Source organism: Evansella clarkii, from assembly GCF_002019695.1.
GTDB lineage: Bacteria > Bacillota > Bacilli > Bacillales > Salisediminibacteriaceae > Evansella > Evansella clarkii.
Genome location: NZ_MTIV01000022.1, coordinates 1 through 114,247, shown reverse-complemented (window position 1 = coordinate 114,247; position 114,247 = coordinate 1). Strand labels below are relative to the sequence as shown.

138 protein-coding genes, 1 tRNA gene and 1 pseudogene (1 of these 140 cut by a window edge) are annotated in these 114,247 nt (G+C 42.2%); 67 read left to right on the top strand and 73 right to left on the bottom strand.

Translation table 11 applies throughout. The features are described from left to right. A protein-coding gene (locus BK582_RS25615; protein WP_078598579.1) for a hypothetical protein crosses the window boundary here: on the bottom strand, positions 1-281 show its 5' portion. The gene continues 133 nt to the left of window position 1, outside the view; only the first 281 of its 414 coding nucleotides appear in the window; the start codon lies at positions 279-281; its stop codon lies off the left edge, out of view. 254 nt (positions 282-535) lie between these two features. Between BK582_RS25615 and BK582_RS25610 the strand changes: the two genes are divergently transcribed. The 4 genes from BK582_RS25610 to BK582_RS25595 all read left to right on the top strand — a co-directional run bounded on the left by BK582_RS25610 (position 536) and on the right by BK582_RS25595 (position 5,292). Continuing rightward, positions 536-2,311, top strand: a complete 1,776-nt coding sequence (locus tag BK582_RS25610; protein ID WP_078598578.1) for a thiamine pyrophosphate-requiring protein — start codon at positions 536-538, stop codon at positions 2,309-2,311. 47 nt (positions 2,312-2,358) lie between these two features. Continuing rightward, entirely contained in the window at positions 2,359-3,408 is a 1,050-nt protein-coding gene (locus tag BK582_RS25605) for a TRAP transporter substrate-binding protein (protein WP_078598577.1), read from the top strand. A 118-nt stretch (positions 3,409-3,526) separates the two neighbouring features. Next, positions 3,527-4,003 (top strand): TRAP transporter small permease, encoded by a 477-nt coding sequence (locus BK582_RS25600; RefSeq protein WP_218190783.1) that lies wholly within the window; start codon positions 3,527-3,529, stop codon positions 4,001-4,003. Further along, on the top strand, positions 4,000-5,292 hold the full coding sequence (locus BK582_RS25595) for a TRAP transporter large permease (RefSeq protein WP_078598575.1): 1,293 nt from the start codon (positions 4,000-4,002) through the stop codon (positions 5,290-5,292). Before BK582_RS25600 ends, BK582_RS25595 begins: the two co-directional genes overlap by 4 nt. Before the next feature lie 55 nt (positions 5,293-5,347). Here BK582_RS25595 and BK582_RS25590 read toward each other — a convergent pair whose 3' ends face one another. After that, complete coding sequence (locus BK582_RS25590) at positions 5,348-5,527, bottom strand: hypothetical protein (RefSeq protein WP_078598574.1); 180 nt, start codon at positions 5,525-5,527, stop codon at positions 5,348-5,350. Between the two features lie 556 nt (positions 5,528-6,083). On the opposite strand from BK582_RS25590, the gene BK582_RS25585 reads away from it, so the two are divergent. Next, a complete protein-coding gene (locus tag BK582_RS25585) occupies positions 6,084-6,317 on the top strand; it encodes a hypothetical protein (RefSeq protein ID WP_078598573.1) in 234 nt (77 codons plus the stop codon). A 595-nt stretch (positions 6,318-6,912) separates the two neighbouring features. On the opposite strand, the gene BK582_RS25580 is transcribed toward BK582_RS25585, so the two are convergent. The 22 genes from BK582_RS25580 to BK582_RS25485 all read right to left on the bottom strand — a co-directional run bounded on the left by BK582_RS25580 (position 6,913) and on the right by BK582_RS25485 (position 18,328). Beyond that, entirely contained in the window at positions 6,913-7,410 is a 498-nt protein-coding gene (locus tag BK582_RS25580) for a hypothetical protein (RefSeq protein WP_218190782.1), read from the bottom strand. A gap of 602 nt (positions 7,411-8,012) precedes the next feature. After that, positions 8,013-8,390, bottom strand: a complete 378-nt coding sequence (locus BK582_RS25575) for a hypothetical protein (protein ID WP_078598571.1) — start codon at positions 8,388-8,390, stop codon at positions 8,013-8,015. A gap of 126 nt (positions 8,391-8,516) precedes the next feature. Continuing rightward, positions 8,517-9,197: a RadC family protein gene (gene radC / locus BK582_RS25570; protein WP_078598570.1), complete on the bottom strand. Its 681-nt coding sequence runs from the start codon at positions 9,195-9,197 to the stop codon at positions 8,517-8,519. Positions 9,198-9,265: 68 nt separating this feature from the next. Next, positions 9,266-9,409 carry a hypothetical protein gene (locus BK582_RS27470; RefSeq protein ID WP_169911321.1) on the bottom strand — a complete coding sequence of 48 codons (144 nt, stop codon included), beginning with the start codon at positions 9,407-9,409 and terminating at the stop codon, positions 9,266-9,268. Between the two features lie 390 nt (positions 9,410-9,799). After that, complete coding sequence (locus BK582_RS28185; protein WP_276328235.1) at positions 9,800-9,934, bottom strand: hypothetical protein; 135 nt, start codon at positions 9,932-9,934, stop codon at positions 9,800-9,802. A 77-nt stretch (positions 9,935-10,011) separates the two neighbouring features. Then, positions 10,012-10,299: a DUF4258 domain-containing protein gene (locus tag BK582_RS25560; protein WP_078598568.1), complete on the bottom strand. Its 288-nt coding sequence runs from the start codon at positions 10,297-10,299 to the stop codon at positions 10,012-10,014. A gap of 144 nt (positions 10,300-10,443) precedes the next feature. Further along, on the bottom strand, positions 10,444-10,602 hold the full coding sequence (locus tag BK582_RS27465; RefSeq protein ID WP_169911319.1) for a hypothetical protein: 159 nt from the start codon (positions 10,600-10,602) through the stop codon (positions 10,444-10,446). A gap of 5 nt (positions 10,603-10,607) precedes the next feature. Next, complete coding sequence (locus tag BK582_RS25555) at positions 10,608-10,886, bottom strand: hypothetical protein (protein WP_078598567.1); 279 nt, start codon at positions 10,884-10,886, stop codon at positions 10,608-10,610. Between the two features lie 64 nt (positions 10,887-10,950). Continuing rightward, positions 10,951-11,220, bottom strand: a complete 270-nt coding sequence (locus tag BK582_RS25550) for a hypothetical protein (RefSeq protein ID WP_078598566.1) — start codon at positions 11,218-11,220, stop codon at positions 10,951-10,953. Then, on the bottom strand, positions 11,217-11,501 hold the full coding sequence (locus BK582_RS25545) for a hypothetical protein (RefSeq protein WP_078598565.1): 285 nt from the start codon (positions 11,499-11,501) through the stop codon (positions 11,217-11,219). The genes BK582_RS25550 and BK582_RS25545 overlap by 4 nt, the downstream gene beginning before the upstream one ends. Positions 11,502-11,544: 43 nt before the next feature. Further along, positions 11,545-11,727 carry a hypothetical protein gene (locus BK582_RS25540; RefSeq protein ID WP_078598563.1) on the bottom strand — a complete coding sequence of 61 codons (183 nt, stop codon included), beginning with the start codon at positions 11,725-11,727 and terminating at the stop codon, positions 11,545-11,547. Positions 11,728-11,770: 43 nt separating this feature from the next. After that, positions 11,771-12,496, bottom strand: coding sequence for a hypothetical protein (locus BK582_RS25535; RefSeq protein WP_078598561.1), 726 nt, complete (start codon positions 12,494-12,496; stop codon positions 11,771-11,773). Positions 12,497-12,537: 41 nt separating this feature from the next. After that, positions 12,538-12,762 (bottom strand): hypothetical protein, encoded by a 225-nt coding sequence (locus BK582_RS25530; protein WP_078598559.1) that lies wholly within the window; start codon positions 12,760-12,762, stop codon positions 12,538-12,540. 16 nt (positions 12,763-12,778) lie between these two features. After that, positions 12,779-13,258 carry a hypothetical protein gene (locus tag BK582_RS25525; RefSeq protein WP_218190781.1) on the bottom strand — a complete coding sequence of 160 codons (480 nt, stop codon included), beginning with the start codon at positions 13,256-13,258 and terminating at the stop codon, positions 12,779-12,781. 96 nt (positions 13,259-13,354) lie between these two features. After that, positions 13,355-13,684, bottom strand: coding sequence for a helix-turn-helix domain-containing protein (locus tag BK582_RS25520; RefSeq protein WP_078598555.1), 330 nt, complete (start codon positions 13,682-13,684; stop codon positions 13,355-13,357). Between the two features lie 13 nt (positions 13,685-13,697). Continuing rightward, positions 13,698-14,180, bottom strand: a complete 483-nt coding sequence (locus tag BK582_RS25515) for a hypothetical protein (RefSeq protein ID WP_078598553.1) — start codon at positions 14,178-14,180, stop codon at positions 13,698-13,700. A 232-nt stretch (positions 14,181-14,412) separates the two neighbouring features. After that, on the bottom strand, positions 14,413-14,682 hold the full coding sequence (locus BK582_RS25510) for a hypothetical protein (protein WP_078598551.1): 270 nt from the start codon (positions 14,680-14,682) through the stop codon (positions 14,413-14,415). A 178-nt stretch (positions 14,683-14,860) separates the two neighbouring features. Next, positions 14,861-15,625 carry a hypothetical protein gene (locus BK582_RS25505; RefSeq protein WP_078598549.1) on the bottom strand — a complete coding sequence of 255 codons (765 nt, stop codon included), beginning with the start codon at positions 15,623-15,625 and terminating at the stop codon, positions 14,861-14,863. Between the two features lie 265 nt (positions 15,626-15,890). Further along, complete coding sequence (locus tag BK582_RS25500) at positions 15,891-16,520, bottom strand: hypothetical protein (protein WP_078598547.1); 630 nt, start codon at positions 16,518-16,520, stop codon at positions 15,891-15,893. Further along, positions 16,501-17,025: an RNA polymerase sigma factor gene (locus BK582_RS25495; protein ID WP_078598545.1), complete on the bottom strand. Its 525-nt coding sequence runs from the start codon at positions 17,023-17,025 to the stop codon at positions 16,501-16,503. The genes BK582_RS25500 and BK582_RS25495 overlap by 20 nt, the downstream gene beginning before the upstream one ends. 184 nt (positions 17,026-17,209) lie before the next feature. Further along, a complete protein-coding gene (locus BK582_RS25490; protein ID WP_078598543.1) occupies positions 17,210-17,839 on the bottom strand; it encodes a ribonuclease H1 domain-containing protein in 630 nt (209 codons plus the stop codon). A gap of 30 nt (positions 17,840-17,869) precedes the next feature. Beyond that, positions 17,870-18,328 carry an NADAR family protein gene (locus tag BK582_RS25485; RefSeq protein ID WP_078598540.1) on the bottom strand — a complete coding sequence of 153 codons (459 nt, stop codon included), beginning with the start codon at positions 18,326-18,328 and terminating at the stop codon, positions 17,870-17,872. A 353-nt stretch (positions 18,329-18,681) separates the two neighbouring features. Between BK582_RS25485 and BK582_RS25480 the strand changes: the two genes are divergently transcribed. Together BK582_RS25480 and tnpB are read left to right on the top strand one after the other, a co-directional pair. Then, complete coding sequence (locus BK582_RS25480; protein WP_078598537.1) at positions 18,682-19,392, top strand: hypothetical protein; 711 nt, start codon at positions 18,682-18,684, stop codon at positions 19,390-19,392. 485 nt (positions 19,393-19,877) lie between these two features. Continuing rightward, a complete protein-coding gene (gene tnpB, locus BK582_RS25470; protein WP_078598532.1) occupies positions 19,878-21,029 on the top strand; it encodes an IS200/IS605 family element RNA-guided endonuclease TnpB in 1,152 nt (383 codons plus the stop codon). Positions 21,030-21,084: 55 nt separating this feature from the next. Here the strand turns inward: tnpB and BK582_RS27460 are convergent, their stop codons facing one another. Both BK582_RS27460 and BK582_RS25465 read right to left on the bottom strand, forming a co-directional pair. Further along, positions 21,085-21,228 (bottom strand): hypothetical protein, encoded by a 144-nt coding sequence (locus BK582_RS27460; protein ID WP_169911317.1) that lies wholly within the window; start codon positions 21,226-21,228, stop codon positions 21,085-21,087. A 226-nt stretch (positions 21,229-21,454) separates the two neighbouring features. Further along, positions 21,455-21,691 carry a hypothetical protein gene (locus BK582_RS25465; protein ID WP_078598529.1) on the bottom strand — a complete coding sequence of 79 codons (237 nt, stop codon included), beginning with the start codon at positions 21,689-21,691 and terminating at the stop codon, positions 21,455-21,457. A 463-nt stretch (positions 21,692-22,154) separates the two neighbouring features. Here BK582_RS25465 and BK582_RS25460 point away from each other — a divergent pair, with 463 nt between their 5' ends. From BK582_RS25460 to BK582_RS25440, 5 genes are all read left to right on the top strand, one after another. Beyond that, complete coding sequence (locus BK582_RS25460; RefSeq protein WP_078598527.1) at positions 22,155-23,135, top strand: hypothetical protein; 981 nt, start codon at positions 22,155-22,157, stop codon at positions 23,133-23,135. A 413-nt stretch (positions 23,136-23,548) separates the two neighbouring features. Then, positions 23,549-23,872 (top strand): hypothetical protein, encoded by a 324-nt coding sequence (locus tag BK582_RS25455; RefSeq protein ID WP_078598524.1) that lies wholly within the window; start codon positions 23,549-23,551, stop codon positions 23,870-23,872. A gap of 111 nt (positions 23,873-23,983) precedes the next feature. After that, positions 23,984-24,325 carry a hypothetical protein gene (locus tag BK582_RS25450; RefSeq protein ID WP_078598522.1) on the top strand — a complete coding sequence of 114 codons (342 nt, stop codon included), beginning with the start codon at positions 23,984-23,986 and terminating at the stop codon, positions 24,323-24,325. A gap of 138 nt (positions 24,326-24,463) precedes the next feature. Beyond that, on the top strand, positions 24,464-25,342 hold the full coding sequence (locus BK582_RS25445) for an ABC transporter ATP-binding protein (protein WP_078598520.1): 879 nt from the start codon (positions 24,464-24,466) through the stop codon (positions 25,340-25,342). Positions 25,343-25,344: 2 nt separating this feature from the next. Next, a complete protein-coding gene (locus tag BK582_RS25440) occupies positions 25,345-27,837 on the top strand; it encodes an ABC transporter permease subunit (protein ID WP_078598518.1) in 2,493 nt (830 codons plus the stop codon). Between the two features lie 34 nt (positions 27,838-27,871). On the opposite strand, the gene BK582_RS27455 is transcribed toward BK582_RS25440, so the two are convergent. After that, positions 27,872-28,321 (bottom strand): hypothetical protein, encoded by a 450-nt coding sequence (locus tag BK582_RS27455; RefSeq protein WP_078598516.1) that lies wholly within the window; start codon positions 28,319-28,321, stop codon positions 27,872-27,874. Positions 28,322-28,755: 434 nt separating this feature from the next. Between BK582_RS27455 and BK582_RS25430 the strand changes: the two genes are divergently transcribed. Continuing rightward, positions 28,756-29,535 (top strand): ParA family protein, encoded by a 780-nt coding sequence (locus tag BK582_RS25430; protein WP_078598514.1) that lies wholly within the window; start codon positions 28,756-28,758, stop codon positions 29,533-29,535. After that, on the top strand, positions 29,513-30,004 hold the full coding sequence (locus tag BK582_RS25425) for a hypothetical protein (RefSeq protein WP_078598512.1): 492 nt from the start codon (positions 29,513-29,515) through the stop codon (positions 30,002-30,004). Before BK582_RS25430 ends, BK582_RS25425 begins: the two co-directional genes overlap by 23 nt. 125 nt (positions 30,005-30,129) lie before the next feature. Here the strand turns inward: BK582_RS25425 and BK582_RS25420 are convergent, their stop codons facing one another. From BK582_RS25420 to BK582_RS25405, 4 genes are all read right to left on the bottom strand, one after another. After that, positions 30,130-30,333, bottom strand: coding sequence for a hypothetical protein (locus BK582_RS25420; RefSeq protein ID WP_078598509.1), 204 nt, complete (start codon positions 30,331-30,333; stop codon positions 30,130-30,132). A gap of 14 nt (positions 30,334-30,347) precedes the next feature. Further along, positions 30,348-30,827, bottom strand: coding sequence for a hypothetical protein (locus BK582_RS25415; RefSeq protein ID WP_078598507.1), 480 nt, complete (start codon positions 30,825-30,827; stop codon positions 30,348-30,350). Between the two features lie 15 nt (positions 30,828-30,842). After that, a complete protein-coding gene (locus tag BK582_RS25410; RefSeq protein ID WP_078598505.1) occupies positions 30,843-31,199 on the bottom strand; it encodes a MazG nucleotide pyrophosphohydrolase domain-containing protein in 357 nt (118 codons plus the stop codon). 205 nt (positions 31,200-31,404) lie between these two features. Then, positions 31,405-31,893 carry a hypothetical protein gene (locus BK582_RS25405; protein ID WP_078598503.1) on the bottom strand — a complete coding sequence of 163 codons (489 nt, stop codon included), beginning with the start codon at positions 31,891-31,893 and terminating at the stop codon, positions 31,405-31,407. Positions 31,894-32,082: 189 nt separating this feature from the next. Here BK582_RS25405 and BK582_RS25400 point away from each other — a divergent pair, with 189 nt between their 5' ends. From BK582_RS25400 to BK582_RS25370, 7 genes are all read left to right on the top strand, one after another. Further along, positions 32,083-32,442, top strand: a complete 360-nt coding sequence (locus tag BK582_RS25400; protein ID WP_078598501.1) for a YhjD family protein — start codon at positions 32,083-32,085, stop codon at positions 32,440-32,442. A 73-nt stretch (positions 32,443-32,515) separates the two neighbouring features. After that, positions 32,516-32,773, top strand: a complete 258-nt coding sequence (locus BK582_RS25395) for a glutaredoxin family protein (RefSeq protein ID WP_078598499.1) — start codon at positions 32,516-32,518, stop codon at positions 32,771-32,773. 210 nt (positions 32,774-32,983) lie between these two features. Continuing rightward, complete coding sequence (locus tag BK582_RS25390; protein ID WP_078598497.1) at positions 32,984-33,562, top strand: sigma-70 family RNA polymerase sigma factor; 579 nt, start codon at positions 32,984-32,986, stop codon at positions 33,560-33,562. Next, positions 33,555-33,785, top strand: coding sequence for a hypothetical protein (locus tag BK582_RS25385; RefSeq protein ID WP_078598495.1), 231 nt, complete (start codon positions 33,555-33,557; stop codon positions 33,783-33,785). Before BK582_RS25390 ends, BK582_RS25385 begins: the two co-directional genes overlap by 8 nt. Before the next feature lie 72 nt (positions 33,786-33,857). Beyond that, positions 33,858-35,153: a peptidoglycan-binding domain-containing protein gene (locus BK582_RS25380; RefSeq protein WP_078598493.1), complete on the top strand. Its 1,296-nt coding sequence runs from the start codon at positions 33,858-33,860 to the stop codon at positions 35,151-35,153. A 94-nt stretch (positions 35,154-35,247) separates the two neighbouring features. Continuing rightward, positions 35,248-35,547: a hypothetical protein gene (locus BK582_RS25375; RefSeq protein WP_139368359.1), complete on the top strand. Its 300-nt coding sequence runs from the start codon at positions 35,248-35,250 to the stop codon at positions 35,545-35,547. Between the two features lie 71 nt (positions 35,548-35,618). Beyond that, a complete protein-coding gene (locus tag BK582_RS25370) occupies positions 35,619-35,813 on the top strand; it encodes a hypothetical protein (RefSeq protein ID WP_078598489.1) in 195 nt (64 codons plus the stop codon). Positions 35,814-36,415: 602 nt separating this feature from the next. Here the strand turns inward: BK582_RS25370 and BK582_RS25360 are convergent. From BK582_RS25360 to BK582_RS25325, 7 genes are all read right to left on the bottom strand, one after another. Continuing rightward, positions 36,416-36,568, bottom strand: a complete 153-nt coding sequence (locus tag BK582_RS25360; RefSeq protein ID WP_078598485.1) for a YvrJ family protein — start codon at positions 36,566-36,568, stop codon at positions 36,416-36,418. 148 nt (positions 36,569-36,716) lie between these two features. Beyond that, positions 36,717-37,865, bottom strand: coding sequence for a replication initiation protein (locus BK582_RS25355; RefSeq protein ID WP_078598483.1), 1,149 nt, complete (start codon positions 37,863-37,865; stop codon positions 36,717-36,719). 1,239 nt (positions 37,866-39,104) lie between these two features. Continuing rightward, positions 39,105-39,659 (bottom strand): thermonuclease family protein, encoded by a 555-nt coding sequence (locus tag BK582_RS25345; protein WP_078598479.1) that lies wholly within the window; start codon positions 39,657-39,659, stop codon positions 39,105-39,107. Between the two features lie 177 nt (positions 39,660-39,836). After that, positions 39,837-40,151, bottom strand: a complete 315-nt coding sequence (locus BK582_RS25340; RefSeq protein WP_078598477.1) for a hypothetical protein — start codon at positions 40,149-40,151, stop codon at positions 39,837-39,839. Positions 40,152-40,299: 148 nt separating this feature from the next. Next, positions 40,300-40,644: a hypothetical protein gene (locus BK582_RS25335; RefSeq protein ID WP_218190780.1), complete on the bottom strand. Its 345-nt coding sequence runs from the start codon at positions 40,642-40,644 to the stop codon at positions 40,300-40,302. A gap of 146 nt (positions 40,645-40,790) precedes the next feature. Beyond that, entirely contained in the window at positions 40,791-41,825 is a 1,035-nt protein-coding gene (locus BK582_RS25330; protein WP_139368358.1) for a hypothetical protein, read from the bottom strand. A gap of 1,411 nt (positions 41,826-43,236) precedes the next feature. Next, entirely contained in the window at positions 43,237-43,938 is a 702-nt protein-coding gene (locus BK582_RS25325; protein WP_078598473.1) for a replication/maintenance protein RepL, read from the bottom strand. A 317-nt stretch (positions 43,939-44,255) separates the two neighbouring features. On the opposite strand from BK582_RS25325, the gene BK582_RS25320 reads away from it, so the two are divergent. Beyond that, positions 44,256-44,720: a hypothetical protein gene (locus BK582_RS25320; RefSeq protein WP_078598471.1), complete on the top strand. Its 465-nt coding sequence runs from the start codon at positions 44,256-44,258 to the stop codon at positions 44,718-44,720. 56 nt (positions 44,721-44,776) lie between these two features. Then, positions 44,777-45,334 (top strand): hypothetical protein, encoded by a 558-nt coding sequence (locus BK582_RS25315; protein ID WP_078598469.1) that lies wholly within the window; start codon positions 44,777-44,779, stop codon positions 45,332-45,334. A 248-nt stretch (positions 45,335-45,582) separates the two neighbouring features. On the opposite strand, the gene BK582_RS25310 is transcribed toward BK582_RS25315, so the two are convergent. The 7 genes from BK582_RS25310 to BK582_RS25280 form a co-directional block, all read right to left on the bottom strand. After that, positions 45,583-45,837 (bottom strand): hypothetical protein, encoded by a 255-nt coding sequence (locus BK582_RS25310; RefSeq protein WP_078598466.1) that lies wholly within the window; start codon positions 45,835-45,837, stop codon positions 45,583-45,585. 164 nt (positions 45,838-46,001) lie between these two features. Continuing rightward, positions 46,002-46,514 carry a hypothetical protein gene (locus BK582_RS25305; RefSeq protein ID WP_078598463.1) on the bottom strand — a complete coding sequence of 171 codons (513 nt, stop codon included), beginning with the start codon at positions 46,512-46,514 and terminating at the stop codon, positions 46,002-46,004. 79 nt (positions 46,515-46,593) lie between these two features. After that, on the bottom strand, positions 46,594-46,818 hold the full coding sequence (locus BK582_RS25300; RefSeq protein ID WP_078598461.1) for a hypothetical protein: 225 nt from the start codon (positions 46,816-46,818) through the stop codon (positions 46,594-46,596). Positions 46,819-46,898: 80 nt separating this feature from the next. Further along, a complete protein-coding gene (locus tag BK582_RS25295) occupies positions 46,899-47,240 on the bottom strand; it encodes a hypothetical protein (protein ID WP_078598459.1) in 342 nt (113 codons plus the stop codon). After that, the gene (locus tag BK582_RS25290) at positions 47,237-47,530 is read right to left on the bottom strand and encodes a hypothetical protein (RefSeq protein WP_218190779.1); all 294 of its coding nucleotides are present in this window, start codon (positions 47,528-47,530) and stop codon (positions 47,237-47,239) included. Before BK582_RS25290 ends, BK582_RS25295 begins: the two co-directional genes overlap by 4 nt. Before the next feature lie 26 nt (positions 47,531-47,556). Further along, positions 47,557-47,859, bottom strand: a complete 303-nt coding sequence (locus BK582_RS25285) for a hypothetical protein (RefSeq protein ID WP_078598455.1) — start codon at positions 47,857-47,859, stop codon at positions 47,557-47,559. A 25-nt stretch (positions 47,860-47,884) separates the two neighbouring features. Next, on the bottom strand, positions 47,885-48,214 hold the full coding sequence (locus BK582_RS25280; protein ID WP_078598453.1) for a hypothetical protein: 330 nt from the start codon (positions 48,212-48,214) through the stop codon (positions 47,885-47,887). A gap of 175 nt (positions 48,215-48,389) precedes the next feature. Here BK582_RS25280 and tmk point away from each other — a divergent pair, with 175 nt between their 5' ends. The 7 genes from tmk to BK582_RS25245 all read left to right on the top strand — a co-directional run bounded on the left by tmk (position 48,390) and on the right by BK582_RS25245 (position 54,460). Then, the gene (gene tmk / locus BK582_RS25275; protein ID WP_078598451.1) at positions 48,390-49,100 is read left to right on the top strand and encodes a dTMP kinase; all 711 of its coding nucleotides are present in this window, start codon (positions 48,390-48,392) and stop codon (positions 49,098-49,100) included. Between the two features lie 435 nt (positions 49,101-49,535). Next, positions 49,536-50,822: an IS110 family RNA-guided transposase gene (locus tag BK582_RS25270; protein WP_078592918.1), complete on the top strand. Its 1,287-nt coding sequence runs from the start codon at positions 49,536-49,538 to the stop codon at positions 50,820-50,822. 473 nt (positions 50,823-51,295) lie between these two features. Next, positions 51,296-51,697, top strand: a complete 402-nt coding sequence (locus BK582_RS25265; protein ID WP_078598449.1) for a hypothetical protein — start codon at positions 51,296-51,298, stop codon at positions 51,695-51,697. Between the two features lie 44 nt (positions 51,698-51,741). Next, the gene (locus BK582_RS25260) at positions 51,742-52,143 is read left to right on the top strand and encodes a hypothetical protein (RefSeq protein ID WP_078598447.1); all 402 of its coding nucleotides are present in this window, start codon (positions 51,742-51,744) and stop codon (positions 52,141-52,143) included. A gap of 759 nt (positions 52,144-52,902) precedes the next feature. Continuing rightward, entirely contained in the window at positions 52,903-53,376 is a 474-nt protein-coding gene (locus tag BK582_RS25255) for a hypothetical protein (protein ID WP_078598445.1), read from the top strand. A gap of 108 nt (positions 53,377-53,484) precedes the next feature. Then, positions 53,485-53,907 (top strand): hypothetical protein, encoded by a 423-nt coding sequence (locus BK582_RS25250; RefSeq protein ID WP_139368357.1) that lies wholly within the window; start codon positions 53,485-53,487, stop codon positions 53,905-53,907. A 103-nt stretch (positions 53,908-54,010) separates the two neighbouring features. Continuing rightward, the gene (locus BK582_RS25245) at positions 54,011-54,460 is read left to right on the top strand and encodes a hypothetical protein (RefSeq protein ID WP_078598441.1); all 450 of its coding nucleotides are present in this window, start codon (positions 54,011-54,013) and stop codon (positions 54,458-54,460) included. A gap of 2 nt (positions 54,461-54,462) precedes the next feature. Here BK582_RS25245 and BK582_RS26645 read toward each other — a convergent pair whose 3' ends face one another. Next, positions 54,463-55,125, bottom strand: coding sequence for a phosphodiester glycosidase family protein (locus BK582_RS26645; RefSeq protein ID WP_139368356.1), 663 nt, complete (start codon positions 55,123-55,125; stop codon positions 54,463-54,465). Positions 55,126-55,343: 218 nt separating this feature from the next. Between BK582_RS26645 and BK582_RS25235 the strand changes: the two genes are divergently transcribed. Beyond that, positions 55,344-55,952: a leucine-rich repeat domain-containing protein gene (locus BK582_RS25235; protein ID WP_078598437.1), complete on the top strand. Its 609-nt coding sequence runs from the start codon at positions 55,344-55,346 to the stop codon at positions 55,950-55,952. Positions 55,953-56,131: 179 nt separating this feature from the next. Here the strand turns inward: BK582_RS25235 and BK582_RS26640 are convergent, their stop codons facing one another. Further along, on the bottom strand, positions 56,132-56,230 hold the full coding sequence (locus BK582_RS26640; RefSeq protein WP_169911316.1) for a putative holin-like toxin: 99 nt from the start codon (positions 56,228-56,230) through the stop codon (positions 56,132-56,134). Positions 56,231-56,367: 137 nt separating this feature from the next. Next, a complete protein-coding gene (locus BK582_RS25230) occupies positions 56,368-57,285 on the bottom strand; it encodes a tyrosine-type recombinase/integrase (protein WP_169911314.1) in 918 nt (305 codons plus the stop codon). Between the two features lie 315 nt (positions 57,286-57,600). Between BK582_RS25230 and BK582_RS25225 the strand changes: the two genes are divergently transcribed. Together BK582_RS25225 and BK582_RS25220 are read left to right on the top strand one after the other, a co-directional pair. After that, on the top strand, positions 57,601-58,926 hold the full coding sequence (locus BK582_RS25225; RefSeq protein WP_078598433.1) for a radical SAM/SPASM domain-containing protein: 1,326 nt from the start codon (positions 57,601-57,603) through the stop codon (positions 58,924-58,926). Positions 58,927-59,397: 471 nt separating this feature from the next. Further along, positions 59,398-61,029: an ATP-binding cassette domain-containing protein gene (locus tag BK582_RS25220; RefSeq protein ID WP_078598431.1), complete on the top strand. Its 1,632-nt coding sequence runs from the start codon at positions 59,398-59,400 to the stop codon at positions 61,027-61,029. An 86-nt stretch (positions 61,030-61,115) separates the two neighbouring features. Here BK582_RS25220 and BK582_RS25215 read toward each other — a convergent pair whose 3' ends face one another. Then, positions 61,116-61,910: a CPBP family intramembrane glutamic endopeptidase gene (locus tag BK582_RS25215; RefSeq protein WP_218190778.1), complete on the bottom strand. Its 795-nt coding sequence runs from the start codon at positions 61,908-61,910 to the stop codon at positions 61,116-61,118. A 930-nt stretch (positions 61,911-62,840) separates the two neighbouring features. On the opposite strand from BK582_RS25215, the gene BK582_RS25205 reads away from it, so the two are divergent. Then, positions 62,841-64,037, top strand: a complete 1,197-nt coding sequence (locus BK582_RS25205; RefSeq protein ID WP_078598424.1) for a peptidoglycan recognition protein family protein — start codon at positions 62,841-62,843, stop codon at positions 64,035-64,037. A gap of 123 nt (positions 64,038-64,160) precedes the next feature. On the opposite strand, the gene BK582_RS25200 is transcribed toward BK582_RS25205, so the two are convergent. Beyond that, positions 64,161-64,664 (bottom strand): hypothetical protein, encoded by a 504-nt coding sequence (locus BK582_RS25200; RefSeq protein ID WP_078598422.1) that lies wholly within the window; start codon positions 64,662-64,664, stop codon positions 64,161-64,163. A gap of 817 nt (positions 64,665-65,481) precedes the next feature. Between BK582_RS25200 and BK582_RS25190 the strand changes: the two genes are divergently transcribed. The 3 genes from BK582_RS25190 to BK582_RS25180 all read left to right on the top strand — a co-directional run bounded on the left by BK582_RS25190 (position 65,482) and on the right by BK582_RS25180 (position 68,311). Further along, positions 65,482-66,372, top strand: a complete 891-nt coding sequence (locus tag BK582_RS25190; protein ID WP_078598418.1) for a tyrosine-type recombinase/integrase — start codon at positions 65,482-65,484, stop codon at positions 66,370-66,372. A 32-nt stretch (positions 66,373-66,404) separates the two neighbouring features. Beyond that, positions 66,405-67,040: a M50 family metallopeptidase gene (locus BK582_RS25185; protein WP_244895511.1), complete on the top strand. Its 636-nt coding sequence runs from the start codon at positions 66,405-66,407 to the stop codon at positions 67,038-67,040. Positions 67,041-67,492: 452 nt separating this feature from the next. Further along, positions 67,493-68,311, top strand: coding sequence for an ATP-dependent DNA ligase (locus BK582_RS25180; RefSeq protein ID WP_078598414.1), 819 nt, complete (start codon positions 67,493-67,495; stop codon positions 68,309-68,311). Positions 68,312-68,471: 160 nt separating this feature from the next. Here the strand turns inward: BK582_RS25180 and BK582_RS25175 are convergent, their stop codons facing one another. After that, positions 68,472-68,762, bottom strand: coding sequence for a response regulator transcription factor (locus tag BK582_RS25175; protein ID WP_169911310.1), 291 nt, complete (start codon positions 68,760-68,762; stop codon positions 68,472-68,474). Between the two features lie 522 nt (positions 68,763-69,284). On the opposite strand from BK582_RS25175, the gene BK582_RS25170 reads away from it, so the two are divergent. The 10 genes from BK582_RS25170 (at position 69,285) to BK582_RS25125 (ending at position 83,229) form a co-directional block, all read left to right on the top strand. Then, a complete protein-coding gene (locus tag BK582_RS25170) occupies positions 69,285-69,551 on the top strand; it encodes a helix-turn-helix domain-containing protein (protein WP_078598410.1) in 267 nt (88 codons plus the stop codon). Beyond that, positions 69,548-70,096: a hypothetical protein gene (locus BK582_RS25165; protein ID WP_078598408.1), complete on the top strand. Its 549-nt coding sequence runs from the start codon at positions 69,548-69,550 to the stop codon at positions 70,094-70,096. The genes BK582_RS25170 and BK582_RS25165 overlap by 4 nt, the downstream gene beginning before the upstream one ends. 53 nt (positions 70,097-70,149) lie before the next feature. Continuing rightward, a complete protein-coding gene (locus BK582_RS25160; protein WP_078598407.1) occupies positions 70,150-71,391 on the top strand; it encodes a ParM/StbA family protein in 1,242 nt (413 codons plus the stop codon). A 111-nt stretch (positions 71,392-71,502) separates the two neighbouring features. Further along, the gene (locus BK582_RS25155) at positions 71,503-72,180 is read left to right on the top strand and encodes a hypothetical protein (protein ID WP_078598405.1); all 678 of its coding nucleotides are present in this window, start codon (positions 71,503-71,505) and stop codon (positions 72,178-72,180) included. Between the two features lie 48 nt (positions 72,181-72,228). Next, a complete protein-coding gene (locus tag BK582_RS25150) occupies positions 72,229-72,816 on the top strand; it encodes a hypothetical protein (protein WP_139368353.1) in 588 nt (195 codons plus the stop codon). Positions 72,817-73,147: 331 nt separating this feature from the next. After that, positions 73,148-73,528, top strand: coding sequence for a hypothetical protein (locus BK582_RS25145; protein WP_078598401.1), 381 nt, complete (start codon positions 73,148-73,150; stop codon positions 73,526-73,528). A 196-nt stretch (positions 73,529-73,724) separates the two neighbouring features. After that, the gene (locus tag BK582_RS25140) at positions 73,725-73,982 is read left to right on the top strand and encodes a hypothetical protein (RefSeq protein ID WP_078598399.1); all 258 of its coding nucleotides are present in this window, start codon (positions 73,725-73,727) and stop codon (positions 73,980-73,982) included. A gap of 109 nt (positions 73,983-74,091) precedes the next feature. Continuing rightward, positions 74,092-74,595 (top strand): hypothetical protein, encoded by a 504-nt coding sequence (locus BK582_RS25135; protein ID WP_078598397.1) that lies wholly within the window; start codon positions 74,092-74,094, stop codon positions 74,593-74,595. A gap of 103 nt (positions 74,596-74,698) precedes the next feature. Then, a complete protein-coding gene (locus BK582_RS25130; protein WP_078598395.1) occupies positions 74,699-78,907 on the top strand; it encodes a hypothetical protein in 4,209 nt (1,402 codons plus the stop codon). A 191-nt stretch (positions 78,908-79,098) separates the two neighbouring features. After that, the gene (locus BK582_RS25125; protein WP_169911308.1) at positions 79,099-83,229 is read left to right on the top strand and encodes a hypothetical protein; all 4,131 of its coding nucleotides are present in this window, start codon (positions 79,099-79,101) and stop codon (positions 83,227-83,229) included. A gap of 82 nt (positions 83,230-83,311) precedes the next feature. Here BK582_RS25125 and BK582_RS25120 read toward each other — a convergent pair whose 3' ends face one another. Further along, the gene (locus BK582_RS25120; RefSeq protein ID WP_078598390.1) at positions 83,312-84,058 is read right to left on the bottom strand and encodes a phospholipase A2 family protein; all 747 of its coding nucleotides are present in this window, start codon (positions 84,056-84,058) and stop codon (positions 83,312-83,314) included. A gap of 32 nt (positions 84,059-84,090) precedes the next feature. Then, the gene (locus tag BK582_RS27450) at positions 84,091-84,258 is read right to left on the bottom strand and encodes a hypothetical protein (protein ID WP_169911306.1); all 168 of its coding nucleotides are present in this window, start codon (positions 84,256-84,258) and stop codon (positions 84,091-84,093) included. Between the two features lie 148 nt (positions 84,259-84,406). Between BK582_RS27450 and BK582_RS25115 the strand changes: the two genes are divergently transcribed. Both BK582_RS25115 and BK582_RS25110 read left to right on the top strand, forming a co-directional pair. Continuing rightward, positions 84,407-84,742, top strand: a complete 336-nt coding sequence (locus tag BK582_RS25115; RefSeq protein WP_078598388.1) for a PadR family transcriptional regulator — start codon at positions 84,407-84,409, stop codon at positions 84,740-84,742. Beyond that, positions 84,735-85,601, top strand: a complete 867-nt coding sequence (locus BK582_RS25110; RefSeq protein ID WP_078598387.1) for a permease prefix domain 1-containing protein — start codon at positions 84,735-84,737, stop codon at positions 85,599-85,601. Before BK582_RS25115 ends, BK582_RS25110 begins: the two co-directional genes overlap by 8 nt. A 72-nt stretch (positions 85,602-85,673) precedes the next feature. On the opposite strand, the gene BK582_RS25105 is transcribed toward BK582_RS25110, so the two are convergent. The 5 genes from BK582_RS25105 to BK582_RS25085 form a co-directional block, all read right to left on the bottom strand. Continuing rightward, a tRNA-Cys gene (locus tag BK582_RS25105) sits at positions 85,674-85,747 on the bottom strand. Positions 85,748-85,954: 207 nt separating this feature from the next. Continuing rightward, entirely contained in the window at positions 85,955-86,200 is a 246-nt protein-coding gene (locus BK582_RS25100) for a glutaredoxin family protein (protein ID WP_078598385.1), read from the bottom strand. A 67-nt stretch (positions 86,201-86,267) separates the two neighbouring features. Then, complete coding sequence (locus BK582_RS25095) at positions 86,268-87,203, bottom strand: S8 family peptidase (protein ID WP_169911304.1); 936 nt, start codon at positions 87,201-87,203, stop codon at positions 86,268-86,270. Continuing rightward, complete coding sequence (locus tag BK582_RS25090) at positions 87,184-87,480, bottom strand: helix-turn-helix domain-containing protein (protein WP_078598381.1); 297 nt, start codon at positions 87,478-87,480, stop codon at positions 87,184-87,186. Before BK582_RS25090 ends, BK582_RS25095 begins: the two co-directional genes overlap by 20 nt. A 2-nt stretch (positions 87,481-87,482) precedes the next feature. Next, a complete protein-coding gene (locus BK582_RS25085) occupies positions 87,483-88,061 on the bottom strand; it encodes a sigma-70 family RNA polymerase sigma factor (RefSeq protein WP_078598379.1) in 579 nt (192 codons plus the stop codon). A gap of 335 nt (positions 88,062-88,396) precedes the next feature. On the opposite strand from BK582_RS25085, the gene BK582_RS25080 reads away from it, so the two are divergent. The 5 genes from BK582_RS25080 (at position 88,397) to BK582_RS25060 (ending at position 93,059) form a co-directional block, all read left to right on the top strand. After that, positions 88,397-90,172: a CpaF/VirB11 family protein gene (locus tag BK582_RS25080; protein WP_169911302.1), complete on the top strand. Its 1,776-nt coding sequence runs from the start codon at positions 88,397-88,399 to the stop codon at positions 90,170-90,172. An 82-nt stretch (positions 90,173-90,254) separates the two neighbouring features. Beyond that, positions 90,255-91,076 carry a hypothetical protein gene (locus BK582_RS25075; protein ID WP_244895510.1) on the top strand — a complete coding sequence of 274 codons (822 nt, stop codon included), beginning with the start codon at positions 90,255-90,257 and terminating at the stop codon, positions 91,074-91,076. A 32-nt stretch (positions 91,077-91,108) separates the two neighbouring features. After that, positions 91,109-92,161, top strand: a complete 1,053-nt coding sequence (locus tag BK582_RS28375; RefSeq protein ID WP_420841255.1) for a hypothetical protein — start codon at positions 91,109-91,111, stop codon at positions 92,159-92,161. Between the two features lie 137 nt (positions 92,162-92,298). Next, entirely contained in the window at positions 92,299-92,787 is a 489-nt protein-coding gene (locus BK582_RS25065) for a hypothetical protein (protein WP_078598375.1), read from the top strand. A 38-nt stretch (positions 92,788-92,825) separates the two neighbouring features. Next, complete coding sequence (locus BK582_RS25060; RefSeq protein ID WP_078598373.1) at positions 92,826-93,059, top strand: hypothetical protein; 234 nt, start codon at positions 92,826-92,828, stop codon at positions 93,057-93,059. An 85-nt stretch (positions 93,060-93,144) separates the two neighbouring features. Here BK582_RS25060 and BK582_RS25055 read toward each other — a convergent pair whose 3' ends face one another. From BK582_RS25055 to BK582_RS25040, 4 genes are all read right to left on the bottom strand, one after another. Further along, positions 93,145-93,375: a hypothetical protein gene (locus BK582_RS25055; RefSeq protein ID WP_078598371.1), complete on the bottom strand. Its 231-nt coding sequence runs from the start codon at positions 93,373-93,375 to the stop codon at positions 93,145-93,147. 14 nt (positions 93,376-93,389) lie between these two features. Then, complete coding sequence (locus BK582_RS25050) at positions 93,390-93,935, bottom strand: hypothetical protein (RefSeq protein WP_078598369.1); 546 nt, start codon at positions 93,933-93,935, stop codon at positions 93,390-93,392. Positions 93,936-94,022: 87 nt separating this feature from the next. Continuing rightward, positions 94,023-94,445, bottom strand: coding sequence for a hypothetical protein (locus BK582_RS25045; RefSeq protein ID WP_078598367.1), 423 nt, complete (start codon positions 94,443-94,445; stop codon positions 94,023-94,025). Positions 94,446-94,656: 211 nt separating this feature from the next. Beyond that, on the bottom strand, positions 94,657-95,067 hold the full coding sequence (locus tag BK582_RS25040; protein WP_078598366.1) for a hypothetical protein: 411 nt from the start codon (positions 95,065-95,067) through the stop codon (positions 94,657-94,659). Between the two features lie 596 nt (positions 95,068-95,663). Between BK582_RS25040 and BK582_RS25035 the strand changes: the two genes are divergently transcribed. Further along, positions 95,664-96,515, top strand: coding sequence for a hypothetical protein (locus BK582_RS25035; protein ID WP_078598365.1), 852 nt, complete (start codon positions 95,664-95,666; stop codon positions 96,513-96,515). A 52-nt stretch (positions 96,516-96,567) separates the two neighbouring features. On the opposite strand, the gene BK582_RS28180 is transcribed toward BK582_RS25035, so the two are convergent. The 8 genes from BK582_RS28180 to BK582_RS25005 all read right to left on the bottom strand — a co-directional run bounded on the left by BK582_RS28180 (position 96,568) and on the right by BK582_RS25005 (position 100,762). Next, positions 96,568-96,690 (bottom strand): hypothetical protein, encoded by a 123-nt coding sequence (locus BK582_RS28180; RefSeq protein WP_276328234.1) that lies wholly within the window; start codon positions 96,688-96,690, stop codon positions 96,568-96,570. Positions 96,691-96,913: 223 nt separating this feature from the next. Next, the gene (gene ltrA, locus BK582_RS25030; protein ID WP_078597867.1) at positions 96,914-98,152 is read right to left on the bottom strand and encodes a group II intron reverse transcriptase/maturase; all 1,239 of its coding nucleotides are present in this window, start codon (positions 98,150-98,152) and stop codon (positions 96,914-96,916) included. Positions 98,153-98,735: 583 nt separating this feature from the next. Then, entirely contained in the window at positions 98,736-99,107 is a 372-nt protein-coding gene (locus BK582_RS25025) for a hypothetical protein (RefSeq protein ID WP_078598363.1), read from the bottom strand. A 212-nt stretch (positions 99,108-99,319) separates the two neighbouring features. Next, positions 99,320-99,574, bottom strand: coding sequence for a hypothetical protein (locus tag BK582_RS25020; RefSeq protein ID WP_078598360.1), 255 nt, complete (start codon positions 99,572-99,574; stop codon positions 99,320-99,322). A 126-nt stretch (positions 99,575-99,700) separates the two neighbouring features. Beyond that, the gene (locus BK582_RS27445) at positions 99,701-99,871 is read right to left on the bottom strand and encodes a hypothetical protein (protein WP_169911300.1); all 171 of its coding nucleotides are present in this window, start codon (positions 99,869-99,871) and stop codon (positions 99,701-99,703) included. A 12-nt stretch (positions 99,872-99,883) separates the two neighbouring features. Continuing rightward, complete coding sequence (locus tag BK582_RS25015) at positions 99,884-100,252, bottom strand: hypothetical protein (RefSeq protein WP_078598357.1); 369 nt, start codon at positions 100,250-100,252, stop codon at positions 99,884-99,886. 6 nt (positions 100,253-100,258) lie between these two features. Then, positions 100,259-100,513, bottom strand: a complete 255-nt coding sequence (locus tag BK582_RS25010) for a hypothetical protein (RefSeq protein WP_078598354.1) — start codon at positions 100,511-100,513, stop codon at positions 100,259-100,261. 66 nt (positions 100,514-100,579) lie between these two features. Next, positions 100,580-100,762: a hypothetical protein gene (locus BK582_RS25005; protein WP_078598351.1), complete on the bottom strand. Its 183-nt coding sequence runs from the start codon at positions 100,760-100,762 to the stop codon at positions 100,580-100,582. 305 nt (positions 100,763-101,067) lie between these two features. Here BK582_RS25005 and BK582_RS25000 point away from each other — a divergent pair, with 305 nt between their 5' ends. The 5 genes from BK582_RS25000 to BK582_RS24980 all read left to right on the top strand — a co-directional run bounded on the left by BK582_RS25000 (position 101,068) and on the right by BK582_RS24980 (position 105,690). Next, positions 101,068-101,283, top strand: coding sequence for a hypothetical protein (locus BK582_RS25000; RefSeq protein WP_139368352.1), 216 nt, complete (start codon positions 101,068-101,070; stop codon positions 101,281-101,283). 63 nt (positions 101,284-101,346) lie between these two features. Then, a complete protein-coding gene (locus BK582_RS24995; protein ID WP_078598345.1) occupies positions 101,347-101,754 on the top strand; it encodes a hypothetical protein in 408 nt (135 codons plus the stop codon). A 33-nt stretch (positions 101,755-101,787) separates the two neighbouring features. After that, on the top strand, positions 101,788-102,876 hold the full coding sequence (locus BK582_RS24990; RefSeq protein ID WP_078598343.1) for a hypothetical protein: 1,089 nt from the start codon (positions 101,788-101,790) through the stop codon (positions 102,874-102,876). A gap of 29 nt (positions 102,877-102,905) precedes the next feature. Further along, a complete protein-coding gene (locus tag BK582_RS24985) occupies positions 102,906-105,407 on the top strand; it encodes a DNA topoisomerase (RefSeq protein WP_078598340.1) in 2,502 nt (833 codons plus the stop codon). Positions 105,408-105,477: 70 nt separating this feature from the next. After that, positions 105,478-105,690: a hypothetical protein gene (locus BK582_RS24980; RefSeq protein ID WP_078598338.1), complete on the top strand. Its 213-nt coding sequence runs from the start codon at positions 105,478-105,480 to the stop codon at positions 105,688-105,690. Between the two features lie 130 nt (positions 105,691-105,820). Here BK582_RS24980 and BK582_RS24975 read toward each other — a convergent pair. Then, positions 105,821-105,946, bottom strand: a pseudogene (locus tag BK582_RS24975) (site-specific integrase); the annotation flags it as partial. A gap of 62 nt (positions 105,947-106,008) precedes the next feature. On the opposite strand from BK582_RS24975, the gene BK582_RS24970 reads away from it, so the two are divergent. The 6 genes from BK582_RS24970 to tatC all read left to right on the top strand — a co-directional run bounded on the left by BK582_RS24970 (position 106,009) and on the right by tatC (position 110,197). Further along, positions 106,009-106,620, top strand: a complete 612-nt coding sequence (locus BK582_RS24970) for a MauE/DoxX family redox-associated membrane protein (RefSeq protein WP_139368351.1) — start codon at positions 106,009-106,011, stop codon at positions 106,618-106,620. Between the two features lies 1 nt (position 106,621). Continuing rightward, a complete protein-coding gene (locus BK582_RS24965) occupies positions 106,622-107,170 on the top strand; it encodes a redoxin domain-containing protein (protein ID WP_078598333.1) in 549 nt (182 codons plus the stop codon). A gap of 316 nt (positions 107,171-107,486) precedes the next feature. Continuing rightward, a complete protein-coding gene (locus tag BK582_RS27440) occupies positions 107,487-107,669 on the top strand; it encodes a hypothetical protein (RefSeq protein ID WP_169911296.1) in 183 nt (60 codons plus the stop codon). 1,079 nt (positions 107,670-108,748) lie between these two features. Continuing rightward, a complete protein-coding gene (locus BK582_RS24950) occupies positions 108,749-109,195 on the top strand; it encodes a hypothetical protein (protein ID WP_078598327.1) in 447 nt (148 codons plus the stop codon). A gap of 35 nt (positions 109,196-109,230) precedes the next feature. After that, positions 109,231-109,416 (top strand): twin-arginine translocase TatA/TatE family subunit, encoded by a 186-nt coding sequence (locus BK582_RS24945; RefSeq protein WP_078598325.1) that lies wholly within the window; start codon positions 109,231-109,233, stop codon positions 109,414-109,416. Between the two features lie 61 nt (positions 109,417-109,477). Beyond that, the gene (gene tatC / locus BK582_RS24940) at positions 109,478-110,197 is read left to right on the top strand and encodes a twin-arginine translocase subunit TatC (RefSeq protein WP_078598323.1); all 720 of its coding nucleotides are present in this window, start codon (positions 109,478-109,480) and stop codon (positions 110,195-110,197) included. Positions 110,198-110,751: 554 nt separating this feature from the next. On the opposite strand, the gene BK582_RS24935 is transcribed toward tatC, so the two are convergent. Both BK582_RS24935 and BK582_RS24930 read right to left on the bottom strand, forming a co-directional pair. Then, positions 110,752-111,156, bottom strand: a complete 405-nt coding sequence (locus BK582_RS24935; RefSeq protein WP_078598321.1) for a hypothetical protein — start codon at positions 111,154-111,156, stop codon at positions 110,752-110,754. 39 nt (positions 111,157-111,195) lie between these two features. Continuing rightward, positions 111,196-112,872, bottom strand: coding sequence for a DNA primase family protein (locus BK582_RS24930; protein WP_078598319.1), 1,677 nt, complete (start codon positions 112,870-112,872; stop codon positions 111,196-111,198). A 480-nt stretch (positions 112,873-113,352) separates the two neighbouring features. On the opposite strand from BK582_RS24930, the gene BK582_RS24925 reads away from it, so the two are divergent. After that, complete coding sequence (locus BK582_RS24925; protein ID WP_078598317.1) at positions 113,353-114,144, top strand: hypothetical protein; 792 nt, start codon at positions 113,353-113,355, stop codon at positions 114,142-114,144. Positions 114,145-114,247 lie beyond the last annotated feature (103 nt).

Genomic DNA, 114,247 nt, shown 5'->3' with positions numbered 1-114,247 from the left:
ATCGCCTGCACCTGTTTATCCATGCTCTCCTCATAGTGCGCTTGGGCAGCGGCTCTCGTTTCAAACAGTATTTTATATTGAGGTTTATTCATCTCTGAGATGGAGTCTGCTGAGACGTGGAATTCCATCGTCGAATAGCCTTGCTTGGCGTGAGCATAAAGCTCGCCGTCTTTTTCGATAATAGTCATTTCCACGATGAGTGCCTCGGGATCGTTGACGTTCCATGCGTTGCGGTCAAGTAAATAAATCGTATTTCCTTTTTTGATGCAGTCTTTGTCCATCGGAATCACTCCCATTATTTATTTGTCGATCATTACAGTCTTTATTTTTCATTTCGTATATTGGACATGGCGACGTCCATGTCACGAATTTAATATCTAAACAAAAAATTTATCAAAACGCTGGGTGTTCAGCGTTTTAGTATTGTAATATAAAATTATATATGGTAAAATATTCCAGTAACGGTTGATATGGAATAAATTTCCAGTAAAACAAATATGAATTTTCTAAGAGAAAAGATGGGGGTTTTGCACAAATGACGGGACACAACAAACAGCAAGAGGTACAACCAGAACTTGTTTATACAACAAGCGATGCCATGATGGAAACACTTCGGGATGCCGGAGTGGAATACTTTTTCGTTGGTCTGGGTAGCGACCACGCATCCCTGATCGAAAGCTGGGCGAAAGCAGAAGAACAGGGCAAAGACATGCCAAAGATTATCGTATGCCCGCATGAGTTTCTCACATTGAGTATTGCCCATGGGTATGCGCAAGTGACAGGCCGACCGCAAGCGGTATTCGTTCACGTCGATGTGGGTACGCAGAATTTAGGCGGTTCCATTCATAATGTCATGAGAGGGCGCATTCCAGTTTTCATTTTTGCAGGTATGTCACCAGCAACAGCCGAGAATGAGCTGCCTGGTTCCAGAAATGAATTCATTCATTATTTGCAGGACGTCCCGAACCAAGCGGGTATCGTTCGTGATTATATGAAATACACCCATACCGTTAATTCCGGTAAAAACATGAAGCAGTCGATTCTTCGTTCCTTGCAGATGGCGCAGTCAGAGCCAAAAGGTCCGGTGTATATGATGACGCCGAGAGAGGTTCTGGCAGAAGAAATTGAAGACAACGATGTGCAGGTGGATCATTTTAAGCCGGTAGAGCCACAGGGGATAACAGGATCTCAAGCAGATCACGTAGTGAATCAGCTGCTAAAAGCGAAAAAACCGCTCATTATTACGAGCTATTTAGGTCGACAAGAAGAAGCGGTTCCGGAGCTGGTGCAGTTAGCTGAGTCATTATCCGTTCCGGTTGTGGAGTCCGGGCCTTATTATATGAACTTCCCGTCGGACCATCCGTTCCATTTAGGATATGAAGATTATACAGGTTCAAACGAATCGACCGATCGCGTAAAAGAAGCTGATTACATTTTGGTGATTGATTGTGATGTACCGTGGATACCGCTGCATACAAAACCGAAAGAGGATTGCGTCGTCGACTGGATAGATATTGATCCTACAAAGGAAAACATTCCTTTATGGTACTACCCGACACAAAAACAGTTCCAGGCGAATTCATACCTGTCTTTAAAAGAGATAAACAAGCAGGTTTCTCAGCTCGATTTATCCACTCACAAAGATGCGATCGCGCTAAGAGCAAAAGGGTTAAAAGCAAAACATGAAGAATTGCTGTCCCGCTGGAATGAAAAGGCAGAAGAGAGCTCGTATATTACACCAGACCTGCTGACAAAGACGCTAAAGAGCGTTCTTGATGAAGATGACATTGTGATGAACGAAACGATTTCCAATTTCGGTGCGGTCTGGCGAAACATCCGCCGAAACAAAGTCGGAACGCTTTACGGTGCGGGTGCTAGTTCCCTTGGCTGGAATGGCGGAGCGGCTATCGGTGCGAAGCTGGCAAACCCCGATAAACGAGTGGTAGCCCTGACAGGTGATGGTACGTATATGTTTACGGTTCCGTCTTCTGTTCACTGGATTGCTTCTCAGTATAAAACACCATTCCTTACGGTCATTTTTAATAACCGTGGTTGGAAGTCTCCTAAACTATCAACGCTCGGTGTCCATCCGGATGGCGTGGCGAGTACAAACGATAAGTTTTGGGTGAATTTCGGTGATAACGCCCGGATGGAGAAAATTTCTGAAGCGTCAGGCGATGCTATCGGTTATGCGGTTTCTTCACCGGATGAGTTAAGAGAAGTGCTGGAACAGGCGGTTTACACGGTTGATAACGGGCGTTCCGCTGTCGTGAACGTCTATCTGGAACCACAAACAGGACAAGAGCTGTAAGAGCGTATAACAAAAAATACAAACTAAGAAACGGGGTCACTACCATTATGAGAAAAAGAAAAGCCGGACAATTAGCAGGATTATTAGCAGCATCAAGTTTAGTATTGGGCGCGTGTGGGGCGGGCGGGGAAGCCGCCTCCCCGAACGAAAACGGGGATGATCCAATCACATTAAGCTATGCATTCTTCGCCAGTGAAAACAGCTTCCCAGGTGTCCAGATGACGAAGTGGGCGGAAGAAGTAGAAGAACGTACGGATGGGAAAGTAGAGGTGGAACTCTACCCGGGCGGTACGCTGCTTGATGCAGAAAACATGTATAAAGGGGTTCGTGACGGGGTTGTCGATATTGGATTATCGTCTCCAACGTATGAGCCGGGACAATATCCGCTGCTCTCTATTTCGGACATGCCGTCCGGGATCAGCAGCTCCCTCGTAGCAAGTCAGGTCACAAGTGATTTGTTAACAGAGTTCGAACCGGAAGCGATGAGTGATGTGAAGATACTCACGACGTTTACAGGTGACCCTGCGTACGTCCAGACGAAGCAGAAAGTGGAGAGTATGGATGACCTATCCGGTATGCAGATCCGTATTGCAGGGAGCAACGCGGACGTATTAGAAGCCTTAAACGGTTCACCGGTTGGTATGTCCTTAGCAGAAGTTCCGGAAGCCCTTCAAACAAACGTCATTGAAGGAAACATTTCTTCAAGAGAAGTACTCTATGACTTCAAGCTGGGAGAAATGGTTGATTATGTGGTGGACTATCCGTTATCTACTGCTTCGTTCGTTGCTGTGATGAACCAGGGGGTATGGGATTCTCTCCCGCAGGACGTGCAGGATGTGATCGAGGAAGTAAATGCGGAAATGCCTGCATTCACAGGTCAGTACCTGGATGATTCCATTGAAGATGCGATGTCGTGGAGTAAAGAAGAACACGGTCTTGAAGTTGTCACTCTTTCTGATGATGAGCAGCAAAGATGGCAAGAACAACTACTACAATTACAAGATGACGCCGTAGAAAAAGCGAACAACGCAGGACTGCCGGGTGACGAGTACAGAGAGCGTTTTTACGAGCTTATTGAAAAGTACGAGAACCAGTAGTGCGAGAGTTCATGAATAGGGGGCGTTTTGCCCTCTATTTTTTTATGACAATTTTAACGCGAGGACGTGAAATTACATGAGTTATATACGGAAATATGTTGCGAAGTTTAACAGTTTAATGCTTTATGTCGCTGGAGTTGCTATCGTTCTTTGTATGCTTCTTATCGTTGGGAATGCCATCATGCGGTTGTTTACAAGTCCATTCACAGGAACACCGGAGGTGGCCGGCTGGCTGACAGCGATTGCGATTTCATTTGTCCTTGGCTATACCCAGTCACAAAAAGGACATGTATACATCGATATTGCCTTTGAGAAATTCCCGCCGATGATCCAGCGCGTGGTGAATGTGTTTGGTTATACGGTCAGTCTCGTATTCTTTTTGATCGTCACCTACCAATTACTAGATTACAGCCAATCCATGAAGAATAACGGGACGTTATCCCAAACAATGGATGTCGCGATTTACCCGTTCATCTTTATGGTCGCCCTCGGGTTTATCGGGTTAGCGGTACAGCTGGTTGTGGACATTCTCGATAACGTATCTTCACGTAACACCGATGGTGGAGCGCCGGAGAAGAAAGAGGTCAAACTATGAGTATGACAATGGCTGGTATTTTAGGTATTGCGATATTATTCACGTTGTTTTTCCTGAAAGTCCCTATTAGTTTTTCCATGTTTATTGTAGGTTTTATCGGCATTGTTGTCGTGGCCACACCGGAATCGGCGTTCAGCTTACTGTCGGGGAACATATGGGGTGAGTTCTCCAAGTATTCTCTGAGTGTCATCCCATTGTACATATTGATGGGGGAGATTATTTACCGAAGCGGTATTGCAAAAAGTCTGTTTGATACCGCGTATAAATGGGTGGGTCATTTGCGTGGCGGTATGGCGTGGACGACCATTTTAGCGAGTGCCGGTTTCGCATCTATCTGTGGCTCCAACGCGGCGAGTTCCGCTACGATGGGGACAATGGCGTTACCGGAATTAAAGAAATACAAGTACAACAACAAACTAAGTGCAGGTGCGGTAGCAGCTGGGGGAACTCTTGGTATTATCATCCCACCGAGTACCGTATTAATTATAATCGCCCTTCAGTCAGAGCAGTCGGTGTCTGAATTGTTTAAGGCAAGCCTCATTCCTGGCTTACTGTTAACGTTAATCTTTATTGTACTTATTGGTACTATCACACGGATGAAACCGGCGTACGGACCTGCTGCCGATATTCAGGTTACGATGAAAGATAAGGTGAAATCTTTACTTGGTATCATTCCGATTTTCTTACTATTTATCTTTGTTATCGGCGGTTTGTTTATGGGGATTTTCACACCTACAGAATCGGGCGCATTTGGCGCATTTGGAGCGATTGTACTTTCGCTAGTTATGAGGCGTCTAACGTGGGATAGCTTCAAAATGGCGGTGATAAGCTCGTTAAAATCGGCGTCTATGGTTGTCATGCTGATTGTCGGCGCGATTTACTTCGGACGATTCCTGACGATTACACGAATCCCGTTTGAGATCGCCCAGTGGACGCAGTCGTTATCCATTCCACCGATATTGATTTTGGCATTGATTATTTTAATTTTCATTGCTGGTGGAGCGTTAATGGACGCAATCGGGTTCCTTGTTCTGGCGATTCCGATCTTCTCTCCGACGGTATATGCTTTAGGATATGATCCGATCTGGTTCTCGGTTGTCCTGTGTGTCGTAACAAGTCTCGGAGCGATCACTCCGCCTGTTGGCATTAATGCGTATGTGGTTCACGGGATAGATAAGAGCATTCCTGTAAAAGACATATTTAAAGGATTGACGTTATTCATACTTGGTTATTTGATTGTGATTGTTCTGCTGTTGGTATTCCCGGAGATCGTCACGTTTGTATTATAAAGAGTAACGAAAAAAACCCCACTATTGTGATAATAGTGGGGTTTTCGTATGTATCTTAGTTACGGATGATGACAGAGCGGATATCGCCGTCTGGTTTTATGGATATGTCGAATTTATCTCCTACTTTTGCCTGGGTAGGTAGAAGTGAAGTGGGCATTGTTTTTGTTTCTTTGGTTTCGAGGACAAATATCCCTTCGTCCTTTGTGACTCTGTTTAGTGTGCCGTTTACAATCATGGTTGTAGCCTCCTCTTTTTTATTCATCTTCTTTGTCGGACATGGACACCGGAACATGTCACTCATTCAGTGTTTTGACCTTAAACAAAATAAGCGAAAACACATCGTGTTTTTGCATGCTGGTCAAGAAGAATACCGGGGCGATTTTTGCGGTTTTGATCGTGTGTTGTGGGCGAAAATGTGCAAACATTTACGCCAGGTACTTCGGCTCTTGGCACACCGGAAAGTCTTTTTCTGGACGGAAATGTGCAAGCATTTCGGTCCGGTATTTCAGACCGGTGTGCATACAATTTGATTGATGTGTGCGTACAGATAGCGGAAGACATTCCGGTATCTGTTCTCGGCAATAGCCGAGCTGCCGCACACGGTTATCAAGCAAGTTGTACTCTGCTGGAACGGAGATAAAGCAAACATATATGTTTGCTTTATACGAAGTGGAATGGTCGCAGAGAAGAAAATAGGAAGCGATGAATAGGAGCTTTCGAATGAGCACCCCGAAGGGGCAAGGAGAGAAATGCGCGAGCATTTATCGACGCAGTAAGGGGGACGGTCAGCTATGCTGACTGACGAAGCGCAGCTTGTCATACGTCCCCCTTATGCTCTTTCCCCTACCCGTATCGATACCACGCCGCATCTTCACACGATACCAACAAATCCCGGCGCGCCAACCGATACGCCCCATGCGCGAGATACCATAGCAAAATCCGTCACGGATTCAAGCGCCGGTAAACCGCGCCGTTATGCGATTCGCAAAATCCGTCAAGCTCCATTTGACGAGATTGGCGTATGACGGGTCCGTCAGCGGATTCCGGCGCGGTTTTCGCCCCGGAAGGCACTCCGATAGAGGCGGATCAGAGCGGCATACGGGGCGTGTATACGAGCGGAGAATCGAACCGGGAGGGCGCCCCGGTATTCGATCAGGGAGAGCAGGGGAGCTGCCAGAAAAAGGGGTAGGGGACGCTGTCAAAAGAGTGTTAGAGAAGCGGAGAGTCATCGGAGCGAAACGTCAATAAAAGAGAAAGCAAGAAAGAGACATTCGTCAAACAGCGGGGGCTGACCGAGGCGGTTGTATGACAAAAAAGAGGTCTTGTACACACGAAGTGTGAAGTGGAAAAAGTCAGGAAAAACCACCGTAGGTCAGGCGGGGCCCGCGCTGTTTGTAAGAAGGACTTTTAAGCGATTTAGAGGGGGAAGGAGGGAGCGGTTATACGAGCAGAGCGAGAGAGTCGAGAAGAACCACCGACCGACGCGGGACCCGCTCTAAATCGCTTGGTTCCAGGGTTTACGGGTCGGGAGAGACGGTCTGGTAGTTCCACAAAGAGATTCACTCTGGTGTCATAAAAAAAAGAACCGACGGCCCTGAAAAGGCTGTCGGTTCAGTGATTTTAGGCGGTGACCTTGGTGCGGTCTTCAACAGAGACTAAAATCGTTTCTTTTCCGTCCTGGAAGTTCTCGTATTCAATGCCTTCCTTGGTTCTCATGTGAATCAGGTCTTCACCAAATAACTCTAAAAGCACTGGGCGTAGAGAGTTATAGATGAAATGATGAACGCTTTCTATACGCTTTGATACGGATGGAATATAGATTTTCAGCATCGGGTATCCCTTGATATTGGTACCTTCGATACTCAGGTGTTTATACGCTTCAGGTGTATTTTCCGGAAACTCCGAGTCATCCGCCAAGCACATAGAATCATTGTCATATAAGTACTGGTAAGCCTCTGAGCGGACAATGGTTTTGTACTTTTCTTCATCGAATTCGATCGTTTCGACCTGGTGCTGTACGCTTTCAATTGCACCTGCCAATACGTTTAATTTTTCAGCGTTTAGCTCGTTTTCCTTGATATATGCGGTTAATCCTAAGTATTTATAATCTGCCATCATAATCGCTCCTTTTATTTACGAATTTTGATCTCGAATGGTTAACCGGTTGCGGATGCAACCTAAAACGCATACCGTGCCGTACGCCGTATCACATCCGGTGCGACATCACTTACCGATAATTTCCGTACGTTATATGCACTAACATGCGATGCGTATTTTATACGCATGTCATGCAAAACCAGATACGCATGACATACCGCACCGTATAACAATCCGAACATCCTGCACCGCATCTCGCACAGAATGCGCATAGCATATGACATACCATACGCACACCCTGTCTATTATCAAATGCATACGAGATACGGCATGAGATACGCACGGTATATGACATCTCATACGCATCACCATCCGGTGCGGTACTCCGTACGCATAAAATCAGTACGAGATGTCGCACCAGGTACGCATGCTGTGTGACATCCCGTGGTAATTCATCAAATACGTAAGTTATGCTTTATGCTGTACGCATACCGTACAGCATGCCGTGCGGTACAGCGTGTGCATTTCATTCAGCACGGCATACGGTCTGTTGTCAGCATGATTTGCGCATCTGATGTCAAAAATAAAACCCATACCGTGAGTGACGGCATGGGTTTTCGGTCTTATCGGTACGGCATTGCACCTTCCTGAATGGCTTCTACTGTGCTGTCAAATACCTCGTAGCTGACAGACAGAGCTTGCTGGTAGTCGCTCATGTCGATTTGAAAGCTGTCATCTAGTTCTGTTTTTAATGCTTTATTCTTAGGCGACTCGACCGTGTAATCATATTTTACGAGTGTCGGACCTAAGATCGCGTGATGGCAGTATCCGGCCTCGATTACTTTTTCGATAAAGGTGTCCAGGGCGTGATCCATCGCAGATGCCCATCTCAGATCAGACATCCCGAAGCAGTGCTGGTTATAGTTTTCCGCTCGGATAAGGCCAACCACCATGCGTTCGAATGCTTCGTTCAGATTGTCTTTTGTAATAATAGTTTCCACAAAAATCACTCCTCATTTTTTATTTTCATCGGTTTTACCGGTCAGGAGCGGAGCGATCTGACTGCTTTCATCGAATAAAAAAACCGACACCCTGTTAAAAGGTATCGGCTTTGCGTATCCCAATCATCACATATATCCTTTTTCCTGCATCGAGAGATATCTGTTACCGCCGATGATAATGTGGTCAAGAACATCGATCCCTAATACATCACCTGCTTCATTCAGGCGTTCCGTCACCTCGATGTCTTCAGGGGACGGCAGGACCTCGCCACTGGGATGATTGTGGGCCAAAATGATGCTTGCCCCGTTCTTTTTAATGGCAAAATTGAATATCTCTCTTGGATGAATAATCGACGCATTCAGCGTTCCTTTGAAAATGGTTTTGGTGGCCAGCACATGGTTCTTTGTATTAAGCACCATCACAACAAATTCTTCTTGGATTAAATGTTTCATTCTGCCTATAAGGTACTGCCGGGCATCTTCCGGGGAGCGGATCACATATTGTTCCGGAAAGTTTTCTTTTAATAGTTTCTTTGCAAGTCCCATACAGGCTTCCAGGCGTTCTGCCAGAACGGGCCCGATCCCGCTGATCGCTTTAAAATCAGAAAGGGACATGTTGAGTAACTCTCGGGGATGGGTAGCTGCCAGGACATCAATCGCTTCTTTATTGTTTTTGCCGATAATAAGTGCCAGCAGGTCATGAATAGATACATCTTCCGTTCCATAAACACTTACTCGTTCACGAACGTCTTTCAATATAAAGTCGTCCTTTGATTTTGATAAAAGGTCAGTTTGATGGTTTGCCATGGTTATCCCCTCCGTATAATTTCGTTAAAAAACCGGCACCGCATGAGAGCGGCACCGGTTATGTGTTATCAGTTGATGTCTGTAATATTAATCGTAGTTGTCATAAATTCTTCGATTTGGCTGTCAATGCTGTCCATCAGGCTCGTTACGAGCGTAAAATAGATTACCGCACCGAAAGTAATGCTCACTAATGCTAAAAATAACCCTTTCATGTGACCACCTCCTATTTCAACCGTTTGATCGGTTGCGGAGCGGGAGCGGAGCAACTTGGTTTTAACACTTCGAGATTTCATCCACACAATAATTGACATATTCCAATAATTGGTATAGACTAAATTTAACGAATTAAGGTGCGCCAAACACCTTAATTCCGTGTAAATGTCGCACCTCATTTCGAGTGTTCGGCGAGTGTTTAGACAAAGCAACCCACCCAAGCTTAGCAGGCCACAGGGCGGGTTGCTTTTTTGTTGTCTAAATAAAAAAACGATACCATGTGAAAACGGTATCGATAGGCTTATTCCCGATGGACCCAAAAGAGAGGTGCCTCAGAGGGTTTTGCTTGGCGATAAGCGTGAAAAATACCTTTTAGGTATTCGAGCATGTTATTCATCTCCTTTCAGCTGCCGTTTAATATTTGTCAGATCAATCGTCTGATCGGATGGTATGTGTACTTCTCCGCAACGTGGGCAGATGTAAACATCACCGGTGTGGCGCTCAATCGAGTCTTTTGTCGGCAACGTGTAGGTCTGCCGTTCCTTCTTCAATAATGCGTTGCATGTATGGCATGTCATGATAAGACACTTCCTTTCGGGGATTAGGCGATATTTTTAAGTTTTTTCGTCGCTTGTTTCATAGAAAGATTCTCTTTCTTAGCGAGGTGCCTGACATGTTTTTCAAATGCCTTGTCAGGCATAACCGTCACAATGGTGACGTGCTGTTGATGAATCGCGAAGACGACTCGTACACGGTTGTGATGAACGACGATGCGTCCATCTTCTTGTGTCTTAATCACACGCCCATGTTCCAGTGCGTTTTTGATTTCTGTTTCTGAAATCACGCGCAAGTTCATGCGCTGTTTAGCATGCAGAGAATAAAGGATCATTGTCGTTCACCTCCTGTATTAAGATCGTGGTATCACTCGTTTCATCGGTCGGCGTTAGCCGACACCACGGTCTTAAAGAAGAGGGCTGGACGAAAAAAAAACCGATAATCTGTGATAGATTATCGGTACGGTCAAACAGGTCAGTTAAATATCATTAATACGATTCAACATGTCAATATGGCAGTCGGAGCAGTAATCGCCAGGTTCTCCGCCGTAACTCCGGACGACGGCGCTTTTCTCACACTGGCAGCAGGAACCCATCTCGGTGTCCATGCCAGGGTGGCGTTTTTTAATTGCAGTCATGTCACTCACCCCTTTTTTTCAATCTCTATAATAAGTTCTTCTTTTGTTATTTCGCCCGAGAAATAATTGTAGAACGGGCCGTTTATTAACTCGTTCTCCACATCCTCATCATCTATTCCGTAACGGCTGCAGATTAACCGTTCAATCGTTGTGATCTCACGATATAAGTATTCTTTCAATTCAATCTGAAAGGTCTTCTCCATTAATTTTTCTAATTCCAGTCGTTTCTTCACTAACGAGTCGTAAAGATCCCATAATAACTCCAGTTCCTTTTCTTTCTTCACGATCGGTCACCCCTTTTGTTAATTCTACCCTCTAATCAAATCATATGGAGCGAGGTATAGCAACTCATTCTTGTTTGGTTTTGCTATTCAAAACACTCGCTGCCCGTTTTAAAATTAGATTCGCCATGACGATCAAACTTATTACCAGCGGGATGCCCCAGAAGACCGAAGGGTAGAACCATTCGAAGATCCCCATAAAAAACAAACTTACGCCGGTATAGAACAATACCAGCGAGATATAATCCGCGTCTTTTTGTTCAGCGCCGATTCTTCTCCGGATGAACACCGCGCTGCCAACGACCAGATAAAAAAGAGATACCGGGAGCAGGGTCATGATACTGTGACCCGCTCGTACAGCCGTTTAATATAACCGGTATTCTGGAAGACCTTGTCGATCTCTTTTTGATCTTTCGGCAGTTCCATGTAGCGCAGGTCGTCTGCCATCTCATGGAACCCGGCCGTCCTGTATGTGTCATTCATGAAGTTAAATGTCTCCTGCATCTTGTCCGCTTCCCCGATCTTTTGAAGCGTGCCGGATTCCAGATCGAATACCGCGGCGGGATTCTCGACCTGGTTATACACTTCGCCTTTTTCGTCTCTGATTTCAAATTTCATTTGACATTCCTCCTATATGTATTATATTATTAAATTTTTGACATTATTTTCCAATTATAAGGACTCTGGGCAAGCACGTGACGCTGATATTCATAATCGTTTCCTTCTCGTCGTCATTCAAGGTATTTAGAGCGGCAGACATCGCCGTTATCATGCTATTCGATTCCGATTCTACTTTTTTCGAATCGTTATTTTTGAATGATATATCAAAACGAAATTTTCTCATGGTTAGGACTCCTCCTTTAATTGGTTTACTACTTTGCAATCGTCTAAATGTCCGCCAGATCATAAATAGTTGCATCGACATGTCGGATAACGAAAATATCCGGATCAGAAAAACTGCAGTTGTTATCCCACTTATGAATTTCTATAGAAGGGAATCTTTCTTTAAGCATTCCTGTAAGTAACGTGCGATTGTTTTGATTGTCGATCAAATCAAGTTTCTCACTTCGTGATTTTTCAAAATCAGCGAATTCAAAGCCAAGATTTCTTAGGTGCTGAATATGTTCTGCTTGATCCTTTTTATCAGTGACAGGTGTTTTGCTGAGCATTTTGAAACTCTCCAGCATGAAGCAGAATTCTAATCGCAAACTTCCATAAGCTGTGAATTTTTCATTGTTTACATGGCAAAAACCCTCTGTAGCCCACCAGTTATATACGGTGTCCTTCAGGTATGTGAGTTGCTCCTTTAATCCGTCAACCGGTCGATCGGACCCTAGCTTAGCCTCTAACTCCCTAATTTTTTGATTGGCATTTCTGATCTCCTCGTATCGTTTTTCTTTTTCTTTCAGTAAATGAGATTCATAATTTAGCACTGCGGCAGCCTCGCTAAAATAACTCTCAATCAGCGATGGGAGGGTTTTAGACATTTCTTCTGTTAAGACATCTTTCTTCACCATTTTATGTAACTGACTATTAGCGAAGTGAATATCTTTCAATGCTTTTAATAAGACCTCTTTTTGATCTTCAGTGAGTGAAATGTTTTTTTCTTCCACCTTTATCAACTCCTTTATTTTGTATGCTGTTTATGGCTGGGTTACCACTTTACCCCGGCAAGCTCCAGCTGCCGTTTTGCTTTTCTAAAGATATAATCCAGATTTTCACCAGGCTTGATCGTCCCGTCATGGGTGAGGTGTTTGTTCGGTATCCACACATTCTGGCTCGTATCGTTGATTAAAAATCGCTTGGCTTTTGTCTTTTTGTAATTACGCTTAATTAAGCGCAGCGGGATGCCTTGATAAAATTGCAGTTCGAAATTCATCGCGATCTCTCCTTTGTCATAGTAAGCATTCAAGAATTTCTTCTTTATTAAAATGATGATCCAGTAGTTTGACTAATTGATTGATGTGACTATCCCCGATGTAAAACGGTTTTTCCCCGTTCACATGATCCGGCTCTGTTTCAGGATCAAATTCTCGAATGATAACGACCGGGAGTCTTTCCTCGAATCGCCACCGGTATTCCATTTGATAAGACCCCGAGACGCCATCTCCATCCAGAAACCGGTCACCGATCCGGATAAAAACATGTTCTGAATGAAGCTGTTCCGGCTTTTTGACGATCTGATACGTGCGGACGTTATCTGGGCCAAGCCAGATCCGGAACGCTCGCATCAGGGAGCGGCACCCTCCGTCGTTCCATCCGCATCCAGGAAGGAGAGATAGGGCGTCGTTTGACCATAGCACTCGCTTCAGTTTATAACTCAAATCGACGACGTTCATTTGTGTCACCCCTTTTATATTTTTCAGGTGTTTCATTGGTTGCGCTGGCGCAACTTCCGTTGGTTACAACAAAAAAAAGACCCATGCGAAAAACGCATGGGTCCGTTCGAGTCCAGGTTAAGGAAGGAAGCGTCACCTCTGACGCTCCAGCTCTCTTTTGTTCGGTTTCGCATCATGCTCGAACGCCTCTCGGAACAACTGGGCGTAATCGCGGGGCTGGATATCGAGCGCACGAAAGATTTTTTCATACGTCTGGACGCCCAGATTGTCTGAACCCCCTTCGGCACGGTGAATGGTCTTGATCCCTATGCCGGCGCGAGCGGCCAGTTGTTTTTGGGTGAGGTTCCGCTTCATCCGGTACGAAAAGATGATTTTTCCGAATGTGGCACCGATGCCGTAAAAGAAGGATTCTGTCTCGGGAATCTCCTGGACGATGTCGTCGATTCGAGTGAGGTCTTTCATGTTATCATCTCCTTTATGATTCGCTCAGGTACGCCTCGGGATTGCTGCGGACCTGCTGGTAGACCCTATATGTTTCGTCGATCATGGTATCCGTAGGGTCATACTCCGGTTTCTTCGTTTTGGTAAAGGCTTTGACGAAGCAGTAGTAAAGCTGTCCTTCATAGTACGTCGGGAAAAACGTGGCACGAATCCATGAGCCGTATTCCGGAAAATTAAGACGTAATTCGTAAATCGGTTGTTTGCGTAAGGCTTTGAATAACGTGAATGTTTTTTCGTATTCTGTCCCTTGAGACGTAATGCTGAGCGTCGTCTCATGCAAATGCAACTGGTTCTTACCGATATTTTGTGTATAATTGAGCGCTCGTAGGAAAAACTTTAACTTGATGAGGCCTTTTTCGTTATACTTCGCCTCGGAGATCAAATCCGTCCGGAATTGCTCCACTTGTTCGTTTCCGTATGAGTCTTTAATCGAAACAACGTGTGCGATCTTCTCCATACAATATATCATATATGACGCAAATTGTTAATATATTAACGCCATATATGACATTTTCCCCCTTTGCGATGGTTTTATTCATCCAATTTGATGATAACAAAAAATCCTGCAGAATAGGGCTATAAACGACAAACGACAAACGACCGCTGGCGCAACGCCCGGTGATTTTATCAAAAAAAAGACCGCTACGTTAAAAACGCACCGGTCTATGTGGGATTTCAGCCCACCCGAGTTAAATAAATCGCATGGCCGTCTCTCTTGAAGTGTGAACGCCAAGTGCGATGCGTTCTTTCGCATGATAGATTCCGACGGGCTGATTGTACATGACAACCCACTTCGGTTGGACATTAGGCAGAACACCGGTCTGTTCTTGTATAGCTTCAGCCTGTGCGTCGGCCACGTCTTTTCGGTTGATATTAACCAGGGTGTCTCCGACTTCCCACATCTGCACCACTTTCTTTGTTCCCGCCTTATTTACGATTTCTGTACTTGTTTTAGTCACGTTCATCAGCTCCTCATCATAAGCTCAGAATAAGAACCCTGTGGCTGTCTTACTCATCTGGTTTATTGGTGCGCCTGTCGCACCGGGGTTCGCTCTTTGCTACGGTTATAAAAAAATAGGCTGTTGAGAAAATTTTCTCAACAGCCTAATAGTGAAACCTTCGACTTTACTATATTAATTAATATGGCCTTACAAAGTTTCTAAAGCCTGATCTAACAAGTCTACCATTATAATAGATATCAGATGTTAAACGAGAAGCATTATTAGAGGCGTTCTCCTCAGAGAACGTATTACACGGTAAATATCGAGCATAAGTCTGTGAATTGTTGCCAGAAAAGCTTATTGAAGATATGTTCCAGTAGTCTCTCGTACAAGTGTAGAAACTCCCCGTTTCCGTTCTACCTTGCTGACCATGGTAAAATTCGACGTTGCGTACTGTAAAGGCGCTAGTTGTTCTATTCCAGTTTCCACGTTGATAGTGTAACCTTTGATACCATTGGTTATTGCTATGTTTTCTATACCATTCCAAATAATGATTTTGTGTAATCCTATGTCCATAATCCCGATAGTCACTACCGGTAGAACTGGATGTCAATGATCCAGATAATATAGACGCATAAAGTGTTACTTCGTCCCCATCCTCATCTACGGCAGTTCCGATCTCTTTAGTAGCGGCTTGGGTAGGGAGATTAACAAAATCGGGGACCCCTTTTTCCCCTTCGTTAGTTACATTTAATTCAAGTTCAAAAGGTATTTCTTTACTATCTAGTTGTTCTACATCTTCAAGCATTCCTTCTAATTCCTGAATAATGCTCTCACGTTCACTTTCAGTTGGATTGTAATTGAAAATATCTATGTCTGAAGATTCTTCACCTTTACTAAATCCCAATAATAAAACACTAAGCAACAGCGCAGTAACAACTAGAAAAAATCTCTTCCCCATAAATATACCCTCCTACTTTTTTAGTAATCTACTCATCCCTCTAAAACAAGAGGTGCCTCATACACCGTCCCTCCCTGAGTGTTATACTCTTATATTATAAATAAATATCTGATTTTTCAGAAAGTTGTATAAACTGACAAATTTGGCTATGATTGTCTACCAACCCCCAATTCCTTTCCTTTACAACTCTTTTTATAACATATGATTAACATATTAATATTTCCATAGATAAAAGAGGCGAGATGACCCGCCTCTTTTATTTTTCCTATTGATTTGCCTCTATAGTAAAAACATCTTCTTTATCAGCCCACATTACATTAACTTCAATTATTTCATTTTCTGAAACCATAAGCCCACCGGTTGATTCCCCTTCCCAGGTGAATACCCCTCGGTGTGGAGGGGAGTCTTCTGGAAAATTATATTTCCTTGAACCTCCGCCGGTTCTTGTTTCAAAAGAAAACTCTAATTCCTCTATTTCTGATAACTCATCTATAGAACGTTTGTAGGTAAGCTCGAAATACTCTTCACTTTCTACAAAGTGTTTTCCTTCCAGATCCACCTTTTCTTCGATAACAACTTTAAAAAGAGCGGTCCAATTTTTGCCTTCCCCTTCAAATATATACTGGTGCGTGTCATGTTGTCCTTCTTCTGATCCTTGCCTTGGCTCAGTCTCAACTGTTCCTATCAGGAATAAGAAAGCTATTAATGCGGCTATAGCTCCAACTCCTGCCACGCTCCCCATAATACTTTTCTTAAAGTTAAAACTGTTGTCCTGTTTATCCCGTTCAACTTGATTTATTTTTTGTAATATTTCTTGTTTCTTCTCTGGAGGAAGAGTTGGACGAGGTAGCGAATGTAATTTTTCATCTATATCTTTAAAATTGTTCTTGCTCATGTAACGTACCCCCATCTAACTTCTTTTTTAAAGCTGTTTTAGCACGAAAGTATGTGATCCGCACTTTATTTTCATTCCAGTTTAGGCATTCAGCTGTTTCCTTGCTACTTAATTCCTGTATTCCTCTCAGTATAAGAACATCCTTATAGCTAGGTTTAAGAGACTGAATGGCCTTATAAAGAATTAAGTTATCTTCTTTCATTCCAAGAAGAAAATCCGGTGTTTCATCCGTACAAGGTTCACTCACTTTATCCAAAGAAAGATACGATTTCCAATGTTTCCTTTTCTGCTGTCTAAAATAATCAACCGCTACGTTTTGGGCAATACGTATTAACCAAGTTTTGGGTTGAGAATTACCTTGAAAAGAATCGATACCTTTTAAAGCGCGTATAAATACTTCCTGGGCTAAATCTTCCGCATCCTTGTAACCAACACGATAAATAAGATACTGGTAAACATTATCGCTGTACTTTGTAAACCATTCTGAGATTATGTGAGTCCCCATTCCTCTCCTCCAATTGTTCCCTTAATAATTAATTAGACGAACACTGGCCAATAAATGTATCACTTTTGAGAAAAATAAAATTTTTATACCTTTATTATAGTTGACGGAAAAAAATAAAGGGTGGGGAAATCCCTACCCTTATAGACCGGTACATTTTGCTTACCGGTCCATCATCAATTAAGGCTTATTTCCGTCCGAAGTCGGCTTTTGATTCGCCCCACGCCTGCGTGTCCCACTTGAGGATCGGGTTGGCATACGTATGATCGTACAGCCACTCGATCGCGTCATCGATTGCTTGAAATAACGACTCGGATTTGGCATTTCGGTATAGATTCGTCTTCACGCGCCGGTTTCTCACCCAGGCGATGGCACTGACCGAGTCCGTGTAGATCGGCATATCAGACCCTTCTTCGTGCAGGTATTTCAGGGCGTCCACGACGGCGAGGAATTCACCCAGATTGTTTGTTCCGATGGGATAAATCTCAGAAGTAAAGATCGTCTCGCCGGTGGCGGTATCGATTGCCTGGTACTCCATTTCTCCAGGATTACCGCTGCAGGCAGCATCGACAGAGATGCTTTCTTTAATATAATCGGGAACTTCTCCCAGATCCTTTTTCTGTGACTTGTTTGTTCTTTTAGGTGTTGCACTGTCACCCCAGCCGTGGATCAGCGCGTCTTCCGCTGCCCATTTACTCGCAAAGCTCTTGAACTCCGCACCGGGAAATCCTTTGACTTGCGATTCGCACTCCGCCCAGGAAGAATACACACCGGGATTACGACCTTTTCGTACCGTATAATATTTTGTTTTCGCCATGACTATCAGCTCTCTTTCAGGTTATTGTTTTTACTTTCCGGCGCGCAGCCTGTCCCGGATGACGGTCAGGCGATGGCAGAACTCCCGGGTCGTTAAGACGGTGTCGCTTTCTTTGTTTCTGCCCATCGAGTGGGTCAGGGTGGCATCTCCAGTGGCGAGCAGGGCACGCTGGAATCCTTCGTTTTCGGCTAAAGCGTCAAACGCCCTGTCAAGCAGTGCCTGGTATTCCGGACTTTTACGAGGGATGGGTTTTCCGCGCCAGTAGAGGGTCTGCGTCCGCTTCCAGTGTTTGTTCTTACGCGATCCTTTTTTCTTGGCGTGGCCGCCAAAGAGTTTACACACTTCCAGCTGCATGTCGGGATTGCTGAACTTCAATGACTGCAGGAATCCTTCCATGGAAGTGCATTCCACCCCGTCAATCACAAAGGGATGAGGGGTGAAGTTGCTGAGTGATGCTGCCGGGTAGCCGGCTCCGCTTCCAATGTTCATCGTTCGTTCCCCTTCCAGTAGCTCAGAGCGAATCTGATTTTTTGAAATCTCTGAGCTCTTGACCGGTCGCCATCACGGGGCGACACTTCAAAGGAGGAGTAGCAGGATAGCAACAAAGAGTATTCGCTTCAATTTCCGAACGACTTTTTCAGCTAATTTTTCATTAGTTATGAAAGAATAATTTCAATACACTCAAAATCAAGGTAATAATTATTCCGCTGGTGTATTAAGCATAAAACTTCATAAAATTAAAAGTCTTATGTTTAATTATGCGCCTTAAAGGTAATGGTAAAATGTAGCAAAAATACTATTAAAAGGAGTGTTTTACTATTCTGTTTTCAGTTAAAAAACTTTTGGTTAACCCTAAAGTAGTCGTAGCTGCAGGTTTAGGCACATCCATGTTACTAGTTACAAATACTTTATTTGCACAAGAAGTATCAGAAACTGACATAGACACAGAAGTAGCACAACTAGAGGAAAAATATGATGTAGATATTGATATAGATACTAATGTTAATGAAATGAGTACATCAAGTAATTCTCCAAAAGCATTTACTAATTTAGAGGAATTAGAAATTGTGTTAGAAAGTTTAGAAGAAATCCGCAGCAATGATGAACCTGCAATTTTTTACTTGGATGAACATATTTCAGATGGTGATTTTAGCATCTTATCTGGAAGTGCACACGGAACTAGACAAGTAAGTTATGAAATTGATGCTCCTGCTTTAGAAGTGTCCATACCTATCCCAGTAGATGTTACTTGGGATATCAGGTATGATTGGGCAACATCTACTAACACATCTGGAATGGGCTACAGATTCACTGGATTTAATGAAATTAACACTTTCTCTACAGGCATTGATGTCATTAGTTGGGAGCCTAGTAGCCATAGTTTTTCATACTCATCAAGTGGCGGTGATCCACAGGGTGCTGCAAACTTAACTGCTGTTGGAGCTTGGAGAGTTGAAGGGGATCTTGGTGCTTATGGGTCAAGTGTAAACGTCGGTATCAGTGCATCAGATACTTTAAATGCATTAGTTTATCCAAATCCTCCAACTGATTGATGACTAAATATTAAAAAGAATATACAGTCGCTCTGAGCTTAGGGGTGCTGTATATTCTTTTTAATAACTACTGATATTGTTGAAAGGAGTGAAATTGTATGCACTATACTGAAGCTATTCTACGAATCTATTCTTTATTATCCGTACTTATTGTTGCAATTGGACTATTTTTTATGCTCATAGCTCCCTTAATTCTGAAACAGTCTAAGATAATTGGATATACATCTATAGGTATCGGTATAATAATTGTCATAACTGGTATAACTATAATAGTTTAACAGTTCAAAAATACAAAAAAATGCCCTCAAATAAGGGCTTTTTTTATTTTATCATTTTTGGACGAGAAGACTCCATCCTCAAGCAAAGCTAGGGTGGAGATGAATCGTCTTTTTTAATTGTTTAAAATGCATCAAACGACTGACTATAGAGCGTTTCTATGATATAATTTACATATATTCCCATATACGAAAAGGGGGTGAACATCAATGAAAGCCCACAAAGCATACAAATTTCGCATCTATCCGAATAAGGTTCAAGAGGTACTAATCGCTAAAACCATCGGTTGTTCTCGTTTTGCATATAACCATTTCTTAGCGAAATGGAATCAGGCATATCAAGATACAGGTAAAGGTTTAACGTATAATACTTGTTCTTCACAATTAACTCAGCTGAAAAAAGAACTAGTATGGCTAAAAGAAGTGGATAGCGTTGCACTTCAGTCATCACTTAAAAACTTAGCTGATTCATATGCGCGCTTCTTTAAAAAGCAAAACAAAGCACCACGGTTTAAGTCCAAAAAGAATAACGTCCAATCTTATACGACTAAACAAACAAACGGAAATATTGTGATTGTAGATAACAAAATCAAGTTGCCAAAACTTGGTCTTGTGAAATTTGCGAAAAGTCGTGAGGTATGCGGGCGCATTTTGAGCGCTACGATCCGGCGTACCCCGAGCAGTAAATACCATGTTTCTGTATTAGCTGAAACAGATGTCCAACCTCTTGAAAAAACGGATTCATCTGTAGGTATAGATGTAGGGTTAAAAGATTTCGCCATTTTGTCAGACGGTACGATCTATGAAAACCCCAAATACTTTCGTCAATTAGAAATAAAACTTGCGAAAGCGCAGCGCGTATTGTCCAGGCGAAAAGAATTAGCGATCAAGGAAAAACGAAAATTAAGCGAAGCGAAAAACTATCAAAAACAAAAGCGCAACGTTGCTCGCATCCATGAAAAAATCATGAACAAGAGAGCTGACTACCTGCATAAAATCTCTACCGAGATTATCAAAAACCACGATATTATCGGTATCGAAGACTTGCAGGTATCTAACATGCTCAAAAATCGTAAACTAGCAAAAGCTATCAGCGAAGCGAGCTGGTCACAGTTTCGAACGATGCTTGAATACAAAGCGAATTGGTACGGCAAGCAAGTCGTTGCGGTATCGAAAACATTCGCGAGTTCACAACTATGTTCGTGCTGTGGGCGTCAAAATAAAGACGTTAAAAATCTCGCATTGCGTATATGGGATTGCCCACAATGCCACGCTCATCATGATCGAGATATTAACGCAAGTAAAAATCTTAAAAACGAAGCCGTAAGGCTTCTAACTGCGGGGACCGCAGGGATAGCCTAATCAAAAACTTTCGGTTACGAAGGTGTTCTTAGGAATCCCCCACTTCAAGCGTAAGCTAAGTGGTGGGTAGTTCAACCCGCTGTTCTTTCCATTTTTGATAGATTCCCATATCGCCAAAACCTTCACACTCAAAACATTTTCCGTCTTGTGGCCGCCAGTTCCCAAAACCTTTCCCTTTGCATCGCTTACAGATTGCCATGATAGCACCCCTCCCGGTTTGGTCTTCATGTGTTTGACCGGTTGGGAGCGGGAGCGATCCGACATCTTTTTTAATTTGCTTGTTGACAGGAACATACGTTCTTTTATATACTAAAAACACGAACAAACATTCTCGTTTTCTTTTCCGATGCGGTCGGGAGAAAATACATAATATATACTTTTTTAAATGAAGAAAGCCCCCGGGGGCGTCGGGGGCTTGGCGGTTCTTAATGGGCAGGGTCGTTCAGATGAATCTCGACCGCGTCTTCTTCTTCATGGAGGATGGCGAGCAGTACTTTTTCCACACCCGCTTCGCCGATAAGTTCGGCGAACTGGGCGGCTTCGCACAAGTTCATTACTTCATGGTTAGTCCCTTCTCGTTCAACGATAACGGATAACTCTTTACCGTTTTCTGTTTCAATAACAGAAATTCGGAGTGCGACTTCTGCAATTTTCTTTACCATAAATTGAACCCTTCTTTCTTTTTTATATACGCTTCTATATTCTCTTTCTTTATTCTCTGGTCTTTTCCCTTTTTATAAATCTATTTACCTGAATCTTTTATACTAATTTAATTTCAAGACTGCGAATCGTTAAATATTTCCAATCTATCGGTCGATATAAACGCACAGAGGAGGTGGAGGGTAACCCGCATTATCGCACCTTCAACCACATTTCCCCTCTATTATCCCTACCGTTTTATCATAACCCACTCTTATAGATTAGGGTACATTTTGTTACGATGAAGCAGAAAAGTACTACATGACGACAGAGAAAAAAATAACTTCTTGTCGGGTAACAAGAAGTTTGAAGGTCCACCGAACAGACCTTTACAGTCCTAAAGTCTGAGTATTTTGTTTATAGCGCTTTGTTATTATAATACGCGGACCTTCTTCTGTCAAAGTCAAAAAAGGAGATCCAATCACCATGAGAGAGAAAAAAGAATACCAGCTGGAACTCGTTTTGAACCCAGAGGAGTCCGGAGGGTTGCGCCACCGATTAATTATTGATGATCCCGAAAAATATGAACTGATGTCCAGGGACCGCAAAAAAGCCTACATAGAAAAAATGAGGCGGGAGCAGCAGCGGATGAAAGACCCGCGAGGACCTTTTGTAATGGCCAAAAACGAACCGATCCGTTCTTTAGAGGTATCAGAGCTTACTGTAGCCGATCGTCGTTACTTCATGATGCTCGTTTTATATGCCGGATTTAACGGGGAAGCCTTAAAAAAAGACGGGGTTCCATTAACAAATGAAAGAATCGCTGACCTATGGCATTTACATGTGACTAAGACAAAAGAGCGCCTGAATAAGTTCACTCGGATCGGCCTCTTAGAAAAAATTAAAGACCCCCGTGATAAACGAGTCGTCAACTACGTGTTAAACGAACTGTATTTCCAAAAGGGGAAGACGGTGACGAAACCAAGAGAGAAGTTCGTGAAGCTGTTTCAGAATAAATTGAGCGATGTCATTCATCAGGTCGAAAAAATAAACGAACTCAAGAACCGTCACCGCAAAACAAAGACAAGCATTCACAACGTGATTGGATTACTTCATGGCGTGATGCCGTATTTTCACTACGAGGCCTATTATTTAGTTTCGAATCCAGATGAACCGATCACCCAAGAAGGAGAAACCGTACTGGATGCCTTAGAGCGACATCCGAGAGCGCTCAAGCATTTATCTAAGAGCCGGATCGGTCGCATTCTGGGTTATCAAAACGCCAATCGAAAAACAATCGATACGTACATGGACATCCTCCAAAAAGCCGGGGCGGTCATGATACTGAAATCAAAGAACAAAACTCGGTATATCATCCACCCCGACTTGATGTTCCGGCTGGATCATGACGGATCGGATAAATATACGCGCCACATTCGCGCGATGTTTGAACAGCATGAAAGCTAGAGCAGCAACCCCTATGAGCAACTTCTTCGATTTTTGGGGACGATTTTAAATAGTTAGAGGTAATTAACATATCAATTGGTATACCAAGCGACAGTAAAATAGCACCCATTTTAACAACGAAAGAAGCGCCCAAATTATCAGGCGCTTTTTTCTCTTATATACTTTCCTATCTTCAACTAATCCTTATCTGTTAACCCTCCATGCACCTAAAAATCCTGCACCACTAGCGAACCCGTCACCTCAATTAGAGGGAATCATTACGGAATAGGAACTTATTAATTAGAAAAAACGTGAATAAACAAGATAGGCGAAGAATATCGAGCTCAATACTATCTCATTGGTTTACACAGAAGATTCAGAGATTTTGAACAACGACTAAATTATGCAATAATTACCAAAAAGGAGGTGAAATTATGAAAAAAATACTTATATTTACAATTTTTGCTTTGACTCTTACCTTTTTATTTGTAGGTCAGGTTTCTGCAGACAGCGAAGGTGTATCTAATAATCTCGACTCTGAGATAGTAATTTCAGATTCAGAAAATGTGCCATCAGATCAATGTGGTCAAAGAGTTTGGCTTAGTGTGCATGCTGGTAGCAACACAGCGCCTCACTCCTACCAAGAGGTGCATTCTTGCGGGGCGTTATATAGAGGATACCTGAGTCTAAATACTTCTACATCAAGGTATGAAGGGTATGTTTATCGTTCCCCTTCGCCGTTCCCGAGACCGAATTAGAAGGGCTAAAGGTTATCTTAGTTTGATTTTCAATAAGTTACACAGAAGATTTAGAGTTTTTAAATGATATTTAGATTATGAAATAATTCCTAATGAGGAGAAAACAAAATAATGAAAAAATTACTGATATTTACAGTGGTAACATTAGCATTCGCTTTTTTATTTGTAGGTCAGGTTTCTGCAGACAGCGAGGGTACATCTAATAACTTCGACGCCGAGATAGTAATTTCAGATTCAGATATTGTGTCACCAGAATTTTGTAGTGATCCTAATAGAATATGGATGACTGTACCTGCTACGGACAACTCACCGAGGTACGCATATTTCGAGACAATGGCATGCGGAGGGCAATTATTTAGAGGATATCTGACCCTGAGTACTTTCTATGGTGTACCGCGATATGAAGGATATCTTTATCATAGTTCAGTACCGTATCCAGCTCCTCCTAGATGAGTCAATTTCCAAGAGAATCCCATATTCACCATATGGGATTTTCTACTTTAAAAAAGAGAGAATACTTATTAAATCGAAAGAAATACAGAAAATGGCACGACTATGTTTAATTATTATGATATTAGAAGGTGAGTATTAGTGATTGTAAGTGTAGAGAATATTTATAAATCATACGGGAAGGTTAAAACTTTAAAAGGTGTAACTTTCCAGATAAAAGAACCGCAGATTCTCGCTTTGGTAGGGCCAAATGGTGCTGGAAAATCAACGCTTTTAAATATTATTACAAATATAACTTCAGCAGATAGTGGATCAGTAACCATCTTCAATAAAAGTAACAAAGACACAAAAATATTCAGGGAAATATCATACATGCAGGATAACTCGGTGCTGTATGATTATTTAACCGGGTATGACCATCTGCAGTTCATCGGAGAACTACATGGTATTTCAAAGAAAAAGATTAAGGAAACAGCGGAACTAATAGGAGTAGAATCATATCTAAATAATAAAGTTAATACATATTCCCTTGGAATGAAACAACACCTGTTATTATCCATGGCGATCTTAAATGAGCCTAAACTGTTAATACTTGATGAACCTCTAAACGGTCTAGATCCAACGAGTTCAATAAAGACCCGGAATCTTATTTTAGATTTATACAACCAAGGAACAACGATCTTATTATCCTCTCATAACTTAGCGGAAATTGACCAAGTTACTTCTAATGTGCTTTTTTTGAAAGCAGGGAAACTGTTCGAAGAAGATATAGGAAAATACAAGCAAATTACATATAAAATCAAGGTGAATGATTCCACGAAAGCGTGCGACCTTTTAAAGAATAGTTCTATCCCTTATTTATTTTTAGATAACAGCATAATGATTAATAAAAATAATGCCAGTATACATGAACTGAACGTATTATTTCATAGAAACAATATCACCTTGTTGGATATAGAAAAGAAAAAACACGGAACAGAAGATCGATACCGAGAGATCTTTGGATTAAATGAGGAATAGTTATGAATATCTTTAAGTTCGAAATAAAAAAGATTTTAAGACAGAAAAAATTAATTTGGTTGATTTTAAGTGTCCTTATATGGGTTGGATGGCTATACTGGGGTAACTCTATTGATAATGAACAAAAGGCCGAGCGAGCAAGAGAGCATGTTGATTCCCTACATGAAGAAACGAACCATGTTCAGGCGAATTTAAGGGAAATAGAGAACGCTGATGAGGTTCACAGCTTACAAGAGCAAAATATCCGCGACATGCAATCAGCCCTAGTGGAATGGAAAACAGCAATTTACTATGAGGAATGGGATGAAATCCCACTTCATGAAGGAGAATTCCTAAACAATTTACAGGAATACCAAAATAATGGCGGAGAATTTATGATCCTCCAAGATTCGGAGAAAGAGATTGCTCTTAAAAAAAATGAATGGCTAGTAAAGCATAACCTAGCTTACGAAGATGAGGCGGCCCCTGTTTCCCCCCATCTAATTTTAATAGATAGCTCTACCGCTTTACTAAGCTTTCTTGGCATTTTAATCTTATCTTTATTATTTGGTGATACACTGGCCAGAGAAAAGGAACAGCGCACCTGGTTATTACTTAGAAGTCAACCTATTGCTTATTGGAAGATTGTCTCCTCCAAATATATAAGTGTACTATTATTAATCGGTATATATATTGGATCAGTATGGTTGATCGGGGTCGGAGTTCCTTTATTATTGGGTCCTCACTCGCTTGAACTGCAATATCCATATATATTAATTGTTAATGAAACCATTCATATTCTTTCTATTTCGGATTACTTTATTAGGTTATCAGTAGTGTTCTTTTGCGCCTCCGCTTTTACTTTCGCAATTATATTTTTGGTCAGCAAGTTTGTGAGAGATAGCTTTTATGCCCTTCTGCTTGTTGGATTTATTATTTCTCTGGGATATTTATTGACAGAAATGAATACTTTTTTTCAATCAGTATACAATCCTTTTAATTATTTCCGTACAGCGGACACAGCAGGGGACTTAATACATAACGAGGGAATGTGGTTTTATCTTCTCGTAGCATTGGCCTGGTATGCACTTTTAATCTCGTTAAATTTATTAATCCCTAATAAACAGAATCCGTTTACTAGTGTAGAAAAAAAACCATTTAATGAAATCACATCCAAATATATTCTATGGAAAATGGTTAATTTTGAATGGCGGAAAATAAAGAGAAGAGGTTTGTTTAAACAGTGCATGCTCCTTTTAGTCGTTTTTATTGTTATTGGTTATACTTATCAAACAAAACTCGCAGAAGATAATGAATCTGGCTACATAAACCTATTAGAGGAGAGAGCGCACGTCCTTGAAAATGAGTATATTCCATTTACTGAAGAATACTTAAGTTCCATGGAAGAAATGGTAGAGGAAATGCCAGCGGATATGCAAGATGAATACCGAGACACTATGATTAGTGGTGAGGAGAAAACCCTGGAATTCTACAACAACAGACTGCAAAATATTAATCGTGCATTAAGTGCATATAAAAAAGAAGCTTGGGGACCATTCATAGAATATCAACTATTTGAAAATAGGTATGTGAACAATGAATTTGACACCCACATTATTGATCTAACCTTAGAACTGCTCGGCCAGTTTACCGTGGATGTGAGTATAGCAGAAAAGGAATGGTTAATAGATAATGACATAAAGCCAGTTTTTTCCGGGGAATTCAGGCCAACGATTTATCATAATTTTGGGAACCAAATAACAGAAAAAAACCAGTGGTTGGAAGAAAATAAAAAAGTAGATAACAGCGGTCTATATATACTGTATAGTTATTTTGATAATTACGCTTATGCGATACCATTTATCTTGTTTTTATTCTTATTTGGTGGGGGACTAGCTGACGAACATGGAAAGAGAAAGACCCTTCATTATCTTAAAACACAACCTGTCAAAGTGAAAGATATAGTGTTCGGGAAATACCTCACTTCAACTATGGTGAGTATTATGAGCTCACTTTCCTTGTTTATTATAGTGATTATTACAGGAGGCGTCTTTAACCGTATAGGTGACTGGAAATATCCTATACTTAAGTACGATCCACCTAGTATGGTTAACAATGTTAATTATACTGGTATGGAACCGGAGTCAGGAAGGGGCTTCCACTTTATAAATCTGGGAGAGTACCTTATTGCTTCGGTGGTTATTTATACCCTTCTCATTGTCTTTTTCCTAGGATTATGTTTATTATTATCTCTTTTCTTCAAAAAGAAATTAAATGTGTTTTCCATCGCTATATTCATTGCAGCAGCCGGTTATATTTTGTCTTTACATTGGTTTGGTGATGTATCCCACCTTTCACCATTCACTTATCTTAATATTCCTAAAATACTTAATGGCGAACTACCTACAGCCTTAGACAATCCTAACTTCCATCTATATTCAGGCATTATTCCGTTATTAGGTTGGAGCCTTCTTCTTTTAATCATTGGATATGTTAGTACGCGTAGAAATCGTTGATAGGGTTAGTTTTGGAAGAAGTATTTTATACCCCCTAAGTCCCAAATACGTCAGCAGAGGAGGGGCGGGTTTTTAAATTACAAAAAAGAACCCGCTTCGCTCTGTCATTAAGGGGTGTTGCGAGGGAGAAAGCATTGAATACTACCTCTATTTTTGCTGTAATATCAATATGAGAGGTTCTTTTTTTCGTGTAAACCGTGCTCTCACGGGTACACGTATTTAGAAGAACGTTCTTTTGCAGCTTCGAAAAACCGTGCTCTGATCGGTACGCTTTTTCAAGACAAACGAAGATTTCAACACCGAAAACCGTGCTCCAGCGGGTATGCTTTTTGGAAAAACCGTGCGCTAACCGGTACGTAGTTACTAAAAAGCGTGCTCTCACAGGTACAGAATTCGAAAAAACCGTGCTCTGGCGGGTACGCATTATAATATAATTATCCACAAGGAAAATACCGGTAAAAAAGGGTATATTATCGTTATCCACAGGTAAAATTACCCATTGTTCCTTCTTTATTCTTGATGCGCACCCCTGACCGGAGGTGTGACCTGGTCCTTGGCTGTTTCCTTGCTACCGCCTCCCTCCGGTCGTTGGTGAAGGTCTGCGGTTAGTAAAAGGGAAAACCGTCCTTTAACTAATCCTCAACCTCTGACTGTCTCTTTTTCCTTATCACGAAAAAAATACTGGCATGTGACCAGTATGTAGATACGCCAGGAATAATAGAAAGTACGCTCGTTTCCTGAAAGAAATCGGCAGGTGAGTGTTCCAAAATACTATTACATCTTACATAATATGTTTTCGTTTGACGTGGACGATGATGTAAACCTATGTAGTAAGACGTTTCCTACTCAGGGACAGGAAACATTTTATCTATTACATACCCTTAGATATATGTTATCTTAGAGGCAAGAGGTGATAAAATGACTAAGGTTATAACGTTTGCGATACAGAAGGGCGGCGTCGGCAAAACGATGACATCTGGCGTAACGGCGTTTCTGTTAGCAAAACAGGGACATAAGGTACTGGCGGTCGATATGGATTCGCAGGGAAACCTGACCCAGTTTCTGAGTGGAAGTGACAACCTATTAGACTTCGAAAACGAAACGGTGTTAGAAGCCATTAAAGAGGGCGATGCCAAGAAATATATTAAGGTGTTAGATGATAACCTGCACCTTCTTCCAACGGATGATTTCCTCGCAACAATCGCTCATTATTTATTCACAGAACATCGGGGGCATAGGTCGCTCGCATTAAAAGAATGTCTCGAAAGTGTAAGGGATTACTATGATTATATTATCATAGATACACCGCCTGCATTGTCAGAGCAGACAATCAATTCATTAGGGGCATCCACACATGTGGTAGTGATGTTTGAAACAAGTAAATTCTGCTATAATGCGGTACCTAGATTTTTGGATACAGTGCAAGCCGCCAAGGAGAAAATTAATCCGGATCTTGAGATCGCTGGCATACTTAGAACACTTGCAGATGCAAAGAGAAGCGACTCCAAAGCGATGGTAGACTTGATTGCAGAAGAGTATCCTGATTTGGTATTCGATACAGTTATTCAACGTCGAGCTACAACAGGCAGATTGCCGATCTACGGCCTCTGGGAAAACCCGGAGAGCAAGAAGGCATTCGAATACCATGGTAAATTCTTAAAGGAGCTGATTGAACGTGTCACAAAAAAAGCCAAGTAGTACGGATCAATTAAAAGAGGCGGTAAAAAAGGGCGGCAGGAAAAGTCCTGCTCATGCGTTTTTTGACGCTGATGAAAAACTGAACAATAAAACTAAACCGGGAGAATCACCACTTACACCGGTGGAAGATAAGCCAGATGAGGATGAAATAAATGAATCCGAAACCTACATAACCGAGAAGAACGATGAGGATAAGCCGCAGGAAAACCCAGAGGTACCTGATAATCCGGAAGCGCCTGAAAAAACGATAAGAGATGTCACGAAAAACTTCATGAGCAAGTATGACGAGAAAAGTAAAAAGAAAACTGTAGAGGAAACGCATGCCCGAGCGACATTCTTGTTCCGAAAAGATTTGCAGGAGCGTCTGGATAAGTTAGCGGAAGGGAAGAGGGGGTTCAAAACTATGTTTCTGAACCAAGCGGTGGAAGCCCTGCTCGATGAATTAGAGGAAGTGCATAACGATCGATAAAGAACGAGACGATGCCCGATCCGGGTGTCGTCTTATTTTAAGCGCAAACCTATTACGTAATATGTAACAGTTTTCCGTAACAAAAAAAAAGACCGACAGCCGGGGAGGGCTATCGGTCTTTTCGGTCACTTCTTCGTCAGCATTTGCTCCATGAGTTCAAGTTCTCTCTCTTTTAGTCTGAGTTCTTTTTCTTTTAGTTTTAGCTCATCGGCTTTTAAATGATTCGCGTTGCGGAGCTCGATGCGAACCTCGTTGAGTTTTTGTGCGAGATCCGGGACATCGCGTTCGAAAAACTTCTTTCCCATCATTGTCTGAAAAAATTCTGCCATGGTTACTCCTCCTTTTAATGTTGTGTGACCGGGGCGAAATGCGCTACGATTTCTGAAAGGGTCATGTCGAGCAATTCTTTGCAGCTGGTAAAGCACTGACCTTCTTTGTAATCAATAAGAGTATGCTTGACCGTTCGATCACCAGCCTGGTCAAAGACGTTGATCTGGAATTCGGGCTTATCTGCATTCGTAACTTCAAACTCGATGCGAAGCGGGCACTCCGATACGCCATCCTGGACTTTGTATACAACAAGCAGCATGTGCGTGCGGCCGTTTTGATAGAGTGTGTTGTCATGAAGAAACGGGAGGGTGTAGAAGACACCGTTCGTGCTGAATCTGTCTTCCGGCAGGAGCGGGAGGTCCAGAAAATCTTCCCGAATAAAAGTGGAAAACAAAAGCAGTCCACTGCGATATCGGTTTTCCTCGCTACTTTCCAGCTGTCCGACTTTCGGCTTTTGTGTATCCAGCATGCGTTTGATTTCTGTATTTGGCATGGTAATCGCTCCTTTTTAATTAGCCGCTCTGGCCATCGCCAGAGCCGCGTCGATTTTATGTTGTTTTTTATAATTAGATCCATTCACAAGATACTTTTTATGAAACACCAAACCATTCTCTTTGAAAATATCTCTCCAAATGGATAGTCTCTCATTTACTTTCTTAATCGTAGGTGTTGCCCCCACCATCGGAAGACTAATTCCTGTACTGGAATGAACCGCACATAGTACGCAGTAGCAAACATCCGCAAATTCTTCTTTGATGTCAGCGATTGTTCTCGATTCTATTAGTTCAACCAGTTCTCCTTTTGCGTAACCCCACGTAATCGGACTAGCATTCAAATTCTCGTTACAATATTTACTTGTAAGCATATAACACCACTCCTTTTTTCTTCGTAGTGTTCACTGGGGTGCGCTTTCGCGCAGCCTTGTTTTTCGTCTAGCCAATACATAAGACACGAAAAAAAACCGGATAGGAATTCCTATCCGGGGGCAAACTAACAAAATCACGGCACGCAATCTTGTGACGAACCCAGGTTACCGTGCAGCAATTGGTTTTGAATTCACGGAACGGGATTTATTTTTTGTTTCTCCCGAAGATCGCGCGGAGACGCTCTTTCTGCGTTTGTTCTTCAGCGAGCTTTTCCCGGTCCACCGTGAAGTCAGCGAGCGGCTCATCACTTTGGTATTCAAGAACGAAATACAAGTTCTTCATGCCGACCTCCACATCTAAGACAAAGACGTTTCGCTGATTGTCCAGGAATGCCTGATTGATCGACGGGTTCGTCGGTGCGCCGTCTGTGCGACCTTCTGCAAAGTGAATGACTTTGATAGCAGATAGTGTCATATAGAGTACCTTGAAGCCGAGAGCCTCGAATACGGCGCGTTTTTCCTGATAGGACGCCTTGGAGATATATGCTTGAATCGTTGGATAATCATCGGAACTTAATCCCGCGTGATTCGCAAAATCGATAAAGTGCATCGACAACATGGGAAGTTGAATGCCCATGAGCCCCTCTTTCTTCTGTTTGATTTCTCTAATTAAACCACCGTATGTAAATGCCATTACTATCTCCCCTTTTTCGTTTTTAGCTATTCGTCTATTTGACCGGGTTGCGAGTAGCAACCACCCTCTTGGTATAATGGTCCCCCACCCATCACTGTCGAAAATGGCAAAAAAAGTTAAAAACTCTGTTGTAAGAGCGTTTTTTATGCTAAACTATACGGGAACATACGTTCGCAGGAGGTGAAGAACATGTCACAGCCCCATACCACTCCAGAAGAGGAAAAATTAGTAGACGCCTGCATTTTCCTGCCGATGGCGATAAAAACCCTGGAGAGGGATCTGAAGGTGCTGGAAAATAGCAATCTAAAGATACCGGAAGTGTACGAAGAAATTATTCATCAGATGATTTTAAGAATGAGAGAAGACCTAAAAGAATCAAAGAAAACGATGCTGCAGCAAAAGATGAAAGTGTGGCATATTGGCCAGGAGAACGAGATGACGATCTACGGATCGGTCATAAGAGGGTATGAGGCACAGCACAAATTCTGGAGTCATAGACTAAGGAGCAGAACGAAAGAAATTCTGCTTGATTACAGCCGTATAAAATAATAAACCACTGGTTGTTATTTTCTCTCTTATCCCTCTTTGTATAGTCAAACGATAAGAAGAGGAGGGATGAAAGATGGCATATAACGTAACCGTTTACACCTTGGCGGGCTGTTTCCCTTGCAAGTCATTAAGAGATTGGTTCAAACAAAACAATATCCCATTCGAAGAAAAGGTTGTCAGACTCGGTTCGCCATACATTCAGGAAATGGAAAGCTATGGCGGAGGGAAAAAATTCCCGTTTATTGTCGTACAACACAACAATCAAACCCATACGTTTACAGGGTTACACCAAAAGACAAAACAGTTTTTGTTGGAACTAAAAGAATCGTGAGGAATGACTCCTCACGGTTTTCCTCCCCCACTACATACAGACCACTTACTTTCAAAATAAACCAAACCATCCAAAAATTAGTAATTTTTTCCTACAACAAAGATGCAGACCAGGATATTCCTGTGAAAAAAGAACGAATATTCACACGAATATTGTCAAAAAGCTGATTTATTATCTTTATAGACATCATGTTAGTTGGAGGGGGTCCGTATGTTAAAAGAGGAAACGAAAACATCGACAGTTTGTGAATACATGAAAGAAAACGACCATTTCTTTCAGCAACCGATTGTTAAGAGATTCCTGGAGAACAAAGCGAATGTTTCATTACTCCAATCAGCTTTAGAAGACGGTAATCAACAAGCAGATGAGATGCTGAACCGTCGTTTTCAAGAATTCTTTTTAAAGGCGCGAATGGCCAAATATATCGATAAATTATGCCGGTTGCACGCTTTATCGTTTGAGAAAAAACATCGCATACAACAATCCCAGCTACTATTAGATCAACCTACCGATCATGAAAAAGGACAAACCTTAATTCAGAAGATTCCTGATTGCCATCATAACCCTAATACAACGTTAGAGTGTTTAGAAGAAGTTTTCACAGATAAAAGGCTGTATGATGCCTATCAGCAGCTCGGAGAAAGAACGAAAGTCATTTTGCAGGATATATTTATTCACCAGCTTACAACGTATGAGATTGCAGAAAAACTTGGATGTTCGCAGCAAAATGTTTCCAAGTTGAAGTCGCTGGGTTTAAAAAAGCTCAGGGAGGCCATCACAGATGAGTGATAAAAATAAATATAACAGAGACAACCTGAATCAAATAATCGAAGACGTTTTGGAGTCCATGCAGCCACGCATCGAAAAAACCCTCTATTCGATCCAGTATGGGGATCGGGAAGATTTGGAACAAGAAATAAAAGCGAAGATTATTGAGGTCAGCAAAAATATGAGAGAAATTGATTTTTGGAGTTTGAAAGAAACGTTAGACGAAACTTCCGAAAAAAATTAGTTTCCTGTGTTGTTAAAATCCTTACATCTCCCCTTTATAGTATGAATCACATTTTAAAAGGAGAGATGTAAAATGAGTATTGACAATCAGATTATCACGGCAGACTCACGCAGACGATGGGTGGAGATGTTGCAAAAGCAGCTCATCAGAGAAAACCCGAGCGCCCTCCCGGTATATGGGGTAGACGGAATCTACGGTCCAGAAACAACCGAGTGGGTGCGACGCTTTCAGCAAAGAAAAGGACTTCAAGTAGATGGTATTGCTGGCCCGATTACGTTAGGACGACTCCGTTCTGATATTATCCAGCGCCCAGGGGCCACGGGGCGTGGTGTAGAGATTCTTCAGGAAGATTTGCTGTACTTTTATATCAGGCAGAGCTCTGTTGATGGGATTTACGGCCCGGGGACCGAGCAGGGAGTAAGAGACTTTCAATATCTTAATAACCTGGTCGTAGATGGAATTGCCGGCCCGAATACGTTGAGGAGAATGGATGAGTTGATAACGACCATTCTCGTTCAACGAGGTGATACAGGTTCCCTTGTAAGGCGCATCCAAGAACAGTTGAATGAGCAGGATGCTGTGGATGTTTCGTTAGTGGTGGATGGAATCTATGGCCCCCTTACCGAAAGTGCGGTGGAGAGTTTCCAGGCAGCATCGAATCTGAATGTTGATGGTATTGCGGGACCTTATACTATGAACCGGCTGGATATGGAGGCTGTACATCCATTGTCATTGGAAGAATTGATGGAGTTTGCTCAGTTCGAAGCAGAGGAGCCGGAATCCTTGTCAGAATCTGAACAAGCCGCTTATATTTCCAGTCTTCAGGCAAATAATGTGTTCCAGTCAACCCGTCCACCGGGAACCGGAGATAGTATAGACGCAGTTGCATTTCTCGATAGTGGATCATACGATTTTGGAAATGCAGCCGTGGTTACCGGTACTTACGGACCAAGTTTAAATTTCTTCTTATCCTACCTGAATGCGAATACTCATGAACTTCTCGTACATTTCGTATTCGAAACGGATGGCCTCGGTTTTACTGACAATGTAAAAATGACAGCCTATGACGTCGATGGGAATGATATTGAAAGTTACGATCAAACGTGGGTAGATTTTTCTTATGATAGTCTTTCGTCAGCCATGGATCTTGCTGATCGTGTGAATTCAGCTCAAGAGAGTATGATCTTGGTCGACATGGACGAACTTCGCGAAGATGCTAGATGTGCAATCCTAGTGGAAGCCGGCTGTATAAATCTGGGCCTCATTGGTGCCGCGCTTACCCCTGCCGCTATGATGGCAATATATGGTGCGTGCTCAATAACAGGAAGTATTTATACAGAACTACATGGGTGCGGTCTCCCTGAATAATATAGTCCATCCCTTACTACCTATGGTAGTAAGGGATTTTTTGTCTTATTTTAAGGTTCAAATGGGTAAACAACAAATAAGGATGGTGTTAATTATGCTGGAGAAAATGAATGATATAGGTATTATAGTTTTGGGTTTTGGAATAATCTTAATGGTTGCTCACTTATTTGACGTGGTTTCTATTCCTTATGTATATGTACCGATGATTGTAATAGGTTTACTCGTATTGATTATCCCTGCACTAAAAACAAAAAAGCATCGTAGTCCATTGTGCCGCATCGGTTTGCATAGTTTTGTTCATAAACACTGGGACGAGGAGATAAAATATGTCGCCATCTATGAATGTGAAAGATGTAAAAAACGGAAAAAAGTAGTAAGGTCTGCCGGCGGATAAATGTTTTTGGAAACTTTGCTCAACAGCATAAATAACCCCTCTTTGAATGAAACAATTCAATAGGAGGGGTTATGCGGTATGGTATATGTGAGGTGCGTGTTGTGAATACCACTTATTTACTTTGGATAATTTACGGAATATTTCTATTTCTGGCTACCCATCTGGTCATCCATTTAATTACTGGAATGGTGACATTGCGTGACATCGTTTATACTGCCTCTTATAAGTTTGTCCGTTTTGTATTTGTGGATCAAACGCAAAAGTGATTCAAATAACTGATTCGGTGTGTTTTCGGGTGATCTCTTTAAAGGGGAAATTAAACAATGAAAACGGAAAATAGTGAGAACAAATCTTTCCAAGCGCGTGCTTACGACTACCTTACTATCTTCTTAGGGGTCTTGTTAATATACACCATTGTGCATCCTCTGCTGTCTGAGGAAAACATTAATTGGTTATTAATTTTATTTACGGTAGCCGTTTTTCTATGGTCTTGTTTATGGCGCTATATCAATATAAAACGCGAACGAAAAAAAAGGAAGTAATCTTATATAACACCGAAGATAGTAAAGCTATAAGGTATATGAAGGGGTGTATAGTATCCTTTACCTAAAGGTGGTTCTTAAAGTCTTGTGCGGTGCTACCATAGGGTTCGCATTACTTTTTCTCTACCATTGGCTGGCTGATCCGGCGACCCCTTTTCAGAATGCTGTAACTACAGGCATCATTGCTACGGTGGTAATTATGGTAGTAGGGGTAATCTATACATTTGTTAAAAATAATAAAAGTGCAAAAAGCCAATGAACAACCCCCTCCCTGGATAGAACAACCTAAAAGGAGGGGTTGTTTTGATGGTGTATTACGTACACCCCTATCGGTCCTGTTTATACAATAAGATTAGTTCATGGATCGCTTTGGTTAACCGATCAATTCGTTTTTCAAATCGAACTAGTAAATATAAGGCTACCACTGTAGGAAAGCCGTAATTACCTAATAATTTCACCCACTCAGGAATCGTCTCCATGATATCCCTCCTTTTCAGACGGCCATGTACATAAAGAGGAATTTCAGGAGAAATAACAACTCACATAACCGTGACCACAAAAAAAACACCGGACAGAAATTTCTGTCCGGTGTTTCGTATAGCAAGCGAATTGGGGGAAGAGGGACCCCTAGTGCGGTCTGGTACTCTTAACGATATAATCCATGTTGTTATCAAACAACGCTTCAATTTCATCTTTGGTGTAATTATATGCTTCCATATGTGCCACAAAATCATTCAGCAGCATCCACTTTGGTGTCAGGCCCTGGCCTTGCTGCGCCTGTATAAATTCGATAATCCGCTTTTTCGTTAAATAGTCATCGGCGTGTACCTGCTGCGCCGATTTTTCAAATTCATTCTTTCGCGATTTGAGAATCGTTGTGATATACGCATCGATGCGGGAAATCGATCGGTTATTCGCATGAATATCTTGAAGAACATACCGCAATTCATCGATACCGTAAATCGTCCAGGTCTTGACGACCCGGTTAGGTACCTCATACCCGTATTGCTTTAACAGCGGGCGGGCTTCTTCAAGAAACTTTTTGATCTCCGCTTCTTTGACATTTCCTTCGATGGGAATTGGGTCCGCGATTTTTATATCAAATTCGATTTGGTCTACTCGTCGTCCTTGTTTCACTTCGTTGAACGTGAAGGTAAGCACGTTGATATCATTAAGTTCTTCCTGCGCTTTTAACAACACGCGGGATTTAAAATGACCGTACTGTTTATACTTATCACCAACACCTAAATGCTCTTTTAATTTATCGAGCTTAAAGGTCCGTTTTTGAATTTTTCCGTATTGCTGCAAGAGCTCAAACAGCCGGATCGTGTAGGGGCTTTGCATTGATCCGATCGTTGGAAAATCATACTTCGTATATCTGCCGTGTTCCGTTAAATTTATTAGATACGGCTCAATCACTTCGTTGAACTGGATATGTACCATGCCGCCTTCGTATACGATTCCTTTAAACCATGGGAACCAGCCGACTTTGGATTCCGTTTTTATCATGATCCGTTTTTTCGTCAGCTCACCTGCGATTTTGCTTACTTTGCCGTAATAACTGTTTCCGGATAAGCCTGCCGCTTTGATAAATTCCGAGACAGAAAAAGAGACATTAGGAAAATGCTCCGGTGACTTTACAATTTTACCGGCAGCGTATCGAATGATTTTATGTTCCGTAGCAGTCAAATCATCTTCGTAGATGGCTTCCACCAGATCGTTTGACTGATAGATTTGTATTCTTTTTTCCGTATTTTTCTTTTCTGTTTGCCCCATAGAAATCCTACTCCAATTAAAAGTTATACGTATCTCGGCACTATTATTTCACAATCAGCCCCATAAGTCGATAGATTTTGCCAACTATCACACATTGGGTGAATGGAGCGATGTGAGGTTTTTATTTATGGTAACTATATGTAATTTTTACATATACAGGGATATAAACGGTGTTTTTTGACCTGTGAGGACGTGTTTTGAGATCGTTGATGAGAGATGCCTAATATTCTCACCCTCAATCTGTGATAGTTTTTACCCAATGTGTGATAGTAACGATATATTGTCGATAGTCTAGGAAAATAAAACGATTCGGTAAGGCGTTACACAGATGAATTATCACAGATTGGGGGTTTGTGATAGTAGTTGAGATCCTTAACTATCACAGATTGGGTTATCAGGATAATACCAGGATGCCTTTTGCAGAAGATATACGTAAAATTGGTAATAATAGGGCGAAAAACGACACTCATTGACCCAATCTGTGATAATAAAAGTCGAACATAGCAGGGCCTGAAGACTATTTTTTAAAATCCCACCCCCAATCTGCGATGTTTCGTACCCAATGTGTGATGGATTTTACCCGATCTGTGATGTTATTTACCCAATCTGTGATAGTGGGACACCCAATGTGTGATAGTAAGGTACCCAATCTGTGATGTTTTGTACCCGATCTGTGATCGTATTTACCCAATGTGTGATACTTCGAGAGGTTCGCCCTTAGAGTCACAAGGGATTCAGGTCCCCGAAATGTTATTAAACGAGGTACATGTTCTAATAAATGTTTATAATAAACAATCTTTAAAGGGAAAAATGATAGATTGTGGGTTATTCAAATAACAAACAGAAAGATTAATCTTTTCAAAAAAAAAAGAACCACCAACGGCGTCCCGTTGATGGTTCTCAGTGAGTGTAAAGGTATCCGACCAATACGCTCTACTCTCACTCTGAAAGATACGACAGTTGTCGAGGCTCTCGCATCTTCCGTTTGATGCTGGAAACTGCGGTATTGCTGGTGGTTTTTTGTTGTTATGCAAGACAAAAAGCTCCACAAAAAACAGGGGAGAATTTTCATGCCCGATGAACCTATGAATCCTCCTAATGTCAGTCCATCAACATCGACTATGATTTCGGCGTGTATGCGTCTCGATAGGGAACTGACCATACCACCTAGACTCCTTGAAGTCTGAGTCAAACTTTTCACCGGTCGCTCATAGCGACCTTGTTTTGATTTTAAGTTATTTAATCGTTGCCCCAGAGATTAATCCCTTCGGATTTCGCTTGCTGTTCTACAGATTCCAGTGCGTCCCGGTATTTCACGTCCGGCTCATACACCGCGACTTCCGCCAGCCCTTCGGCAAGAATTAATTCCTGATACATGCTGCCAGCTTCCAGGTAAACATAAAAAAGCAACCGGTCAAACGGATCACGTTCAGAAACGTCCTGTTCCAAATACACCGTTTTGCCGGTTAAGAGTTCCCGAGTGAAATCCGTGGCGTCCTCTCCAAAAGGTTCCGGTTCACAATCCGGTGGACTTGATGCGTGACAGATTTCCGGGGCGTCCACCAGGATCGGCCTTACCCGTTCCACTACCCCACTTTCCAGCTCCACATCAAAAGTATCCCCGTCAATCACATACGTGACGACTCCTTTCTGGAGATTTTCCTTTTCATCAAGCTCAAGTGACGCCCCGGTATCCGGTGCGGTCATGTCAGCTGCAGCATCCAGTAAATCATCACACCCAGTGAATATGAATAGACTTATGAATAAAGTAATAATAAGTAGTTTACGTTTCATTGTTATTTTCTCCTGTTCCGTATTAGATAATAAAATAAAGGTTACTCTTTATACAAAAGTAACCTTGTTTAGTAATACATTACATAGCAGGTAATGTATTAAGTAAATATATTACATAATACATAATCAAAATAATGTAATTGATTATCTATTATTGTTTAAGTAATAGGAATTTGATTATGAGGGGTCGAACATCTCCCTGGCTTTGTGTTCACTGATCCCGCAAATGGGAATAGACGTTGGATCTAACATAGGCTGTAAAGATGCTCCCGCGTTGTAACTGCGCGTATCGGCCACTTCTGTTAAACAGCCAGTTTGCGTATTATATAAAACTCTCATTGTTATTGTATGTCCAATATCTTGATTGAAAACTTCTATATAGATACTATTGTCATCCTTATGCGTATCCTCCTCTGCTGCAGCTCCGATGCTTTCCAACGAACAACCTGTCAGTAACATTGTTACGATAATAAAAATAAGAATTCGTTTCATATTTAGTTTTCTCCTTTAAGTATATGTTTTTAACAATATGAGAAGGGTTACCTATTATCAATGTAAAATCCTAATACGTATACCATAATTAATAACTGTACGTTATTATATAAATATATTACATAATATGAAATACTATTTTGTAACACTAACCTTTAAGCCTATTCAGAAATTCTTTGGTCAGGCGATTAAAAATAGGTGGCTCGTAGGCCGGTTTTCCGGATTTCATGAGCTTTTCGTTGATTTCCCTGATTTTCACATAATCGTCTTGGAGCCAGTGCATCGGTTCATGGCTGGCATTCTGGACGATTTGCGCAGCGATGTCATCCATGATGTCGTACTCATTGACGGTAGAGCCCGCAACTTCCTCGGCGCTTAATTCTTCATCCAAGGAGTAATTCTTAATTTCGTGGGTCATGTCTTCGGTATCCGCTTTTTCGATCGCTTCTTCTTTGGAGGTCGCCAGGACCCTCCGTGTTACTTTTACCGTCATTGTTACATCATAAAACTTATCCTTGTTTTGTATCATAAAAATCATTCCTTCGTTTGATTATTTTAATAGAAGAAGGGTTACTCTTTAGATATGAATAACCCTTTCAGTGTTACGTAATACGTAATATATTGCTAGTTATATATTACTTATAATAATTCTGTAAGAGCAGACTGGCTCATGAGAGCCAGGTCGATCACATACAGATCGTCACCGTTTTTCATTACATCAATCGAATATTTACCTGAAAGATTCAAGTTTGGCAGAATCGCCCGGATCTCTTTTTTCACACGATGAAGATGTTCGTTGTACTCATCAACCAGCTTTTGTTCGTGACTAAGATACGTCTGATAGTCCTGCTGAATCGAATCCGAAAGGCCGGCCTGCAGCGCACGCTTCATCACGATTGGGTGCCAATAAGGGACGGCACCGATCAATTCGTCCGCATCACAGTCGACAAACACACGGAACTCGGTGCGTAAAGGCATCCCGTTATAAATCGTCGGATTGTCTTCCGTGTCTTCGATGTATTCACGCACAACAAGATCCACGGTGTGGCCCGCGCCGACTTGCATGGCGAAGTTATTAATCACCTGGAAGTATTCGCCCATCTCCCGGGGCTCGCTGCACTTCGCATTGGCGAACTGAAATTTAGACGAGAACGTGCCGGTTTTAATAAAGTAGGTCTTACCATCTTCCAGACCGAATTGGTCAAAGATAAACTGATTAAATAACGCTTTGTCTGCCTGTGACGTGTCTTGGTATTCGAGCCTAATGAACTGGGCCAGCTCAATCGGCAGGCGCATCACTTTTGTGTCCGGAGTTTTCAGCTCGGTATTGCTCGTAGCAAGAGCTGCTTCCACAGCAGGATACCAGTTATACAGACTGTTTGGATTATCCGCAAAACGATCATAGGTCTTTTCGGTTAAGTCGCTCACACTGAGCAGACGGGACAACAGTCCTTCTTGGCCAGGCTGCTTTTCCAGATCAGTAACGGCTTGATCTACGTCGAATCCGTCCGTTCGTGCCAGAAACCCGGGGCGGATTGCGCGGCGGGTTATCGGCGCCTGGAACTGCTTGACGACCTCTGCGAGCATCCCTTTTGACGGATAGTAGCCACTATCATTGATACGCGCCGGTTCTTTAGATGTGTGAGTTTGCTTAGATACAGATGTATTTTTCATGAGAATCGCTCCCTTAGTTTTCATATTTTCTGTTCGATTGATCGGTGCGCCGTGCGCACGATATGTAATAGGAATCAAGGTACCGCATGTGTATTTCATACGCATTTGATGATTACTTAATGCTATTTCGATTTACATATTAATAAAAGGATTACTCATACATAGTGAGTAATCTATTATGGCAATCTTTTAAAGTAATAAAGAACATATTAATTAATAGTGTTACTTATTACGTAACACTATTACAAAAATCAACACCAAGCGAATAACGAAGTTCTGCTCGTTCAATCGCTGATTGACGACCGAATATCCCTGTTTACAAATAACAAATAACGTGTATATAATAGATATAGATCATCAACGTCTATCTTAACTCAAGGTCATGGGAGGTTTACAATCCCCCCTAAAGGCGATACGTCACCTTTGCTGTCAGGTAGTGTTCCAGAGGGAAATTAATCCGTATTTGAATTCAGACAGCAATCTGAATCAAATATTCGCGCTAGTTAATAAAACCTGACTATTGCAAAGCTCGCCTTTTAAAAAGAAAAAAGCACTCTGCATTTTTACGATGCCCCTTAACATCGTTTGCAGGTGCTTTTTTTTATGTTTTTTCATATAAATGTATTACTGGAACGTATAAACCTAACGCCCACGGAAACACTGATAACAGACAACACTAGCAGTTCGGCACTCCACTACGTATCTTCTTAACATCCATCCCCTGTATGTTTGATCGTTCAATCCTTAATTGGCCCGATCCCGCAGCGGGATCTTCGTTAGCCACGGAGTGAAAGTACCTACTTTGCCGTGTTCTACACTATTGGGACGGGAAAGATATCAACCTACCCAGCCGAGTATCTTTTCCACTAGCTCCCAGGACCATCTGAGCACCGCGGTGATTTGGAAAGATGTCGCGACGTCACTCGCAAACCGTTCTTTCCGGGATCGCCGTTCTGCTCTACGTCTATCCACTCTCTTGGCCATCTGGTTTACAATTCCCCCCTTTAGGGGGCAGTGCCGCCTTGACGATCAGGGACACTATTATTTTATCATAGAATATTAGAAAAAAATGCTAATTTTCCGTTTTGTTTTCATAGGATGAGTACGCCATGCGCACCCCATACGGCATGCCGTGCCGTATCACATACTAGAAAACTATGAAAAAAAATCAGCATGATATGTATATTAGTTACACATGCTGGACATACTGATAATGCGTATTGATTTTCCGGAAAATCTATTAAAGTACGCCACGAATAATAGAGCGATCGCTCGACATGATATGGGCATCTTTTGATATTCCACCGCACCCGGGAAGAGGGTAGAAAAAGAAGCCTTTACCTGAAGCAGACGTGCTTCAGGTTATTCGTGCTGCCGTAGAGCAAAAAAAAAAGACAGCCGAAGGCTGCTTCTAAGCTAAATCGTGAAAAATAGCGGTATCGTTTTCTTTATCGGAGCTGCCTCTCAATCCTAGCAGTCCATCCAGTTTTCCTTGCCATTTCATTAATTTTTCTTCTTTAGCCATCAAAGAAACCTGCAACAAATTTAATTCATTTTCCCGCTTATTGAGCATTTTTTCTCGCTCATTAAGTTTTTTGTCACGTTCTCTCAGTATTTCAGCATTTTTCTTTTGGGTAAGCGTGATGAAGGCGGCCTCGCGTTCCCGTTCCTGGCGTTCTTCTTCTCCGGATTCGTATTTCCGTTTAAGATCCCGATAACCTAAAGAACGTTCCTGGTCTGTAGGGATCGGCTGCACTTCTATATGGAATTTATAAGTGTCCGGTGGGGGAGTAGTGTCAATCATATCATGACAGTGGCGTAAAATTTCAGGATGTAAAACAATAGCACCGGTCCAGCGTTTAATAATATTGTCTCGCTCCAGTATTTGGAGTGTAAGCGTCACGATATTGGTGCCGACGCCAACTAAATCAGATATTCCTCGTATGGTTTCCCGGAGGACATTCCCGTTTAAGTTCAAGTTTTCCAATAGATAATCAACAACTCTGAGTCTGGCTCGGCTGGTTAGTTCGAGTCTCATCGCACGTTCTCTGATTAAGTTTTTGATAATAATTTCGTCTATTTGCTCAAGAGACGTTCCGTATCTTCCTTCCATGATAGATTTCACCCTTTCCGATTACTTGATTTCAGCTTATTTTTACTGTGTCACCTGATTCATTGGTCCCGATTATGCGGGGCAATTTTTCACCTCGAAATGATTAGAAAGCCTGTAAACCAATAGGTTGTATAGGAGACATTGTTATAATTAGGACTTTTTTTGATTATTGAGAAAAATTTAACAATTAACTTGATAATTTGGGAATTAATGCCATAATTAAATAGAAGTACTAAAAAGGAGGGAGAAATATGGAAATGACCTAATATCGTAGTAGGGAGTATATTGGTGAAATTTATCTAAGAGAGGTTTTTTTTATGAAAAAGGTTGTTGTAGTAATGATTGTTGCTTTGTTATCAGTGGTAGGTGCTGGGGTTTTTTATTTTGATATGGTTAGTGGAAACTCAGATTTACCGAAACAAGAGGATGAATGGATGAAAGAAGAACCAGCTAGTCTGCTTGATGAGTATTTTAGAGAAGTTGCTATGGGTGATGCTGACTTAGAGGAAGCCCTTGAATACTTAGACACGGAAAACTGGGATGATGCACTATATGAATATTATGCCGATGGACTTGAACAGGAGCAAGGTAGTGTGATAGTTTATGACATCAACGAACCCATGTGTGACAGGAACAAAAAAGCGCCTTCGTGTTTTGTAGAGATTTATATTCGGGGTGAAGGGTACAGCGGTACTATTGCTGAGTATGTGGTAAATAAAACAGAGGATGGCTGGAAAATAGATATTCCTATATATGAAGAGTTATTAAAGGAATATCAGTGATTATGAAATTTTCTAATTTAAATTGATTGCCTTAAAAATCGGAAGGCGGGAGAAATATGAAAAAAATATTTAGTTATTTTTCAGTACTTCTATTAACTGTCAGCTTAGGGGTAAGTCAAGTGTCTGCAGGAGAGGAAACGGATCTCGAAAAGGAATGGGAAATAGCGGAATCGATAGGATCTTATAATGTATCTGATACTCCTCCTAAAGACGCTCCCACCTATGAAGAAATGCAGATGCATAATAGGGGTGTGGAAATGCAAGCTCGTTCATTACCCATTGCATATAGAGCGTTCAATTTAGGGGTACATGACGGCCCTATATTTTCAGCAGCTAGTTACACGCTTCGTGTAACTACGCTAAGCACTGGCGGGAATTTTTATCTATATTTAAGAGAAAATAATGGTAATTTGTTTACTGGAGCAAGATGGGAAGCTATTTCAGGTAGTTATTCCAGAAACATCGGAACAGGCACTACAACAAGGTTCATAGCCGGTCACACTCCTGGTAAGGAAACAAGAGTAAGAAGTGTTAAGACTGCTAATTCAAGTGGGACCCCTTCCCCAGAAATTATGGTAGAAAACTACTATATGAATCTTGCGGCAGAAGAATAAAATAATAATAAAAAGAGGAAAAATACATTTTATGATTTATGTAATTTTTTTCTAAAAAGATAGATAGTCTACTATTTGTTGTGCTATAATTTAAACACAGTCGGTAATACATGTAATAATGTTCGTGTTTGGTACAGCAGTCGCATGGCAAACCTTTGGTGTAGGTTTCGTCACGCCATGTCGCCCTTTCCGCGAAAAAATAAACCCCGCTCATAATAGAGTGGGGTTTATTTTGCATTAGGGGGCTATCAGCTGCTCAGACTAAAGAGGGTGAGCTGCTCTACGGCTGGTTCTTCTGCATAATGCTTTTCGATATCCTGATGATATTTCTCCATCTCCGTGTTCTTGAAATCAAGGCGGGCTTCGACTAACCGTAGTTTTTCCTCGTTTGAATAGTCATCAGCATTAATAATGGTTTTTAATTCATTTACCGCGTCCAGCTGAATGCGGTCACGCAATCCTACCGCCTGGTTATTAATTGTTTGATTTCCTGGGTTTATCATGTGGAATCGCTCCTTTGAGTATATTGGTTTTTCCGTCCCATATGGGTCGGGTAGTTGTCTTTCAGATGATCTATCGGTTGTTGAAAACAACGGAGCCAGTCCTCCGTGGATATGAATAAACGTTTTCTATTACCGCGCCGGCGCTGCCTTTAAAAACTCTGTAACTAACCGGCGCGCCATCCCTCGATGTCGTATAATGCATGACTGAAATCCATCCCTATACTCTCAATAAACTTTTCCCCCTCGTTACTGATAGCGATGGCGCCTATTTCACGGATCGTAACGCCCTTCTCCTGTATCTCCTCGATATAGGTAGGAATACTTTGTATAAGGGTTTTCGAAAAAGTTTTTCGCTCCTTATCATGAACATCTACAAGAATAGAAATCAGATACAACCAAACCTCATCGCCTGGCGTATACTCCTTCACAAGCTCCGGTAATTCTTTTTCGTCGAGGTCACCGCGAAGTACTCTTTCGTAATCCTCTTTTCTTAATGGAAACATCGAGTAGGTCCCTTTTATCTCTCCATCAACGTCCAGCACGCGATATACCGATTCGTTACTCGCCATCACTCGACCGATATAACCTTTCGGGACGTGCCATTCAGGAGGATATATGCTGCAGCTTAACACCAGCATTTTCTCGGCATCGCTTATTACCGCTTTTCTTACCATCATTTGTTTCCAACTCCTTTTTGTTCTAATCAAGAAAAACCGGTGCGGAAATTCCGCACCGGTTTCGGCTTTAGATACAGTGTTACTCCACTTCGATGTCGAGCAGATGATCCTCGTTGATGATCTTGGCGTTTTCCATGGAATCCCCGTCAATCAGAACGTGTTTCTGGTTGTCCTTCAAGACGATCTCGCCAGACCAGCCACCGTTGCACTCATAGAATTTCGTGCCGACGGCCAACTCCATCATTTTGGTCGGTGTCCCTCCGTACTTCCCAGTCTTGTTGTTGTCAGCGCTACTAATAGTCACTGATACCACTCCTTTACCCTTATCATTTTTCCTGATATCCTTTTCAGAAACGATAACAGATTACGTTTTAGTATTACATATTACATAACAGGTTCTCTTAATAAAGATTCCAATAACTCTTTCGCTTCATGTAGCTGCTGTATCACCTCTTGCTCGAACGTTTCTATCTCCTTTTCGTTGAAAAACGGGAAGGGTTGCAGCCAGATGTCTATGGAGTGCAATGTATGGTAATAGAGATTCGAACTTTCCCGGACGCTGATATCTAATCGATTCACATGTCCGATGAACTCCACAAAGACGCATCGGTTGGTGTGGTAGTGCGCCTTCACGCCGAGCTGCAAAATGTCAGCGATCAGCTGTTCTTTCAGGTTTATTTCCAGCGGTTCCTCCGTTTTAAGAGATACCTCCACGGTGGCGTTCATACCGGCACCTCCTCGAAGTCACGGACGTTACCAATGGCGATGGTTACAGCTTCTTCAAGAACGGTGCGAGAAGAAAGGCTGACCACGTTTTTGTCTTTGTCTACGATCCGGCAGATGTAGCGGTCTTTGGATCTGGAAACATGTAGTCGGAGTCCCCTTTCTCTTAGAAAGCTGATCGTTTGCTCTGTAGTAATAAATTGATCCTTAGTCAGTCGGTCGGTTTGGTTGGCTATCACAGTCATACATATCGCTCCTTTTAGTTTAAGTAGTTTTTTGCACAACAAAACCACCCTGATTTCCAGGGTGGTCGTGCCTTTTAGGCTTCTAGCTTTCTGTTTTCCGTCGTGGTATTCACTCGGTGATACGCATAGGTCGTATCGGCGGTCCATTTTTCCTGGTGTCTGTACTCCATGAACGCCTGCAGGTCTTTGATAATGCGTTTAGCTTCTTCATGATACCGGTGCGTCTTATTGATCGGTTCCTCAGCGTCGATGAGGGCCGATATCGCGCCGTTTGTCGCGACAATAATAAATCGGTTGTCGCGGTCAGTGAGGTTATCAGGTAACCCATCAATCATTTTCTGTAGCGACTTTAAGGTGTGACGCTCAGTTGTAAGCATGCGTTTACCCTCCTTTCGATTTCGATCAACCAGCGACGACAGCGGCGCCGTTAATAGGAGTGGTGCGCTCCCTTAGAACTTTCAAATCCAGCGCGATCGTGTCTTCGTGGTCATGCACAATGTCTTTCTCCCGGTGAACGAGGATAACTGTCCCGGTCAGCCGAATAGCGGAGACGTTTTCGTGTCGCTCCGGTCTTCCGACATAGAGATGGGCCCGTTCGATCAGGTGCTCGACTGTTGGCGCATTGATTCTCATGGCTTCATGGACTTTCCACGCCTCTTGTTGCGTTTTCGGGTCGAGAATTCGAAACTCGACGGTACAGTCAGCTTGTGCGGTCTGATGGTATGGCGACATAAATGCCCTCCTGTTTCTAGTGATTTTTTATGGTGTTTCACCCTTTCTATCGGTGCGGTTATGTCGCACCTTTTTCAAAGAGTGGTTTGTTTCTCTGGGTCTCATTGACTAGTAACTGGGAAATATTGTATAATTTATATATGTAAAACACTGAACAGAGAGGGTTTTGATAACTATGGGATTACAAAACGTTGATACAAAAAAGAGCAATCATAAAATGAAAATTATCGCGGTCGAAGGACTCGATAAGGCGGGGAAGCACACGGCCACAAAAGTGCTTTATAATTATTTTTCTTCAAAGGGACTGAAAGTCGAACAGTCTAGCTTTCCAAACTATGAAACGCCAATAGGTCAGTTGATCCGCCAGTGGCTGAAAGGGGAGCTTCTGGCAGATGAGAAGACATTTGAACTTCTCCAGGCTGCGGATAAGCAGCTCGGCCAGACGTATATTCAAGAATGCGAACGCCAGGGCGTAGACATTTTACTGATTGACCGGTACGTGCATACGGAGTGGGCGTACGGAGCATTTGATAACGATGAGCGCTGGCTCTCCGAGCTCACGCGGTATATGCGTTTGCCAGACGCGGTGATTTACTTGGATGTGGAACCGGAAGTCAGTATGCACCGAAGGGGCAAATACGGAGACAATGACTATTATGAATCGGATATCGAGCGTCTTCGGTATACGAAAGAAGAATTCTTATGTTTGTTCCAGGAAAAAGGGGGCGAGATCCACACGGAAATCGTGGATGCGAACCAGCCGCGACCAATCGCAAGAGTCCAGGTGCTGGAAGCAGCGGATCGCTTATACCGGAAGTATATATTGGGAGAAGAACTCACGGAAGATAGTGTGATGGAGAATGAAAAAGAAGCAGTCTTAGTATAACGAATAAATCAGGAGCCACGCAGAATATCTTAACGGATTTACTTCAGAGATGCAAAGAAGCCATTCACAAGCAGTATCACATGCGATTTCACAGCAGAAATCACATGTGATTTTTTGTTGTTATATCAGTGTTTTATTGTTAAACATACAGAAAATCACAAAGGAATTCAGACACCTATTCACATAGGTGGAAATAAATTTTTCCTTCATGTGATTTTAAATTGATTTGCCATGTGAATTTGGTTTCGGATATTTATGTTAAAATAAATGAAAGGATAAGACTTTGTGAAGCAATGTACTTAAAGAAACGGGGAGCATTCCTGTAATTAAAGAATTTGGAGTTTGATAGAAAAAGAGCCCTCTTGGTATGATACGAGGTGTCCAAAGCTTTGCGCGCAAAAGGACCCTTAATTGATAACCAAGGAGGACTCACTAATGAATTATAACCAAAATAACAAAATAGCTCAAATCACAGCTGAAACTCTAATCGTAGGTGTTGATATTGCGAAGTTTAACCACGTCGCAAGAGCACAGGACTTCAGAGGAATGGATCTAGGAAAATCTATTACTTTTGAAAATACGCAATCAGGGTTTGATGGCTTAATAGGTTGGATCAATCAACTTCAAGCTGCTAATCAAATGAACAAGGTTATCGTTGGTATGGAGCCGACAGGGCATTACTGGCTTAACCTTGCACATTACTTAAAAGAATTAAATATCAAGTGTGTTGTGGTCAATCCGTTACACACGAAGAAAAGTAAAGAATTAGACGATAATTCACCAACCAAGAATGACGTAAAAGATGCCAAAGTCATAGCACAACTGGTCAAAGATGGTCGCTACGCTGAACCAATTATCCCTGAAGGTGTTTATGCGGAACTCCGAGGGGCCATGAAAATACGCGAACTACTATCAACGGACCTCCGGTCTGTGCAAGGCAAGGTACACAATTGGCTAGACCGTTATTTTCCTGAGTTTTTTACCGCATTTAAAGACTGGGAAGGAAAGGCTGCACTTCGTACTTTAAAGCTTGATCTTCTGCCAGATGAGCTACTGAAATTATCTGATGATGAAATTTTACAACACCTTAAAAAGGGCGCCCAAAGAGGTGTTGGTTTAAGTAGAGTGAAGAGATTAAAAGAGGCAGCTAGTCGTTCAGTCGGCATTAAACAAGGGAATAACATGGCTAAATTAGAGCTTAAAACCTTATTGGCTCAATATGATTTACTCAAAGAAAAGTTCGAGGAACTAGATGCTCATTTAGATGAATTACTTAAACAAGTTCCTGGTGTGCAGAACATGGTGGCAATCACAGGAATAGGGAAAGATACTGTCGCTGCGTTTCTAGCTGAAGTAGGCGATCTAAGAAACTATTCTCACCCAAAACAAATTATTAAACTAGCTGGACTAAACTTACGGGAAAATACATCAGGACTTCATAAAGGACGCACCACCATTACAAAACGAGGAAGAAAGAAGCTAAGAGCTCTCCTCTTTAGAGTTGTAATGCCTTTAGTCGCGAAGAACCAAGCCTTTAAAGCCCTGCATGAGTATTATACTACCCGTCCAGACAATCCGTTAAAAAAGATGCCGTCTTTAATTGCCATATGCAATAAACTAATACGAATCTTATTTACAATAGGCACAAAACAATGTGAGTTCAGTGAAGAAAAGATGCTTAGTGATATTCCGCATTTTAATAACTTACAAGAAGCTGCATAACTCAATAATTTTGTTTTATTAAAACTCTATTTATCGAAGCTGATTATTAATTAATCTAATATTCTAAGACATTTGAAGCACGGAGAAGTCAGAACATAAACTAAAACTACGGGCAGAGACCCTGGCGGGGAGCATATCTGACCTCCACCCTCATGGCAAGGTTGAACGAAGGAATGTAGGAGCATCGACTCTGGGAGACATGGGAGGGTTAACCCCATGAGAAACGTGGAGATCCATCGTGGCGATCATACGTAAAATCCCCTCTACTTTAAAAAAATACTTAAGTGGAGCTGGTCAACAAGCCCCCTTACATCCATTTTCTTGAAGATAAGCTAAAACTAACCATGTAAATAATGTCTAATGAAAAAGAGTAGCTATGAAATCCTTAGATAAACGGAGTTTTCGTAAGAAAACAAAAAGATTATAGAGGGAGGTTAGCAAAAGTAAGAAAATAAATTGTAGGGGGGGATAATATGAAACTCAAATTAATAACAGCAATTGTTTTACTGTTTATTACAGGTTGCGGCAGCGAAGAATTAGCATCATATTCATTTAATGAAGAAACAGAAAACTGGCAAGTATCCTTATTTGTGGAAGAAAAGCCTTATGGTGAAAATGTAACGGAGGAAGCAGAGCTTACCTTTGAATATGTAGGGGAAGAGCCTGTACCAGGCGAAGTTGAGGTTATTGTAGATACAGCATTTCAATACCGTGGAAAGGTTAGTCAGCAGTTTGAAGAGTTTGAAGGAAAAGAAAACATGCCTTTTGGTAATAGTTATTTTATCGAGGCAAATAGAACAGGTTCTCCTTATACAGTAGAGATTATATGGAATGACCAAGTGGAGGAATTTATTTTAGAGTTGGAAGAGGAATAGAAAAAACCTTTCAATCATCGTCTTTTAGTTAGGGAGGCAATTTAATGGTAAGAAAAACATACTTACTTATCTTTGTAGTCCTGCTATTATCAGCTTGTAATGTTCAATCCAGCGAAGATGTTGAGGAAGAAGAGTATGCGACAAGTAATCCGACTGCTGAAGAAATATTATCCAGTTCCCCGGATGCTGATATTTTTATGACTGAAGATATTATTTATACATATGCTGAAGATATCGATTGGGTAATGGAATTAGATTTAACTTTAGGTGAGGAAGTAACCGAAATTACTAATCAAACTAATAATAGTAGTGAATTTAAGAATGGGACGGCGACGGAACTACCTGTCGGTACAAAAATATATAAACCTAATGAAAAAAGAGGGGCTATTTATATTGCAATTGTTGATGGGAAAGAAATCAGATATATTGGGTTAATTGAAGGTTAGTCTTATACAGTGAAAACTTTAGTTTGTGAAAAACTGTACTCAAACAAACGGGTTGCGTTAGTGAAATAAGCAAACATGAAAACAAAGGCGCGAAGAATTGGTTCTTCATGCCTTTTTAGTTTGCGAATTATACTGCTATTTCGGTTGTGAAAGTTGTGTATTTAGCGTGTGAAATTGCTACGTTTATCTGTTTTGCACCTCACAAGTAAACCCGTTTTAAGAATGTCTGTGTGGCTTTTTTTGTTCCTGGTTTGTTCCTTTTTAGGGTCAAAATGTTCCTTTTTCGCCCAAAATGTTCCTTTTTTGAGGTCTTATTAGCCTGTTTTTTAATAAATTCCCGGTTAGGGTCACGCGAGTAATTGCTCGATTTTGACTAAAAATACGCCGTTTGTTCCTTTTTACCCCGAAATGTCCCTCCAATGTCCCTGGAGTCACAGGCAAAAAAGGAACAGCTAAATCCTTTCATACCAAGGGGGCACGCGATTATGTTCCTTTGTTCCTCCTTTTTTTATAAAAAGACTATATAAATATATATATATATACATGTGTTACGTATATAAAGTTTTCTCGAATATATCAGGAACAGAGGAACTTATTTCGAAAAACGAAATACCTGAGTGTGAAAAGGCAGGTACGATAAATACCTCTTTTAGTCATCAAAACGCTGTCGGCACAGCAAATTGATGGTTGCGTGCATGTAAGCGTCGTGCTAAAATGTAAATATATGGATATTATTTGGAAGGCTAAGGGGTCGTTTTGGTGTTCAATCCGTTTAAAATGCGAGCAAAATCACGTAACTTCACGTATACACAAATAGCCAAGTATCTCGACCAGAATAAAGTGCCGGAACCGCTGATAAAGGCATGTGTAAGGTTTCTTGAGAGTCAGGCACAGGAGAACGGGGAGGGTTTCGTCGGTCCAAAGACGAGGGAAAGCCTGATTGCGAGGGTGTGGTACCTGACCGAAGCAGAGCTGGAAGCGGTGTATCATAAAGCTCCGATGGCGATCCGGCATTATGTCAGCCGAGTAACGCTACAGCCGGACATGCCGGCATTCAATCAATTGATCCGCCCGGTAGAGAAATATTCTTTCCAGGCGCAACAGGCGTATTTGTTTTTATCCGAGTCTTCTCAGCGAGTGGTGTATGGAATGAAGTACGAGCCAGACTACATCTGGAAAATGGTGCAGCTTTATGACGAAGAGGAGTTGCATCAGAATGCTACCAAATACTAAAAGGGGGTCGCTGCGATGCCGACACTTAAAAAAGAAAAAGATCAAACCCTGATCGAGCCGTTTCAAAGCAAGATTTCGAAGAAATCGGCTAGGAAGGGATTTAGAGTCATGAAAGGGAAATACACGAAACGCCTGGACGACATGGGGTGTAAGACGTGGGAGGAAGTAGTCGAAGAAGGACGGAGCGCATTCGATCATCTTCTCAAGTGGGATATCTCTCATAAGAATTATCAAATGCTGAAGCCGTGCATCAGTATTTGTAGTGAATATCATCCGGAAAAAGAACAGCTGGAATATCTGATCGATGTTTACGGCGACAAAAACGTGGTGAAACACGGCCAGCTGTATGTCACTCGCGGAGATTACCTGCTGCTTTATATGCGAATGCACCCATACCGACGCAAGGAATCCATCATTTCCCGGATTGCTCTGGCCAACGTCGGGATGCTCGTTCCGTATGTGAAACTAGATGACCTGGTGTATGACGAGAATAGCAATCAGGTGCAGGTGGAATACCGGATCGTCCTATAATAAACGGAAAAATACATGCGATTTAATCGCATGTATTTTTTCTTAGGAGGATATACTGCCGTCGTAAAGAATATGTTAGATAACGCATTGGAGGTGCTTGAAGATGGCTTTTGCAAGAAAAACAATTATTAAGTATTTATTTATTTCACTTTTCAGCTCAATTATATTTTCAGTTATAAGTACATTAGTGGAAGCACGATATTCAAATATTGAACCTGTAATGACCCTGATGACTTCTGAATTGATTTTCTTTATATTGGTTATCTTCCCAGCTCTTATCTTTCCGTTTTCATGTATATTAGTAACTCCTATAATTCTAATCATTAATAAATTATTTCTAAGATTTGATATAAATAATTTGATTTATCGATTATTAATTATTACGAGTATTGGTATAATACTAAGCCCGGTTTTAAGGTATTTTTATGAGGTGGAGTACATCAATGGATATGCTTTGAACAATCCATTTAATTTAATCACGACAATCGGTTATCCACTATCCTACTTAGTATTCTTCCTTATATATAAAGAAGAGGGGAAATCCCCCTCTTGAAATCAAGTATTAACCAAAGTCACCATATTGAAGATGTGTCTGTTCGCGTTGTGCCAGGTTCTACTACTATTTCCGTAAACCTGCATGGAAGTTGATCCAGATCCATCTAAAACTACGGCATTGCTTGAGCTTAATCCTAACCCCAAATCGCTATCTATTGCACTTCTTAGGGCAGGAATATTTACTACACCAGTCCTAACTACGATTAGATAGGCGTTACTTCCTTCCCAGGCTAGTGCTGTCCTCTTTGTAGCCCCATAATATGCGGTAGAACTCCAACTAGAGGATGAGAAATCAGTTCCCCCAATAGCAACATCAACGGTACCGAATCTATTTGTGATTTCAGAAAGTCTAGCGGCATTCATTCGCGTAATACTTCTTCTATTATTGTAGATTACAGCTGTACGTCGACTCACCGGATTACTTGCTGTTCCGTTATACAGGTAGTTTGTAGAGTAGCCCCTAGTGTAAGAAATTGATCTTCCGCCAGTTGGTGGGCTGTTATAACCGTTGGCTGCTGCGAAAAAACCTCCATTAACGCCAGTATTAGACGTACTTGAGATCGGTCTATTAATAATTAATGATCTAATATTGGAGATGGGTGTCCTTAATATCCAATATGTTACAGTTGGACCTACACTCCTTGAAATGAATTGATAAGACATAATGATAATCCACCCTTCTATTATTATCTAATAGCGTCACCGGTGACGTGCTATTGCTAAATAAAAGGGAGATACTTATCAATTCTACAACCTGTAGCTATTATTTTTTAACTTATCCCCCAATAATTGCTATACTTCAATGAATAAGTGGTAAATCACAACCAGTTCAGGGTACAATAAACATATAGAAAATCAGAACGGGGGAGCGTGTCGAATTGATGATACATTTCAAAACAACGGATGCAAAATATTTTCGATTTGATGAATTCCGAAGAGAAATCACAGGCTATGAAGGAGAGGAAACAAATGTAGTTATCCCTGCTGAGATCGATGGGGTTGAGGTGGTATCCATCGGGCCGGATGCCTTTTGGAATAAGGGACTGACTTCCGTGATCCTTCCGCCGACCTTGTCGGTTATCGGCTTTTACGCCTTCGCGTTTAATAAACTGACGGACATACGTATTCCGTCAAGCGTTGCCCTGATCGAAGACGGCGCGTTTATGTATAACCAATTAGAAACATTAAGGCTTGGAGAAGACATTTTCACCATCTCCCGTTCCGTGTTCCAGCATAATAGACTATCTAAACTCGTTCTGCCGGAGAACACACAGGAGATCCAGTCAGAAGCGTTTAGTGATAACCCCATTACAGAAATGACATTTGAAGGAATGCCGACGTTTATTCACCGGCACGCGTTTAATTTAGGTGAAGCGGAGATGAGTGCTGTCACGGTTAAAGGGCCTCACTCGAAAAGCCTGCAGGCATTATTGGACCACCATGCGGATTACGTCGACGCCTACCGGGTGCTGCGTGATCGACATCAATAATCTTGTTCATCCCGTGTATTTTTTCTGAAAATGTGGTATGATAACAGTAACAACCCATATATTAAAAAATGACCACCGCGGGAACGGTGGTCAGATAGATACCCATTCTTCTGATAGGGGATTGGCGTTATCTTATCTCAAAGAAAAAATAGCCCTCGCCCATTTGCCGAATAGGGGGGCTATTTTTTTGTGTTCAAAATAGCGACAACGACTGCGATTAGCGCGATGACCATCGTGGAAAAAGAAATCATCAACGTTAAAGCCTGAAATGTTGTCAAGGAACCACCCCCTTTCGGGGACAACTCCAACCACCCTATCCTTTATCTACATCGATAAATCGAATGTGTATCTACTATCTATTATACCATAATTACCCATAGATTACCTGCATTTACATAGAGAAAACCCTATGGTATCAAGGGTTTTCCGATATTCCGTACTCCTTGTATCGATACAAAGAATGGGGGTGCGTCAAGTGAAAATAACTCTGGATGTCTTTCTCATCATACCCTCGCATGACATGCTCCAGGATGCAGCTGTTCCGTAAGTGTTTCGCAGATAGCTTCCGGATACCGGCGTGCTGCACTTCTTCTTTTATCATTTTTTGTATCCCTCTCACAGATAATCGTTTCGGTTTTACAAGCTCGTAATCGAACTGGTAGTGATTGCTCCGATTATTAAAGGCCACGAATAATGGATCAGATGATTGCCGGCGCGGTCTTTTCGGCGCATCAATCGTTTGTAAATAATCCCGGATGTACTGCATATGTTCATCAGATAAATGATAGACCGGCTCCGGGTCGTACAGATCGAGCGCTATCTGAGACTGGCCCATATTTATCATGTTCATGTTAATCAGAGATACTTCTTTTGGACGAAATCCTTTGTACCGGATTAAATGAACGATTGCCAGGTTTCTGTGAATGAGTATGTCTCTTGCTGCTGACCCAATCGGACGCTTCATCGACGTCAGCAGCTGGTGCATTTCATGTATCGTAACAAAATCGCTTCGTTTTAACGGGGGTGCCGAATAGTCTGTCGTGTGGTGTTCCGGCATGACATGATCGATTCGGTAATACGCCAGCAGTCGATTAATTGCAGACAGGTGACGCTTAATGGTTGCACGGCTCAACTTCTTTTCGTTTAATAGAGCGGTATACGCCTCGATATGCGCCCCGTCTATCTTTAAAAGATCCTGCTCTCTGTCAGCTGTCGAGTCCAGCCAGGTTATAAACTGCTTGAGATCCGACACATATTGCTTCACCGTTCCAGGCTTCCTGCCTTTGTCCTCCAGATACTGGATATACCGCTCCAGTAAGCTCCAATTTTCCACTAAAGTACACCTCCGCATCAAATTTTACGCACCCAATATAATTACTATTGTATCGATTGTTTTTTGTGAATGCATCCAATGTAATTAAAAGTCATTTTATTTCCAGATAAATGTAATATATTTATTACTATTTCTCCTAAAAACTATCATATTATTTAAAAATTTCAAGAAATTATTAAAAAAACAGAGAAATAAAATGAAATTTTGCAATATTCGGCTCTCTTCCTGCTTATCAGCCTATAATCTAGTTTTATTTTTTAAAAAAAAATAGTTATTATTTTTTTGTAAAATTATTGAACGGGAGGGTATTTATGTATGGCAACAGAGTATAAAGTGTCTCAGTATAATGTACCTTATAAGAGGGACAATACTTACTTTTTGTACAACAGTCACACAGGAGCTTTTGTGAAATTAAACGCCACATATAGAAACTACTTAAAAGACTTAAATAGTGGAAAGGAAATACCTAACACAGCCCTTGAAGAATTTACCCGTGCTGGCTTTGTGGTCCCTAAAGACAGAGATGAATTAGGATTATATTTATACCAACATAACTTGTATAACTATGGTAATACAAACTTACACTTAACCGTTGCCACTACCCTTCAATGTAATTTTAGGTGCCCTTATTGTTATGAAGAACATGTAGATGAGTATTTAGAGGGCGAAAAAGAAGAAGATTTGAAAAAATTTATTCAGCAAAACACGAATAATAAAGAAAGTCTCTCCGTTACTTGGTACGGGGGAGAACCCTTACTTATGAAAAAATTAATTGCTAATGTTTCCGAATATGCAATCGATCTTTGTGAAAAAAAAGGAATGGAATACTCCGCTACAATGGTTACTAACGGTTATTTGCTTGACAGAAAAACCGCTTTAGAGCTAGTGGAAAAATATAAATTAAGCCATGTCCAAATAACTCTCGATGGGGGACCCGAGACTCACAATCTAACAAGGATTTTAAGGAATGGAAAAGGAACATTCGATAAAATCTTATCCAATATTAAGGAAATATATGATTTAGTTGATATTGCTATTAGAGTAAACGTATCTAAAGAAAATGTAGAAGATGTATATAAACTTTTCCCGATACTTTTAAAGGAAGGATTAAATAAAAAGTTAACAGTGTATTTTGCTCCTGTTGGGGCCTCCACGGAAGCATGTCAATCCATTAGCGAAACCTGTTTAGTTACTAGAGAGTTTTCAAAATGGGAAACTTCGCTGATTGAGTATGCTGACAGCATAGGTTTCGAAATGGGAGATTTACTACCGGTTAATAGAGGTGGGGGAATTTGCCAGGCAGTTGACAATTCTGCGTATGTAGTTGATGCCGCGGGGGATTTGTTTAAATGTTGGCATGAAGTTGGTAACAAAAAATTACGTGTTGGAACACTAAAAGACGGCATAACGAATTATGATCGTTTAACTAAATGGATGAACTGGCAGTTACCTAAAAAATGTACTACGTGTAATATTATGCCTTTATGTAAAGGAAGATGTCCTGATTTGAGTTTAGAAAAAGAAGATTTTGAATGCGATCAATTAAAATATAACATCAAAGATAGATTGCACAGATATTATACAAGGAACCCTATTTCCAAACAAACCATCGAGAAGGACTTAATTGCAGAAGAAGTATAAGAACCTAAGCCTTTAGGTGGGGTGGTATAGTGTTTCGGGATCGCATATCCTATTTTATGCATTTTCGGATAGGGGTAACTACTATAACAGAAAAAAATGTTATAGGAATCTATTAAGTAAAGGAGGTGAAAAGATATGGAACATATTGTAACACCAGATTCCAATGATCCAGGAGGTGGAGGTAGTTGCCGGACCTTGTGCGGGATAAACACATGTAACATCAATATTTGTTGGACAAACAGTTAGGTGGTGGTACTGTGGAATTCATAACAACTCCTTACCAAGTTCAAATTACAGATGTCAATGATCCTTTGGTTTGTGCTGTCCAATACTGTAGAATAAATTGGTGTTGGACAAACAATTGGGGAGTATAACTAAGTTAAAAACTTAATAATTGGTGGTATGTAAAGAACTTGAAACTTGAGGTGAAAATTTTAAAGTTTTCACCTCATTGCCTTATTAGGAGGTTTTATGAAAAATTTAATTGAAATATATAATCAATTTAAGGATGTAATTAATAGAAAAGCCTTTCTTCTATTTTTATTACAGTTTACATTGAAAGTTATTTTCCTTCTCTTCACATTAATACCAGCTTTTATTGTGATGTACATATTCGATACTATACTACCTACTTTCGACAAAGGAACCTTAACAAACACTCTACTGTTTCTATTACTCTTTTTAGTGTTATTTGCCATTTTAGAATATTTTCTAGCCAAAGTTCAACTCAAAACAAATATTTTTTTAAAACAAAAAACCCAAAAGCAAGTGGTAAATTCGATATTAAACAAAGATTATATGTCAATTAAAAAATTTGGCGAAGGCGATCTTATTTACCGTACTAAGCAAGATTTAGAAATGATTATCCAACGGGGATTATATTTATTTCTTGAAATACCTCTCAATTTTTTTCTAGTGCTTGCTTTATGTATTATTATGTTTTATTTTAACCCATTTCTAGCAACCATAGCTTTTCTTCTCATTTTTTCAGAGAGCATCTACTCTTTCTTCTTTTCTAAGACGTATGAAAGTAAAGTTCAAAAAGTGAAAATCTTAGAAAGTAAAACCATGGAGTCGTTAAAACAGCTTATGGATAGACTTCTTTTTATAAAATTAAATAATCTCAGTTCGTATGAAGAACGATCATATATGAACGTTTATGAAGATGCATTAGGTAAAGGGGAATCTCTATCCCTGTATCAAGCAAAACATAAAGCGATTATTGGAATAATGGCCAATTCAAAACAATTGGTTATCATAGCAGTAGGTGCGTATCTTATAAGTATAAATCAAACTACAATTGGAGTATTACTTGCCTTTACGCAAATAATGTTTCGAACTGCTCAACCCCTAGATAGCTTATATTTTGTACCATTTATTTACAAAGACATGACAACTTCTTTTCAGAGAATTAAACCACTGTTAGAGAGAGATGAGCGATATGGTATCAGGGAATATACCAACGATAGTGACCCTGACATCATTATTTCCTGTAGAAACTTAACCTATAGCGTTGATGGTAAGCTGATAATTAAAGATTTTAACATTGATGTTGAGAGAGGTGAAAGAGTTGCAATTATCGGTCAAAGTGGTTCTGGTAAATCTACACTCTGTAAACTCATAGCTGGTTTATTTAATTATCAAGGTACCATAACTATAAGATCGAATACTGAACCGTCGATTGGATTTTTAATTGACGAATGCAGCCTACTAAGAGGTACAGTTGTAGAGAATTTAACTTACGGAACTGAAAACATACCCATAACCAATACCGATATTAAGGAAGTTTTAAAAGAAGTTAAATTGGAGCATTTTATTGATAACGCTTCTATTATAGATAAAACTAAAATCTCCAGAGGTGAGCAGCAAAGATTAGAGTTAGCAAGGATAATGTTAACAAAACCCGATATTATCATCTTGGATGAACCTACCTCCGCACTAGATACTGACACTGAAAAAGTCGTATGGTCAAACTTTTTAAACAGGACAGTTGACTCCACAATTATTTACACAACGCATAAAAAAAGTATAATCGGATATAACGATAGGATAGTAAATTTACAAAGTAGAAATACTTCAATAGAAAATCAAATTGCTAATTAACGTAGCTGTCTCATTAATATCACTTTTTTAAAACTGTTTGGAATATAAGAAAACGGAGGGGGTAGCCCCTCCAAGTACCTTATACCCTAAACAGTTTCTTTAGTTTTGGAGTGATAAAATGGAAGCAATATCAACGAGGAAAAGAGGATTACCAAGGTACTGTAGTCTATCAAAAAAGTTCTATCAATGTAATACAATGTTATATTGGTATTTATTAAAGCATGGAGAAAAATCGCCATCCACAGATTATTAGTTTTATAGAAAGCATAGAAGAGATAAAAGCCAACAATAATATACTGCAACAGTTGAAATAATAAGATAAATAAATCTGGCATACCATGGAGTAGTAATACGGGCAATAGGTGTATAACACTGAATAACACTTGGGAGATTATTAAGGTATAAGCCGTGATAGTTTTACGGTTTAATTTAGTTCTACTAGTAAATAGTTGGTGTAAATATATTATTACTATAAACCTGTAGAACAACTCCTCTAACAAAGCTACACCAAAAATCTGGCTTAGGTATTCCCCCATAATTTCAGTTAGTGAAAATTCTCTAAATACAGTAATGAGTTGGTAATCTGTGGCTAAATTAATTAGGTAAACAGAAACGTGAATTGTGATAACTATAGAGATAAAAAACAACATACCACCAACAAAATTTTTAAAATTAAAAAGACCAGATTTCTCAATTAACCTTATAACCTTTTCATTAGATAACATTCTAAAAAAGAGAAGGAACAACCCTAAAAGTATCAAATTTACAAATAACAATTCGTTTAATAATCCATATGTATTGATAGTAATTGGCTCAAAAAAATCTTTGAAAAATGACATATAATTTACCATTAAGGCTAAAACAACTATTTTAATAATCATAAAGCTTATGAAAGGAATTAACTTAGGATTTTTCATAATGTCATAGGAAATTACGAAGGTTTGACCCCTAAAATATGTTGTTGCAATAGTTATATTAATAAGAATGAAAAACAAAGAAACGATGATTGTAATAATGTCTGACTCGATCGGGACCATTAATATAGGAAATATTGAGAAAAAGCTCAGTAGCGCAACGGGGATATAACTTCCCCTCACCGTATTATTGGAGCGTTTTGTGAGACTTGCAATACAATATAACCAAAATATTAAAAACATAGAATGTAAGTATAAGGGATTGGTTAAAAGGCTAATTATGATTTCGTGAGTAAGCCGAGTGAAAGAAAAAAACACAAAAACTAAGGTCACTGTTATTATAGAAATTTTGACAGCCAACATTATACTCTCCTTATATTACAATTATTATTAATTATACCATTTTTTTATAACCCCCTTAATGGTCTTATTTTCTTAAATGTAAATGCTTCTTTTCTATAGCCCTTAAAAATAAAGTAATGCTCATCAAAAAAACGCGGATCTCTATTGGATGCACGGTACAAAGTCTTTTAATAATTTCAAATGGTCTTGAAACACTGATGCCTCCTTGAAGATATAAAGTCATTTCATCGTCTACGATATTAAACGGCAATTTACCCTCTGAGACCCCCATGATTCTTCCTTTCCAGCAACCCTAACTCTGCTGCTTGGATCTTGACTGACCTTATAATACATCAGATAGACCAGCTCTTTCCGGGCTCTTACCACCCGCTTCACTAGTTCCTTAACACGCCTTCTCATAAAATTTTACGCACCCAACATAGTTATTATTCTATTATTAGTTTTTTATTAGAACTAAAAAATCAACGTTCAAGGTTGTGTTATACGCCATTTTCTCTCTTTAAGATGTATCCCACATTTTAGGAGGTAGAGAAAATGAGTAAAAACACGCAACCAAAACCAGTAATTTTAACAAAAAGTGAATGGGGTGGAAGACCCCATGAAGATCGCGCCAGTTGCGCGGAGGATATCACAAGTTATGACTATCTGATGATCCATCATTGCGCCACGCCCAATGCAACGGTGGACTCACGGACAGAACAAGAACAAATGCAATTTGTGCAAGACTATCACCAACTCACATTAGGGTGGTGCGATGTTGGCTACCATTACGGAATCGGAAAAAATGGGACGGCCTTTGAGGGTGCTCCAGACAACAAAAGGGGAAGGCATGAACCAGCTGTCAATGCGAACAGTGTGGCCGTGATGTTTCATGGAGATTATGAGACCAGACCTTTTACTCAAGCGCAGTATGATAAAGCCATCGATTTGATCTCCTGGCTTTGTTACAAATTTGATATTAACCCGGAAAACATCGTCGGTCACCAGGATTTTTCCAGTACACTGTGTCCAGGTCGAAACATATATCAGCGCCTGCCAGATATTCGTCAGGATGTCCATCAACGCTTATATGGTGAGGAGTTGCCCGTGACGGGCTTACGGAACGGGGACAGTGGGCGTCAAGTGGAAACGCTTCAGCGCCAACTGATCCGTGAGAATCAAGAAGCTCTGCCAGTTCACGGAGTAGACGGTCATTTTGGGGATGAAACTGAGGAAGCCGTACGGGACGTGCAGCGAAAATATAACCTCACGGAGCATGGTATTGCTGATTCTGTGACAATGAGGCAGCTCGAAGAAGTCAATATATTTCGTGTGGGGGATCAAGGTCGGGGTGTCCGCTTATTCCAAGAGGATCTCATGTATTTTACGATTCAACTCCCGAATTTTGGAGCAGACGGGGATTTCGGTGCGGAAACGGAAGCCGGTGTCAAAACATTTCAGGAGCATAATCGCTTAACCGTGGATGGTATTGCCGGCAGACAGACCTTTGGCGCACTCGATCAGGCTTTTGAGACCACGTTGCTGCAGCACGGTAATCGGGGGAGTGCCGTACGAAAACTTCAATCCGATCTTATTCAGGTAGGGATTGACTTGCCTCAGTTTGGTGTCGATGGTCATTTCGGAGATGAAACAGAGGCCGGCGTACGCTCTTTCCAGGAGCAAGAAGGGTTAGAAGTCACAGGGATTGTAGATGAGGAGACACTGGAACGTTTAAAAGAAATGGCATCATAAAAAATACCAAACCTTTTTTCGAAAAAGGTTGTCAGAAGTGAGGTCAGCTTCTCTTTATAAAACATGCGGAACAGGTATGAACGGTGTGGGGTGCATCGCTCATGCCTCACCCCTCCGATTGTTTTAATTAATTATAAAGTAAATCGCCACACCAACAAGTACAATAAGCCCATAAAAAATAAGTGTGTTCAAGTTAGACGAACCCCCATCTTTTTCTTCGCTATCCTCAATCTCGCGGGTCTCTCCGCTCTCCTCGATCCTTGGTAATACTTTTTTGTTAATGAACAATAGCAGTGGTGTGAAGAATATCATGCAAATGGCCGTATAAGCACCCCTCTGGATGATAGCTTCTTGGTGAATGATAGAGCCAGCCACAAAGAGGACAGGTGCAATACATAAAAATGCTAGAATACCTTGTTTAATGTGTTTAATTGGTGGAATATTGTTACTAGTATAATTGGAAGAATTAAACAAAAAAGTAATAGCTGAGAGGGATATAATCAAACCAGTACAGAACATGATTATCATCTGTAATAAATATTGTGAATTGGAAATCGGTTGTATGATAAACAATGCTCCAACGCCAAATAACCATGGTTTATAAGGATGTACGGTATTATCAGACAACGTTTATGCCCCCTAAATAAAATTAGTAGTGAGAAAGGAGAATTCCAAATGGTGCTGCCTTCTAACGATTCGTCGTATGAAAAAAAGATCAATAAGATGTTAGGTTATAAGGACTTCAAAGATCGGAGACCTATTATCAAGATATTGCTTCTTACGTCCCTGCTTGCTGTTGTGATTATAACTGTTGTTAACATCTTCAATATTGGACCAGATCTTCCCTATCCTGTTATTTTTTTCTATACCCTGTGTTTTGGAGGATTAACCATTGCTTTGGAGGGCTTTCTGGAAAAAAACAAGTCACAGTTGATAATCTTCTTAACTAGTTCAATACTCCTTTTGATTACTACGTCATTTATTTGGTGGATTGCTGTAAATCAATAATATAATAGAATTGTTAAGTAATATGTAATATATTTCCTTTTTCTGAACAAATATAGTATTATAAAATGGAGCAGCTGGAGAACCTGCTCATACTTGAGGTTGGAAACAGGAGTGAGAAACCTGTTTCCTTTTTTTTTGTTTCGAAGAAGTATTACGTAATATATAATATATTCTTTAAAACTATTAAGTAGTATTTCATACGAAATAGAAAAATATAAGAGTTTTCTATATTCACATAATACAAATAATTTTGTATTTTGGTTCTACTTACTAACAACATGTAATACGTAATATATTTAATGTAAATAAATGTTAATTTTTAGCCAGTGGTACATGTAAAATAATGACAGTTGCACAAGGTAAAATATTAGTTGTGATAATGCTATCTTATCACAACTTGATGATTTATAATAAAGATAGAGCAGGAGGGATAAAAATGGGTGAAATTGTAAATGTAAAGCATTTCCAGAATCAAAAAAGATACATAGAAAGAAAAAAATACATCGAAGAAGAATCCAAGAAAATAATCGACGGTTATAAATATGACATTTCGCAATATCAAAAATATTGCGTAGATACAGACCAGCCTGAAAATTTAGAATCGATGCTCGATTATCTGGATGACTCCATCATGAATCAGCGCGTGAAAAAGAATACGTGGGAAAAAAGAGTTATTGCCATTAAGAGATATTTATCCGTCACCTATGATATTGACTTTGAGAGAGAACCAGAGACATTAAAAGAAATATCTTATCTTCGTGGCCGTTACAATCATGAAGAAAATAAAGACTTAATCCGAGTGAGAGGAAAACAGCGAGTGAGCGATGCAAATGGGCTGCTGGATTTAATCAACTCGTTACCTATTCGAGAAAGAGCGATCTGTTTGGTCAATCTGGTCACGGCCAGCAGGCCGAGTGAAATGGTTGCCATGAAAATAGGGGATTTCGATTTTGATGACAGTTCGGTTTCTATTTATATCAAGAAACAGAAAAGATGGTTCGAGAAACGATTGACCCCGTTTGTCGTCAAAGCCGTCAAGGACTACAAAGCAAAGTTCAACTTAAAAGAAGACGATTACCTGGTTGGCAGGGTGAATAAAAGCGGAAAGTATTTAAGCGCCAGGATCTCAACAGAAGCCTACCGGAAATTCTTGAATCGAACGATTGGCCTCACGGCCTATAACCTGAGAAAAACACAGGTATCGACGATGCACGAAAAAGGGGCGGATCTCATTACGATCAGCAAACAAACCGGACATACCTCCACCCAGACACTCGCGGAGCATTACTTGAATGTGTCTGATAAAACCGTAGATAAATTCCTGTAAACAAAGGAGGGCTTATCATTACACTAACCAAATTGCTTATATTTATCGGTATTGCAGTAATCCTCTTACGAATACCTGTGCTTGGCAAATACCTCGCCGTCATCAACACGCTGATTCACGAAATAGGTCATGCCCTGATGGCGCTTGTTACCGGCGGGCGTGTGGAGAAGATAAAACTATTTGCCAACACCGAAGGGGTCGCATCCACAAGGAACCATTGGCTCGGTGGTCTTTTCACCAGTGCTGCCGGATATCCGTTTGCGAGCGCGATGGCGTGGCTGTTTTTATATTTAATTTATATCGAAAATTACACCGCGGTATTAATCATACTGGCAGGCGTCCTTGTGATTAGTTTTCTATTATGGATACGTAATGTTTACGGCTTTTTGTGGGTGCTGACCTTTGGGGCGCTATTCGCCTGGATGTTCTGGTTGGACAACACCATTCTGACCGAAAATGTGCTGCTGTTTATCACAGCTGTCGTTTTCGTCAAATCAATCACGTCGGCATTTACAATCATGACCATGAGCTTTAAAACACCAAGAGATGCTGGAGACGCAACGAGTCTGGCAAGAGCGACGTTTATTATTCCGGCGCAGCTCTGGGGAATCCTGTTCTTTGCACAATCTCTTGCCGTGGCATGGTTCGGGATTCGCTTATATATCTAATCCATCAAAATGAACCGAGTTTCTTCCTATTATATATGTTTGCAATAATCATAAATAAGAATGGTTAATTTTCAATGGCAGCAAACTAATCAATGCAAATGTATGTTAAAATATATTTAGATGACACAACGAAACCCTGGGCGACGAACCCGGGGTGCTATAGTAGCAACCAAAGGAACCCCGACGCAGGGTTCCTATTATTTTACAAGGGGTTCCTTTATCGTTGGGGGAACGCCTTTTTTAATGCGGTTTTCTACCCACACAGCACCTCTCAGGCGCATCGAAATTGAATTCCGTGGGTCATTGGTCAGTTCATGTCGTCTGAGGCGCCTCTGGAAACCCTCCTACATACGAAAATCCTCTAATTCTTCATGATTTTGACAAATCATTACCAGTAGATTACTAATTTGTTTATCACCCAGTCATAGTAAAATGAGAATGAGGTGATCGACATGTTTGTCAGTCCGATGTTGCTCCACAAATCAGATACCCCCTTTAATAATGATTCGTATATTACAGAGCTCAAGCTCGATGGGATCAGGTTGCTGCTAACAAAAATGAACAACAAGATCCGTTTATATACAAGACATAACAACGAAGTCACAGGAAAATTCCCGGAACTTCAAAATATAGATATACCTGATGGAACGATCCTGGATGGAGAGCTCATCGTCTCCGGACCGGAAGGCAAGCCGGATTTCGAGGCGATGATGGGGCGGTTCATGTCCAGGAAAAAGCAACATCCCATTCAGTTTGTCGTGTTTGATATTATCTATCACGAAAATAAGAAGGTTACGAGTCTGCCGTTATATCTAAGAAAAGAAATATTGGCCGATCTGGCGCTGGATTCTAACCATATAGTTACATCCAAGTGGATCGAAGGTAACGCCGAGGCGTATTTCGACCTGGTCCAGCAGCAAAGTCTGGAAGGGATCGTGATGAAAGAGGCCCATTCTAAATACGAGATCAACAAGCGCTCCAGGAACTGGCTGAAGGTCATCAACTATCAGTATGCGGACGTGGCCATTTCCGGACTACGAAAAAAAGAGTTCGGCCTGCTGCTCTCATCGAAAGACGGCCAGTATATGGGTCTGATGGAATTTATGCCGCCGAAAGCCCGAAAAGAGTTTTACGCTCATTATAAAGAGCTGATCGTCGATGAGAATGATAAATTTATTTTTTTAGAGCCACAAATAGCGTGTAAAGTGAAATATAGAAACCTCACAAAACAAGGACTGTTGCGAATTCCTTCTTTCGTGGCGTGGAAATAATGATTAGTCAGGCACCCAAATAGGGTGCTTTTTTTGACGAGTTTCTTCCTATATAAATAGACTGTCTTTTGCGAGTTATTTATTTGCTATTTCTTTAATAATTTGGGTGCGTAAAATTTTATGTACAATTAGAAAAAAGGAACGCACCTGGCGCCCCCTATTATTTTCGTACACAAAATACCCACCCGTTTCGAATCGCCGTGACTGCTAATTGTGTCCGATCGGCACAATCTACTATTTTTAACATCCTGCCGAAATTACTTCTGATATCAGAGATAGAGAAATACAACTTCTCTGCTATTTCTACGGTAGTATGTCCATCTAAGAGGAGCTGTAAAATATCTTGCTGCTTCTCATTAAAGATGTGCGCCACCTTTTTCCTGTCTACAAGAAACCTTTCAATCTCTTTTTTCCCTTCTTTTTTATGACTGATCGCATTCGCCAGGTACATATGAAAAGAGGGGTCGAGGAAGATCCCGTCTTTTTTTATAAGCCAGTGAACTAAGGATGTATGTCGCTTTAAAAACTCATTGGTAACAATCCCGGCGATCGGAAGAGATAAAAAAGGGGTAAAAGACCGGTCCAAATGTCTGTGGCAGACGATGTGACTGTTTCTTGAAAAATAGGCGGAGTAGTAATCATATTGTGTCTCCTTTTTCTTTTCACTTTTTTACCGTTGACTAAAACTACCTCGATAATTTCCTATCGTCTTCTTTCTTATACAGAATTCATTTTACATAAATCGCTAATAATTTTCATAAAATTCTCCAATACTCCATTAAAAACCCAACAATTTTCATAGATTTTCCTGTTTCCAGGAAAATTTTATAGGGAGTATCTACCATATTACATATTATGTAATATGTTTTAACAGTAAAAATATGTAAATTATACTTGCGTCTATGAAAGTATCATGCTAAAATGTAAATATATGGTAAAACAAAGTGAAACGACAAAGTAGGTGAACGCAAATATGGCAGAGGCAGATAGTCGTTTGATCGAATGGTTGCTTCACGATAGTGGAGTTTCCAGGTACAAAATTAGCAAAGACGTGGGGATTTCCGAGTCTACGCTCTCACGAATTGCGAAAGGGGAGACACCAATGGATGTCGTCCGATTTGGGTACGCCCGTAAATTAACGGAGTATGCCAGATCCATCCAGTCACCCCCAATATCAACGGAGACAATGACAACCACATTAAATAAACAGAGTGAACCGAAAGGGGGCGGTGAGACATGAGTGGTAAAAAGCGCAAGAGACGATCCTTCTGGGAGCCGGATTCCGAAAAATTAATATCCTGGCTGGATGAGCAGTCTGATCTTGGTACGAGCTTGCAGCTCATCATCGTGGATGCGATTCATAAATACGGGGAGGGTGACGTCATTAAAGCCCACCTGAATCAGCGGGAGAATGCTTATTATACGGGAGAACCGGAATCACCGGTGCGTAAACCCGTGCAGAAAAGCGCCCCGACGATAGAACAGGAGCAGGAGCCGGCATCTACACCAGCACCTCAAATAAAAGAAGAAGCGATTAAGCCGCCTGCATCCGAGCCGGAAGATCATCAGGATGTAAGTAAGGGTCCGGAGCGGGAAACGGAACCTAAACTCGAACAGGAACCGGAGCTTGAACCGGAACTGGATGAGGAGTCCCATGACGAGATGGGATTTGACATCGATGACATGATGGCCGGGAACGCTGACACAGATACAGAGAAGAAAGAATCGGATTATGATCCTCTCACAATCATGATGGGCGATATTGGCAGCACCCTTAGCAAATAAGAAACAAAACGTGAATGACCACACTATGAAAGATAAAAAGGAGTAGATGTTCGATGACAGCTATTGTTGCAGGATTAGATTTAGGAAACGGATATGTAAAATCAAATATTAACTCTCTGGTTCGTGTTTTCCCTTCGATTGCCGTGAAACAATTCAATACGGCCCTTCACACACCGCTCGGAGACGATGAGATCGGAACGTTCATGAATGATATTATCAATCAAATGGATTTGAGCTTCTCCAGTCCCCTTGTTCGATCCACAGAGCGACGCCTGTTCGGAGAGCGCGCACTGAAATCCGGCCTGAACCTGGAAGAGTTCGATGTCTATGCCCGTATAGGCAAAGCCGAGGTGGATCTGTCCGGCGTACTCGCCCTGGCGACGATTGCCGCTGACAGACTGTATGACTATTATGAGCAGAATAAGAGCCTGCCTGCATCAGACAAGCTCAAAGTGAAAGTGGACCTGGCGACAGCCCTCCCGATCGGAGAGTATCGCCCGCATGCGAAGTTGTATCGACAGAAATACCTGAATGACGGCATGCCTCACATGGTCACGTTCCATAATTTTGAACGTCCAGTGCATGTGGAAATCCTGTTCGAAAACGTTTATGTAGCAAACGAAGGGGAAAGCGCGCAGTACGGACTCATGTTTGCAAAAGATGCGTTCCTGGATATGATTCACAGAGAAGCCGTAAAACGATTCCCGAACGGGGAGCTAAATGACATCACAGGAAAAGACTTAGTTACAGCGAAGAATACGCTCGGTATCGACATCGGAGAAGGAACGATTGACTTTGCGGTCTTCTCAAACGGAAAGTTCAACTCGGATGCCAGCTCGACAATGAATCAGGGGTACGGCTCGGTCCTCGAATCCACGCTTTCTAAATTACAGGAAGAAGGGTATCCGTACAAGTCACGAAAAGAATTATCCGAGCTGATTCATAATGCGCCGTCTCCATTTACAAAGAAGAAATGGACGTATGTGAAAAACGTAAACCAGGCCGAGGAAAACCGCTTCGGAGACGTTGTTTCCAGCGAAGTGAGCAAGGTGTTCAGCCGAGTGGGTGGTTTCATCGAAGTTATTTTCGTCTTCGGTGGCGGAGCGACTCCGCTGGAATGGAGCCTGTTTGAAAAACTCCAGCAGCGAGTGGCGGAATTTGGGGACGATAACTTGCTTCCGATCGTGTATCTGGATAGCGACTTCTCCCGTTTCCTGAACGTACAGGGGTTATATCAAGTCGCCCAGCGTCTACGACCTGCTGCCAAACGTAAAAAACAAGCGGTAAAAGCGTAATAACGGACGATAGGGGTGCGTATGCACCTCTATTTTTTCAACAAATTCTGCACAGTATGGTAAAATAAGGAGTGTTTGCCAAATAGAAGAGAAAAAAGGGAGAGAGTAAAAATGAGAAAAAAGAATAGGTTACTATCCGTAGGATGTATGGGGTTGGTGCTTGGTGGATTAATGCTCTTGGGTGCTTGTGGGGGTACGGAAGATCCGGGGGAAGTAGGAGCGCAGGAAGTAGGTTCTCAAGACGGTCCGCAGGACGGGGCTGTTAGAAATTATATATCAGTGAGTGACGCCCTGGAAGAACAGCACATTTGGTTTCGCACCTTCCGTCAGCCAACGAGAGATACACAACTCAATTACACATATATCTTTGAAAACGGAAAAGTGCAAGAGTACTATACAGGAGGTATAAAATTAACGATTGAAGACGTCTATGATATGTCCAACGAAGAAATTATAGACCACATTCATGAAGAAATCCCTCCATATGACGAACGAACGGGGCGTGATAGAGACTATACACCAGTTGAATATTCGTTAGACATTACGCTCGATGGTTCTGGTAACAATACGGAAGAAATGACGGTGATGTCCGATTTTAGGTTTAATTTTGATTTTACATTACAACACAGCGCCGTTCAGGGTACAGTATACGATACGACATATACCGGATTGGTTGTAGACTACGATAGGGAAGAAATTTTAATCACCCGCGTCGATCATCCGGAAACGCATTTTAAATTGGACGATCCAGATACCCAAAAAGATAATGTAACGATCGAGGGGTCTTAATAATAAGAATCACAGGGAAAATCGCGTAAATAGAAAGGGGTGGTGGGCATGACTGTCCGTTCGAACCGACCGTCCACTCGAAGCACCAGGGGTACGAACACCACACGACCGACTGTAAATAATAACGATATACCAAAGACTACACTAAATAATAAACCGGAGCGTCGCATCCGTGCTTCCACAAGAGGTGTCCAAAAGACGGACGAGCAACAATCGAAGGATGTGCCGTCCAGGCGTAGCCGCCAGGCCGGTTCAGCCAGTCCTATTGCTTCCGTACAGGCCGCCATCACGCGCACGGAGGAGCGACTGATTGACTGGGGTAATGATGTGAGCGGGCTGGTCGATGACTGGCTCACGAAAAATTTTAAACCGAAAGAGCCGGAAGGCCCCCCGAGCCGGAAGGAAGTGCATGGGCGAAGACGAGAAATCAAGCGACATACCGCACCTATTCAGTTTGCAGCTGCGATGTTCTTTGTTATTGTCGCCTCGGTATTTGCGTTCGGGCTGCTCAGCGGGAACTTCATTGCGCAGGACACGGAGGGGCATCCTGGAGGTACTCATGTGGAAGTCATTACGGAAGATAGAGGAACAACGAGTACAAACACAGGGATTCTCCGTGGTTCTGGTGGAAACTAATAATAGCTACATAGAAAAAGCACAGGTCTATTGACCTGTGCTTTTTTTAATATCCCCTCTGACACTCTTAATTCATGATGTGACCTTGCTGTCAAGAAAAGGGGTGGGAATGTCCCGTACAATCATAACGTACCGTTTAGCTCTACATATTGACAGCTGTGCAACAATATGCACTTTAATTGGGAAATTCTGAGAGATTATACACTTTTAAAGAGCAAGTTTATGCTATAATAAAGAAAATGTCTCTATTTTTTGTAATTTTTTCCAATAATTACAAAAGGGAGGGCTCGCACCTTTTAGTGAAAAGTGTGCAGAGAGGGGTGGAGGTGAGATGCTTAAATCAAGAAATACCATGGTGACATCTGCAGTTCTTTTTCTTCTCGTTGTTATTTTACTGCGTTTTGCTGGCGGGTTCTTTGAAGACAATGTCGTACGGATAGTCGGGGCGATTCTCGGCGGGAATGCGGAAAAAATTCCTATTTTGGATTTTAGCTCGGTAAACCTGTCATGGATGAATCCGGCAAACTGGTCGATGGATGAGTTCGCATCAGGAATCAATCAATGGCTCCACGAAATGGTTGACTCGATACTGCCTGCATTTATCGGTACGTTAAACGCAGGAGCGGTAGCCACAACCGTATCAGCGATAACCCGTACACAGCTGTATAGCGCTGCAACTACTGTAGCGAAAGTGGCTCCGGCAGCACTATAACAACAAAACAAGACGAATAACAAGGGGTTGAGGCCGGCACCATCACTTTGGGGTCGGTTTTTCTCCATTCTTATATAATTTACTCACAAAAGAACAAACAAAACGTTAAATGTCCAGTATTTTATAATTAATTTGTTAAACATTTCGCAAGTATTTATTTATAGAATTCCATTGACTTCCAATATATGGAAGGTGTATGATAGAGACAGATCTAAAACACCAAATATTACCAAAAGGGGCAGGTGAATGGCTGATGTTAGAGTCAAATACGGATAGGTCGTACTTCATGATCGGGGCGGTTATTGTAGCCGCTATTCTGATCGCAGGGGTGACGTTCCTTTTTAGAGATGTGTTGTTCGGTGAAAGCGGGTATCTCTTCACATTGGTGGACAATTTATTCAATAATGCAAGCGGCGTCGTCGATAGCGTTGACGGTTCTACTGGGATTGATTGATAGCAGGGCGGGTGACTCACCCTAATAAATTAGCAGTCACACAGAAAGGAGTCCTATTGTTAGGGCTCCTTTTTTCTGAAAAGAAGCACATATAAAGGAGGGATGCACGATGATGAGAGACGTACCAAAGGTTTACCTGCTCATGTTCTTGTCTCTGGGGGCAATGGTCCTGCTCGTTATCTGGTACTTGAACATGTTCCAGCGGGACGAGTCCACCATACAGCTCAATGATGCGATACTTTCAGCGGCGGTGTCTGAGGTGGATCAGACGTCACGACTGTATGAAGGGGCGTTATTGCTGTCAGAGACATTTGAACCGACCATGTGGGAGCGACTTGAATTTGTTTATTCTGATGGTGATGAAGTGCAGTTTGATTATATGTTCGACGCGGAAGATGACCGCTTTGATAATGTGGAGAACCACACCGTTTCCTCTCCGACATATATCATTGGAGGAACGGGAGCAGACATCCCGAGCGTAGACCATGTGGCATACATGACAGGTCGTCCTGTCCAGGCGGTACGCGTGAAGGTTCGCGAGAAAGGCGACGGAATCGGAGAGTGGACGTACACCTCGACAGTGGCGGTCGATGCGGCGAGCCGGAGGAATTAGCGGTTCGCCTTTTTCGTACCGAATTATGTTTCTACTATATAAATAAACAGGAAAGTGGGAGATAAGGATGATAACCACCAGACAAATCCGGAGGAGTCTGTTTTTGGCACGCACGCCGGCTGCGATTTTTGCGATCGTACTTGCGCTATTGACGACCACATTTACTGCCTTTATAGCAACAGCGGCAGCTGATAATGAAAACGTCTACGACGACGAAGAACAAGGGGAGAGTCACGAAGGGGATACGTTCATATTTGACGCATTCATTAACCCGAGTGAAATCACCGACGGTACAGAAGGGTTTGACGATGACAATGAACCCGGCAATGATGCAGGACCTCATAACGGTATCGTCCGGACATGGGATACGATCACGTATCCAGTAAAGCTCACCGTGAACTCGAAAACCGAAGAAGCGGTTAACGATGTAGTGCTCCGTTTTTCCGGAACACTTGACGGAGGAATCGGTGATGACCGGGTGAATGCGAAGTTCTCGTCTGGCGGAACTGAAGATATAGAGAACGGTGTTGTGTCTTTTGAACAAGAGTACACCATCGGTCAATCGGGTAGTTCGATTATGTTCCCGATCGTCTTGGATGTACTCGGAGCAACGCATGGCGTTGAGTTAACACCGGAGATTTCCGTTGAAGTTATCAGCGTAGATGGTGAGGATGTAGAACCAGGAAGCATGGTCACTCACTTTGATAACTTACCAACGACAACAACTAGCGCCAAAGTAAATATTAAACCGTTTGTCGACCTCGCGTTCCCAGGACTCGGGATGCCGTATTATCCGTACTCAGGTATCACAGGAAACGATGACGACGTGGAAAACATTCATGGGGTGTCGGTATCGTGGGGTCTGGACAACCTCGACAACAAAACGGATAATCGCGGAGCTACCTTCCCGCATGCCGACGGGGAAATCCAGTACAGGATTGAATTATCCGGGGAGGTTACCTGGAATCAAGGTAATGAACCGACACGGCCGCTGAATTTCAGCGGGACGGATACACCGTTTATGCTGTATGACCATATGCCGATCGGGAGGCAGGTTGACAGCGACCACCCGACCGGGCTTAACTGGCAGCACAGTATCGGTAGGGAGAATATGCTCGCAGAGGGCAGGAGTTACTGGTGGCAATACGGTTCGCGTTATAACGCCCCGCACTCATTCATGAATGATAAGTGGCGAAACACACCACCGCGAAACTCTGTATTAGATAGTGGAGAATGGCGCGTAGGCCCCGCAGAGATCGATGACCATGTTGTGACCTATCGAGGTGTGAATTCAGATTATAGAATCGGAAGTACCTTTCCGACGGAGCGAAATTACTCTGCTAATTTCAGCGCAGCTTATTCTGAAGACGACCGCATTTTTGCCTCTCATTCATTCTTGGCTAGGTCACCAAATGAATACCGTCTTGGTGGAGAGAATAATCCCGACAGACGATCAAACAGTGTCAACTATCGCATGGAAGTGTATTTAGAAGGTTATGTGGACGAAAATGGTGCGTACCATGATCTTGGTGACAAACGTGTGCGACGCTCCTTCACAGAAGACAGCGTACCGGAAGGTCTTGCACTTCAAAACGATTTTACCTCCTATCCGTCAAATGTGGAGCTCGGTACGCACCGTGCAAACCGAACAGCACCTGGATCAAAAGGTGATGCGAGCATTATAATCGGTGAGGATGTACAGTATCGTGCCCGAATTTCAAGTCAATTTCCATTTCAAGGCGGCACGCAAATTGTATACCGATGGAATACCGACGCATTTGAATTAACGGAACGATATGCCGAAGAAGGGGAAGCGAACTTCCGACAGGAGGGGTACCAAGACCTGTCTCTTGTTCGCCACCGTAATGACGATGCGGCTCCCCATCAGATGATTCGATACGGTGTACCTAGGTTTGATCGGTCGGACAACGAGTTCGATACATTCGTGCGAAAAGGGAAGGACGATTACGACTGGTATGATACGTACAATGAGGCGATCGAGCACGGGGTTATCGGGGCGATAATGAATGACATCACAGCGCCTACTGGGCTTCGTCCTAGTTCGAGCGTACGCGTACCGTTGAAAGTAAAACACGAAAACATTGGTACAGGAGCCGTTACGAAGGATGGTACGGCGATTGTGGTTACATCAAATGGTTATGCTTACTTGGATCGAAATCGATCGGAAATGGTTAACATTACGGAAAATAATAATTACAATAATCCCTCCGAGTGGGATGCAGAAGGTAACCTGCTCAACATGCAGAGCCCTCGGACAATCGCAACGAACTTTGAGACACTCGCGGTGATTCCTGCGAGAACAGACAGCACGATAGAGGCCGAGAGATCATCGTATTACAACTCTGACATTATCGATTGGACTGTTCGAAGCAATATCGTGCTCCCGGAGGCTGGTATCCCAGAAGGTATCGATCCGGATATACGGGTGGAACAAACACTCCCAAGAGGGTTAGACTATGTAGCTGGTAGCGGGAGAATCGGAGATATGATTCGAGAGCCGGAGGGAGTGACAGACTCCAATGGTAAAACAACGCTCTCATGGCGCTTGCATATTAATGACGTTGATTTATCACTACCGGATATTACGTTTCAGACATCTATCAATCCACATGCGCTGAATCAAAACAGCTCACAAAGTTCAGTGCGTGTAGATAACGTAATTACATCACCACTTGACCTTCGATCCGAGAATTTCCGATCGGATAGCGCGTCCGTTACAATCTTAAAAGTCGGAATGGTTGGGGTATATGGCATGATCGATGCCACCCATGGGGATCGCAACAGCGAATTTACCGTGACGATGCGCCCGTATACAACCATCAGTGAAGAGTCGAACGTCAAAACACTTACGCACCTGCCGCTTTCAGGAGATATGGCTGGTTCCAGGTATTCCGGGGATGCGGTATTTACTGACATTCGAACGATTGTTGACCGGGAGTATGACGGAGACGTGACGGTGTATTTGAACAACAACCCTGTATATAGCGATGAACCGCACCGCATTGATACGAGCACCGGCGGTTGGTATAAAATGACAGGTTCCACCGACGTGACAAGCGCTGTGAGCGTCCTCCTGCACGTCGAAGGAGTGCTTTCCAGCTTGGACGATGTGCTTCTCAACATGACGATACAGACGAGCGACAACGAGTTCGGGGATCGCTACATGACCGAGGCGGTAATTAACTCGGACACGAATTATCCTCTTTCAGCGGTTTCCAACCGGGTGCAATACCTGATCCGAGCGGACTTAGAGATCGGCATTGATCGGTTCCGCATTTACACGAATACAGATACTGACGGGCTCCCGACAAGCACCTGGATTAGCCAGGTCGTATTGGAACCTGATAACGTGCGTGACACCGAGCTGACGTTTGCGATTTACAATACCAACAGCGGCGAGATGGTGGTATCAAAAACACTTGAGCAGGAGGAGATACCGAGCCGTTTAGAGCTTATGATTCCGCCAGATGTATTAGCACCGGATAGTATGCAAAATTACGAAGTGCGCATCCAAGATTATGATACCGATAAGGTTTGGCTCATCGCCGGCATGGAAGCGGTTGATACAAACGGATACACGTCAAGCCGGGTCACCCTTACAGAAGATGATGAACACGAAGACGGGATAGTCCGACATGAAGGAGTGGTTGCCACTGAGCGCGTTGCTGGGGAAGAGGAGATGGATTATTTTCATGAGCGAATAGCCATCACGCATACGCCGGAAAGCGAACTAGAAGTCAAGTCAGGATACGCTTTCAATCTGCAAACCGAGATTGCGTATGAGAATGACCTGTTAGCCGATGTCGGGGAACGCCTCGGTGTTCCATTTAAAACCGACAGCATCATCCGTGTGGCCAACGACTTGATTGACAGCACGCTCTCACACTACGACAGTTCGGCTGAGCAGTCCCCTGTACTATTGGATCGGCAAGACGTGAATAACACGCCGACTGGTTCTGAAACTCAGTACCAACTCCCGCCGGTCTATCTTGAACATGGTTCAGGATATGCGTTCACGAACGCACAGATTGAGGCTGGAGATGTGGACGAAAGCATGGTGCAATCAGGTGGATATAGATTATATGTACCTGTTTGGATCAACGATACGGGTATGTTCCCGACGAATCTGCAGCACGATCGCCGCATTGGTTCAAACCGTATTGGGTTCGATGTAAAACGTGACGTGAACGTTTATGCCTACATGTTTAGCCATACGGACTCTGAGACACCAGACGAAGACGAGCTGCTCATTCACCCGATGGTTCAGGATGAGATTCCGGATGATTGGTAAAATCCGCAACAAATGATTGTCTCCACAGGAGAATGCCCCTATTTAGGGGCTTCTTTTTTTCTGGAAAATTTTGTATAATCAGTGAGAAAGGAAAATAATGGAAATACTTGCAACAAAATACGAGAGGGGTGTATGCACGAATGAAGGGGAAACGTACAGAGCGACGGTTCAGTTGGCATTCTCGCTTAAAGATGGGGCTACTCGCCGTTTTTCTGGCGGGTATTTGCGCACCAGGAGTTCATGCGGAAGCGGAAACGGACGAAGATATCCTGCAGCATGATATGTTTGAGTTCGAAGCGTCGATTAACCACAATAATATTGTGGACGGAACAGAAGGGTTTGACGATAATGATGAGCCTGGAAATGACTCAGGGCCGAATAACGGGATTATCCGTTCCTGGGACACAGCGACCTACCCGGTCATGATTACAGTGAATCCGAAACAGGCAGACATGCTTCAAAATATCGAGCTGCGCCTGACAGGGGAGCTGGAAAACGGGATTACTGGGGAACGCGTGAATGCGAAGTTCGCCATTGGCGGAGATGAAAACTTAGATACAGGGGTCGTCAGCTTCGAGCAGGACTATACGATCGAACAGACTGGTAACTCGATCATGATTCCTGTCACCATCGAAGTGCTTGGGGCAAAACACGGCGTGGAACTCACGCCTGACATCCAGGTGCAGGTTGTCAGCGTGGACGGGGAGAACATCGAGAGCGATGGTGTCATAACACATTTTGATAACCTCCCTGGCATTACCACAAGTGCGAAGGTAAGCATTAAACCGATCGTAGCGTCCGGTCTTGCCGGTCAGGGAATGCCGTTTTATCCATACGCCTCTATTCAGAATGACCTATCTATCAGGGAAAATACGCACGCATTCGCTCTCTCCTGGGGGATTGTGAACCTGCCGGGTAAATCAAATATTCGCGGGGCGACGTTCCCAGATCCGGAGGGGAAGATTAATTTTAAAATCGACCTCACCGGGGAAGTGGCATGGGACAACCCGGCGCTGAGAGAACCACTCGATTTCGAAGGCCGGGATGCGCCATTTTTAATCTTAGATCACCGGCCAATCAGTACAACAAGGACGGCCGTCGGTTCGCCATTTACGGTGCTGGATGGAGAATCATATTCTTACAGCCGTTCGAATCGGTACTCCGCCCCGTTATCACAGCTATCCAATCCAAACCAGTCACACCATTCGGTATGGGACAGCGGGGACTGGCAGCTAACAAGCATGGACGAAGGGCAGCATGCTGTTTCTTACGAAGGGTTTAATACTGATTACGTAATCGGAAGTACGTTTCCCCGAAATCGGGCGGACGGCTATGTCGGAAGGTATTTATATGGAGTGGATGAGCGGGTGTTTTCTTCTCATTCGTTCTTAGTGTTAATGCCAAACGAATACCGCATCGGAGGTCCGAACAATCCAGAGGGCCGAGCAAACAACGTGAACTACCGGGCGACGGTGACGATGCTGAGCTACACCGATGAAAATGGTGTGACTACTGATTTTGAAAACCAGAGAACCGGCTCCCAGACATTTACGGAGCGAAATAATCCAAGCGGATCGTTTTCGGTCAATAAAACCTTTCACGCTCATCCAGCAGGCGGGGAGCTGGGAACACCAAACGTAGGTGACCGTTCCGTCTCCAAAGGGGATGCGTCCACATTGATCGGAGAAGACGTTCGGATCGTAAGTTATTCGTACCCTCGGATGACACTTTACGGCGGATATAGAAACGTGTACCGCTGGAATACAGACGCCTTCGAGATGACAAAAGCATACGCGGACTGGTCGAGGGATCGTTTTTATTCGACGGGATATAGAAATATTGCCCGTCAGACGGTCACGCGAGATACAGAGCGCCAGCATATATATTATGGCGTACAGAAATTTGATGATAACTCCTTTGAAAGTTTCACATCAAAAGGAAAAGACGACTACGACTGGTATGAAACCTACGAAGAAGCAGTCGAGCATGGCCCGATTGGAGCCATCATGAACGATGTGACCGCAGTTGCCGGGGCAGGAACGACCGTTGGTGTTCAGATTCCGCTTCGTGTAAAGCACGAAAATATCGGAATCGGGTCAGAAACATATGACGGTACGGCAAACGTCGCGGTGACAAACTTCTATGCGTACCCGGACGAAGATCGGGAACGGGAAGTGGATGTATCAGCAAACCGGGCCTACCATAACCCTGCTATCTGGGACGAAACCGGAACGATGCTTGAAAAGCAAACACCATCGGGAGGATCGATCAACTTCGAAACGCTCGCGGTGGTTCCAGCGGATACAGCAAGCCAACTGAGTACAGACAAAACGTCTTATTACAATTCAGAGACGATTACATGGACTGCAAGGAACAGTATCGTGCTGCCAGAGTCAGGTGTTCCAGATGATTTGGACGCCGGGGTAACGGTTAGACATACACTCCCACAAGGTCTTGATTACCGAGTAGGTAGCGGGAAAATCGGTGATGTACCGACTGACCCGGAAGTGACAACTCATTCCAACGGTACGAAAACACTCACATGGGAACTGCTCGTATCTAACCGGGATCACAGTATTCCGGGAATCACATTCGACACGACGATCAATCCGTTTGCGCTCTCCTCAAGCGGGGTACAGTCCAGCGTAGAAGTAAAAAGCGTGATTGAGTCAGAACTGGACAGGCGTCCGGAGAATCTCAGAACATCAACCACGTCTGCTACGATCTTAAAAGTAGGAATGGTTGGAATTTATCAGTCGATTGATAAGACGCACGGCGATAAAAACAGTGATTATACGGTGACACTTTCTCCGTATACTACGATTGAAGATGAATCAGGGGTTACTGGGCTGACGGTTATTCCACTATCTGGAGATGATTTGGGATCAAATTATTCCGGTACAGCCACAATGAAGAGTCTTTCTTTAATAAAAGATCGTCGTCACGAAGATAAAGACGTCAAGATTTACCTGAACCGGTCACCGGTCTATGACAACCGTCCCCATGAGATTGACGCAAGTCAGGGCGGCTGGTATGAATATACAGGTGAAGAAAGCGAACTGGAAGGAGCGGTAAGCCTTCTGTTTTATGTCGAAGGGTTAATGACGAACCATGACGACATTCGAATTAATATTGGAATTCAGACCGAAGGGAATGAATTCGGCGACAGGTATTTGAGTGAAACCGTGATTAACTCGGACACGAACTACCGATTGTCACCGATCTCCAACAGGGTTAGGTATACGATTCGGGCGGACTTGGAATTAAGGCTGGAGCGCTTCCAGGTATTCACGAACAAGGCAAGCAAGGGGCTGCCGACAAGCGTTCGTGTCGCACAGGTGGTGCTGGATGGGGACAGCGTGAAGGATCTTCCGATCACCCTTGCGATTTACGACACGGATTCCGGTGACAAAGTCACAGAAAAAGAATACCTGCAGCGGGATCTACAACGGGAGAACGGGATTACGATCCCTTCTGACGGTCTGGAGCCGGATCAGATGAAAAATTACGAAGTCCGAATTGAAGGGTACGATACAGATAAAATCTGGGTTCGTGACGGAGAGGGCTCGATTGACACGAATGGTCACACTTCCAGAGAAGAGACGCTCACACTGGACGATGCGGACAGTGACGGAAATATTGTTTTCCGGGACGTAGTCATGACCGAGCGGGAGTTGGGGCAGGACATGGTAGAATACTTTGAAACCCTTACGGTGTACCATATCGACAATCCGAGCGTAAAAGCGGGTTACGGCTTTGAACTAACCGCGAAAGTCGAGTACGAAAACGATGTGATGAACGAGGTGCGGAGCCGAGTAGAAGGCGTCGCATTCGAATCAGACATCGATGCGGCGTTTCACCACAAACTGTTTGATCCGTCTCTCGAATTTTATGATTCGGATGCGAGCTACAGCGGAGATGACAGCATCACTATCCCGCTGCTCCGTGACGGGTTATCGCCAGGGGTAAATCGAACAGCATCGGATTATCAGCTGCCCCATTTTTATTTAGAACAGGGATCAGGGCTGACATACACAGCAAATCAGAAAGAAAGCGGTGAGCTTCTTTTAGAGGATGCGGTGGATGCAGGGCACCGGTTGCTCGTTCCGGTATGGATTGATGACGTGGGCGAATACGGGATGGTTATTTCAAACACCACGCCTTTTGGATCTCATTTCATGAATTTCGAGATAGACCGCCTGGTCGATGTCAGAGCGTACATGTTCCATCATACGGATTCTGTTACACCAGATGACGATGAACTGCTGATTCATCCAATGATTCAGAATGACATCCCGGAAGATTGGGATTCTGGCGAATAGTAAGAGATATAACCTGCCTGGTGCTATACCGGGCAGGTTTTTTTACGTAAGAAAAGGTCACCCTAGAGGGTGACCTGGTTGGTTAACATCTAAGAGAATTCGGTCCGAAGATAATTCTAGCCGCAATTGCCGGGGCGGTACTCTGTCCAACCAAGCAATTTAAAAAGTTTCTATCGCAACAAGGGTCCCAATCTCCATGGCCTGCCCAGCATTGGTCATGCCCTACGCAACATCGGTCAGTTGCATTTATTGGGGCTCCGCCGCCATCAGGTAGGTTATAACCACATCCTGCACCACAATGCTGATAACCACCTGGCGCACAGAATTCATACCAAGCATTGGCAGTCACTCCATCAGTCGAATAGTTACCAGGTTTGAAATCAGGGTTATCAGGAAGGTCTTCTTGGTAAGCATCCTTCAGTTCAAACTCTGGCTCTCTTTCTTTTTCTACGATTTCAATGCCGCCATCAACCACATTGAAAATTCGTTGGATTTTCTTTCCTTCAACCTCAGTAAGCACACTTCCAGATAAGAATGTAACATCATCTGAATTGTCATTCTCATAGTTTATATCGTTGTATGAGATTAACACCTTTTCATCTTCATCAGTAAAGTTTAGTGCTTTCACATAGGCGTTTCCGACCACGTTCTTATCACTAACAACATTGAATTGATAAGTGGTTTGGAGTTTCAAATTCTCCAGGGAAGCACCTGATGCTTCAGCGAGAGTATCAATGAGTTCCTGATACGCTTCAAAATGTTTTAGTTCTTCTAACGTATTAGCAATCTCTTCGTCTCTTAGTCGAGCACCATCAATAATTTGATACATACAATCATCTCCTTGTTTTTTCGGGGGTAAAGTTAGCAACCGCAGTGATAGAAGGACTCGCTACCATCTGGATAAACAGCCATTGTGACGCGGCATGCCAGACACAAAATACAGTGTTCAAAATCATCACTGATTTTGCAGTACGTGATGAACTGTGCCTTGACGTCGTCGGTAGTTTTTAAATTTTGCTTTTTAATCATGGAATCTCACCTCCCTTTGTAGTAAAGCTAACTACATACAATAAAAAGGAATCACAGGAAAAATAAACAACCACCTTTTCCAAAGTACCTTGTTAAACGAGGTACTTTGTGTTACAGTTTTAATAGGAGAATAAGGAGGTGGATTGATTTGGATAGAGAACAATGGAAAGGCAATATGGATTTGCTAATTTTGTCTATACTGCGCCAGGACGACGCGTATGGCTTTCAAATTATTTCAAAAGTAAATAAATTGAGTGAGGGCAGCTATCAGCTCAGTGAGGGTACGCTGTATTCTGTATTGAAGCGTCTCGAAAGAAAAAAAGCTATTAGCTCTTATTGGGGAGATGAATCTCAGGGTGGCAGACGGAAATATTACACGATTACACCCCTCGGGGTAGACGTTCATCAAGAGAAATTAAACGGCTGGAAGCAAGTTAATCGAATCATTAGTGAAGTAAACAAGGAGGGAGAACCTAATGAGTAAGGTAGACCAATATATTGAGAGTGTTTTAGATCACGTGGAACTGAACCAGGAGAACAAACGTGATATAAAAGAGGAATTTACATTTCATTTGAATAAAAAAACAGAGGTGTACGAAGAAGAAGGATTGAGTAAACAACAAGCCGAAGAAACAGCCATATCTGACTTTGGAGTAAGTAGTCAAATAGGTAAAGAGTTAAACAGAGAAATCTTCCCCTTTAGAAAACCACTTCTTATGATTGCAGGTTTAACTGGCGTATTATTTTCAGCTTTGGTTACCTTTTCTACCTATATGTTCCAGGAGATAGTACCGTTAGTCTGGCTTATCCTAACGCTAATTTCTAACGTTTCGATCTTCTACTTTGTTCAAAAACCCGCTAGAGCTGCAGCCAGCAGATTACTGTTAATCAGTCTATTGTTAGTGACCTTTTTGTTTGGCTTTTACGGGTATCTCTTAATGGATGGCTTTATACAAAACCAACTTGTCTATTATGGTTTATTTGCATTATTTCTGATCCATTCAGCCATTTTGTTCAGCCAAATATACATGGGGTCCATGTTCCAACCCGTAAACGTAGATTTAAAGATGCTTTCCGATGAGAAACGCCGGAGCGCCTTACTGATTAATATCCTCACAGGAATAATTGTACTGGGTGTGGCTTTGTTTGGGCTTGTAGGGTACATCATCTTCGTACCGACATCGGTCCCGGTGATACCGTTATCGTTAATTTTAGCTTGGTTTAGCTTGTTCCTATGCCACTTGAAAATTAGGAAGCTCGAAAATCTGTCCCGCTTTCTGATGATCGCACTCGCGTCACTTGTCCTTGCTGGGTTTATGTATATTCAATTCGCGGCGTTTTAGGGGGAAGAGTTTAAAAAGAAACTAATAAAAGCCTCTTATCAAAAGAGGCTTTTTTGTATAAATTATATAGGATGGAGGTGGCACCCGGATTCGAACCGGGGATGAAGGTTTTGCAGACCTTTGCCTTACCGCTTGGCTATGCCACCGAATAACCCGGCCTGAGCCGAGTAAAGTTATTCACTGCAGTAATTTTTTAGTTTATTGGATGTTTTCGCCGCATCTGCGATTATTTCGTAAAGAAGTTCCTTTTCTTCTGGACTATAATCGTGCTGATCTAAACATTTTGAATAAAAGGCTTGCGCTTTTCTGGCCTGACAATAACATTGAAATAAGTTCTCCCGTTTCACAGGATCTCACCTCACTTGTAATTTCTCCGTCAATGCCTGTTGATTAAATCCGGTGACGACTTCGTTAGCATCCGCCTTTTTAATAAGCGTAAGAGGTGTACCTTTTCCTTTTAAATTCAGAAATTCTGCTCTGTATTCCTGATTGGATATTTCCCGTTCTTCAAAAGGAATGTTTTTTTCATTCATCCAGTCCATCTGTCTATGACAATGACCGCAAGCAGACTGCGTATATACAATAATGGAATCAGCCATGGTAAAACCCTCCTGTTTACTCGTAATTTTTTTGTCTCTATACTTAAAAGGGGAAAAGCGAAAAAAATTACAACCTTTTGCTTAAATAAATTAGACCATTTCCTTCGACATTGAATGGGTACCCCAGCCTTTTAGTGTTCTTAATCAGCTGGCCGTATATTTCCGTCCCTGAAATAGTTCTTTGTAACTTGATTTCCACATCCTGAATAATTAAGCTGAGCGCTCCAACGACAAAAGGCGCAGCCATGGAGGTGCCGGACATGGATTTATAACTACTATCAAGATAAGTGGAGTTTATGTTCACCCCGGGAGCCAGAATGTCCATCTGATTATTTAGATTCGAAAATTCCGCGATTTCTTTATTCATATCAATAGCGCCTACTTGTATCACTTCGTTATAGGCGCCAGGGTAACCTAAATTCACATCGTCTACATTTCCTGTTCCCTGGTTACCTGAAGCGGCTACCACAACGACCCCTTGGCTGATAGCGAATTTAATCGCCTCATATAGTTCTTCATTGTCCTCTTCCGTACCTAACGATAAGCAGATCACCCGAACGCGTTCGTTCTGTTCTCCTCGCCAGTTGACCGTAAAATAAATACCGTTGATGAGATCCTTGATGTTGCCCGATCCATTTTTATCCAGGACCTTGACGATCATCAATTTCGCTTCAGGGGCAACACCTGTGGCTTGGCCGTCTGTATTGTTTGAGGAGGCGATGCCGGCCACATGGGTTCCATGCCCGTTATAGTCCTCGAACTTTTTGAAATCCCCTTCATCTTCTTCTGTGAAATTAGCACCGTCTATAATTCTAGTAGAAAGATTAGTATGATTCGTATCAACACCACTGTCTAAAATGGCAATGGTGATCCCCTTCCCCTTAATACCTAAGTCCCAATAGGTTTCTACATTGATTGTATTTAACGGGTTCTTTGTATTTAATGAGTTCACCGGGTACGTGCCTTCAAATACGGGTATGGCTTTAACGGTTTGCTTTTTCAATGATATTCCTCCCTGTTATTCTGCAGTTTTTATGTTCCACATATTCGATAAAACTGGGCGCTCTGGTTAAATCAAAACGTTGTAGCGCTTTCGTAATTTCAAACGTCAATTCCTGCTTTAAATCCTCCCCAGCATGTTCGTCCAAGGTCCTGATTTTACTTTTAATTTTAGGATCGAACATATCAATAATTTCCATAATCGCATCGTTTTCAACATTCATATCGGCGCTACCCTTCACCTTCTGGGTGAGGTCATACAATCCTAGCGGAGTGCTCATACTTATTTCCCTCCATAAACGATAGAATTTCTTAATTTGTTCAGTGATTTTTTAATAGTTTTTGAAACGGATTGCTGGCTGACGTTTAACTTTTCGGCAATCTCAGTATGGCTCAACTGATAGACAAAATGGAGATTTAAAATAAATAGCTGCCTATCGGTGAGACGTATCAGCGCTTCATAGATGGTTTTATCCTGAATGGCTTCCAAAAGGGACGATATTTCAATCAATGATTCTTCCCCCACGGTATTGCCTCCTGGTTGATTAGGAGGAACCTTGCTGTCAAAAAGGGACTCGTCTTCAAAAGCGAATACATAAAAGTACTTTTCTCTGTTTTTCTTTCTGTAAAAATCTCTGGAGTAATGATTGATGAGGTGTGAAATGTAGTTAATCAATTGGAGTTCCGTGTAGTATCTTTTAAATGCTTGATTTAATTCGTCAGTATTTTCTTCACAGGGGAGTTCCCTTGCCTTCATCAGCAGATTGTAATTACTGTCTATATTCAGAAAACCCCTCATCAATGGGTCTGTGACATTTTCAGGTTCAAAATCAAGAAGATGTATAAGTGAATTCTCCGCCATATTCGTCCTCCTTTTTCCTTTTTTACTAACAAAAGGGTTCAAATAATAAAAAGGGTTTAAGTCTTAAAAGAACAACCCTTTTTATCGAAAAATTGTGTATCCTACACCCTGATTGATTTTTCCTTTTGCTTTAAATAGTTGTCACCACATATCCCTAAGAATCTATCAGATGTATCTTCAAATTAAGATTAAAACCCTATACACACAGTCATATGTGTCGTATAATAGAAACATACCATAAATGGAATATTTTTCCAAACGTATGTACACACTGGTTTGTTTGCAAATAGGCAGACAACAAGTTGAAAAGATAAATAGAAAGGATGAGGATACGAATGGCGTTAGGAAGAAAGAAGCAACCACAAGTACAGGAGAAGGTGGAACCTCATGAGCTTATAAGCTCCTCAGAGGTTGAGCAGATACGAAAAGCCTTGATTGAAAGCCACGCTGAGCTTGTCGTGCAGGGGATGCTAGACAAGGATGTTCGAGCGAGACTGGAAAAAATCGTTAAACGGGATTTCAAACAGGCCACGAAAGATAATCCCGATGTCATCGAATATGTCGTACGTGAAACGATCGGTACCGGGGTGATCGAAGAGATTCTCCAGGACCCGTCTATCACAGATATCGGCTATAACGGTAAGGAACTCATCATCGAGACGAACGATAAGAAGCAGACATTCGATACGAATTTCGAAGTCTCAGAAGCCTACATTGTGCGTCTTGTCAATAAGTTCGCCAATGCCAACAATAAAGAATTCACAGCGAAAAGTCCGATTTTTGATGGACGTTTCCAAAACGTGCGGATTAACGCTGTTAACACACAAAACACCGCGCCGGAATCCGGGACAACAATGGCGCTTCGTGTGGTGCGGCCAAAACTCGCACTTACGAAAGAGAACTTCGAGGGATTCGCCCCGATGTTCATGTACGACTTTTTCCGGGCCGCTGCACTCACAAAAGCGAACATGGTTATCTCGGGAACGACAGGAACCGGTAAAACAGAGTTGCACAAATTGATCTCCGGGTTTATCCCGTTCGATGACCGGATTCTCTTGATCGAAGATACACCGGAGACATTCATGAAAGAGATGTTCCCGGAAAAAGATGTGTACTCCTGGGTCACATCCGACGGAGTTAGCGTTACCCAGCTGATTAAAGCGGGTCTTCGTAACCACCCGACGTGGATCATGGTTACAGAAACACGCGGCCAGGAAGCGTACGAGATGATTCAGGCCGTATTATCCGGACACTCGATCATTACAAGCCTACACGCCACAGAAGCCCGTGCGATCCCGTCCCGTTTTATCAATATGGCGAAGATGGGGTATGAGCTGTCTGAGGAAGCCTTAAAGCAGGATATTCGTATGTATTTTAACTTCGGAATTCATATCCAAAAGGCAAAATACCACGGGCATGTGATTCGTTATTTATCTGAGATCATTGAGTTTCATCCAGACGGGGACCGAACCGTATTTAAACAGCGCTTCGTTGACGGTGTTTACCAGTTCGAAACGTTCGATGTCTCTCAAAAATTTAAAGACAAAATGGAAGAAGCCATGGTCGATATGGATTTTCCAGCGAATTTCAAATCAGAGCGTCCGCTTGATCCGTCCAAGGCGTCCGGCTTTGAATCGACGATACCGCTGGATAAAAACGGTCGCCCGGATCACGCAAAGATCGAGCAGATGGGGACAACCCTCGAAATACTGATGGGTCGGGAGAAAGCTGCGTATAATCCGGATGAAGACGGAGGCGGGCTGGATTATCAGACGAACCGGGACGGCTATATCGCACCGGAAGTTAATCCATCATCCGCGCCGGTTGCAAGTGCTGCATCACAAAAAATCAACCAGGTAAAACGACGTGTTGCCAGTAGCGAAAAGGTTAGACCTAGACCTTCTCGCCCGAAACCAAAACAGGATGACGGGATCAGTGAAGATGTGGAGCGTATCTTGCAGGACATCGTACCGGACGGGAAGTCGGCTGATAGTAAACAAAAAGGTCGCCCACAGCGACCATCGTCTAAACCTAAACCAACAGCACAACAACCATCTGTCTCAGACCTTTTAATGAAAAAGCGAAGACAGTTGAGCCAGGAGGATCTCTAAGGGGCAGAACATCCGCCTCTTTTGTGAGAACGATGAAATAGGTAGGTTGCCGGATAGTCGGCAAGGAAAGGGGTGAGGGGTCGTGGCAATCGCGACAAAAAAGAAGAAATCAATGAACGTGGATGAGCTAAGGGCCTACCGAGTTGCCTATGGTGGAAAGCTCGGGGTGAAAGATTTTATGAATTACGTGGGGCTTCCTGCGGGACTATTCGGGGTGTTTTCATTTCTGCTCCTATACAATGGCTGGGTGACGGCTGTCTGTGTCATCATCGGAGCGATTTACGGATTGGCGTCTTTGCTCCCTAAATCAGTCAAAAAGCAGTATGAATACGAAGCGTTTAATCAGCGTAACAAGTTTTTGAACAATATCACACAGGTGCTTACCGATGATAACCAAACAGTACTGATGGCCATACGGAAAGTCACAACAAGATCGACTGGGGAGTTTAAAGAGGACTTGAAAAAGTTTCATGCGATGTTGATTGGAGCCGATAACGAACGAATACGAGAGTCTGTCATCTGGTTCAGTGAAAAATACGATGACGATGTGATCTTTCAGCAGTATTTGGAACAGCTGGAGACGGCGATGATCGAAGGAAAGACAAACATTGATACGTTAAAAGATATTAAGACTTATCATAACGATATCCGTAAGAAACAGGATGGTTATGAAAGAGCAAAGAATGGCCACTTAAAAGACATGAAGCAGTTAATTATTATCACAGGTATTTTGATTATTGCTCTTGCTGTCAGTTTCGGTTTTGAAACATACTTGAGCGCGTTCGCGAGGCATCCGGTTGGTTACATCTCAAGTGGGTTGTACCTCCTCATGCTGACAATATTCTTCAAACAGTTTGTTGGATACCTGTTCGATGATTCTGTGATGGAGATCCGGAAGAAATAAATGATATCTCAATCAGAAAGGAGTGCTGCTCTATGAGCCGAGCGACTGGTGCTGCGAAAACGGCGGACACCCCCGAGCGTGTAACCCGCAAGGCGACGCGTAAAGAGTTAAGACAGGCGAAGCACGTCAGGAAACAGGAAAAAGCACGTAAAGACAACAAGGAGAAGAACAGAGAGCGGGTGAGGAAAGGTCAGAAAGTGAAAGCGGACCCTGGGACGGAACATAAGCCGTCCATATGGGAAAAGATGGCCGAGGATTCGCTCTATCACCAGCTCCGAGAGATGGGGGACACCACTCAGAAAATCGATAAGTTCCAGAGAAAACGAGTGATGCAGACCCTGGGTATCGTCCTTCTTGGTTGTCTTGCCGGGATGTTTATGCACGTCTGGTTGTATCTGTCCGGACCTATCCTGGGAGCTGTTTTTTACAAGATGAAGTCAAAGCGGGTGGAGTCGTATTATAAGGCGTGGAAATTCCAGCGCCAGCTGAACTTCTCGAAGTTTACGCGCCTGGTGATCCCTTATTTGAAGGCGTCAGGTGGAACGGCAGCGCTGTATACGATTTTTAATAAGATTTTACAGAGGACGGAAGACCCGTCTGACAGGCGTAGCCTGTATCAGTTAATGGGAGAAATGGGAGATGACCCGGAGAGCCTTCAGCCGTTCACGGACTTCGCTGAACGTTCATCAGGAACGGATATGAGTCATTTGTTCATGTCCACAATCTATGATTTTCAACAGTCGACGTTTGATGTATCCGTCATTGATGAACTCGGCCACATGGCGAGTGAGGATATGATGAGCGCCATTGACGAAATTATTGATATGAAATTGCGCCGGTTTGTGATGTTCCCGACCAAAGTAGTTATGTCGAGTTTTATCCTCGTTGCGGGACTCGGTATTGGTCTCATGCTTGATAACTTCAAAGATTTGGACTTTAACGGTGTGATAGCAGACCCTACAGAACAAGCAGAGGGTGCTCAGGACCTAACGAACAGCCCCGAGGAGTCTATACCGTCTATAGGTGACGAAGCGGATGAATCACAGGAGGAAGATGCTATTACCGGAGACGAAGATTCGCAATAGTCTCTTGTGAATCAATGACCCGTGCAACAATCAAACAGTCTAACACCCTCCGGATTACGTAAAAATAGGTGACCGGAGGGAAAAACACGGTATAATAGAGATATATTCCATATTTTACCAGAAAGGAGTGTATGCGTATGCTCGATGGAGCTATCATGGAATACGCGAAGTGGTTTATCGGAATCGTCAGCTTTTTCTTTATCACTATGGCGGTTATCTTCATGTTCCAGCTCAACGAAGTAAATAGTTTTCAGCAGGATGTGAATCATCAGATTGAACGCCATGGCGGATTGACAGAAGAAGCCTTAGTGGTACTTAATGACAGAGCGAAGCTGGCCTATGGCGGTTGTCTTGCAGCAAGTCCGGAAGATAACGCTCCTTGCTTGTTTGAAGAGGATCGCAACGATGACAACGTGAAATCAAGCGGCTTTTTCGTCCGGGAGTATCAGATGCAGGAAGATGGTCAGAACGTCTATTACGACAGAGGGGAAAACCAGGCCCGTTACGGAACACCTATCCATTATGTTATTACCCGTGAGATCGGGAATTGGGGTGAAAGCTCATTCTTTAAGCCTTCGGTTGTGGGGACGAGCGCCAGTCGTGTGAGAGGGACAGCCAGCCATTAAGGTGTTCCAAAGGGGGTAGAAAGGATAGGTGAGAGACAATGCTGGAAGCTAATACGTTTCGAAGTATGATGATGATCGGCGGTGTAATGACAGTCGCTGTTATCATCGCCTGCTTTTTCACAGTACCGATGGTCGAAGTGGACGAGCGGGCGAAATCTCATTATGAAATCATCATGGACGCCGATCTCGGCGATGCGGACCATCTGACAGGATACCAGGCGGTCATGTTCACCGTTCAGGGGAAAATCCGGGGTGGTACGAATCATTATTAATAGGTATCACGAAAAAAAGACCGACTCGTTTAAGAGTCGGTCTTTTTGATTTGTTTTCGAATAACTAGCTTTCCTCATACGAACCTTAGATGTTCAAACATTCTCTATTGAACTTATCCCACCCTTGTTGACGGCTAGATTGTTCGATAGAATACATCCATTTTATTTGTTGCTCCCCATATTTGTCTCGCAATGTATTCATCACAAAATCCACATCAGATACTTCTTCTTTCGTACATCCCTGGAAGGTGTCAATTAATATCTCACTGAATTGTTTCGCGTCCTGCTGCCTTTTAGACCACTCTTTAAAACCCATCGTAAGTTCCTCCTTTATGAGTACAGCTCTTCCAGAGACTGTTTAATAACCCCTTTTCGGATAAGTGATTTTCTTATCTTTTTCTTTTTCAAAGGTGTCAGTTCTAACTTTTCTTTGATATGAGAATAAGGGAGACCCTTTTTCAATAAATCTACTATTAGTTGCTCTCTTGGAGACAGTGGGACATATAGGCTTGGTGGCATATCGTTCTTCTCTACCTCCAATTCTATTCGTCCGGTCGCCAGTGATTTTTCAAACATTTTTAGGATTTGAACAACCTTCCTTTTTCCTTTATCACCTTCTGCCACAGAGCCAGTTTCATCATTATCGTTTCGCCAGAGTTGACCGACATACCGATCGTCTTCGTTTAGGATTCGTATACTTTCATTCTCCCGCCCCTTGTAGTAAATAAACCGGACCGTGCTGAAACTATCCTTTAAGGTAACCAGCACGTTTTCATGTTCATCATACATTTTTTCAATGGTGTGGCTGTCATCGATACATTTCCAAAAAGCTGCGCTAACTCTATATGGTACTCCCACTGTGTTTTGAAATATCACAATGATCCTCCTCCTCATAAATTGATAGGTGCGTTATTCAAAATAAAAAAAGGAGCGACTGATTGTGTCAGTCGCTCCTTTAGTGTCTTAAACTTCCAGTTCCGCTTCGGCTTCTTCCTGAGCGGATGCTTCAGCGCCAGAGTTGTTGCGGTTGTCTGCATAAGAGCGGTCCATCAGGTTATAGATGTTTGTATAACCGTTGTTCTCTTTGTACTCCACAGCAACCAATTGTCCTTTAGAAAGGTTCGCGTAGAATTCTTCGAGTTTATCTTTCCCTTTCTTGATAAACGCACTTGCTGTAAAGAAGCGAGTCTCATCAGATTCTTTGTCATAAGCTGCAAAGCGGAAAACTGCCAGCTTGTTGTCTCCACTAATTGTTTTGATGTTCGCTGGTTTCACCAGACGAGCAAGCGTTTCTTGTGTTCCGCGAGCTTCACGCTCTTTTTGATATTTATTAAGACGTTGCTTTTGTCCTTTTTCCGTTAATTCGTTGAATGCTTTCTTTGCCATGTTAATCGCTCCCTATTATTAGATTAGTTTAGTTCAACTTTTTTCCCGGCGGTGGTATCACCGCGATGGTTTAAGAGTTTTGAAGGCTTTCATCTTCGTTTGATTTACCGGCAGTGGTGACACTGCGAGACTTTGACTTATATTTTCGTCTTCATATATCTGGTCGGCGGTGGCTCACACCGCCATGGTTTGAAAGGATTTTTCGAACAACTTACTTTGTCTTTATTTTAAGCTCGGATAAGAGCCCCTGACGATGCGTAAATGCGTCGCTATAGTGATAGTTGACTGTTTTTATAAATTTCTCTAACAAGACGTATAGAAGTTCAGGCAGCGTGTCCACATCAATCTTGTGATTCCCAGAAGTAAGCGTGACTGTCTGCATGTAATCCATATCAAGAGAGAAGGTAAGGCGGAAATCTTTCAGGATAAGAGAATGAAAGTGACAGTGCTCAACCTGGAGCGTGATCTCTTCATGAGATTGAGAGATAACGTTAAAGTGCGTGTATCTTTCCCCACAGTCCGTCGCTGTACCAAAGGTTTCTTTTGGAAATTGCATGCGAGGGAAAAGAGGTCCATTGACAGGTTTACTGAAAGAAGTTCGTTCGATTACAGATTGAGTCATTATCATCATCTCCTATGAATTAGTGTGATTTATTTTCATGCTGTTCCCCGGCGGCGTTTACGCCGCATCGTTTGTCATTCCGGGTTTTCCGTTTTACAAAAAAAAGCGATGCGTCCTTAGACACATCGCTTTTTTTCATTAGCTATTACTTTTTGCGGGAATTCGAGCATTTTCTAACCATCAGGTTGTAGTTGCAGCACCTTGCTTGATAGAATTAAAGAGATTCATCATGAAGTAAAAAAATGGAAGAGTGATTAGGTAGGTAAATAAGACCGAGGTTGAACGAATACCTTTAGAGGATTTCAATATAAGGAGGGGTTAAACCATGAATGCAATAATGATTTATTTGTTAACGTACGCGGTTATCACAATTCCTGCGGAGAGAAGTTATCTTGACTTGTTTCTAAACTGGTTAATAATCTTCACAATTCTATCAGTAATCTTTTTTGTCCTCCTATGGACCTATAGGTTTATAAAAGGACGTAGGAATTTCTAATTTTTTGAAAATTATACCTATACAAGGAACCTCTCCCAATATATGCTTAGTTTAGCAAATAATTTCCAATTTGCTAAATCTTATCAAGGGAGGACTTAGTGTGAAAAAGCTTTTATTTTTGGTCGCGTTGTTTCTTTTAGCAATTCCTAGTTTTACCTTGGCTTCAGACGACATGTCATTGGAGAAGTTGCTAGAGAGTGATGAGGTGAACCAAATTACAGAAGAAGAGTACTTAGAGGTTAAAAGTGAGATGGAGGAGCGTATTAGGAATTTTGCTGAACAGGCCAGAGAGAATGGCGATAAGGTCGACTTTTCTGAATTAGACGTCGTTGATGAAGAAGAATATTTACCTTATGTCCTCTGGTACTACAAGGAGAACGGGAATATATCAGGGTTGAATAAAAATGAAGAGGGAGTATATAACCTTAATTCCGAACTCGATGCGGGTGTAGACTCTGGTAGTTTCGAAGAAATTATAGTAGACGATGAAACTACAATATTTTTAACAGACTCCCCTACGTATTATGTTGTTGAGTCTGCGTCTCAGGAAAATCAACTCCCAAAAGGTACTAGCCTTGAAGGTACTGGCGATGCATCAATTATGACTACGCGTACAACCAATTATGATTCTACAAGAATTATAGCGAGAAACACATATGGAGTAGAAAAATGGTCTGTAATGGTCGGAGGTACTTTCACATATAATGGTCAATGGGTCAGAGCTAATTTAACAAACCATTATGCAAGAACCGGTAACAATACTACGTGGTCACGGACTTTCCAGGATCATGATACGCGCCAATTCAATAGTGGGCGAAGTGCAGAGATGTGGAAGGTTGGTGAGTTTAGGTGGAGGTTTTCAGGAGTCACGTTTGAAACTGCAGGCTGCAAGGTATCACTTGTCGGAAATCAGTTTGGCGGATACCATTCACCTGCGCCACACATATACTAATAAACTTTAACAGCGAAATAAAAATAGCGATGCGTCCTTAGACGCATCGCTATTATGTATCTTGTGCTTGCTCCTTAATCAATTTTTCGATTTGGTATAATGCCCACTGCTCACTAATCTGTTTACTTTCTTGGAGATTGCAGAGTTCTTTTATTTCTTTTATCGTCTGACTCATTTTTTCACTTCCTTCTTTTGTTTTTTAACTAACACCGTGAATACCAGTACACAGCGAAGTCTATTGTCTGATATCCCATGAATGTTAGCAGGATAAACCAAAACATAATTGATGCCCTTACTACTCTTTTGTTTCAATCGAGTAGGAGGGGGTGACTAACCCCCGACCTCTCACACCACCGTACGTACGGATCCGTATACGGCGGTTTCATGAAAATCAAACGTTATATCAACGACTTCAAACCCATCCTGCGCCAATAGGCGTCATTAAGCGTATGGTGGAGAATTGGGCTACAGGCGACTCGCCAGTAGCCTTTTCTTGTGTTTCCCCATTCATAAGCCTTCTGCTTCGATACTCCCAAGGCGATTAGGTTTCTGACTTTTGTTTTCGGTTTCTTCCATTCTTTCCATCGTACCATTCGAAGTCTTCTTCTTATCCACTTCATTAATTCCTTTAATACCGAGGGTGTTTCCGCCAGTCGGAAATAATTTCTCCAGCCGACGATAAACCGGTTCAGCTTGCCAATTCTGTATTCCATAGGAATACTTTTCTTTCGGGAAGTAATCTCACGGATTCGACCTTTTGCCCGTTGGATTGATTCCCTGTGTATTCTTATTTTCGCTTTTCCTTTAGAAGAAGCTGTGAAACTGAAACCCAGGAACTTTCGTTTCCACGGACGGTCTACCGCGCTCTTTTCCCGATTTACCTTTAGCTTCAGTTTATCTTCAATGAAGGTGATCATGTTCTTTCGGATACGCTCTGCGGCTTTCTTTGACCCCGTGTAAATCTGGCAGTCGTCCGCATAGCGGACAAAGCGAATACTCCGTTTCTCCAGTTCTTTGTCCAATTCATCCAGGACAATATTTGAGAGAAGCGGGCTTAATGGACTCCCTTGGGGAGTCCCCATGTCGTTTTGCCTAACTAATCCGTTTTCCATGATTCCTGCCTGAAGGTATTTCCGGATGATACTCAACACCCTTCTGTCGCTAATACGGTAACTTAACGTTCGCATCAACCGGTCGTGGTTCACTTTGTCGAAGAATTTCTCCAGATCAATATCGACCACCCATGTGTACCCTTCGTTGATATACTGTTTTGCTTTCAACACGGCATCATGGGCTCGTCGTTTCGGGCGGAAACCGTAACTGTTCTTAGAAAATGTCGGATCATAGATTCGTTGAAGGTAGAGATTAATGGATTGCTGGATCAGACGGTCCATGACAGTCGGGATCCCTAACTTCCGTTTACCCCCGTCCGGTTTCGGGATTTCGACTCGGCGGATCGGTGACGGTTGGTAGGTTCTCGACAAGAGCCCCTGGCGGATGGCAGACCATTCTTCGGAGATCTGGGATTTCAGTTCCGCAGTGGTAATGCCGTCAACGCCCTGGCTCCCTTTATTTTGGACTACCTTGAGATATGCTTTATTCAAATTGTCTCGGTGTAATATCTCTTCCAACATCACATTAACCTCCACGTGGCTCTTCCTTTCCATTGTGTGGTATCATTCTCCACGCTTCCTAAGCCCTGGAGGGATTCACCTCTGCTTCCTAGGCAAGCTGGTATGTTCTGTGTCATCGAATGATACGTACGCAGGTGGATGAGCACTCTTTTCATGATTCAGCCCTTCCCACAAAATCTAGAAATCTGTGGTACTATGGCTTCGGCTGACTTCTGACAGTTCAGTGATTCCTCCTGGAATCAGTTACCGCATTTGTACGGCGTTCCTGTCAGACCTCCCCGGGTAAGTGCATAAACTTCCTCTCCATATACCCGCCTCATTTACTGCCGGATCCTTCGGTCGTTAGGACTTTGACTTGTTTTGCAGCCTCATCCAGACCAGACAGCCTTGTATGAGATTCGTGTTCCTCGGGTCGGAGATTTGCCTCCGGCTTCCTTCAGATTCCGAGTCGCCCCGGACACCCTTGCCTTTAGCTAGCAGTTACAACGACCTTCACTGTTCGGGACTTGAACCCTAAAGCGTATGCACATGCCGGGCACACAAAAAAAAGTGATGCGTCATTTAGACACATCACTTTTTATAGCTCTTATTTTTTGCGGGGATCTGCATAACTTCTGTCCATCAGATTATAGATGTTTGTGTAGCCGTTGTTTTCTTTGTACTCAACAGCAACCAACTGACCTTTCGCTAGGTTAGCGTAGAAGGATTCGAGCTTGTCTTTCCCTTTTGCGATGAACGCGCTCGCAGTGAAGAAGTTCGTTTCTTCGGTTTCTTTATCGTAAGCGGCGAAGCGGAAGACTGCCAGCTTGTTATCACCAGTAATTGTTTTGATAGTTGCTGGTTTCACCAGACGAGCAAGCGTTTCTTGTGTTCCGCGAGCTTCACGCTCTTTCTGATATTTTGCCAGACGTTGCTTTTGCCCTTTTTCCGTTAATTCGTTAAATGCTTTCTTTGCCATGATAAATCTCTCCCTTTAAGTGGTTTATTAGTTTTAATTTTGTATTCTTCAACTTTTTTACCGGCGGTGGTACTCACCGCAATCGTTTGATGCTTTTTTCGTTCGCTCGTTTTCTCGGGCGATACGTCATTCGTTATTTAATTGTCAAGGTGCAAGGTTGCTATCCTTTCCCTTCATGTAATTTGTCGGGCGGTGGTACTCACCGCCATGGTTTAGATGGGTTCGTTTTTTCTCACTTGGTCATCCAGATAACTGTTCACCGCTTTCGTGAGTTCGAATTTGTTATCCGGATTGTTGGTAATCGAAAACGAGGCTGTCTCGCCGTTACACATAAAGAGATCGATCGCTGTAATGAGGCGGGATCTAGCATGAATAGTCGGTCGTATATAGTTCACCCCATATTCCGTATCACACCGCTTCATTAGGACGTTGAATTCTCCAACCGTCATTCCTTTTCTTCCTGCCACAACTACCACTCCTTTTTGGTATTCGCCTTCTTATACAGTTAGCTGGCGGTGACATCTCACCGCCCCGGTCTTAAATCATCACAACAAAAAAAGCGGAGCTCATAAGCTCCGCTCGTACCGCTTTTTCTATTCCTCACTTCTTGTATTATCTAAAATATCTTTGATTTGCACCGTTTGTGTCTCGGTGACTTCCTCGTATATGCCAGACACCTCTGCATGCGTGGAATTACTGGCGAGCAATGTGTTCAATTCTTCTTCTGTATCATACGTAACAAAAATAACAGCTTGTTTCTTCATCGTAGTTCCCCCTTATCGTTTCTTATTCATGGATCTCAGGGCGTTACCGGCACACATACCGAGCCAGTCTTCTTCTTTGACCTTATTTGTAAGCTCCACAAATGACTGGAACGGCATGGTACCTTGCCCCATATAGGTCGGTTTTTCCACTCCGTTTTTGATGCTCACACCCTTGATGGCCAGGCCATTTATACCCCAGTATTGGGTTTCTCCGTTTCCATCGGTGGATGAGCCTGTGATGTGGTTGTCGAGCCACACCCAGGTGTACCCGTCAATTTCTACTTCTCCGCCTGCCTGCAGATGGTCCATTAAGAGACCGACTTTCCGTCCGGTAGTCATTGTGTCGCTAATTTTCTTTTCTGTTTGATTTGCAGTAGTCATTATCAATCACGCTCCTGTTTTAATTTTTTGTACACCAAGCATCTTTAGTTCATTCAGGTCATCAAGCGTATCCTCAAGCACTGACAATCGGCTTTCCCAATAACCCTTCTCCCATCCGCCGTGCTCGGTAACCATTCCGCCTTTGTTCTTAATCCTTGCAAGGTGACCTTTCGTGGTATCTACACGCACTTTCGCTACGGCAATTCGGCGCTCAGTTTGTGCGATGAGTTTGTCTAATTTGGTGTTTTGCTCCTGATTCATGGGAATCACTCCTTTTTGTGAGTACATAAAAAAATAGCGATGTATGAGACATACATCGCTATCGGGTTAGCCTTTTGTCACGTAGTAACGACTTTCCGCCTGCACACGGTTGATTTTTAGTGCGTTGCAGATTTTAGAAAATCCAGCTGTGATGATGTTTGTGGATTCCTCGCTTGTATGTTCAAAGCTCATCACCACGTTGTCATTGATTGCGCTGCGTACCTCTACTACTGTTGTGTTCTGTTTCATATTTATCCACTCCTATATTTTTATAGTTTTTTTTGTATTTTCGTCTTCACCCGTTTTCCCGGCGGTGCTTGTCACCGCATGGTTTGAACGGTTTTTTAACTTTGTTTCAGTCTGTCTATCGCCCGGCTTGTCCGGGATTGGTTTAAGACCTGGCCTTTTGTTGTTTTGTTACACGAAAATGAACTAAATTTAAACAAAACCCTTGTACGTACAGCGTTTTAACTGTAAAATTGTATTTACATATATTACCAATTAATGTGAGAGAGGTGATACATAATAATGATCTACTCAATAGAGGTGATTGGATGATGATGCGGGCAAATGCGATTTGGAAGAGATATAAATTATGGAGAATAAAGAAAATCACTATCCCTTATTTAGTAGTAGAGCTACCTGAGAGAAGAATGAGATTGTTGCGAAGACAAGAAGAATTACACAAAGAATTAAAAGAGATTGCCGAGCAGCTTAAAGAGAACGAGGAACTGCAAGAGAAGTTGAATAGAATTAGAGATTTAGTATAATGTCCTATTTTCTTATGAGGGCTCTCAAATAAAACAAATTACAAAAGAAAGAGGTGAGTGCGTATGGCTGAACATACTGGTGCGTTAAAAGAAGCGGTCCCGCTCCCGGCTCCAAAGCCATCCACGCCGAAAAGGCAGGCGGCTCCCCGGGTGAAGAAGACGGAGCGCCATAACATGCGGATGTATCCGGAGGATTATAGATATCTCGCGTATTGGTCGGATAAGTTCGGGATGGATCAGACGGAATTTCTCATCAATGCCATGTATCACTACGTGAAGTGGCAAAATCAGGATTATGATCTGCCGACTGCGGAGATTCAGCGATTAAATCAATTGATCGATGCGATCGAGAATCTTAGCACTAATCAACACCATTTAGGAAAATCCGTGGTGAACGGATTTGATGCGATGTTAGGCATTATCCGGGGTGATAACTACCTGGTCGAAGACGAAGACGGTGAATTGTCGTAAATAAGACTTGAATCAAAAGTGAGGTGAGAAAACATGTCGGAATTCGATATTGGTTTAGACATCGAGGCAGAGCTGGCCGGGATTCGCGGACAAAACAAAGAAAAATCCGAAAAGCCAGAAGTGCAACCTAAACAGGTGAAACCTGCACCGGAAGTACGACCCGAAGGCTTACCGCCTAAACATGGAGGTGGGGACGGGCAGGTGAATTCCGGGCATGGTTCTGAATTAGAACCAGAAGCACTAACCCATTCCCATGGCGGAGAGGACGCATCATCTTCTTCTCCGTCGGCCGTACCATCCACAGAGAAAAGAGGGGCGGCTCCCCCGATTGACTGGAAGAGGTTCAAAACGCTGTCAGGGATCTTCGAGCATGTCGGGGGTGATCGGCCGGTCCGGTTAAACCCGAACATTAAGAGGTTACAGGTTTCTGGTATCCCCGATCCGTTGATTGCTGCTACTCAAAAGCGCCTGAAAGAAAATCATACTGGAGCTGTGGTTTCGTTCCCATGGGGAGAATACGAAATCACTGAAAGGAACCGGGTATTTACAACGAAGTCATCTCTTCTCCGGTATTTATTATTCGATTCGTTCCGAGATGCAGCCGGTACGCACGTCCAGTATGCAAAGCAGTGGCTCGTTTTACAGCATCCAGTCTTCGATGAAGGTTTCAACCCTGAGACGCACCTAGGCGCGAAAAACGATGAGCTGGACATTTACGCGCTTTTGTTTGTTGCTCACACTTCTGAGGAGTACGAATCAAATGAACCGTCCAGCTCGCCTGGGTCCGAACAGGATTACCAGACCGCTGAACGGCTCGGGATGGTCAACATGGGGATCGGTCGGGTTCTCGACAAACTGGACGAGCAGGAGAAACTGTTCCGGGCGTACGCCGAACGAAGCACGATCATGCAGACCGTGGTTCTCCTTGACCGTATGGGGCTCTTAAACGGCGGACTGCCGAGGGATGTTGGGGAATTCGTACGTGTCCTTGAAGAAAACCGTGACACGCTTATTAAGACAGACCAAACTATATCTACACATATACAGACAGAGAAAGAACGTCAAAAGATGTTCGCAAGGCAGGAACGCCTGAGAAAGATGCAGCAGAGAGACACCAGATAAAAACAGATAAAGGGAGAGGTTGAACGCCTATGACATATTTATTATTAGCAGAGAAACCGAGTGCCGCGAAAAATTTTGCAAAAGCCCTGGGCGGGATGTCCGGTACATATGACGGACAAGCCTATCAGGTGCAGGCCCTCTTTGGCCACATGCTGGAGTTCGTGGAACCTCATGAGATGGTCGGTGATAGAGAAAAAGACGATTTTAAATCATGGGAACCTGGATCGATGCCGTGGGATGTTTCCCAGCTTAACTGGAAAAAGCAGGCGCAGAAATCCAAAAACATGAAAACTGGCAAAATAACGAGTAAAGCCGGAGCGATTCAGGACGTGAAGAAGGCGGCGCAACATGCGAGCGCCATCGTGATTGCGACGGATAAAGACCCATCCGGGGAAGGTCAGCTCATCGGCTGGGAGGTCATTCAGGCGATCGGCTGGAAGGGGCCGGTAAAACGAATGTACTTCATCGATGAATCCGAAAAAGAGCTCCAGAACGGTTTTAAGAACATCGTTGACCTGCCGTCCTACAACAAGGACGGAGAGTATGTAAAAGCTAACGTTAGAAGTCAGTGGGATTTCATCAGCATGCAGCTGACGCGTCTTGCGACTCATGCTGCCCGTTCCAAAGGGTATAATGCCGTCGTCCGCCAGGGGCGCTTGAAATCCGTGATGACCAAACTCGTTGCCGATCAGTTAGCGCTTGTGAAAGCCTATAAGAAAAAACCGTACTTCGAAGTAAAATACAAAGACGAAAACGGGAACGTATTCACTCGGAAATTCGATGAGGATAAAGACAGCTGGCGTTATGACAACAAGCAGGATGCGGAGAAAGACATGCAAAGTTACGGACCTTCTAAGGTCATTCAGGACTCGAAAACCCGCAAAGAAACCGCTCCGGGAAAACTGTTAGATCTCGGTGGGCTGGCTTCAATCTTGGGAACCAGGGGGTACAAATCCAAAGAGGTGCTTGCAACATACCAGAAAATGTATGAAGCAAAGATCGTCAGCTATCCGAGAACCGAGGATAAAGTCATCTCAACCGAGCAATTCAAAGAGATGCTACCGCTCGTAGATAAAATCGCAGGGGTTGTCGGGGCGGATACAGCACTTCTCACGCACCGTAAACCGAGAAAAACGCACGTTAAAGACGGTGGAGCTCACGGGGCGAATCGTCCAGGTACTACCGTGCCGAAATCATTGGACGAGCTCTCGAAATACGGTCCGAGCGGGAAAGCCATTTACGAGACGCTTGCGAAAAACTTTTTGGCCATGTTCGGAGAAAATTATGTGTATGACAGCATTAAAGGTCACATCGAGAAACATCCGGCGTTTACAACGACGGTAAGTGTGCCAATCGACCAGGGATTCAAAGCGATATTCGATGCGGATAAAGAGACCGCTGATGAAGAGGGTGACGATACTACGAGTACCGGGCTGGGTCAGAACGGCTCTCCCATCGTGGCTGAAGGGGTAAATAAAAAGCCCCCTCATCCGTCTCATAAGTGGTTGGAGAAACAGCTCAGCAAATATGAAGTGGGAACTGGTGCGACCAGAGTAAGCACTCTTAGTGAAGTGACAACCGGGAAGACGGCACTCTTGGTCGATGCGAGAGGGAAGCTAACTCTAACGAAAATCGGAGAGATTGCTGCAGCACTTCTCGAAGGGTCACAGATCGGTGATCCTGGTGTGACAGAGAAGCTGTTTAAGGCGATGAAAGATGCGGGGGAGTTCAAAGTCAAACCTCATGACGTCTTACACACCGCCACAACGCTGATTAAACACGATAAAGAGGTCTTTTACCGCAATGCGGAAACCTTGATGAAAAAAGTAGGCTCTCCGGATGCGTCGATGCAAAGGCTGCAGCCGAAACCGAAAACAGAAGGTGTTCACAAGCCGACTGGCGAGAAGGTTCGTTTTAATAAAGAGTGGGGCGGCCATACGTTCACTCCGGAAGAAATCGAGAAACTATTAAACGGTGATGCCATTCAGATTCAAGCAACCAACCAGAAGACCGGTAAAGTGCAGCTCGTCGAGGGTTCCCTCCAGCAAGGGGAATATAAAGGGAAGTCTTTCTGGGGTTTCCAGCGTAAAAAAGCAGACAGTTACACACGCGATACCGCACCGTTCCCGATCGAGTGGTCTGGATATACGTTCACAAAAGAAGACGAGAAAAAGATGCGTGCCGGAGAAAAAGTGAGGATCAAAGCAGTGAGCGCCAGAACAGGTAAACCGTTCGAGGTTGATGTCACCTTTGAGCTGCGGGAGTACAAAGGCAACAAGAGCTGGGGGATCGAACCGCATTTCGAGGAACGGGAAGATCCAAGTAAATACACCCGTAAAAACGCACCGTTTAAGCCGGAATTCTCTGGTTATAGCCTGACCAAAAAAGAAATTGAGGATGTACGGGCCGGCGGGAAAATCATGGTCACAGCGAAAAGTAAGAAAGGGAAAGACTTTACCTGCAATCTGTCCCTGGAATTAAAAGAATTCAAAGGGAATAAGTTCTGGGGGCTGGAAGCGCATTTCAACTGATTTATTGCCCAACGCGCCCGGTTATACCGGGCGTGAAATGGTATTGTCGGGAAAAAAGGGGGGGGCGTTAATGGAATTCAAAAGAGATTCCAAGCAGGTGTTTGTCAGAGGAATCATTTTTTTTAGCAGTGATCGTAGGGGCGAGTGGAGGATTATACTTGCAAGAAAGCGGCTGGGAATGGCGCAATACGCTGATTTGGTCTGTCGTCAACCCTTTTTATCTCTATGTAAGAAATACGGTCTTAAAGCTGCTCGTCGTGCACCTCAGTTCTCGAAGCGTTAATATCCTTGTTATATCAACGTTCAGCCCTCTTTGGTCTTCTCGACCAAGGAGAAGAGTTTTTACGTTGTTTTAGAGAAAATGACCCACTTTTGACCAACTTTAAACTTATTGAGTATTTTCCATCATAAAGTTAAGGAAATTTTGTACGTTCTTTGGATTTATTTGTTACATGTGTGTAGATATTAATTGTGGTTTGGATGTCATTATGTCTTAAACGCTCTTGAACGTCTTTTATTGTTGCCCCAGCCTGCAGCAAGCGAGTATCCTTAAGCGGAAATACATTTTTTTGTTATAATTGCTTGAATATTCATATAATTCATGTTATATTTTGGTAGAATTAGAAATATATATAATAGGAAGGGGGACCGCAGTGTTCAAAGATACATTACCATTGGGAGGGAAATGATGATAGGGGTTTTATTAACAATACCTTTTATAGCCTCAATAGTTGCATATGTATGGACATTTATATTCAATATGGATGACCGGTTCCCAGGAGGACCAAAAATGCACCTAATACTAACATTATCTCAGCTTTTAATTGTTACTTGTTTTTATTTAAACACCTCTAGCTTGGTAGCATTATATCTTATTGGTCTTCTATATTTTGGTCAAGCTATCGGCGTTAGTTATTTTTTGGTGAAAAAAGGAAAAGTTGATTGCGGGTGTTTCGGGTCTCAAAATAATTCTAAATTAAGCTGGAAACTTGCCTTTTTTAATGTCTTTTTTGGCTTATTAGCTATTTTAACTGTAAATTTTGAGATTAGTATCTTAATAGAATTATCTATTATGGAAGGACTATTAACACAACTAATTATCACTTTATTGGTCACATACATTGTTATTGGGTATCCAGATGCATTGTATGCCTATAAAGCATATAAAGTTAGAGCTGGCCGATACAAGAAATTTGTCTTGAAAGGAGATTAAGATGAGTAATTTTTTTTGGATCAGTTATATATCACTTTGGGTATTAGTTTTCCCTCTTCTTATTATGAATCTAATTCTGTATAGACAACTTGGAATTATGGTTATGGGGACATCCAGAGGGGTTAATCAAAGTGGAATACCAATTGGAAGAGAGTTACCTAAGATTCCATTAAAATCGATAAGGAATTTAAAATGGTCAATTGAAAATAACTATGGTACTTCAACCTTAGTTATGTTTGCTTCCACAAAATGTGAAGAGTGTTCAAAAATACTTCCAGATTTAATAAATCTATCGAATAAAACTAATGTGAAAATGGTACTGGGGGTGATATCTGAAGATATTGAAGACGTGAGAACATATGCCCAAAAGCATAACGTAAATTTCGAAGTGGTTCAGGTAACACAAGAAGACGGGCAAGAGTTAGATATTATTGCAACACCTTTTGCTTATGCTATTGATGGGGAGGGGGTAGTGAGAGAGAAAGGGCTTGTAAACACATATGGACATCTAGAAAAATACTTAAAAGCAGTTTCTAATAAGGTTGCATAATTTTTAGTAGAGGGTGATGAAATGGAGGAGAGAAACAGCAAAGACTCTAAAACACAAACGTTTGTAGCATCGATGCAAAGAAAAATTAGCAGAAGAAATTTCATAAACAAATTGGCAGTCGCTACTGCTGGTCTAGTAGCAATACTTATAATAAATCCTAGAGATGGATTACAAATGGCACTGGCTCATGGAACACCTTGTGCTCCTCCTCATGGTCAGATGTGTAGTGGATGTCGCTTATCGAATGGAACTTGTCCTACTTCATATTCAACCTGTACAAGATCCAACGCGCCATGTGGTACTGGGTTGTGTCCATATGCTGGAGGGTTTTGGTATTCAGAAGGTGGATCAAGTGGTCATATATGCAGAGATTGTAAACTTGATATCGCTGGCCCTGCAGATCCCCCTCATTTTAGTAGATGTGATAGAGGGGCAAAAGTATCTGGAAGATATGTACTTTGTGCTTGCAGGAGTACAACTCACTATTAATAAATATTAAAAGAGGATGGGACAAAAAGTATTTTAAACAAAGGGTAAATCCGAACGAAGATTCATATTTCTACTGCTAGAATTCGAATTAGTTCGGATTTTCTCCTTTAAAAAATCCTTTAACATTTAACCATTATTCTTTATCGTGGTCCATTTTAGTTATTGTCCAGCCTCAATACTTTTTCCAGGAGGTGGAGTAGATGGATATTGTTTTATTAGGTTTAATATCATTAACAGCAGCCCTAGCTAGTTCAGACAGTATTTGAGGGCTAAACGTTTTAGGGAGCCTGGATGGCAACCAAAAGAAAAGAGTGAAATATTTTGTTGAATATATATTATCGATGGTTATTAGCTCTACGTTTATTGGTTTATGCATAGGCGCATTAGGGTTAGTGATATCTTTGTTTGCAACCTATGAAACAAGAATGACTATCCTTTTTACAACGACCATTGTATTTCTATTATTAGAGTATACAAATAAAACCAAAATTCTGCCGACTGGAAAATTTGCGATACCCGCAGAATGGGTCAATCAAGCTGGAAACAAATCTTCTCTACTTTGGGGATCGATTTTAGGATTAGGATTTATTACATATCAAGCTGGATCTATATTTCATTTCTATGTTATAACATCCATTTTAATTGGTGATTTATTATATAGTATTATCGCGGGGGCAATTTATGGACTAATTAGATCAGTTCCTCCCGTGTTTACTTCCTATAGACACTTCATCCTAAATAGTGCACAAAATCAGTGCAAAAACACCAATTCTCTTAGTTTATTGAGAAGAAGAATGTTATTTGTCGTTTATATTACTAGTATAATGTTAGTGCTTAGTAGATTTAATATCGAGTTCTTTCTATTTTTTTAAATAGATTGACGACAAACGAAAACCAAGTCATAGTTCTTTGAAGTGAGGTAATAAGCGAGTTTCTTCAAGTAATGACCGGTTAGTTCATGTTGTTTCTCCCTATCGATCAACTTTTCAACCACCTCATTAGGGGTAGCCTACTATTTGGTGTTCAAACAATTCAGAGAATAAGTAAGTATTCGTGACGGAATTAAACTTATTTGAGGGGGGATATTAAATGAAAAATAAGTTATTAATCTTTATCATTTTACTACTTTTTATTTTGTTGTCTATAGGGTGTTTTAGCAATACATCAAACGTGGATACTGAGGATAATAAATTTCAACTAGTCACAAGTGAAGACGAAACAGGTTTTGTAAACTTTTTAGATAATGGAGAAATATCATACTTCCTTGCTGAGATAACTCGACTTTCCAAAGGAGAATATCGTGCAGAGATTCAAAGTGAAGAAGGATTTATTGTTGGTATTGATGACACTAATACTATTATGTCGATTGGTGATCTCAAAAGATCCATTCTAATACCAGCTGAAAACGGTAAAATATCCTTTTGGATTACACACTCTTCTAGTTTAATTGATTTCCCCAATAATAGACCAATTTATTTAGTGTTAAAAGATGAATCTGATCAAATCATTAAGACATATGAATTGAACAAAGAATAGTAAATACTACTTTCAAGAAAGGAGGGGAAATAATAATGGGTAATATTGGTCCTGCTAGTTTAGTTTTAATAGTAATAATAGCTCTACTTTTATTTGGACCGAATAAGCTGCCAGAACTCGGAAGAGCGTTTGGTAGAACATTAAAAGAATTTAAGGATGGGACAAGAGATATCATATCAGATGGCCAAAAAGATGAGCAAGAGGATAGAAAAGAAGAATAGATCACTTGTTGAGATATACCTAAATTAAGGTATATCTCAACAAAATAGGAGTAGATTCTATATGTCTGAAAATAACTTAACGTTCATTGAACATTTTGAAATACTGAGAGGAAAAATAATTTCAAGTTTAATTTTTATTGTACTTGCGACTTTTGTTAGTTTTTTCTTAGCAGATGGTGTAATAAATTATCTAAAGAATGTACCTCATGCATTAGAACTATCTTGGAATGTATTTTCCCCTTGGGACACGATAAGAATATATGTTCTTTTTACTATCGGCATAGCTATTTTCTTAGCAATCCCTTTTATGTTTTTCCAAATATGGTCATTTGTTAGCTCCAGTTTACATAGCAATGAAAAATTAGCTACATTTATATATGTTCCAACTTCAGTTATACTTCTATATTTGGGTTTTATTTTTTCTTATTACATAATTCTACCCTTGGTTTTCAACTTTTCTCAAATTTTAGGAGAGAGAATAGGTACTACGGAGGCCATTGGGATTATTCAATACTTTAGCTTTGTATTCTACTTGGTTATCCCCATAACTGTATTGTTCCAGTTTCCAGTTTTAATTATGTTTTTAACCCGATTAGGAATCATAAACCATACCATATTAAAGAAAGCTAGGAAAGTATCCTATTTTATTATGGTTATAATTTCAGTTATCATTAGTCCACCAGATATTTTGACTGACCTACTTATTACTATACCTTTAATTGGATTATATGAATTAAGTATAATTTTATCAGCTTTAGTACAGAAGTCATTAAAGAAATAAATTGGGACAGTAATGCTGTAATTGAGTTTACCAATCACATAATTGTGCCTATTTAAATGATTTATATTGAGGACCAATTATCACTTCGGATCACAAGGTGATCGTCATCCAAGACCTGACGTTTCATATGTATAATATTTTAGTTATGGATGAAACTCCCGAACAGTTTTTCTATGTAAATTGGAAGAAAACCCTGGTAAATGAAGGGGGGGGGGGAGGTCATAAGAGTTAGTCCAGATGATAATGTTGGGATTCAATCTTGGCAAATTGTTAATATTGACTTCGGTGAATTAGAAAAAACATCAGTTGATGATGGTGAGCCACGATAAGAGTTATCGATTTTTAGCATACATAAGGTCCAAGAATCCATCTGTCAGGTTCGATTATGCCTGTCAGGCTATTCTTGGGGACCGTGACCCATCAATGGATTTTAAAGAGGCGGTAGTTTTTGTCTTAGATGAGTACCGTAAGGGGAAAAGAGAAGGATGACATATAAGGCTCAACGTAAAAAAGGGATTGTCTAAAAAGACAATCCCTTTATTTTAATAGAGACATCACTGCTTCTGATAGGCATACCGGGTCGAAAGGGTGGTGCGGGAGTCGTCCGGCCGGTGATATTTGAAAATTGCGTAGATTTCCACCAGGCGTTCAAACCGAAGCGGGAGGTGTACGGTCTTTTGGTTCTTCGTGTGGATGGCGAGCCGAAAGAGGCGGACACTGACGCGGTCGACCTGGTATAGATTAATTACCGTCTTTTTCCCCTGATGCCAGTGGATCACCCGGTGTCCCTTGAGTGGGAGGGTCTGCCGGAAGAAGTGGTATTTCGTATCGAAATAGCGGTCCGGAAAGGTCTCATTGGCGTACGTCCTTGATTTTCTCTCCAGATGGCGTTTGAACGTCTGATGACCTAAAAGCAGGGCGGCAATCATCGTCACGATAATAAATAAAACAACATTCATGCCGATCCCTCCTATATAGGCAAGTGATTCCCGGGCATTTCAGTTCCTCAGAATGCCCCGGTATTTCGTCTTTCGTGTAAAGTCACGAATCGTTTGAGGATTCGTTCCGTTATAACTCGAATTGACCCACGGAGACGGGGCGCCGTTTCGGTACGGCTTATCGAGACCGTATTCCGTGATGAGCGGCTCATCATTATCCATACTGGTCCCGGTACGAATGTTGGTCTTGTCAGCGCCAATGCGGTTTTCCCATTCCCCGTCCGCGTCTATAATCGGTGAGAGCTGGTCAAAGAAGGTGCGCTGGCCAATCAGCTTCCCGCTCGGATTACTCCGCTCGAACCATTTCTGGTATAAGTCATATAGAAATTGCTTCGGGATCAGATCCCACTTAAATTCTTCACGCAGCTCATTCCAGAAATCCAGCACAGGATTGTTCTTCTCTCGGTACTGATCGAGCAGGTATGCCGACGCCTGCGGAACGCTGAACTCGTCAAACTCAAGCGACAGGGCCTTATATAAGACGTACTCCAGCACCTCTTTTCTGGCGATATAATCGCTCTTGATATAGTTTTTCTCCCCGTTATTCGTAAATGATTTGATAAACGGCACGATAATTAAACGACGATAGAACGATCCGGTTTTATCTTTCGTCTTCGGCAGTCCGTTCATCATTTGGATGTTGAGCCCGCGAAACTGCACCCGTACCGGGTCTTTATGCTTCCGGTTGATAATCACGTCATCCCCTGTGATGCTCGCCTTGTAGTCCTTCACAGAATCAATATATTTATCCACGTCGTTCTCATCGGCGATATTTGCGGCTACACCAAGCAGATCCTGCTTTTTGAATTCGTGGTTAAAATCAATCACAGATAAAGATGAATAGTTTCCCTTGCCGAGCAAGTTCTTAATTAGCTGACCCACCGTACCTTTTCCGTTGTTCCCGGATTCGGAATAAAACCAGATGGACTTGTTCATCCCCCGGTTCGGCTGCAGGCTGGCCGCGATGACCTGCCATAAGAGCTCGTTGACTTCCGGAGTGACAGAAAGGTCGTTTAGCCAGGACTCTACATCCCAATGTGTACCATCAGGCTCCTGGATCATGGGGTTTTGTGCGTTTGGTACGTAGTTCACATTGATTTTAGTGAGGAATACGTAATCCTCAGAGAACGGCTCTAACACGCCGGTTTTCTGGTTGTAGATGCCATTGTTCACAGGAAAGAGATGCGGGTCGGTGGTGGCACTCACTTCGGGAGCATACGTATTGATAATGCCGATCGCTTCTTCAATTTCTTTTTGCCGAATATCCGCGGTGAGCTGTCTCATCATATACTGCAGCAGTTTCTCATTCGTGGAATAAATACCTTCGGGGTTTTTAAATTTTGATCCTTTCTGCCACATGATATTATCTCCTGGCACATACACACCGAGCGTTCCACTGTCTGCCTGTTTGGACGTAGCAATCGACCGAAACGACAGGACGTGAAGTAAGATCGCGGCTATCTCGCTGAACTCTAAACGTTCAGGTAGTCGCTTTCTAAGACGTGGGCTCACTTCCATGTTGTACTCCTCGACGTCCATTAACTTCGCATGAAGGGCATTCTCTCCGATCTGTGTAAGCGTCTCTTTCGTCGGATGTGCCGGTTTCGGAGTATTATCTAAAAAGCTTTCCAGCCAGCTTGCCATTTTAGGTTTATCCAGTTGCTTTGATGATGCCATGTTTCCCCACCCCTTTTGCTGTGACTTCTCTTGAATTTTCAAGTCTTTTACTCTTTTTCATCGATTCTCTCCTTCTCTTGATCTCTTTTCTTGTTGTTTATTGGTGGATGGGTGAGAGCCTGGAACCGTCTTATATTTTCATAGCCATCGACTGGTCGCCTCGGGGTGTGGGACTATTGCGAGGTATTATGGAGGATAACCACTAATTATATGTTTAATATAAATATTTGTCAATAGTAGATTTATGATAGAAACCTTTGGTGGATTGAGGAAATGGAAGAATATAGTACATTAAATCGCAGGGTGTTATAATATACAGAAAATTGTAACTTGTGGTAAAAAAATCCATATAATATAATTTATTTGTCTTGATGTGGAAGATTTAACCTTCCAGACTTTAATTTTAAATCTTATATTGGGAGGAGGTTTGGGGGAGTATAAGGGGTGCGATCCTAAACGAGAACTAAGGGAGGAATTCAAATGATTAAGAGAATAATTGTTTTATTGATTTTGTTATTTGTATCTATTATGGTGGTTAACCCTGCAGCAGCTGAAAGTGATTTTGACAATGATAACGAGGAATTGACCAATGCGACAGAGTTATTGGACACGTATTTCGACTCTCTTATAAATAAAGATATAGAGACACTTGTCAACATCACTGTCGATCAGAGATTTCCAGATAACGAGATTAAGAATGAATACACTCGTATACTCAACCAAGATCCGATTAGTGGACTCGAAGCGATAGGGGTAGATTCAAAAGATGATCAAATCATTTTTACAGTGGAAGTGACTCACGAAACAGGTGAAAAATACACCATGCCTGTTCATGTAAAAGATACTCATATTTTTATAGAGCAACCTGAAGTTGATATTGAGATAAGCGAGGATTTATCATTTTCTCAATCTGATGATTTTTACCCTGCTATAACTCGATGGCATTACCTGAATAGGTCTGGATCAATGAACGGCCAAACATATAGAACTAATAGAATAATGATTGATAGCAATAATATGAGCTTGCAATCATCAATGTCCATAAATGCTACAAATACCAGCCAAAGAGCTACTTTTTCATTATATAGAATGGTAGCACTAGGTGACCGACTCATCACATCAACAAGGCCAAGGTACACTGCTACTTCTACTGGATTAGATGCCGATGCATCAGTATTAGGCATTGGGGATTTTTATTACCAAATAACGATTCCTAACCTTAGCTGGGGAACTTTTGATTTTGCTCTTAGATATAGACAATACCGAAAATAAGATAGGTCTATCTACGAATGACATATTCGTAGATAGTTTTTTAAGATTATACCTTGTATTGTAAGGTATTTTAATTTTAAAATAATGATGAAGGGGGGGGGGG

Coding starts and splice junctions, on each gene's coding strand:
- BK582_RS25610 (WP_078598578.1), top strand. CDS start 536: ATGACGGGACACAACAAACAGCAAGAGGTACAACCAGAACTTGTTTAT.
- BK582_RS25605 (WP_078598577.1), top strand. CDS start 2,359: ATGAGAAAAAGAAAAGCCGGACAATTAGCAGGATTATTAGCAGCATCA.
- BK582_RS25600 (WP_218190783.1), top strand. CDS start 3,527: ATGCTTTATGTCGCTGGAGTTGCTATCGTTCTTTGTATGCTTCTTATC.
- BK582_RS25595 (WP_078598575.1), top strand. CDS start 4,000: ATGAGTATGACAATGGCTGGTATTTTAGGTATTGCGATATTATTCACG.
- BK582_RS25590 (WP_078598574.1), bottom strand. CDS start 5,527: ATGATTGTAAACGGCACACTAAACAGAGTCACAAAGGACGAAGGGATA.
- BK582_RS25585 (WP_078598573.1), top strand. CDS start 6,084: ATGCTGACTGACGAAGCGCAGCTTGTCATACGTCCCCCTTATGCTCTT.
- BK582_RS25580 (WP_218190782.1), bottom strand. CDS start 7,410: ATGATGGCAGATTATAAATACTTAGGATTAACCGCATATATCAAGGAA.
- radC (WP_078598570.1), bottom strand. CDS start 9,197: ATGGCAAACCATCAAACTGACCTTTTATCAAAATCAAAGGACGACTTT.
- BK582_RS27470 (WP_169911321.1), bottom strand. CDS start 9,409: ATGAAAGGGTTATTTTTAGCATTAGTGAGCATTACTTTCGGTGCGGTA.
- BK582_RS25560 (WP_078598568.1), bottom strand. CDS start 10,299: ATGATCCTTTATTCTCTGCATGCTAAACAGCGCATGAACTTGCGCGTG.
- BK582_RS27465 (WP_169911319.1), bottom strand. CDS start 10,602: ATGACTGCAATTAAAAAACGCCACCCTGGCATGGACACCGAGATGGGT.
- BK582_RS25550 (WP_078598566.1), bottom strand. CDS start 11,220: ATGACCCTGCTCCCGGTATCTCTTTTTTATCTGGTCGTTGGCAGCGCG.
- BK582_RS25545 (WP_078598565.1), bottom strand. CDS start 11,501: ATGAAATTTGAAATCAGAGACGAAAAAGGCGAAGTGTATAACCAGGTC.
- BK582_RS25540 (WP_078598563.1), bottom strand. CDS start 11,727: ATGAGAAAATTTCGTTTTGATATATCATTCAAAAATAACGATTCGAAA.
- BK582_RS25530 (WP_078598559.1), bottom strand. CDS start 12,762: ATGAATTTCGAACTGCAATTTTATCAAGGCATCCCGCTGCGCTTAATT.
- BK582_RS25525 (WP_218190781.1), bottom strand. CDS start 13,258: ATGAAACACCTGAAAAATATAAAAGGGGTGACACAAATGAACGTCGTC.
- BK582_RS25520 (WP_078598555.1), bottom strand. CDS start 13,684: ATGAAAGACCTCACTCGAATCGACGACATCGTCCAGGAGATTCCCGAG.
- BK582_RS25515 (WP_078598553.1), bottom strand. CDS start 14,180: ATGGAGAAGATCGCACACGTTGTTTCGATTAAAGACTCATACGGAAAC.
- BK582_RS25505 (WP_078598549.1), bottom strand. CDS start 15,625: ATGGGGAAGAGATTTTTTCTAGTTGTTACTGCGCTGTTGCTTAGTGTT.
- BK582_RS25500 (WP_078598547.1), bottom strand. CDS start 16,520: ATGAGCAAGAACAATTTTAAAGATATAGATGAAAAATTACATTCGCTA.
- BK582_RS25495 (WP_078598545.1), bottom strand. CDS start 17,025: ATGGGGACTCACATAATCTCAGAATGGTTTACAAAGTACAGCGATAAT.
- BK582_RS25490 (WP_078598543.1), bottom strand. CDS start 17,839: ATGGCGAAAACAAAATATTATACGGTACGAAAAGGTCGTAATCCCGGT.
- BK582_RS25485 (WP_078598540.1), bottom strand. CDS start 18,328: ATGAACATTGGAAGCGGAGCCGGCTACCCGGCAGCATCACTCAGCAAC.
- tnpB (WP_078598532.1), top strand. CDS start 19,878: ATGAAAGCCCACAAAGCATACAAATTTCGCATCTATCCGAATAAGGTT.
- BK582_RS27460 (WP_169911317.1), bottom strand. CDS start 21,228: ATGGCAATCTGTAAGCGATGCAAAGGGAAAGGTTTTGGGAACTGGCGG.
- BK582_RS25465 (WP_078598529.1), bottom strand. CDS start 21,691: ATGGTAAAGAAAATTGCAGAAGTCGCACTCCGAATTTCTGTTATTGAA.
- BK582_RS25460 (WP_078598527.1), top strand. CDS start 22,155: ATGAGAGAGAAAAAAGAATACCAGCTGGAACTCGTTTTGAACCCAGAG.
- BK582_RS25455 (WP_078598524.1), top strand. CDS start 23,549: ATGAAAAAAATACTTATATTTACAATTTTTGCTTTGACTCTTACCTTT.
- BK582_RS25450 (WP_078598522.1), top strand. CDS start 23,984: ATGAAAAAATTACTGATATTTACAGTGGTAACATTAGCATTCGCTTTT.
- BK582_RS25440 (WP_078598518.1), top strand. CDS start 25,345: ATGAATATCTTTAAGTTCGAAATAAAAAAGATTTTAAGACAGAAAAAA.
- BK582_RS25430 (WP_078598514.1), top strand. CDS start 28,756: ATGACTAAGGTTATAACGTTTGCGATACAGAAGGGCGGCGTCGGCAAA.
- BK582_RS25420 (WP_078598509.1), bottom strand. CDS start 30,333: ATGGCAGAATTTTTTCAGACAATGATGGGAAAGAAGTTTTTCGAACGC.
- BK582_RS25415 (WP_078598507.1), bottom strand. CDS start 30,827: ATGCCAAATACAGAAATCAAACGCATGCTGGATACACAAAAGCCGAAA.
- BK582_RS25410 (WP_078598505.1), bottom strand. CDS start 31,199: ATGCTTACAAGTAAATATTGTAACGAGAATTTGAATGCTAGTCCGATT.
- BK582_RS25405 (WP_078598503.1), bottom strand. CDS start 31,893: ATGGCATTTACATACGGTGGTTTAATTAGAGAAATCAAACAGAAGAAA.
- BK582_RS25400 (WP_078598501.1), top strand. CDS start 32,083: ATGTCACAGCCCCATACCACTCCAGAAGAGGAAAAATTAGTAGACGCC.
- BK582_RS25395 (WP_078598499.1), top strand. CDS start 32,516: ATGGCATATAACGTAACCGTTTACACCTTGGCGGGCTGTTTCCCTTGC.
- BK582_RS25390 (WP_078598497.1), top strand. CDS start 32,984: ATGTTAAAAGAGGAAACGAAAACATCGACAGTTTGTGAATACATGAAA.
- BK582_RS25385 (WP_078598495.1), top strand. CDS start 33,555: ATGAGTGATAAAAATAAATATAACAGAGACAACCTGAATCAAATAATC.
- BK582_RS25380 (WP_078598493.1), top strand. CDS start 33,858: ATGAGTATTGACAATCAGATTATCACGGCAGACTCACGCAGACGATGG.
- BK582_RS25375 (WP_139368359.1), top strand. CDS start 35,248: ATGCTGGAGAAAATGAATGATATAGGTATTATAGTTTTGGGTTTTGGA.
- BK582_RS25370 (WP_078598489.1), top strand. CDS start 35,619: ATGCGGTATGGTATATGTGAGGTGCGTGTTGTGAATACCACTTATTTA.
- BK582_RS25360 (WP_078598485.1), bottom strand. CDS start 36,568: ATGGAGACGATTCCTGAGTGGGTGAAATTATTAGGTAATTACGGCTTT.
- BK582_RS25355 (WP_078598483.1), bottom strand. CDS start 37,865: ATGGGGCAAACAGAAAAGAAAAATACGGAAAAAAGAATACAAATCTAT.
- BK582_RS25345 (WP_078598479.1), bottom strand. CDS start 39,659: ATGAAACGTAAACTACTTATTATTACTTTATTCATAAGTCTATTCATA.
- BK582_RS25340 (WP_078598477.1), bottom strand. CDS start 40,151: ATGAAACGAATTCTTATTTTTATTATCGTAACAATGTTACTGACAGGT.
- BK582_RS25335 (WP_218190780.1), bottom strand. CDS start 40,644: ATGACGGTAAAAGTAACACGGAGGGTCCTGGCGACCTCCAAAGAAGAA.
- BK582_RS25330 (WP_139368358.1), bottom strand. CDS start 41,825: ATGAAAAATACATCTGTATCTAAGCAAACTCACACATCTAAAGAACCG.
- BK582_RS25325 (WP_078598473.1), bottom strand. CDS start 43,938: ATGGAAGGAAGATACGGAACGTCTCTTGAGCAAATAGACGAAATTATT.
- BK582_RS25320 (WP_078598471.1), top strand. CDS start 44,256: ATGAAAAAGGTTGTTGTAGTAATGATTGTTGCTTTGTTATCAGTGGTA.
- BK582_RS25315 (WP_078598469.1), top strand. CDS start 44,777: ATGAAAAAAATATTTAGTTATTTTTCAGTACTTCTATTAACTGTCAGC.
- BK582_RS25310 (WP_078598466.1), bottom strand. CDS start 45,837: ATGATAAACCCAGGAAATCAAACAATTAATAACCAGGCGGTAGGATTG.
- BK582_RS25305 (WP_078598463.1), bottom strand. CDS start 46,514: ATGATGGTAAGAAAAGCGGTAATAAGCGATGCCGAGAAAATGCTGGTG.
- BK582_RS25295 (WP_078598459.1), bottom strand. CDS start 47,240: ATGAACGCCACCGTGGAGGTATCTCTTAAAACGGAGGAACCGCTGGAA.
- BK582_RS25285 (WP_078598455.1), bottom strand. CDS start 47,859: ATGCTTACAACTGAGCGTCACACCTTAAAGTCGCTACAGAAAATGATT.
- BK582_RS25280 (WP_078598453.1), bottom strand. CDS start 48,214: ATGTCGCCATACCATCAGACCGCACAAGCTGACTGTACCGTCGAGTTT.
- tmk (WP_078598451.1), top strand. CDS start 48,390: ATGGGATTACAAAACGTTGATACAAAAAAGAGCAATCATAAAATGAAA.
- BK582_RS25270 (WP_078592918.1), top strand. CDS start 49,536: ATGAATTATAACCAAAATAACAAAATAGCTCAAATCACAGCTGAAACT.
- BK582_RS25265 (WP_078598449.1), top strand. CDS start 51,296: ATGAAACTCAAATTAATAACAGCAATTGTTTTACTGTTTATTACAGGT.
- BK582_RS25260 (WP_078598447.1), top strand. CDS start 51,742: ATGGTAAGAAAAACATACTTACTTATCTTTGTAGTCCTGCTATTATCA.
- BK582_RS25250 (WP_139368357.1), top strand. CDS start 53,485: ATGAAAGGGAAATACACGAAACGCCTGGACGACATGGGGTGTAAGACG.
- BK582_RS25245 (WP_078598441.1), top strand. CDS start 54,011: ATGGCTTTTGCAAGAAAAACAATTATTAAGTATTTATTTATTTCACTT.
- BK582_RS26645 (WP_139368356.1), bottom strand. CDS start 55,125: ATGTCTTATCAATTCATTTCAAGGAGTGTAGGTCCAACTGTAACATAT.
- BK582_RS25235 (WP_078598437.1), top strand. CDS start 55,344: ATGATACATTTCAAAACAACGGATGCAAAATATTTTCGATTTGATGAA.
- BK582_RS25225 (WP_078598433.1), top strand. CDS start 57,601: ATGGCAACAGAGTATAAAGTGTCTCAGTATAATGTACCTTATAAGAGG.
- BK582_RS25220 (WP_078598431.1), top strand. CDS start 59,398: ATGAAAAATTTAATTGAAATATATAATCAATTTAAGGATGTAATTAAT.
- BK582_RS25215 (WP_218190778.1), bottom strand. CDS start 61,910: ATGATTATTAAAATAGTTGTTTTAGCCTTAATGGTAAATTATATGTCA.
- BK582_RS25205 (WP_078598424.1), top strand. CDS start 62,841: ATGAGTAAAAACACGCAACCAAAACCAGTAATTTTAACAAAAAGTGAA.
- BK582_RS25190 (WP_078598418.1), top strand. CDS start 65,482: ATGGGTGAAATTGTAAATGTAAAGCATTTCCAGAATCAAAAAAGATAC.
- BK582_RS25180 (WP_078598414.1), top strand. CDS start 67,493: ATGTTTGTCAGTCCGATGTTGCTCCACAAATCAGATACCCCCTTTAAT.
- BK582_RS25175 (WP_169911310.1), bottom strand. CDS start 68,762: ATGTACCTGGCGAATGCGATCAGTCATAAAAAAGAAGGGAAAAAAGAG.
- BK582_RS25170 (WP_078598410.1), top strand. CDS start 69,285: ATGGCAGAGGCAGATAGTCGTTTGATCGAATGGTTGCTTCACGATAGT.
- BK582_RS25165 (WP_078598408.1), top strand. CDS start 69,548: ATGAGTGGTAAAAAGCGCAAGAGACGATCCTTCTGGGAGCCGGATTCC.
- BK582_RS25160 (WP_078598407.1), top strand. CDS start 70,150: ATGACAGCTATTGTTGCAGGATTAGATTTAGGAAACGGATATGTAAAA.
- BK582_RS25155 (WP_078598405.1), top strand. CDS start 71,503: ATGAGAAAAAAGAATAGGTTACTATCCGTAGGATGTATGGGGTTGGTG.
- BK582_RS25150 (WP_139368353.1), top strand. CDS start 72,229: ATGACTGTCCGTTCGAACCGACCGTCCACTCGAAGCACCAGGGGTACG.
- BK582_RS25145 (WP_078598401.1), top strand. CDS start 73,148: ATGCTTAAATCAAGAAATACCATGGTGACATCTGCAGTTCTTTTTCTT.
- BK582_RS25140 (WP_078598399.1), top strand. CDS start 73,725: ATGATAGAGACAGATCTAAAACACCAAATATTACCAAAAGGGGCAGGT.
- BK582_RS25135 (WP_078598397.1), top strand. CDS start 74,092: ATGATGAGAGACGTACCAAAGGTTTACCTGCTCATGTTCTTGTCTCTG.
- BK582_RS25125 (WP_169911308.1), top strand. CDS start 79,099: ATGGGGCTACTCGCCGTTTTTCTGGCGGGTATTTGCGCACCAGGAGTT.
- BK582_RS25120 (WP_078598390.1), bottom strand. CDS start 84,058: ATGTATCAAATTATTGATGGTGCTCGACTAAGAGACGAAGAGATTGCT.
- BK582_RS27450 (WP_169911306.1), bottom strand. CDS start 84,258: ATGATTAAAAAGCAAAATTTAAAAACTACCGACGACGTCAAGGCACAG.
- BK582_RS25110 (WP_078598387.1), top strand. CDS start 84,735: ATGAGTAAGGTAGACCAATATATTGAGAGTGTTTTAGATCACGTGGAA.
- BK582_RS25100 (WP_078598385.1), bottom strand. CDS start 86,200: ATGGCTGATTCCATTATTGTATATACGCAGTCTGCTTGCGGTCATTGT.
- BK582_RS25090 (WP_078598381.1), bottom strand. CDS start 87,480: ATGAGCACTCCGCTAGGATTGTATGACCTCACCCAGAAGGTGAAGGGT.
- BK582_RS25085 (WP_078598379.1), bottom strand. CDS start 88,061: ATGGCGGAGAATTCACTTATACATCTTCTTGATTTTGAACCTGAAAAT.
- BK582_RS25080 (WP_169911302.1), top strand. CDS start 88,397: ATGGCGTTAGGAAGAAAGAAGCAACCACAAGTACAGGAGAAGGTGGAA.
- BK582_RS28375 (WP_420841255.1), top strand. CDS start 91,109: ATGAGCCGAGCGACTGGTGCTGCGAAAACGGCGGACACCCCCGAGCGT.
- BK582_RS25065 (WP_078598375.1), top strand. CDS start 92,299: ATGCTCGATGGAGCTATCATGGAATACGCGAAGTGGTTTATCGGAATC.
- BK582_RS25060 (WP_078598373.1), top strand. CDS start 92,826: ATGCTGGAAGCTAATACGTTTCGAAGTATGATGATGATCGGCGGTGTA.
- BK582_RS25055 (WP_078598371.1), bottom strand. CDS start 93,375: ATGGGTTTTAAAGAGTGGTCTAAAAGGCAGCAGGACGCGAAACAATTC.
- BK582_RS25045 (WP_078598367.1), bottom strand. CDS start 94,445: ATGGCAAAGAAAGCATTCAACGAATTAACGGAAAAAGGACAAAAGCAA.
- BK582_RS25040 (WP_078598366.1), bottom strand. CDS start 95,067: ATGACTCAATCTGTAATCGAACGAACTTCTTTCAGTAAACCTGTCAAT.
- BK582_RS28180 (WP_276328234.1), bottom strand. CDS start 96,690: ATGAGTCAGACGATAAAAGAAATAAAAGAACTCTGCAATCTCCAAGAA.
- BK582_RS25025 (WP_078598363.1), bottom strand. CDS start 99,107: ATGGCAAAGAAAGCATTTAACGAATTAACGGAAAAAGGGCAAAAGCAA.
- BK582_RS27445 (WP_169911300.1), bottom strand. CDS start 99,871: ATGAAGAAACAAGCTGTTATTTTTGTTACGTATGATACAGAAGAAGAA.
- BK582_RS25015 (WP_078598357.1), bottom strand. CDS start 100,252: ATGACTACTGCAAATCAAACAGAAAAGAAAATTAGCGACACAATGACT.
- BK582_RS25010 (WP_078598354.1), bottom strand. CDS start 100,513: ATGAATCAGGAGCAAAACACCAAATTAGACAAACTCATCGCACAAACT.
- BK582_RS25005 (WP_078598351.1), bottom strand. CDS start 100,762: ATGAAACAGAACACAACAGTAGTAGAGGTACGCAGCGCAATCAATGAC.
- BK582_RS25000 (WP_139368352.1), top strand. CDS start 101,068: ATGATGATGCGGGCAAATGCGATTTGGAAGAGATATAAATTATGGAGA.
- BK582_RS24995 (WP_078598345.1), top strand. CDS start 101,347: ATGGCTGAACATACTGGTGCGTTAAAAGAAGCGGTCCCGCTCCCGGCT.
- BK582_RS24990 (WP_078598343.1), top strand. CDS start 101,788: ATGTCGGAATTCGATATTGGTTTAGACATCGAGGCAGAGCTGGCCGGG.
- BK582_RS24985 (WP_078598340.1), top strand. CDS start 102,906: ATGACATATTTATTATTAGCAGAGAAACCGAGTGCCGCGAAAAATTTT.
- BK582_RS24980 (WP_078598338.1), top strand. CDS start 105,478: ATGGAATTCAAAAGAGATTCCAAGCAGGTGTTTGTCAGAGGAATCATT.
- BK582_RS24970 (WP_139368351.1), top strand. CDS start 106,009: ATGTTATATTTTGGTAGAATTAGAAATATATATAATAGGAAGGGGGAC.
- BK582_RS24965 (WP_078598333.1), top strand. CDS start 106,622: ATGAGTAATTTTTTTTGGATCAGTTATATATCACTTTGGGTATTAGTT.
- BK582_RS27440 (WP_169911296.1), top strand. CDS start 107,487: ATGCTGGAGGGTTTTGGTATTCAGAAGGTGGATCAAGTGGTCATATAT.
- BK582_RS24950 (WP_078598327.1), top strand. CDS start 108,749: ATGAAAAATAAGTTATTAATCTTTATCATTTTACTACTTTTTATTTTG.
- BK582_RS24945 (WP_078598325.1), top strand. CDS start 109,231: ATGGGTAATATTGGTCCTGCTAGTTTAGTTTTAATAGTAATAATAGCT.
- tatC (WP_078598323.1), top strand. CDS start 109,478: ATGTCTGAAAATAACTTAACGTTCATTGAACATTTTGAAATACTGAGA.
- BK582_RS24935 (WP_078598321.1), bottom strand. CDS start 111,156: ATGAATGTTGTTTTATTTATTATCGTGACGATGATTGCCGCCCTGCTT.
- BK582_RS24930 (WP_078598319.1), bottom strand. CDS start 112,872: ATGGCATCATCAAAGCAACTGGATAAACCTAAAATGGCAAGCTGGCTG.
- BK582_RS24925 (WP_078598317.1), top strand. CDS start 113,353: ATGATTAAGAGAATAATTGTTTTATTGATTTTGTTATTTGTATCTATT.